The organism is Sphingopyxis sp. Q841 (assembly GCF_052384365.1).
Classification (GTDB): domain Bacteria; phylum Pseudomonadota; class Alphaproteobacteria; order Sphingomonadales; family Sphingomonadaceae; genus Sphingopyxis; species Sphingopyxis terrae_A.
Window position 1 is genome coordinate 52692 of record NZ_JBQSUM010000003.1, and the last position, 106414, is coordinate 159105.

104 protein-coding genes, 1 tRNA gene and 1 riboswitch (1 of these 106 running past the window's edge) are annotated in these 106414 nt (G+C 65.6%); of the genes, 61 read left to right on the forward strand and 44 right to left on the reverse strand.

All coding sequences use genetic code 11. The features are described from left to right. The 3 genes from ACT17R_RS15620 to ACT17R_RS15630 form a co-directional block, all read left to right on the forward strand. Window position 1, forward strand: a 1-nt sliver of a protein-coding gene (locus ACT17R_RS15620; protein WP_444809787.1) for a helix-turn-helix transcriptional regulator. The gene continues 263 nt to the left of window position 1, outside the view; only 1 of the gene's 264 nt is visible here; the start codon falls outside the window, past its left edge; the stop codon is cut by the window's left edge — 1 of its three bases falls inside, at window position 1. Window positions 2–61: 60 nt separating this feature from the next. Further along, complete coding sequence (locus ACT17R_RS15625) at window positions 62–889, forward strand: hypothetical protein (RefSeq protein WP_186401161.1); 828 nt, start codon at window positions 62–64, stop codon at window positions 887–889. A 62-nt stretch (window positions 890–951) separates the two neighbouring features. Further along, a complete protein-coding gene (locus tag ACT17R_RS15630) occupies window positions 952–1317 on the forward strand; it encodes a hypothetical protein (RefSeq protein ID WP_202988397.1) in 366 nt (121 codons plus the stop codon). 97 nt (window positions 1318–1414) lie between these two features. Here the strand turns inward: ACT17R_RS15630 and ACT17R_RS15635 are convergent, their stop codons facing one another. The 5 genes from ACT17R_RS15635 to ACT17R_RS15655 all read right to left on the reverse strand — a co-directional run bounded on the left by ACT17R_RS15635 (window position 1415) and on the right by ACT17R_RS15655 (window position 5302). Then, complete coding sequence (locus ACT17R_RS15635; protein ID WP_444809788.1) at window positions 1415–2230, reverse strand: MipA/OmpV family protein; 816 nt, start codon at window positions 2228–2230, stop codon at window positions 1415–1417. A gap of 71 nt (window positions 2231–2301) precedes the next feature. Next, a complete protein-coding gene (gene obgE, locus ACT17R_RS15640; RefSeq protein WP_003042868.1) occupies window positions 2302–3351 on the reverse strand; it encodes a GTPase ObgE in 1050 nt (349 codons plus the stop codon). 96 nt (window positions 3352–3447) lie between these two features. Further along, window positions 3448–3852, reverse strand: a complete 405-nt coding sequence (locus ACT17R_RS15645) for a hypothetical protein (protein ID WP_058811189.1) — start codon at window positions 3850–3852, stop codon at window positions 3448–3450. Further along, complete coding sequence (locus ACT17R_RS15650; protein WP_444809789.1) at window positions 3828–4646, reverse strand: DUF1295 domain-containing protein; 819 nt, start codon at window positions 4644–4646, stop codon at window positions 3828–3830. Before ACT17R_RS15650 ends, ACT17R_RS15645 begins: the two co-directional genes overlap by 25 nt. Then, entirely contained in the window at window positions 4643–5302 is a 660-nt protein-coding gene (locus ACT17R_RS15655) for a lysophospholipid acyltransferase family protein (RefSeq protein WP_234181101.1), read from the reverse strand. The genes ACT17R_RS15650 and ACT17R_RS15655 overlap by 4 nt, the downstream gene beginning before the upstream one ends. 113 nt (window positions 5303–5415) lie before the next feature. Here ACT17R_RS15655 and ACT17R_RS15660 point away from each other — a divergent pair, with 113 nt between their 5' ends. The 3 genes from ACT17R_RS15660 (at window position 5416) to ACT17R_RS15670 (ending at window position 10958) form a co-directional block, all read left to right on the forward strand. Beyond that, a complete protein-coding gene (locus ACT17R_RS15660) occupies window positions 5416–6828 on the forward strand; it encodes a M20/M25/M40 family metallo-hydrolase (protein WP_062901025.1) in 1413 nt (470 codons plus the stop codon). A 70-nt stretch (window positions 6829–6898) separates the two neighbouring features. After that, on the forward strand, window positions 6899–9193 hold the full coding sequence (gene parC / locus ACT17R_RS15665) for a DNA topoisomerase IV subunit A (RefSeq protein ID WP_444809790.1): 2295 nt from the start codon (window positions 6899–6901) through the stop codon (window positions 9191–9193). 124 nt (window positions 9194–9317) lie between these two features. Beyond that, the gene (locus tag ACT17R_RS15670; RefSeq protein WP_062901023.1) at window positions 9318–10958 is read left to right on the forward strand and encodes a putative bifunctional diguanylate cyclase/phosphodiesterase; all 1641 of its coding nucleotides are present in this window, start codon (window positions 9318–9320) and stop codon (window positions 10956–10958) included. Here the strand turns inward: ACT17R_RS15670 and ACT17R_RS15675 are convergent. The 4 genes from ACT17R_RS15675 to ACT17R_RS15690 all read right to left on the reverse strand — a co-directional run bounded on the left by ACT17R_RS15675 (window position 10931) and on the right by ACT17R_RS15690 (window position 13684). After that, entirely contained in the window at window positions 10931–12124 is a 1194-nt protein-coding gene (locus ACT17R_RS15675) for a CCA tRNA nucleotidyltransferase (RefSeq protein WP_444809791.1), read from the reverse strand. The two genes, ACT17R_RS15670 and ACT17R_RS15675, sit on opposite strands and share 28 nt — an antisense overlap. A gap of 13 nt (window positions 12125–12137) precedes the next feature. Beyond that, window positions 12138–12728: a CoA pyrophosphatase gene (locus tag ACT17R_RS15680; protein ID WP_186401155.1), complete on the reverse strand. Its 591-nt coding sequence runs from the start codon at window positions 12726–12728 to the stop codon at window positions 12138–12140. Further along, window positions 12728–13312, reverse strand: a complete 585-nt coding sequence (locus ACT17R_RS15685) for a DUF1285 domain-containing protein (RefSeq protein WP_444809792.1) — start codon at window positions 13310–13312, stop codon at window positions 12728–12730. The genes ACT17R_RS15680 and ACT17R_RS15685 overlap by 1 nt, the downstream gene beginning before the upstream one ends. A 90-nt stretch (window positions 13313–13402) precedes the next feature. Further along, window positions 13403–13684, reverse strand: coding sequence for a hypothetical protein (locus ACT17R_RS15690; RefSeq protein WP_003042843.1), 282 nt, complete (start codon window positions 13682–13684; stop codon window positions 13403–13405). Between the two features lie 131 nt (window positions 13685–13815). On the opposite strand from ACT17R_RS15690, the gene ACT17R_RS15695 reads away from it, so the two are divergent. Further along, window positions 13816–14973: a DUF481 domain-containing protein gene (locus tag ACT17R_RS15695; protein ID WP_444809793.1), complete on the forward strand. Its 1158-nt coding sequence runs from the start codon at window positions 13816–13818 to the stop codon at window positions 14971–14973. On the opposite strand, the gene ACT17R_RS15700 is transcribed toward ACT17R_RS15695, so the two are convergent. The 6 genes from ACT17R_RS15700 to ACT17R_RS15725 all read right to left on the reverse strand — a co-directional run bounded on the left by ACT17R_RS15700 (window position 14970) and on the right by ACT17R_RS15725 (window position 21782). After that, a complete protein-coding gene (locus ACT17R_RS15700; protein WP_444809794.1) occupies window positions 14970–15428 on the reverse strand; it encodes a VOC family protein in 459 nt (152 codons plus the stop codon). The two genes, ACT17R_RS15695 and ACT17R_RS15700, sit on opposite strands and share 4 nt — an antisense overlap. After that, a complete protein-coding gene (locus ACT17R_RS15705; RefSeq protein WP_444809795.1) occupies window positions 15425–16960 on the reverse strand; it encodes a M20/M25/M40 family metallo-hydrolase in 1536 nt (511 codons plus the stop codon). Before ACT17R_RS15705 ends, ACT17R_RS15700 begins: the two co-directional genes overlap by 4 nt. A gap of 126 nt (window positions 16961–17086) precedes the next feature. Next, entirely contained in the window at window positions 17087–18610 is a 1524-nt protein-coding gene (locus ACT17R_RS15710) for a fumarate hydratase (RefSeq protein ID WP_062901017.1), read from the reverse strand. 422 nt (window positions 18611–19032) lie between these two features. Next, window positions 19033–19497: a Fur family transcriptional regulator gene (locus ACT17R_RS15715; protein WP_003042824.1), complete on the reverse strand. Its 465-nt coding sequence runs from the start codon at window positions 19495–19497 to the stop codon at window positions 19033–19035. A gap of 52 nt (window positions 19498–19549) precedes the next feature. After that, window positions 19550–19981: a MerC domain-containing protein gene (locus tag ACT17R_RS15720; RefSeq protein ID WP_444809796.1), complete on the reverse strand. Its 432-nt coding sequence runs from the start codon at window positions 19979–19981 to the stop codon at window positions 19550–19552. A 133-nt stretch (window positions 19982–20114) separates the two neighbouring features. Then, a complete protein-coding gene (locus tag ACT17R_RS15725; RefSeq protein WP_444809797.1) occupies window positions 20115–21782 on the reverse strand; it encodes a long-chain-fatty-acid--CoA ligase in 1668 nt (555 codons plus the stop codon). Window positions 21783–21922: 140 nt separating this feature from the next. Here ACT17R_RS15725 and ACT17R_RS15730 point away from each other — a divergent pair, with 140 nt between their 5' ends. The 15 genes from ACT17R_RS15730 to ACT17R_RS15800 all read left to right on the forward strand — a co-directional run bounded on the left by ACT17R_RS15730 (window position 21923) and on the right by ACT17R_RS15800 (window position 38302). Beyond that, the gene (locus ACT17R_RS15730; protein WP_234181087.1) at window positions 21923–22462 is read left to right on the forward strand and encodes a hypothetical protein; all 540 of its coding nucleotides are present in this window, start codon (window positions 21923–21925) and stop codon (window positions 22460–22462) included. Between the two features lie 27 nt (window positions 22463–22489). Then, window positions 22490–24316, forward strand: a complete 1827-nt coding sequence (gene pabB, locus ACT17R_RS15735) for an aminodeoxychorismate synthase component I (protein WP_444809798.1) — start codon at window positions 22490–22492, stop codon at window positions 24314–24316. A 128-nt stretch (window positions 24317–24444) separates the two neighbouring features. Then, window positions 24445–25656 carry a pyridoxal phosphate-dependent aminotransferase gene (locus ACT17R_RS15740; RefSeq protein WP_217373133.1) on the forward strand — a complete coding sequence of 404 codons (1212 nt, stop codon included), beginning with the start codon at window positions 24445–24447 and terminating at the stop codon, window positions 25654–25656. A 292-nt stretch (window positions 25657–25948) separates the two neighbouring features. Next, the gene (gene msrA / locus ACT17R_RS15745) at window positions 25949–26614 is read left to right on the forward strand and encodes a peptide-methionine (S)-S-oxide reductase MsrA (RefSeq protein ID WP_086457309.1); all 666 of its coding nucleotides are present in this window, start codon (window positions 25949–25951) and stop codon (window positions 26612–26614) included. A 192-nt stretch (window positions 26615–26806) separates the two neighbouring features. Beyond that, on the forward strand, window positions 26807–27922 hold the full coding sequence (gene bla, locus ACT17R_RS15750) for a class A beta-lactamase (protein WP_444809799.1): 1116 nt from the start codon (window positions 26807–26809) through the stop codon (window positions 27920–27922). Window positions 27923–27928: 6 nt separating this feature from the next. Then, on the forward strand, window positions 27929–28240 hold the full coding sequence (locus ACT17R_RS15755) for a hypothetical protein (RefSeq protein ID WP_444809800.1): 312 nt from the start codon (window positions 27929–27931) through the stop codon (window positions 28238–28240). 127 nt (window positions 28241–28367) lie between these two features. Next, window positions 28368–29576 carry an ADP-forming succinate--CoA ligase subunit beta gene (gene sucC / locus ACT17R_RS15760; RefSeq protein ID WP_003042798.1) on the forward strand — a complete coding sequence of 403 codons (1209 nt, stop codon included), beginning with the start codon at window positions 28368–28370 and terminating at the stop codon, window positions 29574–29576. Window positions 29577–29686: 110 nt separating this feature from the next. Then, on the forward strand, window positions 29687–30436 hold the full coding sequence (locus ACT17R_RS15765) for an electron transfer flavoprotein subunit beta/FixA family protein (protein WP_186401147.1): 750 nt from the start codon (window positions 29687–29689) through the stop codon (window positions 30434–30436). Further along, the gene (locus ACT17R_RS15770) at window positions 30433–31362 is read left to right on the forward strand and encodes an electron transfer flavoprotein subunit alpha/FixB family protein (protein ID WP_444809801.1); all 930 of its coding nucleotides are present in this window, start codon (window positions 30433–30435) and stop codon (window positions 31360–31362) included. The genes ACT17R_RS15765 and ACT17R_RS15770 overlap by 4 nt, the downstream gene beginning before the upstream one ends. Window positions 31363–31375: 13 nt before the next feature. After that, window positions 31376–32764: a DUF389 domain-containing protein gene (locus ACT17R_RS15775; protein WP_444809802.1), complete on the forward strand. Its 1389-nt coding sequence runs from the start codon at window positions 31376–31378 to the stop codon at window positions 32762–32764. Between the two features lie 67 nt (window positions 32765–32831). After that, entirely contained in the window at window positions 32832–33824 is a 993-nt protein-coding gene (locus ACT17R_RS15780) for a cupin-like domain-containing protein (RefSeq protein ID WP_444809803.1), read from the forward strand. 40 nt (window positions 33825–33864) lie between these two features. Further along, on the forward strand, window positions 33865–34794 hold the full coding sequence (locus ACT17R_RS15785; RefSeq protein ID WP_444809804.1) for an energy transducer TonB: 930 nt from the start codon (window positions 33865–33867) through the stop codon (window positions 34792–34794). Between the two features lie 12 nt (window positions 34795–34806). Continuing rightward, window positions 34807–35586 (forward strand): enoyl-CoA hydratase, encoded by a 780-nt coding sequence (locus tag ACT17R_RS15790; RefSeq protein ID WP_444809805.1) that lies wholly within the window; start codon window positions 34807–34809, stop codon window positions 35584–35586. Window positions 35587–35655: 69 nt separating this feature from the next. Then, entirely contained in the window at window positions 35656–36987 is a 1332-nt protein-coding gene (locus tag ACT17R_RS15795; protein ID WP_444809806.1) for a phosphotransferase family protein, read from the forward strand. A gap of 19 nt (window positions 36988–37006) precedes the next feature. Then, complete coding sequence (locus ACT17R_RS15800) at window positions 37007–38302, forward strand: acyl-CoA dehydrogenase family protein (RefSeq protein ID WP_062901004.1); 1296 nt, start codon at window positions 37007–37009, stop codon at window positions 38300–38302. A 28-nt stretch (window positions 38303–38330) separates the two neighbouring features. Here ACT17R_RS15800 and ACT17R_RS15805 read toward each other — a convergent pair whose 3' ends face one another. Beyond that, window positions 38331–38642: an alkylphosphonate utilization protein gene (locus tag ACT17R_RS15805; protein ID WP_234181071.1), complete on the reverse strand. Its 312-nt coding sequence runs from the start codon at window positions 38640–38642 to the stop codon at window positions 38331–38333. Between the two features lie 17 nt (window positions 38643–38659). After that, entirely contained in the window at window positions 38660–39424 is a 765-nt protein-coding gene (locus ACT17R_RS15810; protein WP_062901002.1) for a class I SAM-dependent methyltransferase, read from the reverse strand. A 123-nt stretch (window positions 39425–39547) separates the two neighbouring features. On the opposite strand from ACT17R_RS15810, the gene ACT17R_RS15815 reads away from it, so the two are divergent. From ACT17R_RS15815 to ACT17R_RS15825, 3 genes are read left to right on the forward strand one after another with little or no spacing between them, the layout of a single operon-like run. Next, on the forward strand, window positions 39548–41296 hold the full coding sequence (locus ACT17R_RS15815) for an N-acyl-D-amino-acid deacylase family protein (protein ID WP_234181069.1): 1749 nt from the start codon (window positions 39548–39550) through the stop codon (window positions 41294–41296). Continuing rightward, entirely contained in the window at window positions 41296–42303 is a 1008-nt protein-coding gene (locus ACT17R_RS15820; RefSeq protein WP_217373503.1) for a zinc-dependent alcohol dehydrogenase family protein, read from the forward strand. The genes ACT17R_RS15815 and ACT17R_RS15820 overlap by 1 nt, the downstream gene beginning before the upstream one ends. Before the next feature lie 19 nt (window positions 42304–42322). Next, on the forward strand, window positions 42323–43747 hold the full coding sequence (locus ACT17R_RS15825) for an amidase (RefSeq protein ID WP_234181067.1): 1425 nt from the start codon (window positions 42323–42325) through the stop codon (window positions 43745–43747). A gap of 9 nt (window positions 43748–43756) precedes the next feature. On the opposite strand, the gene ACT17R_RS15830 is transcribed toward ACT17R_RS15825, so the two are convergent. The 4 genes from ACT17R_RS15830 to nhaA all read right to left on the reverse strand — a co-directional run bounded on the left by ACT17R_RS15830 (window position 43757) and on the right by nhaA (window position 48564). Further along, complete coding sequence (locus tag ACT17R_RS15830) at window positions 43757–44884, reverse strand: aminotransferase class V-fold PLP-dependent enzyme (protein WP_234181065.1); 1128 nt, start codon at window positions 44882–44884, stop codon at window positions 43757–43759. After that, the gene (locus tag ACT17R_RS15835) at window positions 44881–45651 is read right to left on the reverse strand and encodes a tryptophan 2,3-dioxygenase family protein (RefSeq protein ID WP_062764145.1); all 771 of its coding nucleotides are present in this window, start codon (window positions 45649–45651) and stop codon (window positions 44881–44883) included. Before ACT17R_RS15835 ends, ACT17R_RS15830 begins: the two co-directional genes overlap by 4 nt. Window positions 45652–45790: 139 nt before the next feature. Further along, entirely contained in the window at window positions 45791–47233 is a 1443-nt protein-coding gene (locus ACT17R_RS15840) for a hypothetical protein (RefSeq protein WP_444809807.1), read from the reverse strand. Window positions 47234–47277: 44 nt separating this feature from the next. Next, a complete protein-coding gene (gene nhaA, locus ACT17R_RS15845) occupies window positions 47278–48564 on the reverse strand; it encodes a Na+/H+ antiporter NhaA (protein WP_444809808.1) in 1287 nt (428 codons plus the stop codon). 421 nt (window positions 48565–48985) lie between these two features. Here nhaA and ACT17R_RS15850 point away from each other — a divergent pair, with 421 nt between their 5' ends. The 3 genes from ACT17R_RS15850 to ACT17R_RS15860 all read left to right on the forward strand — a co-directional run bounded on the left by ACT17R_RS15850 (window position 48986) and on the right by ACT17R_RS15860 (window position 52445). Further along, the gene (locus ACT17R_RS15850) at window positions 48986–49894 is read left to right on the forward strand and encodes a sulfite exporter TauE/SafE family protein (protein WP_003042748.1); all 909 of its coding nucleotides are present in this window, start codon (window positions 48986–48988) and stop codon (window positions 49892–49894) included. After that, window positions 49891–50661 (forward strand): TIGR02186 family protein, encoded by a 771-nt coding sequence (locus tag ACT17R_RS15855; protein ID WP_444809809.1) that lies wholly within the window; start codon window positions 49891–49893, stop codon window positions 50659–50661. Before ACT17R_RS15850 ends, ACT17R_RS15855 begins: the two co-directional genes overlap by 4 nt. A 71-nt stretch (window positions 50662–50732) precedes the next feature. Then, window positions 50733–52445: an ATP-binding protein gene (locus ACT17R_RS15860; protein WP_186401633.1), complete on the forward strand. Its 1713-nt coding sequence runs from the start codon at window positions 50733–50735 to the stop codon at window positions 52443–52445. Window positions 52446–52481: 36 nt separating this feature from the next. On the opposite strand, the gene ACT17R_RS15865 is transcribed toward ACT17R_RS15860, so the two are convergent. From ACT17R_RS15865 to ACT17R_RS15880, 4 genes are all read right to left on the reverse strand, one after another. Next, window positions 52482–52871 (reverse strand): VOC family protein, encoded by a 390-nt coding sequence (locus ACT17R_RS15865; protein WP_444809810.1) that lies wholly within the window; start codon window positions 52869–52871, stop codon window positions 52482–52484. 48 nt (window positions 52872–52919) lie between these two features. Beyond that, a complete protein-coding gene (locus ACT17R_RS15870; RefSeq protein WP_444809811.1) occupies window positions 52920–54071 on the reverse strand; it encodes a cell wall hydrolase in 1152 nt (383 codons plus the stop codon). 145 nt (window positions 54072–54216) lie between these two features. Next, on the reverse strand, window positions 54217–55011 hold the full coding sequence (locus ACT17R_RS15875) for an ABC transporter ATP-binding protein (protein WP_444809812.1): 795 nt from the start codon (window positions 55009–55011) through the stop codon (window positions 54217–54219). A 166-nt stretch (window positions 55012–55177) separates the two neighbouring features. Then, a complete protein-coding gene (locus ACT17R_RS15880) occupies window positions 55178–55435 on the reverse strand; it encodes a hypothetical protein (protein WP_444809813.1) in 258 nt (85 codons plus the stop codon). A 322-nt stretch (window positions 55436–55757) separates the two neighbouring features. Here ACT17R_RS15880 and rimP point away from each other — a divergent pair, with 322 nt between their 5' ends. From rimP to rbfA, 5 genes are read left to right on the forward strand one after another with little or no spacing between them, the layout of a single operon-like run. Further along, window positions 55758–56303 carry a ribosome maturation protein RimP gene (gene rimP, locus ACT17R_RS15885; protein ID WP_062764113.1) on the forward strand — a complete coding sequence of 182 codons (546 nt, stop codon included), beginning with the start codon at window positions 55758–55760 and terminating at the stop codon, window positions 56301–56303. Then, window positions 56303–57937, forward strand: coding sequence for a transcription termination factor NusA (nusA, locus tag ACT17R_RS15890; protein ID WP_003042722.1), 1635 nt, complete (start codon window positions 56303–56305; stop codon window positions 57935–57937). Before rimP ends, nusA begins: the two co-directional genes overlap by 1 nt. After that, on the forward strand, window positions 57918–58688 hold the full coding sequence (locus ACT17R_RS15895; protein ID WP_062900992.1) for a DUF448 domain-containing protein: 771 nt from the start codon (window positions 57918–57920) through the stop codon (window positions 58686–58688). The genes nusA and ACT17R_RS15895 overlap by 20 nt, the downstream gene beginning before the upstream one ends. A 17-nt stretch (window positions 58689–58705) precedes the next feature. Next, the gene (gene infB, locus ACT17R_RS15900) at window positions 58706–61246 is read left to right on the forward strand and encodes a translation initiation factor IF-2 (RefSeq protein WP_062900991.1); all 2541 of its coding nucleotides are present in this window, start codon (window positions 58706–58708) and stop codon (window positions 61244–61246) included. 53 nt (window positions 61247–61299) lie between these two features. After that, a complete protein-coding gene (gene rbfA / locus ACT17R_RS15905) occupies window positions 61300–61710 on the forward strand; it encodes a 30S ribosome-binding factor RbfA (protein WP_234181050.1) in 411 nt (136 codons plus the stop codon). A 34-nt stretch (window positions 61711–61744) separates the two neighbouring features. On the opposite strand, the gene ACT17R_RS15910 is transcribed toward rbfA, so the two are convergent. Next, window positions 61745–63172: a WS/DGAT/MGAT family O-acyltransferase gene (locus ACT17R_RS15910; protein ID WP_444809814.1), complete on the reverse strand. Its 1428-nt coding sequence runs from the start codon at window positions 63170–63172 to the stop codon at window positions 61745–61747. A gap of 104 nt (window positions 63173–63276) precedes the next feature. Beyond that, a complete protein-coding gene (locus tag ACT17R_RS15915; RefSeq protein ID WP_062900988.1) occupies window positions 63277–63753 on the reverse strand; it encodes a group III truncated hemoglobin in 477 nt (158 codons plus the stop codon). Window positions 63754–63833: 80 nt separating this feature from the next. Between ACT17R_RS15915 and ACT17R_RS15920 the strand changes: the two genes are divergently transcribed. The 7 genes from ACT17R_RS15920 (at window position 63834) to pnp (ending at window position 69804) form a co-directional block, all read left to right on the forward strand. Next, window positions 63834–64265, forward strand: a complete 432-nt coding sequence (locus tag ACT17R_RS15920; protein ID WP_444809815.1) for an RrF2 family transcriptional regulator — start codon at window positions 63834–63836, stop codon at window positions 64263–64265. A 41-nt stretch (window positions 64266–64306) separates the two neighbouring features. Then, a complete protein-coding gene (locus tag ACT17R_RS15925) occupies window positions 64307–64921 on the forward strand; it encodes a thymidine kinase (protein WP_444809816.1) in 615 nt (204 codons plus the stop codon). Then, a complete protein-coding gene (locus ACT17R_RS15930) occupies window positions 64914–65456 on the forward strand; it encodes a GNAT family N-acetyltransferase (RefSeq protein ID WP_444809817.1) in 543 nt (180 codons plus the stop codon). Before ACT17R_RS15925 ends, ACT17R_RS15930 begins: the two co-directional genes overlap by 8 nt. A gap of 94 nt (window positions 65457–65550) precedes the next feature. After that, window positions 65551–65985, forward strand: a complete 435-nt coding sequence (locus ACT17R_RS15935; RefSeq protein WP_444809818.1) for a DUF6491 family protein — start codon at window positions 65551–65553, stop codon at window positions 65983–65985. Between the two features lie 64 nt (window positions 65986–66049). After that, window positions 66050–67009 (forward strand): tRNA pseudouridine(55) synthase TruB, encoded by a 960-nt coding sequence (gene truB / locus ACT17R_RS15940; RefSeq protein WP_217373151.1) that lies wholly within the window; start codon window positions 66050–66052, stop codon window positions 67007–67009. A 24-nt stretch (window positions 67010–67033) separates the two neighbouring features. Then, window positions 67034–67303: a 30S ribosomal protein S15 gene (gene rpsO, locus ACT17R_RS15945; RefSeq protein ID WP_003042688.1), complete on the forward strand. Its 270-nt coding sequence runs from the start codon at window positions 67034–67036 to the stop codon at window positions 67301–67303. 194 nt (window positions 67304–67497) lie between these two features. Next, entirely contained in the window at window positions 67498–69804 is a 2307-nt protein-coding gene (pnp, locus tag ACT17R_RS15950; protein WP_062900983.1) for a polyribonucleotide nucleotidyltransferase, read from the forward strand. 173 nt (window positions 69805–69977) lie between these two features. Here pnp and lptG read toward each other — a convergent pair whose 3' ends face one another. Next, window positions 69978–71075 carry an LPS export ABC transporter permease LptG gene (lptG, locus tag ACT17R_RS15955; RefSeq protein WP_444809819.1) on the reverse strand — a complete coding sequence of 366 codons (1098 nt, stop codon included), beginning with the start codon at window positions 71073–71075 and terminating at the stop codon, window positions 69978–69980. Window positions 71076–71077: 2 nt separating this feature from the next. Then, complete coding sequence (lptF, locus tag ACT17R_RS15960; RefSeq protein ID WP_082819824.1) at window positions 71078–72286, reverse strand: LPS export ABC transporter permease LptF; 1209 nt, start codon at window positions 72284–72286, stop codon at window positions 71078–71080. Between the two features lie 122 nt (window positions 72287–72408). On the opposite strand from lptF, the gene ACT17R_RS15965 reads away from it, so the two are divergent. The 3 genes from ACT17R_RS15965 to ACT17R_RS15975 are packed head-to-tail and all read left to right on the forward strand — an operon-like array spanning window position 72409 to window position 74730. After that, window positions 72409–72882, forward strand: a complete 474-nt coding sequence (locus ACT17R_RS15965; RefSeq protein ID WP_062900982.1) for a DUF2141 domain-containing protein — start codon at window positions 72409–72411, stop codon at window positions 72880–72882. Between the two features lie 7 nt (window positions 72883–72889). After that, window positions 72890–73861: a diacylglycerol/lipid kinase family protein gene (locus ACT17R_RS15970; protein WP_003042677.1), complete on the forward strand. Its 972-nt coding sequence runs from the start codon at window positions 72890–72892 to the stop codon at window positions 73859–73861. 8 nt (window positions 73862–73869) lie between these two features. Continuing rightward, entirely contained in the window at window positions 73870–74730 is an 861-nt protein-coding gene (locus tag ACT17R_RS15975; protein ID WP_186401124.1) for a hypothetical protein, read from the forward strand. On the opposite strand, the gene ACT17R_RS15980 is transcribed toward ACT17R_RS15975, so the two are convergent. From ACT17R_RS15980 to ACT17R_RS15990, 3 genes are all read right to left on the reverse strand, one after another. Next, window positions 74727–76670, reverse strand: coding sequence for an ATP-binding protein (locus tag ACT17R_RS15980; RefSeq protein ID WP_234181034.1), 1944 nt, complete (start codon window positions 76668–76670; stop codon window positions 74727–74729). The genes ACT17R_RS15975 and ACT17R_RS15980 overlap by 4 nt on opposite strands. A 128-nt stretch (window positions 76671–76798) precedes the next feature. Next, entirely contained in the window at window positions 76799–78001 is a 1203-nt protein-coding gene (gene spt / locus ACT17R_RS15985) for a serine palmitoyltransferase (RefSeq protein WP_062900979.1), read from the reverse strand. Between the two features lie 95 nt (window positions 78002–78096). Further along, window positions 78097–78333, reverse strand: coding sequence for an acyl carrier protein (locus ACT17R_RS15990; RefSeq protein ID WP_186401122.1), 237 nt, complete (start codon window positions 78331–78333; stop codon window positions 78097–78099). A 162-nt stretch (window positions 78334–78495) separates the two neighbouring features. Here ACT17R_RS15990 and ACT17R_RS15995 point away from each other — a divergent pair, with 162 nt between their 5' ends. Beyond that, entirely contained in the window at window positions 78496–79068 is a 573-nt protein-coding gene (locus ACT17R_RS15995) for a Pycsar system effector family protein (RefSeq protein WP_186401121.1), read from the forward strand. 113 nt (window positions 79069–79181) lie between these two features. After that, window positions 79182–80591, forward strand: coding sequence for an MATE family efflux transporter (locus ACT17R_RS16000; protein ID WP_186401120.1), 1410 nt, complete (start codon window positions 79182–79184; stop codon window positions 80589–80591). Here the strand turns inward: ACT17R_RS16000 and ACT17R_RS16005 are convergent. Beyond that, window positions 80509–81123: a hypothetical protein gene (locus ACT17R_RS16005; RefSeq protein ID WP_186401119.1), complete on the reverse strand. Its 615-nt coding sequence runs from the start codon at window positions 81121–81123 to the stop codon at window positions 80509–80511. The genes ACT17R_RS16000 and ACT17R_RS16005 overlap by 83 nt on opposite strands. Window positions 81124–81177: 54 nt before the next feature. Here ACT17R_RS16005 and groES point away from each other — a divergent pair, with 54 nt between their 5' ends. The 3 genes from groES to ACT17R_RS16020 all read left to right on the forward strand — a co-directional run bounded on the left by groES (window position 81178) and on the right by ACT17R_RS16020 (window position 84084). After that, window positions 81178–81465, forward strand: a complete 288-nt coding sequence (groES, locus tag ACT17R_RS16010; RefSeq protein ID WP_003042663.1) for a co-chaperone GroES — start codon at window positions 81178–81180, stop codon at window positions 81463–81465. A 65-nt stretch (window positions 81466–81530) separates the two neighbouring features. Then, entirely contained in the window at window positions 81531–83174 is a 1644-nt protein-coding gene (gene groL, locus ACT17R_RS16015) for a chaperonin GroEL (RefSeq protein ID WP_062900975.1), read from the forward strand. Between the two features lie 127 nt (window positions 83175–83301). Further along, window positions 83302–84084, forward strand: a complete 783-nt coding sequence (locus ACT17R_RS16020; RefSeq protein WP_444809820.1) for a glutaminyl-peptide cyclotransferase — start codon at window positions 83302–83304, stop codon at window positions 84082–84084. Window positions 84085–84093: 9 nt separating this feature from the next. On the opposite strand, the gene ACT17R_RS16025 is transcribed toward ACT17R_RS16020, so the two are convergent. The 4 genes from ACT17R_RS16025 to ACT17R_RS16040 form a co-directional block, all read right to left on the reverse strand. Continuing rightward, window positions 84094–84771 carry a DJ-1/PfpI family protein gene (locus ACT17R_RS16025; RefSeq protein WP_186401117.1) on the reverse strand — a complete coding sequence of 226 codons (678 nt, stop codon included), beginning with the start codon at window positions 84769–84771 and terminating at the stop codon, window positions 84094–84096. An 18-nt stretch (window positions 84772–84789) separates the two neighbouring features. Beyond that, window positions 84790–84870, reverse strand: a riboswitch (ZMP/ZTP riboswitch). A gap of 32 nt (window positions 84871–84902) precedes the next feature. Then, the gene (locus ACT17R_RS16030) at window positions 84903–85109 is read right to left on the reverse strand and encodes a hypothetical protein (protein WP_186401116.1); all 207 of its coding nucleotides are present in this window, start codon (window positions 85107–85109) and stop codon (window positions 84903–84905) included. Window positions 85110–85187: 78 nt separating this feature from the next. Beyond that, the gene (locus ACT17R_RS16035; RefSeq protein ID WP_003042652.1) at window positions 85188–85481 is read right to left on the reverse strand and encodes a hypothetical protein; all 294 of its coding nucleotides are present in this window, start codon (window positions 85479–85481) and stop codon (window positions 85188–85190) included. Between the two features lie 191 nt (window positions 85482–85672). Next, window positions 85673–85990, reverse strand: a complete 318-nt coding sequence (locus tag ACT17R_RS16040; protein WP_003042650.1) for a hypothetical protein — start codon at window positions 85988–85990, stop codon at window positions 85673–85675. A 213-nt stretch (window positions 85991–86203) separates the two neighbouring features. Here ACT17R_RS16040 and ACT17R_RS16045 point away from each other — a divergent pair, with 213 nt between their 5' ends. The 6 genes from ACT17R_RS16045 to ACT17R_RS16070 all read left to right on the forward strand — a co-directional run bounded on the left by ACT17R_RS16045 (window position 86204) and on the right by ACT17R_RS16070 (window position 93420). Continuing rightward, the gene (locus ACT17R_RS16045) at window positions 86204–87193 is read left to right on the forward strand and encodes an ArsR/SmtB family transcription factor (RefSeq protein ID WP_186401115.1); all 990 of its coding nucleotides are present in this window, start codon (window positions 86204–86206) and stop codon (window positions 87191–87193) included. Next, window positions 87190–88128 (forward strand): methylenetetrahydrofolate reductase, encoded by a 939-nt coding sequence (gene metF, locus ACT17R_RS16050; RefSeq protein WP_186401114.1) that lies wholly within the window; start codon window positions 87190–87192, stop codon window positions 88126–88128. Before ACT17R_RS16045 ends, metF begins: the two co-directional genes overlap by 4 nt. Continuing rightward, window positions 88125–89180, forward strand: coding sequence for a homocysteine S-methyltransferase family protein (locus ACT17R_RS16055; RefSeq protein ID WP_186401113.1), 1056 nt, complete (start codon window positions 88125–88127; stop codon window positions 89178–89180). The genes metF and ACT17R_RS16055 overlap by 4 nt, the downstream gene beginning before the upstream one ends. Then, the gene (locus ACT17R_RS16060; RefSeq protein WP_186401112.1) at window positions 89180–89704 is read left to right on the forward strand and encodes a GNAT family N-acetyltransferase; all 525 of its coding nucleotides are present in this window, start codon (window positions 89180–89182) and stop codon (window positions 89702–89704) included. The genes ACT17R_RS16055 and ACT17R_RS16060 overlap by 1 nt, the downstream gene beginning before the upstream one ends. An 18-nt stretch (window positions 89705–89722) precedes the next feature. Beyond that, window positions 89723–92344 (forward strand): methionine synthase, encoded by a 2622-nt coding sequence (gene metH, locus ACT17R_RS16065; protein WP_186401111.1) that lies wholly within the window; start codon window positions 89723–89725, stop codon window positions 92342–92344. A 116-nt stretch (window positions 92345–92460) separates the two neighbouring features. Then, window positions 92461–93420 carry a right-handed parallel beta-helix repeat-containing protein gene (locus ACT17R_RS16070; RefSeq protein WP_444809821.1) on the forward strand — a complete coding sequence of 320 codons (960 nt, stop codon included), beginning with the start codon at window positions 92461–92463 and terminating at the stop codon, window positions 93418–93420. 23 nt (window positions 93421–93443) lie between these two features. Here ACT17R_RS16070 and ACT17R_RS16075 read toward each other — a convergent pair whose 3' ends face one another. From ACT17R_RS16075 to ACT17R_RS16095, 5 genes are all read right to left on the reverse strand, one after another. Further along, window positions 93444–93950, reverse strand: coding sequence for a YbjN domain-containing protein (locus ACT17R_RS16075; RefSeq protein ID WP_062764065.1), 507 nt, complete (start codon window positions 93948–93950; stop codon window positions 93444–93446). 61 nt (window positions 93951–94011) lie between these two features. Then, window positions 94012–94308 (reverse strand): accessory factor UbiK family protein, encoded by a 297-nt coding sequence (locus tag ACT17R_RS16080; protein WP_058811245.1) that lies wholly within the window; start codon window positions 94306–94308, stop codon window positions 94012–94014. Between the two features lie 50 nt (window positions 94309–94358). Beyond that, window positions 94359–94910, reverse strand: a complete 552-nt coding sequence (locus tag ACT17R_RS16085) for a TspO/MBR family protein (RefSeq protein WP_186401108.1) — start codon at window positions 94908–94910, stop codon at window positions 94359–94361. A gap of 62 nt (window positions 94911–94972) precedes the next feature. Further along, on the reverse strand, window positions 94973–95713 hold the full coding sequence (locus ACT17R_RS16090) for a TlyA family RNA methyltransferase (RefSeq protein WP_186401107.1): 741 nt from the start codon (window positions 95711–95713) through the stop codon (window positions 94973–94975). Beyond that, entirely contained in the window at window positions 95713–97653 is a 1941-nt protein-coding gene (locus ACT17R_RS16095) for a protein-disulfide reductase DsbD family protein (protein WP_444809822.1), read from the reverse strand. Before ACT17R_RS16095 ends, ACT17R_RS16090 begins: the two co-directional genes overlap by 1 nt. 85 nt (window positions 97654–97738) lie before the next feature. On the opposite strand from ACT17R_RS16095, the gene ACT17R_RS16100 reads away from it, so the two are divergent. Together ACT17R_RS16100 and ACT17R_RS16105 are read left to right on the forward strand one after the other, a co-directional pair. Next, entirely contained in the window at window positions 97739–99430 is a 1692-nt protein-coding gene (locus ACT17R_RS16100; protein WP_186401105.1) for an alkaline phosphatase family protein, read from the forward strand. Between the two features lie 23 nt (window positions 99431–99453). Further along, on the forward strand, window positions 99454–100284 hold the full coding sequence (locus tag ACT17R_RS16105; RefSeq protein WP_186401104.1) for a pyrroline-5-carboxylate reductase family protein: 831 nt from the start codon (window positions 99454–99456) through the stop codon (window positions 100282–100284). A gap of 54 nt (window positions 100285–100338) precedes the next feature. Here the strand turns inward: ACT17R_RS16105 and ACT17R_RS16110 are convergent, their stop codons facing one another. After that, window positions 100339–100848, reverse strand: coding sequence for a MarR family winged helix-turn-helix transcriptional regulator (locus ACT17R_RS16110; protein WP_003042620.1), 510 nt, complete (start codon window positions 100846–100848; stop codon window positions 100339–100341). Between the two features lie 78 nt (window positions 100849–100926). On the opposite strand from ACT17R_RS16110, the gene ACT17R_RS16115 reads away from it, so the two are divergent. The 4 genes from ACT17R_RS16115 to ACT17R_RS16130 all read left to right on the forward strand — a co-directional run bounded on the left by ACT17R_RS16115 (window position 100927) and on the right by ACT17R_RS16130 (window position 104676). Then, entirely contained in the window at window positions 100927–102012 is a 1086-nt protein-coding gene (locus ACT17R_RS16115) for a branched-chain amino acid aminotransferase (RefSeq protein WP_062900960.1), read from the forward strand. A 56-nt stretch (window positions 102013–102068) separates the two neighbouring features. Further along, window positions 102069–102143 (forward strand) — tRNA-Gln (locus tag ACT17R_RS16120). 107 nt (window positions 102144–102250) lie between these two features. Beyond that, the gene (locus ACT17R_RS16125; RefSeq protein WP_444809823.1) at window positions 102251–103594 is read left to right on the forward strand and encodes a tyrosine-type recombinase/integrase; all 1344 of its coding nucleotides are present in this window, start codon (window positions 102251–102253) and stop codon (window positions 103592–103594) included. 758 nt (window positions 103595–104352) lie between these two features. Next, a complete protein-coding gene (locus ACT17R_RS16130; RefSeq protein WP_444809824.1) occupies window positions 104353–104676 on the forward strand; it encodes a DUF736 domain-containing protein in 324 nt (107 codons plus the stop codon). Between the two features lie 65 nt (window positions 104677–104741). Here ACT17R_RS16130 and ACT17R_RS16135 read toward each other — a convergent pair whose 3' ends face one another. After that, window positions 104742–104969 carry a helix-turn-helix transcriptional regulator gene (locus ACT17R_RS16135; RefSeq protein WP_263588726.1) on the reverse strand — a complete coding sequence of 76 codons (228 nt, stop codon included), beginning with the start codon at window positions 104967–104969 and terminating at the stop codon, window positions 104742–104744. Window positions 104970–105527: 558 nt separating this feature from the next. Here ACT17R_RS16135 and ACT17R_RS16140 point away from each other — a divergent pair. Then, the coding region (locus tag ACT17R_RS16140; protein ID WP_444809825.1) for an ArdC family protein at window positions 105528–106414 on the forward strand (887 nt) is incomplete at its 3' end.

The window sequence follows — 106414 nt, forward strand, 5'->3', positions numbered from 1 at the left end:
AGCTTCTGCAATTGATCCCAATGATTTAGGGTTGGCTGCCCGACAGGAAGGAATCAGGCCGATGCTCTTCCCCCGCCTTCTGCTTGCCGCCGCGCTGTTCGCGCAGACACCCGCGGCCTTCGCCGAACCTGCCGCCGATGCAACGCTGCGCTCGCCCGACGACATCGTCGTCGAGGGCGAGCGGCTGACGCGCGAGGAAGCGAAGAAGCGCGCCAACGCCTTCATCCGCACCCTCGGCGTCGCGCCCGGCATCTATTCCCAGGACAGCGTCGCGCGCTGGACGGTCAGGCTCTGCCCGCGCGCGCTCGGCCTGTCGGATGAACATGCCGCGCTCGTCGAGGGCTGGTTTCGCGACACCGTCCGCTCGAGCGGCGCAAGAATCGCCGACGGCAAATGCGACACAAACGTCCTCCTCCTCTTCGTCGACGACGGCGCGAATTTCATCAAGCTGTTCAAGGCCCGCTATCCGGGCCAGTTCGCCGATATGAGCGGCCCCGACATCCGCGACCTCGTCGAGCTCGATAAGCCGGTGCGCTGGTGGTATTCGGTCCGCCGGACCAGCGGCGGCCTCAGCCTGATCGGGCCGCAAACCCTCCGCAGCATCGAAGGCGCGACAATCGTCATCGACGTCAACGACGCCGAGGGCGCCACGTTGCGCGCGGTGACCGACTATGCCGCCTTCGTCGCGCTGAGCGGCATCCGCATCCGCGCCGAGCCCCAGTCGCAATCGATCCTCGGCCTGTTCGACGACCGCCAAGGCAAGCGCGAACTGACCGAGTGGGACAAACGCTTCCTGACCGCGCTCTACACCATCCCGCACGAACGCAAGGGCCGCTACCAGCGCGGCAGGCTGGTAGGCGCGCTGCTCAAGCCGGACGATAAGGAATAGCGTCTGTTTTGGATGGGAAGCGGACATCTTTCTGTAAACCCTGAGCCACTAGTAAGAACCGCATGGCCCGAAACAAATTTCCTGCTGTCATGCTCTATGCCTTGACCTTACAATGGCATTGGGTGCCTTTCTTGTATGGGGTCTCAGTGCCCGGCCAAATCAGCGCGATTATCTTTGGCGCTTTGTGGTTGATCGCTGCGACGGTCACATATCGTCAGGCCGTGACGTTACCAAATTTCGTGGCCGCCTTCATAGTTCTCTATGCCGTCGATATCAGCGTCACATTATGGATTTTTAGCGCAGACGTCGGCACTCATGCGCGAGATGTGCCTATCGAATGGCAACTCCTTCTCGGTCTAATTCAAAGCTCTATGTTCGCCGCCGCACTCGCGTTGCCAATTTTCGTTCGTCTAATTCGAAGGGTTTAAGCGAACGGCCGCAAACGGTCGTTTCCGGAAAGGTAGCTTTCCGAACGAACTGGCGGTTAGCTGCAGTCCCTGCGGCGTTGGAATTTGTCCGCGCGGCCTAGCGCTTGCCGCCGAAGGTGTAGCTCAGCGCGATCCCGAATGCTGGCTGGTTACGCGAACCGAAGGCGCGGGTGACGGGCGAGTCGGCGGCATCGCCGACGAGGCGGTCGTAGCGCGCAAAGGCCGCGACGCCCCAATTTCGCGTCAACTGGCGCATATAGCCCGCTGTGACGCCGACCGATTGCACGCCGCCCTTGGGATCATAAGCGGGCAGGCCCGAGGCGGCGACATCGGTAGGAGCGACGCCGAAATAGGCGCGGCTATATTTGCTGTCACCGAGCGAGACGCGCGGACCGATCGAAAACAGCCAGTCGTCGCCCTGGCGCGCGACATAATCGGCCCCGACATCGCCGACCCAGCCGCCATGACCGCCGAGGCCCTTGCGCGCTTCGACCCGCACGCGCAGCGCCGGCGTCACCCAGGCTTGGGCGAAGGCGCCCGCTTCGACGGTCAGTCCGACCTTGGGCAGGTTGCCGCCGACGGCTTCGGGCTTGCGCTTGCGGATTATGTTGGCGGTCGGGCCGAAGTCGAATTTCTTGTCGTCGACAAGGTCGAAGCCAAAGCTCTGGTCCGGGGCCTCGAAGGCGAAGTCCTCGCCGGGCTTGGCGCGCGAGAGGTCGACGAAGGGCCCGAGGACGAGCTTTTTCGATCCGGGCGTTTCGGGCCAGAATTGCGGCCCGGCGAAGACGCGGGTGCGCTTGCCGGTCGTTTCGCCTTCGTCCTGCGCGGCGGCCGGGACGGCGGTGAGCGCCGTGGCCGCGGCCAGGCAGAGCGAGAGAGGCGCGTGCAGGGCGCGGGACGCGTGGGGAGGCATGAGGAACTCCTTGTTGTTCCGCGATCAAATGCCCCGCGGACGCGTTTCGTTCCGCGCCGGCCGCCGCGACGTCAAAGCGGCGACCAAGCGCCTTCGTCGTCGGCGTCGTCGCGATGGTCGGCCGCGGGGGCGACCGGGCCGATGGCTTCGAGCAATTTGTCGAGCACCGCACCGACACCTTCGCCGCTGGCGCCCGACAGCGCCATGACCGGATAGCCGCTTGCTTCTTCGAGCTCGGCCTTGAGCGCGGCGATCAATTCCTCGTCGAGCGTATCGACCTTGTTGAGCGCGACGACGACCGGTTTGTCGGTCAACCCCGCGCCATAGGCGTCGAGTTCGTCGCGCACGATGTGATAGCTGGTCGCGACATCGGCATCATTGGCATCGACCAGATGCAGCAGCACGCGGCAGCGTTCGATATGCCCCAGAAAGCGGTCGCCGATCCCCGCGCCATCGGCGGCGCCTTCGATCAGGCCGGGAATATCGGCGATGACGAATTCGCGCCCCTTGTGGCTGACGACGCCGAGTTGCGGCCGCGTCGTCGTAAAGGCATAGGCGCCGACCTTGGCCTGCGCGTTGGAGACGGCGTTGATGAAGGTCGACTTGCCCGCATTGGGCAGCCCGACGAGCCCGGCGTCGGCGAGCAGCTTCAAGCGCAGCCACACCCACATCTCCTCGCCCGGCCAGCCGGGGCCGTGCTGACGCGGCGCGCGATTGGTCGAGCTTTTGTAGCTCGCATTGCCGCGCCCGCCGTCGCCGCCGCGCAGAAAGACGATGCGCTCGCCCTCCTTGGTCAGATCGGCGAGCAAGCTGCGATCTTCGTCGTCGGCCAGGATCTGCGTGCCGATCGGCACCTGGATCACCAGATCGTCGCCGCCCGCGCCGGTGCGATCGCGGCCGGCGCCGGGGGTGCCGCGGCGGGCCTTGAAATGCTGGGTATAGCGAAAGTCGATCAGCGTGTTGAGCCCGCTCACCGCCTCGAAAACAATGTCGCCGCCCTTGCCGCCGTTGCCGCCGTCGGGGCCGCCATATTCGACATATTTCTCACGGCGAAACGAAACGGCGCCGGGGCCGCCGTCGCCGGACTTCACGAAAATCTTTGCCTGATCGAGGAAATGCATCGGCGCTCTTTAGGGCGAAGGGCGGCTTTTGGCTAGGTCGCGATGGCGTCGCTCAATATGCCTCTGCCTTTGCTGCGCGCCGCGATATTTTCCGGCCTATCGCGACGCCCAATAATCGAACGCAATCTGTTGCTGTTCGCGGATGAAACGCGCCGCGGCGGCGCCTTCCCACGGGCCGTCGTAGCCGAGCAACAGCGCAGTGCCGCCGACCCACCAGCCTTGACCGGGCAGCCGGTCGCTCTCGCGCACCACAAGCACGGCGAGATCTGGTTCGCCGTCGAGCGCGCACAGCCGGTCGACCTCGCCCAGCGTCTTGCACAGCGCGCGCATCTTGGGCCGCGTGAACCGGAAGCCCAGGTCGCCGAGTATTTCGGAATAGCTGACGCTGCGTCCGTCGCGCGCCGCGGCGGTCAGGATCGCGCGAATGCGCGGCGCATCGCCCAGCGCGCCGGCATCGGCGGCAGCCGCTTCGCCGCCTAGCCCCTGGTCTTTGGCGGCCAAGGGAAAAAGCCCGAAGTGCGCTGGACATAGTCGGCATAGCCGGGGCGCGTCTTGTGCAGTCCCTTTTCGAGGAGCGCCTTGCCCGACCAGCGCGTCAGGGTGAAGGTCAGGAAGACGGGACCGATGACGCTCGCCGCGGCCGCCCACAGCCCGATGTCGGCGGCGATCAGCCAGATGCCCCACCAGGTCAGCGCATCGCCGAAATAATTGGGGTGCCGCGTATACCGCCACAGGCCGGTGTCGAGCACCTTGCCCTTGTTCGCCGGATTCTTGCGAAAGGCATTGAGCTGCGCGTCGCCGATGCTTTCGAACGCGATACCGGTGAGCGCGGCGGCGACGCCCGCCCAGCCGACAAGGCCAAGCGCCGGCACCGGATCGGCCACGCTGGCCCATATGCCGATCTGCGCGGGCAGGCAGGTGAGGAACAGGAGCGGCGCCTGCGTCAGAAAGACGGTGAGGAGCGCCGTCTGCGCCCAGCTCCAGCCGCGGCGTTCCATCGTGCGCGCCATGATCCGTGTGTAGCGTGGGTCTTCGCCATGCGCGCGCCAGCGCACGAAAAGATGGATCGAGAGGCGCAGCCCCCACAGCGCCGTGAGCGCGAGGATCGCCGCCGCGTGAACGCCTTCGATACCGACCTGGGCCGCGCTTGCGAGTGCCAGCAGCACCATGCCGAAGGCCCAGAAGGCATCGATGAACGAGACGTCGCGGATCGCCACCGCGATACCCCAGAGGACAAGGATCGCCGCGATCAGCGCCGCGAAATTGATCGCCAGAAGCGTCACTATGTCGGTCATCGGCCCCGTGCCTCCTCGCCCTCTGCCTCGGTGTCCTGCGCTTCCTCGTCGCGGCCGACGATATCGTCGATCGACCGGACGGCGCGCTCGGGTATTTTGGGAATACAGCTTTTATAGACGTCGAACACCTTCATCATGTCGGCGCGGAAATCGCCCGTCGGCCAGATCAGCGGCCCCAGGCCGCCGGTCTTGGTGCCATAATCCATCAGGCCGACGACCATCGGCACCTTCGCGGCGAGCGCAATCTGGTAAAAGCCGGTGCGCCACTTTTTCGCCTTGCCCCGCGTCCCTTCGGGCGCGACGGTCAGCATGAACTCGCGCCGCCGCGCAAATTCCTGCACCATCTGCCGTACGACATTGCTGCTGTTCCGGCGATCGACCGCAATCCCGCCCATCTGGCGCATGAAGCCGCCGAGCGGCCATTTGAACAGCGACAGCTTGCCCATGAAATGGGCGCGCACGCCTAGGTCGGCGGTCAGGCCGAGATAGTTGACGAAATCCCAGTTGCTGGTGTGCGGCGCCGCGATGATGATGAAGCGGCGCGGTTCGGGCACCTCGCCCACCGCGGTCCAGCCGCGCAGCCGGTACAGCAGCAATAGCAGGCGGCGCACCGCGCGCGCGACCGGCCCAGGCTGATCGTCTTCGATCGGCGTCACGTCTCTCTCCCCATCCTCAGCGCGACTTGCGCGAAAGCGGCGCCGCGCGCAAGCGGCTTGCAGCGCGCGGCGCTTTCTGCTCCTTTCGCGGCCTGTTCAGGGGAGGCCAACCAATGAAAATCTTGTCCGCCTTGCTGTCGTCGGCGCTGCTCGTCGCCGCGCCCGCCACCGCGCAGCAGACGGCGCCGCGCGCGGACCAGCTCGCCTTTCGCGATCTTTACAAGGAACTGGTCGAAACCGACACCACGCTGTCGGCGGGAAGCTGCACGCTCGCCGCCGAACGCATGGCGGCGCGCCTCAAGACAGCGGGCCTCGGTGACGAACAATTGACGCTGTTCGCGGACCCCGATCATCCGAAGGAGGGCGGCCTTGTCGCCGTCTATCCCGGCACGTCGAAGACCGCCAAGCCGATCCTGCTCATCGCGCATATCGACGTCGTCGAGGCGAAACGTGCGGACTGGGAACGCGACCCGTTCAAGATGGTCGAGGAAAACGGCTATTTCTATGGCCGCGGAACGCTCGACGACAAGGCGCAGGCGGCGATCTGGACCGACATGCTGATCCGCTTCCGCACGGAAGGGTACAAGCCGAAGCGCACCGTCAAGCTGGCACTGACCTGCGGCGAGGAAACCAATGGCGCCTTCAACGGCGCCGAATGGCTGGCGGCGAACAAGCGCGATCTGATCGACGCCGAATTTGCGCTCAATGAAGGCGGCGGCGGCGACAGCGACGGCAAGGGCCATGTGATCGGCCAGTCGGTGCAGGTCGGCGAAAAGACCTTCGCCAACTTCCGCCTCGAAACCCGCAACGCGGGCGGCCACAGCTCGGTGCCGGTGCGCGACAATGCGATCTATCAGCTCGCGCGGGCGCTGACGCGGATCGACGAATATGAATTTCCGGTCGAAATGACCGATACGACACGGCGCTTCTTCAGCGAAGCGGGCGCCGCGCGCGGCGACGAAACGGGCAAGGCGATGGCCGCGCTCGCCGCCGATCCCGCCGACAAGGCGGCAGAGGCGATCGTCAACAAGGATCGGTTCCTCCACGGCAATATCCGCACGACCTGCGTCGCGACCCTGCTCGACGGCGGTCACGCCCCCAATGCGCTGCCGCAGCGGGCGGGCGCCAATATCAACTGCCGCATCTTCCCCGGTCATCCGATCGAGGAGATCAAGGCCGAGCTGGAAAAGGTGATCGGCGACCCCGGCGTTACCGTGACGCAGCTTCCGCCCAAGCGCCCCGCGCCGCCGGCACCGCCGCTCGACCCCAAGGTGATCGGCCCGATGGAAAAGCTCGTCGCGCGCTATTGGCCGGGGCTGAAGGTCATCCCGTCGATGGCGAACGGCTACACCGATGCGACCTTCCTCGGCGCGGTGGGCATCCCGACCTATGGCATTCCCGGCATCTGGGGCGACCCCGATGGCAACGGCGTCCATGGCCTCAACGAAAGGGTCGAAGTGAAGGCGGTCTATGTCGGCCGCGACTTCATGTACGATCTGGTCAAGGCCTATGCCGACAAGCCTTAGGGCCCTGTCCCTACGCGATCCTCCCAAGGCCTTTGCGTTGATGCGCTAGGATTGCTATCGCGCCGCGACAATGGCCAGCACCACCGACGACCTTACGCCTCCTGAACCCGGCAACATCGACACCCCCTTCGGCAGCGCGCTGTCGGAGCGCTATCTGGTATATGCGCTGTCGACGATCACGGCGCGGTCGCTGCCCGACCTGCGCGACGGGCTGAAACCCGTGCATCGCCGCCTCTTGTGGGCGATGCGCGCGATGCGGCTCGACCCGTCGCAGGGCTACAAGAAGTCGGCGCGCGTCGTCGGCGACGTCATCGGTAAATTTCACCCGCACGGCGACACTGCGGTCTATGATGCGATGGTCCGCCTCGCGCAGGATTTTTCGCTGCGCTATCCGCTGGTCGACGGGCAGGGCAATTTCGGCAACATCGACGGCGATAACGCCGCCGCCTATCGTTATACCGAGGCGCGGCTGACGCGCGTCGCGATCGACCTGATGCAGGGGCTCGACGAAGGCACGGTCGATTTCCGTCCGACCTATAACGGCGAAGACGAAGAGCCGGAGATCATGCCCGGCTTGTTCCCCAACCTGCTTGCCAATGGCGCGAGCGGCATTGCAGTGGGCATGGCGACCAACATTCCGCCGCACAACGCCGCCGAGGTGATCGACGCCGCGCTCGTCCTGCTCGATAATCCCAGGGCCGAGCTTGCCGAGTTGCTGACGCACGTGCGCGGCCCCGATTTCCCGACCGGCGGCGTCATCGTCGACAGCGCAGAGACGATTGCCCACGCCTATGAAACCGGACGCGGCAGTTTTCGCGTCCGCGCGCGCTTTTCGACCGGCAAGCAGGACGGCGCGTGGGAGGAGACGGGGATCGAGAAGCAGGCGGGCGGCACATGGCAGCTCGTCATCAGCGAGATTCCCTATGGCGTTTCCAAGGGCAAGCTGATCGAAACGATCGCGCAGCTTATCGCCGACAAGAAGCTGCCGATCCTCGAAGATGTCCGCGACGAAAGCGCCGAGGATATCCGCATCGTGCTGGTGCCCAAGAGCCGCAATGTTGATCCCGACATCCTGAAGGAAAGCCTCTACCGGCTGACCGAGCTCGAAAGCCGCTTCGCGCTCAACCTCAACGTCCTCGATGCGACGCGCACGCCCAAGGTGATGGGGCTGCACCAATTGCTCACCGAATGGCTGCAGCATCAGATCATCGTCCTCGTTCGCCGCGCGGAGCATCGCATCGGCAAGATCGACGATCGGCTGGAACTGGTCGGCGGCTACCTCATCGCCTTCCTGAACCTCGACCGGGTGATCGAGATCATCCGCACCGAGGACGAGCCGAAGGCGGTGATGATGGCCGAATTCGAGCTGACCGACCGGCAGGCCGAGGCGATCCTCAACATGCGCCTGCGCAGCTTGCGCAAGCTTGAGGAAATGGAGCTGAAGCGCGAGCAGGCCGACCTGATCGCCGAGCGCGAAGAGCTGACGAAGCTCGTCGCCAGCAAGGACCGCCAGAAGACGCGGCTGCGCAAGGATCTGGAAAAGCTGAAGGCCGTCTATGGCCTCGACACGCCGCTCGGCGCGCGGCGCACCGCGATCGCCGAAGCCGCGCCGGTGCGCGACATTCCGCTCGACGCGATGATCGAGAAGGAACCGGTGACGGTGATCCTGTCGAAGCGCGGGTGGATTCGCGCTCAGCGCGGCCATGTCGCGGCGGACCAATGGGGCGAGTTCAAGTTCAAGGAAGGCGACGAACTCGCCTTTGCGGTGCATGCCCAGACGACCGACAAGCTGCTCGTCGCCGCGAGCGACGGGCGCTTCTATACCGTAGGCGCCGACAAGCTGCCCGGGGGCCGCGGCTTCGGCGAGCCGCTGCGCCTGATGGTCGACATCGACCCCGACGCCCGCATCGTCGCGCTGATCCCCGCGAGCGCCGACGGCCGGCTGCTGCTCGCTTCGACGAGCGGGCACGGCTTCGTAGCGCAGATGGCCGATGTGATCGCCGAGACGCGCAAGGGCCGCAATGTCGTCAATCTGAAGCCCAGGGCGCACTTGTCGGTCGTCCGCACGATCGCGGCAAACCATGACAGCGTCGCGGTGATCGGCGAGAACCGCAAACTTGTTGTCTTCCCGATTGCCGAAGTGCCGGTGATGGCGCGCGGTCAGGGCGTGATGCTGCAGAAATATCGCGATGGCGGCCTGTCCGACGCGACGAGCTTCGTCTTTGCCGAAGGGCTGAGCTGGACGATGGGCGGCGAGACGGGGCGCGTGCGCACCGAAACCGACCTCGGGCCGTGGCGCGTCGCGCGCAGTGCGTCGGGGCGGATGCCGCCAACCGGCTTCCCGCGTAACAATCGCTTCGACTGATCGCAATTTACGTTGCCGTAAATAGCTTCTTTACCTCCGGTCACTTAGGCATCGACCAATGGGGAAAGGTCGCATCAAACCCTTTATTATGCCAATAGATAGAACCGGTGAAGACCGGCCATCCTTGTTTGTCGGCTGGATCGACGCCTTACCGGTCCCCGCCGCGCTTGTGCGGCCGCTGGCACGCGGCAATTTTCGCCTGCACGCCAGCAACGCCGCCTTCGACCGGCTCGACCTGTCCCCGGCGGGTGTCGAGGCGCCGATCGAACTGCGCCGCGCGATCGAAAAGGCCGCGCAGCATATTGGCGGCGTCCACGAATTTTCCTGCCGCCTGGGCGAAGGCCCGGCGGCGCGCGACCTGCGCGGATCGATCGGTCCGCTGTCGGACGAGAGCGGCGACGATTCGCTGTTCCTGCTGACCCTGATCGACCGGACGCAGGAAATGATGACCGAGCGCAATCTGCGCCGCGAACTTGTTTCCGACAGCCTGACGGGCCTCCCCAACCGCGCCGGGTTCGAGGAGCTGGTCGAACAGCGCAGTGCCGAGCAGGAAGCGGGCGATCACGCCATCCTGCTGCTCGATCTCGCGCGGTTCAGCCGCATCAACGAACATATTGGTCCGCTCGCCGGCGACGAGCTGATCATCACCGTGGCGCGGCGCCTGAAATCGAGCCTGCGCAGCGGCGACATATTGGCGCGCACCGGCGGCGACGAATTCGCCATCTCGACGCGTATCGCTGGCGGCAAGGCCGACGTCCGCGAAATGGCGCGCCGCATCCGTGGCTGCTTTGACCACCCCTTCCGCATCGGCGAGCTGAAGGTCAGCGTCGATTGCGCGCTGGGGTGCGCCATTCAATCCGCGCCCGACACCGATGTCGCCGATCAGATCCGCCACGCGCAGATCGCGCTCAAGCGGGCGAAGCAGACCGACCGCATCGAGATCTACGAACCCGAGGCGGCGCTGCTCGCCGACAATCGCTTCGGGCTCGAAACCGAATTGCGCAACGCGATCGAGGAAGACCGGCTGCACCTCGACTTCCAGCCGCTCGTCGAACTGTCGACCGGCAAGGTCGCGGGCTTCGAGGCGCTGGCGCGCTGGAACAACAGCGCCGGCCGCGCGGTGTCGCCCTCCGAATTCATCCCGGTGGCAGAGGATTCGGGGCTGATCGTCCCGCTCGGCCAATGGGCGATCGCCAAGGCGGCCGAAACGCTCGCCGCGTGGGACCGCGAGAATGATGCCCCGGTCAATTGCTATATCTCGGTCAATGTCTCTGCGATCCAGCTCGTTCGCGACGATGTCGCGGCGGTGGTCCGCGAGGCGCTGGCGCGGCACGGCATTGGCGGCGACCGGCTGATGATCGAACTCACCGAAAGCGCGATCATCGGCGATCCCGACCTGGCGCTGTCGGTGCTGAGCGAACTCAAGGCGGTCGAGGCCCGGGTCGCGATGGACGATTTCGGCACCGGCTATTCGAACCTCGCCTATCTCCAGCGCCTGCCGCTTGACGTCCTCAAGATCGATCGCAGCTTCGTCGACCATATGGTCGAGGACCGCGACAAGGCGGCCATCGTCCGCACGATCCAGAGCCTTGCCGAAGTGCTCGGCATGCGTACCACGGCCGAGGGTGTGGAAACCGCCGACCAGGCGCGCCTGCTTTCGGCGCTCGGCTGCGATTTCGGTCAGGGCTTTCTGTTCGCGCGGCCGATGGATGCCCGCGCGGCGATCGCCTATTGGCGTCAGTCGCTGCTCCGCCCGATCATCTGATCGACCAGCTCCGCGACGCGCGCGGCGTCCGGATAATCCTCCGCCACCCACTGCGCCTCGACGCCTTGCAGGATGCGCGCAACCTCCGGCCCCGCCGCGATGCCGCGTGCAACGATGTCGCCGCCGCGCACCGGAAGCTGCGGCACGGTCCAGCCGTCGAGCGCCGCGACCGCAGCCGCTGCATCACCCTCATTCCCACCGAGCAGCCGCGCGTCGCGCGCCGCCTCGATCCCGATGGCATGGGCAAGCTGACGAACCGGCCGCGCGTCGTGGCGATACGCGCTGATCGCCGACAGATGCTTGCGTTGCCGCGTCGACAGGCGCAGCCGGCTCGCGACCTGATCGGCGATGCCGGCGTCGGCGGGCAACAGCGCGGCGAGCCGCCGCAGCGACGCGGGTGCAGCCGCCGCCGCGCTTTCATTGGCGAGCAAGCGGTCGAGCGCGGTCGCAAACCCCGGATCGAGTTCGGGCAGGATCACCGTGAAGATGCCGTCGGCTGCCATCTGGCCGACGATTGCGCGCGGATCGGGAAGCGACAATATCTTGGTCAACTCGTCGGCGATGCGCTCGCGCGACAGACTCTTGAGCGACTGGCGCGCGGCGGTCACCGCGGCGTGGCTGACGGGTTCGAGGTCGCCGTCCCCGAAACGCGCCGCAAAGCGATAGAAGCGCAGGATGCGCAGATGATCCTCGGCGATCCGGGTTGCTGCATCGCCGATGAAGCGGACGCAGCCGGCCTGCAGATCGGCCAGCCCGCCGAACCAGTCATCGACCGCGCCGGTCAGCGGATCGGCGTAGAGCGCGTTGATCGTGAAGTCGCGCCGCGCCGCATCCTCGCGCCAGTCGTCGGCGAAAGCGATCGTGGCGCGGCGGCCGTCGGTTTCGACATCGCGGCGCAGCGTCGTGATCTCGTGATGATCGCCGCTCGCGATCGCGGTCACCGTGCCGTGCGCGATGCCGGTCGGAATGACCTTGATATCGGCCGCCTCGAGCCGCCGCGTCACCTCTTGCGGCAACAGCGGGGTCGCAAGGTCGATGTCGGTCACGGGCAGGCCAAGCAGCGTATCGCGCACCGCCCCGCCGACGATCTTCACCGCCTCGGCGCCGAGCGCGGCGACGATCCGGCGCAACCCGGCGCGGCCGCGCCACGCGGCATCGGGCAGCATCGTTACCCCCATCTCAGCGATGCCAGCCGGGCGGCAGCCGCCGCGCCAGATTGATGATGATATCCGCCGTCACGCCCCAGATCCGCCGTCCCTGCCAATGCATGTCATAATAGCGGCGCACCTGCCCTTGCCAATGCGCCTGCTGGCGTTCGTAATTGGCGGGATCGAACAGGATGTCGAGCGGCACTTCGAACCAGTCCTCGACCTCGTCGGGATTGGGATCGAGCGGCAGGTCGGGCGGGATGACGCCGAGGACCGGGGTGATGTGATAGCCGCTGCCCGAACGATAGGCGTCGGTCGTCCCGGCGACCGCGACATCGCGGCGGTGCAGGCCGATTTCCTCTTCGGCTTCGCGCAGCGCCGCATCGACCGCATCCGTATCGCCGGGATCGATCTTGCCGCCCGGAAAGGCGACCTGTCCCGCATGGCTGCGCAGCCATTGCGGCCGCTGGGTCAGGATGACGCCGGGGTCGGGCCGGTCGGTGAAGGCGATCAGCACTGCTGCGTCGCGCAGCGAATCGCCGCGATGGAGCAGATAGCCCTCATCTTCGCCATGATCGGGAAGCAGATTGTCGAGCGCATCGCGCAGCTTTGCCGAGAGCATCAGCGGCCCACCAGCGGAAAGCAGGCGCCGTTCGACCAGATTGCAGGCGGATCGCCGCCTTCGGCCAGCGCCATCTCGACAATCTCGTAATAGAGCGCGCGGTCGATGCGCGCCTCCAGCCCGTTGCCGATCGCGCCGCGCACATGGAGCCGCGGGTCGGGCCGGTCGGGGTCGTGTCCGAAGGACAGCGGATGATCGGCGCCCGCCATGACCAGATCGTCGGTGTCGAGACGGAACAGCAGCGTGCGCGCCGCGCCGTCGCCCTCGCTTTTCATCTCGACGGCGCGGAAGGCGGTATCCTCGACGGCAATCGCCAGTTTTTCGGCCGGGGTGACGAGGACATGGCCGCCATCGGGTTCGCGGCGCAGGATGGTCGAAAAAAGCTTCACCATCGCCGGGCGGTTGATCCGGCCGCCTTCATGATACCAGCTGCCATCGGCGCGGATTTCCATCGCGCTGTCGCCCGTACGCGCCGGATGCCAGCTTTCGACCGGCGGCAGTTTGCGCGCCGCGAGCAATTCGGCGGCCTCGGCCGGCGAAAGCTGCGCAAAGGATTTGGGAAGCGAGGGCGCGGGGCTGACCATCAAACCGACATAGGAAGGTGGATGGGCAAGTAAAGGGAACAGTCGCGCGCGGGGTGCTGCGCTGCCAAGATGATGGCATTCATCAGCCGCTTACCGCGGGCGATTCATCACCCAGCTGAACGCCATCGCGTTGAAGATGGTGTAGAGGCCATAAAGCAGCATCGCGGTGAACCAGTTGCGCGTCGCGATCGCCATGGCCCCGACGAGGAGAAGGAATTCGAACACATAAGTGATGTGCGGTCCCACCTTGTCGGCGAGCGGCCGAACCATCTGCTGCACCAGTGGATCGTCGCTTTCCATGAAGGCGCGGTGCATTGCGAAATTGCCCACCCCGGCGCAGAAAATGGCGATGATCGCGATCCACATGCGCATCAAATGGGGCCTAATGGGTGGAAATGCCAGCGGCTTTGCGGTTAAGAGCGGCGGCACGGCTCTACGCCCGATCGGAAAACCGGTCCCGGAGACAAATACCCGGGGCATCCCCATAAGAAGGATCCCGTTCGATGAGACAGTTCGCGCCGCTGCCGGTTGCCATTCTCCTGACCGCTGTCGGCGCGCCGCCGGCGCATGCCGCCGTTGCCGGCCCCGCGCTGCCCGCCGCAACGGTGCCGGCGGTCACGGCGGCGATGGAGGTGCGGCCCTTGCCCTTGCCCGATCCGGTGCGCGCGATGATTGGCGCCGCGATCGACAGCGGCGAGCGCAAGGATGTGGAAACCGTGGTGGCGCTCGCCAAGGCGACCAATCCGCGATCGCTCGATGAAATCGACGCGATCCTCTCGGCCTGGCGTGCGCGAACCAAGCGGGAGCCCGAGCGTGATCCGGTCCTCCAGATGCTGGCCGCCGCCATGGCGAGCAAGAAGGACGACGATGTAGAAGCGGTGGGCGCGCTTGCCAAGAAGACCAGCCCCGCGCAGGTCGCCGACATCGATGCGCTGCTGGTCGACTATCGCGCCAAGCGCGCGGCCGAGAAGCAGGCGGCGGCCGATGCGGCGCGGGCGCGGCTGGCGAGCGCGAAATTCTGGCAGCATTGGAAGGGCGAGGGGCAGATCGGTGCCTCGCACAGCTCGGGCAATTCGAAATCGACCGGGCTCAGCGCCGGCATCGCGCTGGCGCGCAAGGGGCTGGACTGGGATCAGCGCTTCCGCGTTCAGGCCGACTATCAGCGCACCAATGGCAAGACGACGATCGAGAAATATCTTGCCGAATATGAACCGCAAATCCGCATGGGCGACCGTGCCTTTGGCTTTGGCCTGGGCCGGTGGGAGCGCGACCGGATGCAGGGGTTTGATGCGCGTTGGAGCGCGTCGGGGGGGCTTGGCTACAAGCTGATCGACGGCAAGAAGATGACGCTCAATCTGAAGGCCGGCCCGGCATGGCGGCAGACCGAATTGGTGACCGGTGGCCACGAAAGTGAGTTGACCGGGCTCGCGGGGCTCGATTTTGGATGGCAGATGTCGCCGAATCTGCGGCTGACGCAGGTCGCCTCGACGATCGTCGGCGATCGCACGACCACGACCAGTTCGCTGACCGCGCTCAATGCCAAGCTTTCGGGTGCGCTTTCGGCGCGGGTTTCCTATTCGGCCGACATCGACACCCATCCGCCGGCGGGGGTCAAGACGGTCGATACGCTGACCCGCTTCACGCTCGTCTACGGCTTTTAATCGAAGATTTCGGCGCCGCCGATCTCGCGGCCCGCTTCGAGCAGGCCGACGCCGGGGACGTGGTTGAATTCGATGCGGATGCCGTCGGGGTCTTCAAAGAGGATCGAATAATAGCCCGGCGCCCACGGCTCCTCCTGCGGGCCGTGGACGAAGACGATGTCGCTGCGATCCTTCAAAAAGACATAGAGGCGGTCGACGGCGTCCCGATCGCGCATCCGGAAACAGGCATGATGCAGCCCCGGCGCGCCCTGATCGAAGCGTTTGCCCGCATTTTCCGGGCTGCCGGTCCGGATGCCGATCGCGGTGCGGCCGCCGACGCCGTACAGCATCGCGTCGCTGTCGAGCACGACCTTGAGCTCGAGATAGCCGATGAGGTCGCGCCAGAAAGCCGTCGAACGCGCGAAATCGCCGGCGGTCAGGATGACGTGGGCGACCCCGTTGAGATCGCCGATCACTTGATCGCCGCGAGGGTGTAGAGAAATTCGGCGAAGCCCATCGTCGCATCGACCATGCCCGCGACCTTGGGATTGGTCGAATCGATCAGATAATATTCGTTCGGCGCGTGCGCGCCCGACCCGTGACCGATGCCGAAATGGGCGGCGGGGATCGACACGGGCGGCGCGGTGAAGGTCGCGCCCGGCCAGCTTCCCGCCAGACGCGCGTTGATGTTCGCCTTGACGCCCAGCGCCTTGTAGGTGGCAAGCTCGGTACGGACGAGGCGGCTGTCCTCGGCGACTTCGGTCGGATCATAGCCGCCCGACACGTTCATCTCGACATCGGTGAAGCCATGCTTGTCGAGGTGGGCGCGCAGCTTCTTTTCGGCCTCGGCGCGCGTCTGGTTGGGGACGAGGCGGAGGTCGAGCTTCGCGACCGCGCGGCCGGGCAGGATCGTCTTGCCGCCGGGACCGGTGTAGCCCGCGACCAACCCTTCGATATTGACCGTCGGTTCCTGCGCGAGCCGGATCAGCGCATCGTCATATTTGAGGTTGTCGATCCAGACATTGACGCCGAGCGCCTGCTTTTCGGCCGCCTCGTCAGCGCCCTTTGCGGCTTCGCGGATCAGCATCTTTTCGCGCTCGGTAAGCGGACGGACATTTTCGAACCAGCCCTCGATCGCCGGCGTGTTGCCGTCGGGCGTGACGAGCGTCTGGAGCGCCTGCACCAACCGCCACGCCGGCGAATCGAGCATCGCCTTCAGGCTGGAATGAACGTCGCCCTTGGGGCCCCGGCCCCATTTTTCACCGCTGGCGATCAGTTCAAGTTCGATGATGCCCTTCGACCCCAGATTGACATCGACTGCGCCGGTCTTGTCCTGCGAGGCGAAGGGGATGAAAATGCCGTCGCATTTCTTGAGCGCGGCGAGCACGTTCGGTTTGGTTGCGACCTGGCGGAAATGTGGCGATCCGATCTCCTCCTCGCCCTCGCAGATCAGGACGATGTTGACGGGCAATTTCGCCTTGGCAGCGCGGATCGCGTGAAGCGCCGCGAGGAAGGTCGCCTCGGGCCCCTTCTGGTTCACCGCGCCGCGCCCGACGATCGACAGACCAAAGCCCGGCTTGTCGACCATCTTGCCTTCGAGCGGCGGCGACGACCATTCGGCAGGGTCGAACTGTTTCACATCGTACATGAAATAGATGCCAAGGGTGCGCGGCGCGCCGACATCGATGGTGCCGAACACCCCAGGCTGGCCGTCGGTCGGAATGATCTCGACATTTGAAAAGCCCGCGTCCCTCGCAAGTTCGGCCATATAGGCCGCACCTTCGGCCATGTTGCGATTTTCCGCCGCGATCGAGGGCAGGGCGATCCAGTCGCGCAGCCGCTTGACCGACGCCTCCTTGCCGGCCTCGGCCGCCTTGCGGATCGCCGCCATCGGACCATTTGCGGCGAGCGTCGGCAGCGGCCGCATCATCATCGCACCCGCGCCCAGCATCGCTGTACCGCGCAGCAATGCGCGGCGGTCCAATCGGTCAAGCTCCCGGAAATCCATCACGCGTCCCCTTTGCTGTGTATGCCGTGCGGGAGTGTTCTTCAAATTGGAGGGGATGGCAAGGATGCACCGGCGAGGCCCCGATCTTTGCCGGGGTGACGGGAACGAAAGAGCAGCCTTTGATGGTTAGGCTTTCTCGAGCAGCCCTTCGTCCTTGATCCGCTTTTGCCAGATTTTCGGCGCGTTGACGTGGACATTCTGGCCTTCGCTGTCGACCGCGACGGTGACGGGGAAGTCCTTGACCTCGAATTCGTAGATCGCCTCCATGCCGAGGTCGGCGAAGCCGACGACCTTGCTGCCCTTGATCGCGCGCGCCACGAGATAGGCTGCGCCCCCGACCGCCATCAGATAGGCGCTCTTGTGCTTGGCGATCGCCTGCGTCGCGGCGGGGCCGCGTTCGGCCTTGCCGACGCAGGCGAGCAGCCCCTGATCGAGCATCATGTCCATGAACTTGTCCATGCGCGTCGCGGTGGTGGGGCCGGCGGGGCCGACGATTTCTTCGCCCACCGGATCGACCGGGCCGACATAATAGATGACGCGGCCTTTGAATTCGACGGGCAGCTCTTCGCCCTTGGCGAGCATGTCGGCGATGCGCTTGTGCGCGGCATCGCGGCCGGTGAGCATCTTGCCATTGAGAAGGATGCGGTCGCCCTGTTTCCAGCTGGCAACGACTTCGGGCGTCAGCGTGTCAAGGTCGACGCGTTTCGCCGCGCTGTCGGGAGCCCAGTCGATCTGCGGATAGTCGGCGAGCACCGGCTTTTCGAGATAGGCGGGGCCGCTGCCATCAAGCGTGACATGCGCGTGGCGGGTCGCGGCGCAATTGGGGATCATGGCGACCGGCTTAGACGCGGCGTGGGTCGGCCAATCCTTGATCTTGATGTCGAGCACGGTCGCGAGGCCGCCAAGCCCCTGCGCGCCGATGCCGAGCGCATTGACCTTTTCATACAGCTCGATGCGCAGTTCCTCGGTCGGATTGCTCGGCCCGCGCGCGAGCAATTCGGTCATGTCGATCGGGTCCATCAGCGACTGTTTGGCCAGCAGCATCGCCTTTTCGGCAGTGCCGCCGATGCCGATGCCGAGCATGCCGGGGGGGCACCAGCCGGCGCCCATCTGGGGCACCATTTCGAGCACCCAGTCGACGATCGAATCCGACGGGTTCATCATCTTGAACTTCGACTTGTTCTCGCTGCCGCCGCCCTTCGCCGCGACGTCGATATGCACCTTGTCGCCGGGGACCATTTCGACATTCAGTACCGACGGCGTGTTGTCCTTGGTATTGACGCGGCTGAACGCCGGGTCGGCGAGGATCGAGGCGCGCAGCTTGTTGTCGGGGTGGAGATAGGCACGGCGAACCCCTTCGTCGACGACCTGCTGCAGGCTGCGGGGGCTGTCGAGGCGGCAGTCCATGCCCCATTTGACGAACACGGTGACGATGCCCGTGTCCTGGCAGATCGGGCGGTGCCCCTCGGCGCACATGCGGCTGTTCGAGAGGATCTGTGCCATCGCGTCTTTCGCAGCGGGCGAAACCTCGCGCTCATAGGCAGCGCCCAGGGCGCGGATATAGTCCATCGGGTGAAAATAGCTGATGTACTGGAGCGCGTCGGCGACGGTTTCGATGAGGTCGTCCTCGCGGATGATGACGGTGTTCATGTGCAGCCCTTTGCCCGGTTTCGTGAGTCGCGGTTTCCCTAGACCCGCATCGCGGCAACGGAAAGGGGGCAGCGCCTGCGGCGCCCGAAACCGGTCGCGGGCGGGCTCGCCGGGCGGCGCGCGGACGGGCGGACGACAGGGCGAAGGGGTAGCGCGGTGGGTGCGACGAGGAGTGGACGGCCCCGCATTGCGGCGACACGCCCGGCCTGCCGCGCGTCGCTATCGGGCCCGAAGATCGCGAGAAGATCGTCCTGCCCAACCGCGAACTCGAACGCAAGCACCGGTGCGCCGTAGCCCGGCTCGGCGCGAAGCTGTCTTGCGGGAAGCTTTGGCTCAGCCAAAGGCCGACCGTTATGGTTCCGAAACCGAGGAAAAGCGCCGCGAGCCACCAGCGTACCGCTGGCGGCGCGCCCGCATTCAATCTATTGGCACTCGGCGCATTTTCCGCGCACCTCGATCACCGGGCGCTCGGCGGCAAATCCGGTCGCGGCGGCGGCAGCGCGCACGCCGTCGGACAGCTTGTCATTATCGACATGAACGGCATTGCCGCAGCTGTCGCAGATCAGGAAGATGCAGTCGTGCAGGCAGCCGGGATGGCTGTTGGCTACAAAGGCATTGGCACTTTCGACCCGGCGGACGAGATTGTTGGCAACGAACAGGTCGAGGATACGATAGACGCTGTTGGGCGCGACCCGCTTGCCGCGTTTTTGCGAGACGATGTCGGCGATTTCATAGGCGCTCGCTGGCTTGCCAATTTCGGCGACCGCATCGAAAATCTGCGCGCGCATGTCGGTCCACGCTTCGCCGGCCTTTTCGAGCGCGTCCTGCGCCGCATTGGCGAGCGAGGCGCCGCTGGCCTCGATATGCGCATGTTCGTGCTTGCCCATGGGGATAATGTAGGCGCTTTGGGGGGCGCCCGCAAGCTGCGGGCAATGCGTATCAGTGCGCCGCGCGGCGATTGAGATCGTGCCCGAGCGCGACGACCGCAACGCCGATCATCGTCGCGAGCACTTCGCTGCCGTCATGCGGCCGCGACAGAGCGCCCGCCATCATGCCCAGCCCGAAGCTGCCGACCGCGAACGGCATCATATAGCCGTGGCTGAGCACCCCTGCGACGAGCGTCACCAGCGCAAAACCGATCGCGACGACCAGCCCGATCTCGTGAAAGGCGGGATGCAGCAAAGCGCCGCCGACCGAGACGATCGAGGCAAAGAAGATCGTGCTGGCAAGGCAGTGGACGAGGCACAGGCCCGACAGGCCGATGGCGAGCTGATCGCCCGTCAAAGCGGTCAGCGGCCGCGAATCGCGCGCAGCCCGAACCAGCGCGCCAAGGCGCGTCAGAACAGGGGCATGGCCGGCGACGTGCGTCACCCGATTCTCCAAGGAAAGCAATTGCGGCCTTGATATGGCATAACATGACAAAGGTTACAATATCACATTATGACATTTCTATCCTGCCGCTTCCGGTCACCCCCGCGAAGGCAGGAGTGACGAGGGGCGGTTGTCATCCCCCCGCTTCGGCCCGCAAGGCCTTGCGGTCCAGTTTGCCGATCATCGTCTTGGGCAGATGATCGCGCACCTCGACGGCGCTCACGCGTTCATGCTTGCCGAGTTGCGGGTTTAGCCAGGCGGCGAGCGCGTCGCCCGAGACGTCATAGCCCTCTTCCAGCGTGACGAAGGCCTTGGGATGTTCGCCGCGATAGGGATCGGGGACGCCGAGGACGATCGCCTCCTTCACCGCCGGATGCTGGTAGAGTTTGTGCTCGATCTCGCTCGGATAGACCTTGAAGCCGCCGACCGCGATCATGTCCTTCAGCCGGTCGACGATGCGGATATAGCCGTCGGCGTCGATCGTTGCGACGTCGCCGGTGCGCAGCCAGCCGTCGGCGGTGAAGCTGTCCTGGTCGGCATCGGGGCGGTTCCAGTAGCCGCGCATGATCTGCGGCCCTTTGACCGCGAGCTCGCCGGGCTCGCCCATCGGCGCGTCCGTGACCGGATCTTCCTTGTCGAGCAGGCGGATATGGGTCGCGGGGATCGGCTGGCCGATCGTCCCGGCCTTGACCGGTCCCTCATAGGGGTTGGTCGCGACGACCCCGGCGCTTTCGGTGAGGCCATAGCCTTCGACGAGCGACGCGCCGGTTGCTGCAACGAATTTCTCACGCAGCTCGGCGGGCATCGGCGCGCCCCCCGAAATGCAGACCCGCAAGCTGGAGAAATCGGTCTTGGCAAGGTCGGGATGGTCGAGCAGTGCCTGATACATGGTCGGTACGCCGGGCAGCGCCGTCGCCTTCGTCCGGGTGATCGTCTGCAGCGCCTGTTTCGCGTCGAAGCGGGGGAGCATCGCGATCATGCCGCCGTTCAGCACCGTCCGGTTGAGGACGCAGGTATTGGCGAAGACGTGGAAGAAAGGCAGCACGCCGAGGATGCGGTCGTCGGCGTCGCGGTCGGGGTCGATCGCATTGACCTGCCGCGCGTTGGCGGTCAGATTCTGGTGCGTCAGCATCGCGCCCTTCGGCGTGCCCGTGGTGCCACCGGTATACTGGATCAGCGCGACATCGCCTTCCGGGTCGATGGCGACCGGATCGGGGCGAGCATCATTGTCGGTCAGCGCCGAAAAACGGATGATGCGCGGATCGTCGGGCACCGCCGCCGTCTCCTTGCGCCGGAACAGGCGGTAGAGGATCGACTTGGCCGCGGGCAGCCCGCCGGCGATCGAGCCGACGACCAGCCGCTTCAGGCTCGACCCCTCGAGCACCGCGAGCGCGGTCGGCAACAGCGCCGAGGCGCTGATCGTGAACAGCGTGTCGGTTCCCGAATCCTCCACCTGCGCCTCGAGTTCGGCGACCGTGTAGAGCGGCGAGAAATTGACCACGGTCGCACCGGCGGCAAGCGCGCCATAATAGGCGGCGACATAATGCGGAACATTGGGAAGGAACAGGCCGACCCGGCTGCCCTTGCCGATACCGCGCTTCTGCAGGCCGCGGGCGACGCGGGCGACCCCGTCCGCGACTTCGGCATAGCTGAAACGGCGCCCCATGAAGTCGAGCATCGGCGCCTCGCCGCGCCGCGCGACGCTGTCGGCGAGCATGGCAGGCAGCGAGAGGGGCGCGAACGACTGGTTCCATGGGGCGGGATGGCGATAATCGGTCGACCAGTCGTAGAGCGTGCCCATCGGGGGATGGCGTCCTTTCGCAAAATGAGGCGGGATTTCCTTACACTAGGGTCAGTAAGCCGATATCGCAATCGGCAGCGCGCTTGCGGGCCGACGCCGCGGCGGCTAGGCAGGGCCATCGTCTTTGCAGGGGGATTGTCATGTCGCAGCTTTCATCTCGGATCGTCGCGGCCGTTGCCGTCATGGGCTGTCTGGTCGTGACCCCGGCGTCTGCAAAGGACAAAGACAAGGCGGCGCCCCGCCCGGCGCAGATCGAACAGCTCTATGCTTGCCGCGACATCGCCGATCCGACGCAGCGTCTTGCCTGTTTCGACCGCGAGGTTGGGTCGCTTGCCAGTGCGGACGAGGCCCGCGAAATTGTCTTTACCGACCGCGAAACGGCCAAGAAGACGCGCCGTGGCCTGTTCGGGTTCAGCTTTCCCAAGCTCGGCGGCATTTTCGGCGGCGACGAGGATGAGGTGCGCGAGATCGATACGGTCATCAAATCGGTGAGCATGGACCGGTCGGGGAAATATACGATGACGATGGAAGACGGCGCCGTCTGGTCGCAGATCGATACGACGGTATTGCCGCGGCAACCTAAGCCCGGCCAGAAGATCCATATCAAGACCGCGACGATGGGCAGCTATTTCGCCAGCGTAGAGGGTGGGCGGTCGATCCGCATGAAGCGCGACCGCTGACCACCTGGCGCCTTTGACTGCCGTGCCATGACCAAGACCGCGCGATTGAGCCGGCCGACGGCTGGCGCTTCGCCCTTTGTACTGCTCGACGACGCGCGGGCAGAGAATGCAGCGTGCGCGCGGCTGTTCCGCGATCCGATAGAAATCCTCTGCGCCCGCGCGGTGCGGGACGTGGCGGCTCTGCTCGATGGGCTGGCGGCCGCGCGCGCGCGCGGGCTGCACGCCGCTGGCTACCTCGCTTATGATGGAGGCAAGGCGCTGGCGCCCGCCTCGCGGCACCGCTCTGCCGCGCCGATGAACTTCGATGCGCCGCTCGGCTGGTTTGGCCTGTTCGAGCGTGTTGAGCGGATCGATGCCGACGCAGTTGCGTCGCTTCTACCCGACCCCGGTGCCGCCTGGATCGGCGCACCACGTCCGCGCGTGGCGCGTGCGGATTACGAAGCCGCTGTCGCGCGGGTTCTCGATTATATTCGTGCCGGCGACATTTATCAGGCCAATCTGACCTTTCGTGCCGATGTGTCCTTCGCGGGCGATCCACTCGCCGTCTATGCGCGGCTGCGGCAGACGGCGCGCGCGGGATATGGCGGTTTCATCTGGACCGGCGAGCAGGCGATCGCGTCGCTGTCGCCCGAGCTTTTCTTTACGCTGCGCGGCGGCGCGGTGATGGCGCGGCCGATGAAGGGCACGGCCGCGCGCCGCGCCGATCCCGAAAGCGACGCGCGCGCGGCGCGGGCGCTCGCGCTAGATCCCAAGCAGCGTGCTGAAAATCTGATGATCGTCGATCTGCTCCGCAACGATCTGTCGCGCGTTGCCGAGGCCGGATCGGTCGCGGTGCCCGAACTGTTTCGCGTCGAGACCTATCCGACTATTCATCAGCTTGTCTCCGACGTCACCGCAGCGCTCCCTGCGGACAAGGGCGGCGCTGACGTGCTGCGCGCCGCCTTTCCATGCGGGTCGATCACCGGCGCACCCAAGGTGCGGGCGATGGAGATCATCGACGAACTGGAGGCCGAGCCGCGCGGGATTTACACTGGTTCGATCGGCTTCATCGCGCCCGATGGCGAGGCGGCGTTCAATGTCGCGATCCGTACGCTCGTCTTTCCGTCGCAGCGCGACTTGCGCGACGGAGCGCATTGCGCCACGCTGGGGCTGGGTTCCGGAATCGTCGCCGACAGCGAACCGGCTGAAGAATGGCGCGAATGTCTGGCCAAGGGGGAATTTGTGGTCGCTGCCGGGCAAAGCTTCGATCTGATCGAGACGATGCACTTCGATCCCGTGGACGGCGTCCAGCGGCTCGAGGGGCATCTGGCGCGCATGAAGGCGAGCGCCGAGGCGCTGGGTTTTCATTTCGACCGCCATGGCGCGCGCAACAATCTTCAGTCGGCGACCTTTCGCCTGCGCAGCGCCGCGCGCGTGCGGATGCGGCTGGCGCCCTCGGGCGCGCTCGCGGTCGAGGTGTCGCCGCTGCCGCGGCTTGCCGAGCTGCCGGTACCGGTCGCCGTCGCGCCGGCGCCGCTCGCTCCGGGCGATTTCCGTCTGACCCACAAGACCAGCCTGCGCGGCGCCTATGACGAAGTGCGCGCGGCGCACGGCACCGCCGAAGTCGTGTTCGTCGACGAACCGGGATTCGTGACCGAAGGAAGCTGGAGCAACATCTTCGTCGAGCGCGACGGCCTGTTGCTCACGCCGCCGCTGTCGCTCGGCCTCTTGCCCGGCGTGCTGCGCGCCGAACTCGTCGAAAAGGGACGGGCGGTCGAGTCGCATCTGCGCGTCGCCGATCTGGCGGACGGCTTCTTCATCGGCAATTCGCTGCGCGGGCTGATTCCGGCACGGCTGGCGCAGCCCGCAGGCTGACTTTCGGCTTGCATAGCTAATTTATGGCGCCGCCGGCTTGCCTATTGCGGGCGGAGGCTTTAGGCGCGGCCCCGCGCAATTTCCTGTCATTTTGCAGCCTGTCCGCGCAAGCCACGGAAAGTATCGTCATGTCGCTGAAGCCGCACACCTCCGCCGCCCTCAATCGCATCCAGCCCTCGGCCACGCTCGCAATGACCGCGCGCGTCACCAAGCTGAAAGCGGACGGCGTCGACGTGATCGGCCTGTCGGCGGGCGAGCCCGATTTCGACACGCCCGATTTCGTCAAGGAAGCGGCGATCGAGGCGATCCGCGGCGGCCAGACCAAATATACGCTCGTCGACGGCACGGTCGCGCTCAAGGAAGCGATCCGTGGCAAGTTCCGCCGCGACAATGGGCTCGACTTCGGGCTCGACCAGATCACGGTCAATGTCGGCGGCAAGCATACGCTCTTCAACGCGCTCGTCGCGACGGTCGATCCTGGTGACGAGGTGATCATCCCGGCGCCCTATTGGGTCAGCTATCCCGACATCGTCGCCTTTGCCGGCGGCACGCCGGTGACGATCGAGGCGTCGGCGGCGCAGCATTACAAGATCACGCCCGAACAGCTCGACGCCGCGATCACCGCGAAGACGCGCTGGATCATCTTCAATTCGCCGTCGAACCCGTCGGGCGCCGCCTATTCGCCCGGAGAGCTCGACGCGCTGGGCGAGGTCATCCGCCGCCATCCGCATGTGATGGTGATGACCGACGACATGTACGAACATGTCTGGTACGCCGATTTCGCCTTCTCGACGCTGGCGCAGCGCTGCCCCGACCTGATCGACCGTATCCTGACCGTCAACGGCTGTTCCAAGGCCTATGCGATGACCGGCTGGCGCATCGGCTATGCCGGCGGTCCCGCATGGCTGATCAAGGCGATGGGCAAGCTGCAGTCGCAGTCGACGTCGAACCCCTGTTCGGTGGCGCAGGCCGCCGCGGTGGCCGCGCTCGGCGGGCCGCAGCAGTTTCTCGAGGAGCGCAACGCCGCGTTCCGCAAGCGCCGCGACATGGTCGTCGCGATGCTCAATGACGCGCCAGGGCTGAACTGCCCGGTTCCCGACGGGGCCTTCTATGTCTATCCCGACGCGAGCGGCTGCATGGGCAAGATGACCCCCGACGGCAAGCCGATCGACAGCGACGAAGCGCTGATCGACTATTTCCTCGACACCGCGCGCGTCGCGGCGGTGCATGGCGCGGCCTTCGGTCTTTCGCCAGCCTTCCGCGTTTCCTATGCGACGTCGGAGGCGGTGCTCAAGGAAGCGTGCATCCGCATCCAGCAGGCCTGCGCCGCGCTGCGCTGACCGCGGCGCCGGACGGGCGCTGTCTGAACGATTCCCCGCCATCCGGTTCACCGGATAGTAAGCCATCATCTTTATGGGTGATGGCGGTCACTGCACGGCGGCACGGGGCGCGCCATATCGTCGCTGTAACCGAGGGGGCCTCCCCCGCGAAAACGACAATATGACAAAAAGAGGCTTTTATGTTTTCGATGTTCCGCTCCGACTGGTTTCCGACCATGCTCGCCGGCTTCGCCATTGGCGCCTTGATCGTCGTGCTGAATCAGCCGGCGGTCGCCATGCCGATCTGACCGCGATGCGGCGCCCCTTCGCCGCGCTGATCGCTGCCGCGGTGCTGGCGCAGTGCGCGCCCGCGCAGGCGGAAAGCGTCGTCAAGCTCCCCGCGGCGGCCGTCGATCCCGCGGTGAAGGCGAAGCGCGCCGTTGCGGTGCTCGCGGGCGGATGCTTCTGGGGCGTCGAGGGCGTCTTTTCCAATGTGAAGGGCGTCGTGTCGGTCGAATCGGGCTATCATGGCGGTAGCAAGGCCACCGCCGAATATGACCAGACCTCGTCCGGCACGACCGGACACGCCGAGTCGGTTCGCATCGTCTATGACCCGTCGGTTGTCAGCTATGGCACCTTGCTGCGCATCCTGTTTTCCGTGGTCGCCGATCCGACGCTGAAAAACCGGCAGGGGCCCGACAGCGGCACCCAATATCGCGCCGCGATCGTGCCGATGGATGCCGCGCAGCGGCAGGTTGCGACGGCGTATCTCGCGCAGATCGGCAAGGGCCATTATTTCAAGGCGCCGATCGTGGTCCCGGTCGAAAGCTACAAAGGCTTTTACCGCGCCGAAGCCTATCATCAGGATTTCATGCGCCTGCATCCCGACAATGGCTATATCCGCCGCTGGGATGCGCCCAAGCTGGCGGCGCTGAAACGCCTCTATCCCGAATGGGTGCGGGCAACCCCGGCGCCCTGAACGGCGCCGCACGCGGCAAGCCGTTCAGCGTTCCGCCATTTATCGCGCGATAGGAATCATTCACCGCAAATCGCTGGTCCGCGCAGGCGGAGTGCGGGACGCATGGTGCCGGCCAAAAGGTCGGGCGATAAACTGGTCGCGGGTTGCGGGGTTATGATGGCGTTGGGATTTTCGAGCAGGCGGCTGCTCGGTATGGCGATCGGCGGAATGGCGCTGGCGGGCTGTGTCAGCGGTGCGGCACTGGTGCCGACGCCGCGGCAGGCGCAAACGGCGCCGCGCGGTGCGGTCAGCGTGCCCATCGGGCCGCCGGTCAGCACCGCAACGCCGGCGCGCGCCGTGAATGCGCCCCCCAAGGACGTCGTCGATCCGGGCTTCCGGCGCCCGCCGAGTGGCCTGAGCGACCGGATCTCGCAGCTTTGGCGGACTTTCCCCGGCAAGACCGGCATCGCCGTCCAGCGCATCGACGGCGAATGGTCGTTTTCGGAACGCGGCGGCGAATTATTCCCGCAGCAAAGCGTGTCGAAACTGTGGGTGGCGATGACCGTCCTCGATGCGGTCGACCAGGGCAAGCTCAGCCTCGACCGCCGGGTGGACATTGGCCCCAACGACCTCACCCTGTTCCATCAGCCGCTCGCGGCGCGCGTGCGGTCGGAAGGCAAGGTGACGATGAGCGTGCGCGACCTTATCGAAACCGCGATCACGCACAGCGACAACACCGCCAACGACAGCCTGCTGCGCACCGTGGGTGGTCCCGAGGCGGTCCGGCGCTTCATTGCGAAGAAGGATCTGGGATCGATCCGATTCGGTCCCGGCGAGCGCCTGTTGCAGAGCGCGACCGCCGGCCTTGCGTGGCAGCAGAGCTATTCGCGTGGCAACGCCTTCCAGCAGGCGCGCGCCGCGCTTCCCGATTCGACGCGCAAGTCGGCGCGCGAGGCCTATCTTGCCAATCCGATGGACGGCGCCGCGCCGGCGGCGATCGCGAGCGCATTGACCCGGCTGGCGCGCGGGGCGCTGCTGTCGCCCGAATCGACGCAATATCTGATGGGCGTGATGAGCCGGACGCGCAGCGGGCCGAAGCGGCTGAAGGCCGGGCTCCCGTCTGGCTGGGACTTCATGCACAAGACCGGCACCGGCCAGGATTACAAAGGCGAGACGGCAGGCTATAACGACATCGGCATCGCCACCGCGCCTGACGGCACGCGCTATGCCATCGTCGTGATGCTGGGCGACACATCGGCGTCGATCCCCGCGCGCATGGCGCTGATGCAGGCGGTCTCCGGCGCGGTGGCCGAATTTCACGGAAAGTAGGCTTCGATGAAACGGGTGATGGTTCCGCTGCTGGCGCTGCCGCTGGTCCTGTCCGCCTGCGCGACGCCCGAGACGCGGCTGCGCAGCGGACTCCAGAATGCCGGTCTGTCGAAGGCGATGGCGACGTGCATGGCGGGGCGCATGGTCGACCGGCTGTCGCTCGTCCAGCTTCGCCGCCTGTCGGCGCTGGGCAGCCTGAAGGACCGCGAAATCACCGACCTGACGCTCGACCAGTTCTTCCGCAAGGTCCGCGCGCTCAAGGATCCGGAGATATTGGCGGTGACGACCAGCTCCGCCGCGGTGTGTGCGCTGCGCTGATCAGGCCGCCGCTTTGGTCCGTGTCAAGAATTTCTGGGCGCGGCAGGGGTAGCCTTGCCGCGCAACTTGTGCTTATGCGGCGCCGCATATCTCCCCGCTTACAGAGTCGAAAGGCCCGGCAGAGCTCATGAACATCCACGAATATCAGGCCAAGGAACTGCTCGCGAAATTTGGCGTCGCGGTGCCCAAGGGCATTCCCGCGATGAGTGTCGAGGAAGCCGTCGCGGCGGCAAAGCAGCTCCCCGGACCGCTTTACGTCGTCAAGGCACAGATCCACGCGGGCGGCCGCGGCAAGGGCAAGTTCAAGGAACTCGGCCCCGATGCCAAGGGCGGCGTTCGCCTCGCCAAGAGCATCGAGGAAGTCGAAGCGCACGCCAAGGACATGCTGGGCAACACGCTGGTGACGATCCAGACCGGCGAGGCCGGCAAGCAGGTCAACCGCCTGTACATCACCGACGGCGTCGACATCGGCAAGGAATTCTACCTCGCGCTGCTCGTCGATCGCGCCACCAGCCGCATCGCGGTCGTTGCGTCGACCGAAGGCGGGATGGACATCGAGGAAGTCGCGCACTCGGCGCCTGAAAAGATCCACACCATCACCATCGATCCCGCCACCGGCCTGATGCCGCACCACGGCCGTGCGGTGGCCAAGGCGCTCGACCTGTCGGGCGATCTTGCCAAGCAGGCGGCAAAGATCCTCGAGGGCCTCTATGCCGCGTTCCTCGGCACCGATGCTTCGCAGATCGAAATCAACCCGCTCGCCATCTGTCCGACCGACGAGGGCGACAAGCTCTATGTCCTCGACGCGAAGGTCGGCTTCGATTCGAACGCGATGTTCCGTCACAAGGATCTCGCCGAGCTGCGCGACCTGACCGAAGAAGATCCGGCCGAGGTCGAGGCGAGCGAATATGACCTCGCCTACATCAAGCTCGACGGCAATATCGGCTGCATGGTCAATGGCGCCGGCCTTGCGATGGCGACGATGGACATCATCAAGCTCAACGGCGCTTTCCCGGCCAACTTCCTCGACGTCGGTGGCGGCGCGAACAAGGAAAAGGTCACCGCGGCGTTCAAGATCATCCTCAAGGATCCCGCCGTTCAGGGCATCCTCGTCAACATCTTCGGCGGCATCATGAAATGCGACATCATCGCCGAAGGCATCGTTGCCGCGGCTAAGGAAGTGAATCTGTCGGTGCCGCTCGTCGTCCGCCTGGAAGGCACCAACGTCGAAAAGGGCAAGGAAATCCTGGCGAACTCGGGTCTGGCGATCGTTCCCGCGAACGATCTGGGTGACGCGGCGAAGAAGATCGTCGCCGAGGTTGCCAAGGCGGCCTGACCGGTTTTCCCCTTCCGCTCTTGCGGCGGAAGGGGGCGCCCGCAGGTTGACGTTTACGTAAACGCCAATTATGGCGCACTGCACAATTCTTCGAGAGGAGCTGAAAAGCCATGAAAATCCTCGTCCCCGTGAAGCGGGTGCTCGATTACAACGTGAAGCCGCGGGTGAAGGCGGACGGCACGGGCGTTGACCTTGCCAACGTCAAGATGTCGATGAACCCGTTCGACGAAATCGCCGTCGAAGAGGCGATCCGCCTCAAGGAAAAGGGCGTCGCGACCGAGATCGTCGCCGTCAGCGTCGGCCCGGCGAAGGCGCAGGAAACGCTGCGCACCGCGCTCGCGATGGGTGCCGACCGCGCGATCCTCGTCCAGACCGACGATGAAGCCGAACCGCTCGCGATCGCGAAGATATTGAAGGCGATTGCCGATGCCGAAACGCCGGGTCTCGTGATCCTCGGCAAGCAGGCGATCGACGGCGACAACAACCAGACCGGCCAGATGCTCGCCGCGCTCACCGGCTGGGCGCAGGGCACCTTCGCCAGCGCGGTCAATGTCGAGGGCGATCATGTCAGCGTGACGCGCGAAGTCGACGGCGGTCTCGAAACGGTGAAGCTGAAGCTTCCCGCGATCGTCACCACCGACCTGCGTCTGAACGAGCCGCGCTATGCGTCGCTGCCGAACATCATGAAGGCGAAGTCGAAGCCGCTCGATACCAAGGCGCCCGCCGATTACGGCGTCGACACGACGCCGCGCGTCAAGACGGTCAAGGTGTCGGAGCCGCCCGTCCGCCAGGCCGGGATCAAGGTCGCCGATGTCGATGAACTGGTTGCCAAGCTCAAGGCGATGGGAGTGCACTCATGAAAACGCTCGTTTGGGTCGAACATGACGGTAGCGCCGTCAAGGATGCCACGCTCGCCGCAGTAACCGCGGCTTCGAAGCTTGGCGAAGTCCATCTTCTCGTCGCCGGTGAAGGTGTTGATGGCGTTGCCAAGGCGGCGTCGGAAATCGCGGGCGTCGGCAAGGTGCATGTCGCCGACAACGCAGCCTTCGGTCACAATCTGCCCGAAAATATCGCGCCGCTCGTCGCCGACCTCATGGGGTCGCACGACGCGTTCGTCGCGCCTGCGACGACGACCGGCAAGAATATCGCGCCGCGCGTTGCCGCGCTGCTCGACGTGATGCAGATTTCGGAAATCCTGTCGGTCGAAGGTCCCAAGACCTTCACGCGTCCGATCTACGCCGGCAACGCAATCGCGACCGTCGAAAGCTCGGACGCGAAGCTCGTCATCACCGTGCGCGGCACTGCGTTCGAGAAGGCAGCGGCGACCGGTGGTTCGGGCGCGATCGAAGCCGTCTCGGCTGGCGGCGACGCCGGCATTTCGAGCTTCGTCGGCGCCGAATTCGCCAAGCAGGATCGTCCCGAACTCACCTCGGCGAAGATCATCGTGTCGGGCGGCCGTGCACTGGGTTCGAGCGAGAAATATCAGGAAGTCATCGTGCCGCTAGCCGACAAGCTCGGCGCCGCGCTCGGCGCTTCGCGTGCTGCGGTCGATGCAGGCTATGTCCCCAACGACTATCAGGTGGGCCAGACCGGCAAGATCGTCGCGCCGGAAGTCTATTTCGCGATCGGCATCTCGGGCGCGATCCAGCATCTTGCGGGGATGAAGGATTCGAAGACGATCGTCGCGATCAACAAGGACGAAGACGCTCCGATCTTCCAGGTCGCCGATCTCGGCCTCGTCGCTGATCTGTTCAGCGCGGTGCCCGAACTGACCGGCAAGATCTAACCCGCCCGACCATATGGCCGGCAATCATCCCGGAGTGCCCGGACTGGGCGACGCGCCGTTCAACGCCGGCGGTCGCCGGTCCGCGCGGCCGGGGCCGGGGCGCGAAATCGACGATGATGACCGCGCGGGCGACGACGAGGAAGCCGTTCACGGCCGCGCGCTGATTCTGGCCAGCGTCGCGCGCGACGCGCGGCTCAACCAGAAATTCCTGTTGCTGATCACGCTGTCGGCGGCGATCGCCACGCTCGGCCTGCTTCAAGGATCTGCGGCGGTGGTGATCGGCGCGATGCTGGTATCGCCGCTGCTCGGCCCGATCATGGGCGTCGGCTTTGGCCTCGCGACGCTCGAATCCAATCTCATCAAGCGTTCGCTCGTCACCATGGCGGCGGGGATGGCGGTCGCGGTTCTCGTCGCGATGCTGATCATCTGGCTGTCGCCGATCAAGGACGTCACCCCCGAACTGCGCGCGCGGACGCAGCCGACGCTGCTCGACCTCGGTGTAGCGGTCGTCGGCGGCATTGCCGGCGTCTATGCGATCCTGCGCAAGCTGTCGGGCGTCATGGTCGGCGTCGCGATCGCGACCGCACTGGTGCCGCCGCTCTCGACGATCGGTTTTGGCCTGGCCACCGGCCGCCCCGACTTCGCGCTCGGTTCGGCGCTGCTCTTCCTGACCAACACGCTTGCCATCGCCTTTGCTGCGACGATCGTCGCACGGGTCAACAAATTCGGCCCCTCGCTGACCCCGCAGCATACAGCGATGCAGATAACCGGAATCATCGTCACGCTGGGCGTGCTGTCGATCCCGCTGGCGCTGTCGCTCAACAATATCGCGCGCGAGATCCGCGCACGCTCGGCGGTGCAGTCCGAACTCAATCGCCTCCTCGGTGACGGCGATCGCATCGACAGCCTGAATGTGCGCACCGAGGGCGAGGAGGTGGCGGTCGACGGCGTCGTCCTCGTCGATCAATATTCGGCGCAGCTCAACGATCAGCTCGCCACCAAGGTTCGCGGCGATCTCGACCGCGACGTCAGCGTCAACCTCGTCCAGCTCAAGCAGCAGACCAACGCCGCGGTGCAGTTCGAGGAGCGGCTGAACCAGCGGCTCGCCACGCTCGAACAGCGTGACGCCGACAGCATGGGGATCATCGCCGGGCTGACCATTGGCGAACTCATCCCGCGCGCGCGGGTGCTGGTCGATGCGCAGGCGCGCCGCGTCGTCGTGCAGCGCGACCGCGAGGGCGAAGGCGAACAGGTCGCCGCGGCGATCGACCGCATCATGGCCGACATCCAGGGCCGCTACCCGCAATGGCTGATCGAAAACGGCAGCTTCACCCCCGCCGAACCGCCGAAGGAGCCGGCGGACGGCGCGACCGGGGAAGGGCCTGCGGCCGCGCGCCGGTAAACCCGGCGTCTTGATACCGACGCATTCGCGATCATAGGGTGGGCGCTGCCCCCTTTGGAGTCGTTCGATGCCCCAAGCCGACAAGCGCCTTATCCTCGCCGACGGGCTGGCCGCGGGCGACGATGATGCGGCGCTGCATGCGCGGCTGATCGCCGCGGGCGTGTCGGCGGCTTCGGCGAAATATGAGGTCGAGCGGCTGGCCAAAGACCCGATGGCGCTTGCGTTGCGGCGGCAGGCGTCGCGCAGCGCCAAGCAGCAATGGCTCTTCGCCAATCAGGCGCGGCTTGCGCGCGAGAGCGAAGGCGGCTTCGCGCTCGATACCGCCGACCGCATCGCCACTCGAGACTTTTATCGCGGCTATTATGATGCGAACCGTCCGGCGAAGCTGACCGGCCTCGTCGATCATTGGCCCGCCCTGTCGCGCTGGTCGCTCGATCATTTTGCGGCGGTCGCGGGCGGCGCGGCGGTCGAGGCGCAGGTGGGGCGCGACGGCGACCCCGATTATGAACTCGCCAAGGACGCCCATCGGCGGATGCTGCGGTTCGGCGAGCTGATCGACTGGCTGCGGGGGGACGAGGCAAGCAACGACATTTATCTCACCGCCTATAACAGCGGCACCAACGCGGCGGCGCTCGCGGCCCTTTGGGACGATCTGGCGCCGATCGACCTCTTGGAGCCGCGCGAGGTCCGCGACGGCTTTTTCTGGCTAGGTCCCAAAGGGACGCTGACGCCCTGGCACCATGATCTGACGAACAATCTTCTCGTGCAGGTCATGGGCCGCAAGCGAGTCCGCATGGCGCCGCCCTGGGCCTTTGCGCGGATGCGCAACAGCCGCCATTGCTTTTCCGATTGGGGCAACGAAGCGCTGCCAGCGGGCGATGGCACCGCCGAAACACCGCCGGTTCTCGAATGCGTGATCGGGCCGGGCGAGGCGATCTTCCTGCCCGTCGGTTGGTGGCATCAGGTCGAGGCGCTCGACCTGTCGGCGAGCATGAGCTTTACCAGCTTCCGCCGTGCCAACGCGCATGTCGACGATTATCAGTCGTGGGGTGCGCTCTGAAAGACTTGCCTTGGCCAGCTTCTTCGCCGACATTCCGGCCATGGAGAGAGTGACTTACCGCAGTTCGTCCGTCGTCGCCGTCGCGATGCTTTCGCTGCTGACGGCTCCAAACGCAGGCGCCAAGCCGAAAGAGCCGATGCATCTTCAGCCCAGTTCGAAGTGGCTTCTGAATTATGCGGACGACAGTTGCCGCCTGGCGCGCCAGTTCGGCGAGGGCGACGACAAGGTGATGCTGGTCATGGACCGCTTCGAACCCGGCGACGGGATGCGGATGAGCTTTTTCGGCAAACCGGCGCGTACGAGCCGGATGGACGGCGATGCGAAAATTCGCTTCGGCCCGAACCAGGCGGAGCAGGCGATCGGATTCTACCCGGGCAAGGGCGATGGCAAGACCCCGGCCCTCGTGCTGCGCAGCGAAGTGAGAATTGCACCGCGCAGCGAAGCCGAAAGCGCAGCTCATGACGCCGCGCACGACGCGGGCGATTTCAGCTTCCGCTGGTCGACGGTTACGCCTGCCGAAGAAGCCGCGGTCACATGGATTGAAGTGGGCGTCCCAGCCGGTCGGAACTTCGTCCTGGAGACGGGTTCGATGGGCAACGCCTTTGCGGCGCTGAGCAAATGCACCGACGAACTGCTCGGCCATTGGGGCGTTGACGTCGCGCGGCATGCAACGATGACGCGTCCGGTCACCCCGAAGAGCGATCCTCGCCAATGGATCCGGTCGGATGAATATCCCAAGGAGATGCTTTGGCAGGGGCAGCGCGCGCTGGTGCAGTTCCGGCTCGATGTCGATGCGTCCGGAAACCCCACCGCATGTCACATCCAGCAAACGACGCGCGCCAAAGAATTCGACGACGCGGTTTGCAAATCGATCATGCGCCGTGCCGAATTCCTTCCCGCGCTCGACGCCGAAGGCAAGCCGATGGCATCCTATTGGCTCAACAGCGTCAATTTCCATGTGGGATTGTAAAGGGGCTTCCTCATGTCGCTGATCCGCCTCGAATGCCAGGATGCCGTCGCCACGGTGACCCTGAACCGCCCCGAGGCGATGAATGCGCTCTCGCGGGCGCTGCGCGCCGAGCTTGCGGCGGTGATGCGGCAGCTTGCCGCCGACGACAGCGTGCGCGCGATCGTGCTGACGGGGGCGGGCGAGCGCGCCTTCACCGCCGGGCTCGACCTCAAGGAACTGGGGGCCGACACCAGCAATCTGGGCGCGGCCAATGCCACCGACGCCGACGACAATCCGGTCAAGGCGATCGAGCTCTGCCCGCAGCCGGTGATCGGCGCGATCAACGGCGTCGCGATCACCGGCGGGTTCGAGCTTGCGCTCGCCTGCGACATATTGATCGCATCGACGGCAGCGCGCTTCGCCGACACACATGCGCGCGTCGGCGTCATGCCCGGCTGGGGCCTGTCGCAGAAATTGTCGCGGCTGATCGGTATCGGCCGCGCCAAGGAATTGTCGCTGACCGGCAATTTCCTGGGCGCCGAGGCGGCGCGCGACTGGGGCCTCGTCAATCGCGTCGTTACCCCAGAAGAGCTGGTCCCCGCGGCGCAGGCGCTCGCGCGCGCGATCGCCAGCGCCGATCCGGCGATGGTGCGAAGCTACAAGCGGCTGATCGACGATGGCTATGCGCTGCCCTTCGGTGATGCGATGGCGCTTGAACATGCGCGGTCGTCGGCGGCGAACCGCGCCGTTCGCGCCGAAGAGGTCGAGGCGCGGCGGATGGCGGTGATCCAGCGGGGGCGCGCGAACATCTGACGCGCCGCCGCGCCCACCTGTCACGATTACGGGCTTGCGGAGCCCGAAAATACTTAGCAAGGGGAAGTAATGTCCGATCTGTCGACCTTGCTGCCACCCTTCATGATGCGCGTTGCCGGTGCCGGCGACCTGTCGAACCTGACCCGCCTTTCGGGCGGCGCCAATATGGAAAGCTGGGCGTTCGACTGGGGCGGCGGCGCCTATGTGCTGCGCCGTGCGCCCTCGGCCGAATATATGGAAGGGCGGCCTTATGGCCATCCGGTCGAGGCTGCGCTGGTCCGCGCGGCGCACGCTGGCGGGGTCAAGGCGCCCGAGGTGATCGGGGTGCTGTCCGATGCCGACGGCATGGGGACGGGCTATGTCATGCGGCGCGTCATCGCCGAAGTCAGCCCGGCGAAGATATTGGCCGCGCCGCCGCCGTCGCTCGTCGCCGACCTGGGGCGCGAACTGGCGTTGATCCACGCGCTGCCTCGCGCCGCGATTCCGGCCGAAATTCCGGTGATGGATACCGCCGCAGCGCTCGCGGAGCTCAAGGCGCGCTTCCTTTCCTATGGCGGCGACCGGCCGGCGATCGCGCTCGCGGTCAAATGGTGCGAGGATCATCTGCCCGAACCCGCCGACCCGGTGCTCGTCCATGGCGACTATCGCATGGGCAATGTCATGGTCGACGCGGATGGTCTTGCCGCTGTGCTCGACTGGGAACTCGCGCATCTCGGCGACGCGCATGAGGATCTGGCCTTCGGCTGCATGACCGTGTGGCGCTTCGGCATGCTCGACAAGCCGGCGTTCGGGGTCGGCAGCCTCGACGATTATTTTGCCGCCTATGAGGCCGCGGGTGGGCGCCCGGTCGACCGCGACCGCTTCAAATATTGGCTCGTCTATCGCACCCTGTGGTGGGCGCTCGGCTGTTTGCAGATGGGGCAGGCGTGGCGGAGCGGCGCCGATACGACGGTCGAACGCGTGGTCGTGGGGCGGCGCACTGCCGAACAGGAACTCGACATCATCCGGCTGCTCGAAGATGGGGCGCCTGCGGCCGAGCGCGGGGCGCCGCTGCCGCCTTCGCCCGCCGCCGCGGCGGCGCCGGTCGGCGAACCGACGACGCAGGAAATGGTGCAGGCGGTGCGCGATTGGCTGGGGGAGGCGATCAAGCCCCAGGCCGAGGGGCACGGCAAATTTCAGGTCGCGGTCGCGATGAACGCGCTTGGCATCGTGATGCGCGATCTTGGCGCGGGCATCCGTGCCGAGGACAAGACGCTGGCCGGGGACATACTGGCCGGGCGGGTGACGCTTGCCGAACCCGGCCTGCTCGCGCGCCTGCGCCGCGCCGTGCTCGACAAATGCGCGGTCGACAGTCCCAAATATGCGGCGCTCGCCGCGGCGCGGGCCGCCTGGAACGGATAGAGACAAGGGGAGAGAAACGATGGATTTTGCGGTTCCGGCCGATTTGCAGGCCTATCTCGACGAACTCGACGCCTTCATCGCGGCGGAGATCAAGCCGCTTGAGGATGCGGACGACAATATCCGCTTCTTCGACCATCGCCGCGAACATGCGCGCACCGACTGGGACAATCAGGGATTGCCGCGCCACGAGTGGGAAGAGCTGCTGAAGCAGGCGACCCGCAAAGCCGATGCCGCGGGCCACTGGCGCTTTTCGGCGCCGAAGAAATATGGCGGCAAGGACGGATCGAACCTGTGGATGGCGGTGATCCGCGAGCATTTTGCCGCCAAGGGTCTCGGTCTCCACAATGATCTGCAGAACGAACACAGCATCGTCGGCAATTTCCCCTTCGTCGAGATGTTCGAACAATTCGGCACCAGCGACGAGCAGAAGCAGGAATTCATCCTCGGCGGCTTCGAAGGCAAGCGGCGCACCGCCTTTGGCCTCACCGAACCCGATCACGGCAGCGACGCGACGCATATGGAAACGCGCGCGGTACGCGAAACCCGCGACGGGGTTGAAGGCTGGCTGATCAACGGCGAGAAGATGTGGACGACGGGGATGCATGTCGCGACCCACTGCGCGACCTTCTGCCGCACCAGCGGCAATGACGGCGATGCCAGGGGGATCACCTGCCTGCTCGTCCCCAACCCGTCGCCGGGCCTCGTGATCGAGGAATATCTTTGGACCTTCAACATGCCCACCGATCACCCGCGTGTCAGCTTTACCGACGTATGGGTGCCGGACAGCGCGCGGCTCGGCCCGGTCGACGGCGGCCTGTCGATCGCGCAGAGTTTCGTCCACCAGAACCGCATCCGTCAGGCGGCCTCATCGCTCGGCGCGGCGGTTTACTGCATCGAGGAAAGCGTGCGCTATGCGCGCGAGCGCAAGCCTTTTGGCGAGGCGCTGGCGAAGAATCAGGCGATCCAGTTTCCGCTCGTCGAGCTGGCGACGCAGGCCGAAATGCTGCGCCTCCTCATCCGCAAGACGGCATGGGAAATGGACAATATGCCGCACAAGGAGGTCGAGCGCAGCCTCTCCGACAAGGTGAGCATGTGCAATTACTGGGCGAACCGCCTCGTCTGTCAGGCGGCCGATCGCGCGATGCAGGTGCATGGCGGCATCGGCTATTCGCGCCACAAGCCGTTCGAGCATATCTATCGCCACCACCGCCGCTACCGGATCACCGAAGGGGCCGAGGAGATTCAGATGCGCAAGGTCGCGGCCTATCTGTTTGGCTATCTCGGCCCGCGCAGGGAGACGCTGGGGAAGATTTGAGGTCGCCAATCGGGAGGCTGAGCGGGCTTCACCGCTTCCGCACGAACTCCGTTCGCAGCACCAGGCCCCTGATCCCTTCGTAGCGGCAGTCGATCTCGTCGGGATCGGCGGTCAGCCGGATCGACTTGATGACGGTGCCGACCTTCAGCGTCTGGCCCGCGCCCTTCACCGGCAGATCCTTGATGAGGACGACCGAGTCGCCGTCGCTCAGCACATTGCCGACCGCGTCCTTCGCTTGCGGAAGCGCATTGGCCGCCGCCGCCCGCTCGCGCGCTTCGCTGGCGGGCAGCCATTCGCCGCTCGCCTCGTCATATACATAGTCGTCGTCGTTGCTGCTCATCGGGGCGCTCTATCCATCTATTCCGGCTTGCGAAAGCGCAGCGTGAACTGATCGGTCTTGCCGCGAATGGCAGGGTCGAAGACATTGGCGGTGCGCGGGTCTTCGGGGCGCTTGTAAAGGTCGCTCTCGGCCTCAAGCATAAAGCCCGCCTTGGTCAGCGCCGCGACGACCGCGGCCTTGTCGATGCGGTGCAGGCTGTCCGACAGCGTCGTGCCGCTGCCGTCCGCCGCGCTGTGATCGACCACCACCAGCGTGCCGCCGGGCTTGAGCGCGGCGAAGAGTGCGGCGCTGGCCTTGTCGCCCGTCCCTTCGGGGAAGGGCTTCAAATAGAGATCGTGAAAATTCTGCACCGTCACGATCGCGTCGAGCGGCACCGGAAAAGCCGGAGCGGCGAAGGCGCCCCCGACCGCATCGACATTGGCATAGGCCGCCGCGACCGCACTCTGGTCGTCGCCATATTGCTTGCGAAAGGCGATGAACTCGGCGGGCTGAAAAGCATAGACATGCCCCGCGGCGCCGACGGCTCCGGACAGGATGCGCGTCAGATAGCCGCCGCCCATCACATAATCCCCGACGCTCTGGCCCGGTTCGATGCCGGCGAAGGCGAGCAATTCGGCGGGCTTGCGGGCGGCGTCGCGGTCGCGGTCGGCGGCCGGGCGTGCCGGATCGGCAAGCGCTGCAGCATAATCGGCGGCGGGCGCGTCGGCGGCGATGGCCGGAACGGCAGCTGCGGCAAGAGCAAGCGCCGCGGCGGCGGCGACAAGGGTAAAGGGACGGATCATGGCATCGACTCCCGTTGGTTTGTCGCACGGCTATAGCCGTTCGCCGCACACCGTGCGCGCTTATTTGCACTGTCCTGAATTGATGATAGGTTTCGCACTGAAACCAAATAACGGGAGAGCGAGATGTACGATCTGGTGATTCGCGGCGGCACCGTCGTCGATGGCACGGGCGGTCCGTCGATGGTGGCCGATGTGGCGGTCGAGGGCGACCGCATCGTTGCGGTCGGCACCGACCTCGGCGCAGGGCGCGAGGAAATTGACGCGCGCGGCAAGATCGTCACACCCGGCTTCGTCGATGTTCACACTCATTATGACGGTCAGGCGACGTGGGACCAGGAAATGGCGCCGTCGAGCTGGCACGGCGTCACCACCGTCGTCATGGGCAATTGCGGCGTCGGCTTTGCGCCCGCCCGGCCCGACCGCCACGACTGGCTGATCGGCCTGATGGAAGGTGTCGAGGATATTCCCGGTACCGCGCTTGCAGAAGGGATGAGCTGGGAGTGGGAAACCTTCCCCGAATATATGGATGCGCTCGAAAAGCTGCCGCGCACCATTGATGTCGCCTGTCATGTCCCGCACGGCGCGGTGCGCGCCTATGTGCTGGGCGACCGCGAACAGCCGGGCGCGGTTCCGACGGCCGAGGACATCGCCGAAATGTCGCGCATCGTCGAAGAGGGGGTGCGCGCCGGTGCGCTCGGCTTTTCGACGAGCCGCACCGTCATCCACAAATCGGTCGACGGTGAAGTCGTCCCCGGCACGACCGCGACCGCCGAGGAACTGATCGAGATCGGCCGTGCGATGGGCCGCGTCGGTTACGGCGTGTTCGAAATGGCGAGCGACCTCAACCGCGAATGGAACGAGTTCGACTGGATGGGCAAGCTGAGCCGCGAAACCGGCCTGCCCGTGACCTTTGCGGCGCTCCAGTCGATCGCCAAGGAATTGCCGCTCGACGAACAGATCGAAACGATGCGCGCCGAAAATGCGAAGGGCGCCAATATCGTCGCGCAGATCGCGCTGCGCGGCAACGGCATCATCATGGCGTGGCGCGGCACCGTCCATCCCTTCCGCTTCCGCCCGTCATGGCGCGCCATCGAAGGCCTGTCGTGGGAGGAGCAAAAGGCGAAGCTGCTCGACCCCGCGTTCAAGGCGCAGCTCCTTTCCGAAGACAATGACTTCAGCGAAGCGCCGCAGGACATCATGGGGCTGTTGATGGTCGTTGCCGGCGGCTGGACGATGCAGTTCGAGATGGACGATGATTTCGACTATGAACCCGGCGCCGATGCCAGCATCGCGGCGCGCGCCGCGGCGGCGGGTGTCGATCCGGCCGAATATGCCTATGATCTGCTGTGCCGCGACGGTGCGACCGGTTTCGCCTATCTGCCGATCCTCAACTATGCCGACGGCAATCTCGACTTCCTCGAGGCGCTGCAGGACAGCGATGATACGGTGAACAGCCTGTCGGACGGCGGCGCGCATTGCGGTACGATCTGCGACGCCGCATCGCCCACCTTCATGCTTCAGCATTGGGTGCGCGATCGCAAGCGCGGCGGGCGCGTGCCGCTGGAACGCGCGATCAAGCGCCAGTGCCGCGACACGGCGCTGCTCTATGGGCTCGAAGACCGCGGACTGGTGGCACCGGGCTATCTCGCCGATCTCAATGTCATCGATATGGAAGCGATCAAGCTCGGCAAGCCTTGGCTCGCTTTCGATCTGCCCGCGGGCGGCAAGCGTCTGCTGCAAAGGGCCGACGGCTATGTCGCGACGGTCAAGTCGGGCGTCATCACCTTCAGGGGAGGCGAAGCGCAGGGCGTTTATCCGGGCGGCGTGATCCGCGGTCCGCAGCGCGTCGAGCTCGCGATGGCGGCGGAATGATGCGGGCCGTCCGGCTTCGCGCTCCCGCTTCGCTCGACAATCTGACGCTCGCCGATCTCGCCGATCCCGGGCAACCGGGGCCGGGGGAGATCCGGGTGCGGCTGGCGGCGTCGTCGCTCAACTTCCACGACTATGCGGTGGTGGCGGGCATGATCCCCGCTGCCGACGGGCGTATCCCGATGTCCGACGGTGCCGGCGTGGTGGAAGCGGTGGGCGAGGGGGTGACGCAGTTCGCGGTGGGCGATCCGGTCGTCTCGATCTTCTTTCCCGACTGGATCGACGGCGCGCCGCCGACGAGTGCTTTCACGCGGGTGCCGGGCGACGGCATCGACGGCTATGCCCGCGAGGTCGTCGTGACGCCCGATCATTGGTTCACGCGCGTCCCGGCGGGCTATTCGGCAGCGGAGGCCGCTACGCTGACCTGCGCCGGGCTGACCGCCTGGCGCGCACTGTTCGTTGATGACGCGATCCGGCCGGGTTCGACCGTGCTGGTGCAGGGATCGGGCGGGGTGTCGATCTTTGCGCTGCAGTTCGCCAAGGCCGCAGGCGCGCGGGTGATCGCGACCAGCTCGTCCGACGACAAGCTCGCAAGGCTCAAGGATCTCGGTGCCGACGAGCTGATCAATTACAAGGCGGTTCCCGCCTGGGGCGCGAAAGCGATGGAACTGACCGGCGGGCGCGGGGTCGATTGCGTTGTCGAGATCGGGGGTGCCGGTACGCTCGACCAGTCGATGATCGCGACGCGCGTCGGCGGCCATGTCGCGCTGATCGGCGTGCTCGCTGGCTTTGCCGGGCCGGTGCAGACCGCGCTGCTGATGGCGAAAAATCTGCGCGTTCAGGGATTGACCGTGGGGAGCCGCCAGCAGCAGCTCGACATGATCGCCGGGATCGAGGCGAATGCGATCCGGCCGGTGATCAGCGATCATTTCCCCCTCGAAGGCCTTGCCGATGCGTTCCGCCATCAGGCGGCGAACAAGCATTTCGGCAAGATCGTCGTCGACATCTGATACGAAAAAGGACCGGCCTGTGGGATTTGCCGAATATGAAAGCTACGACGCGCTCGGCCTTGCCGACCTCGTCGCAAAGGGCGCGGTATCGCCGCTCGAGCTGGTCGATAGCGCGATCGAACGGATCGAGGCGCTCAACCCCCGCCTGAACGCGGTGATCTTCACCGATTATGATGGCGCCCGGGCGCGCGCGAAGGCACCGCTTCCCGACGGGCCGTTCCGGGGCGTTCCCTTCCTGCTCAAGGACATATTGGGCGATCTCGCCGGGTGGCCGACGCGCAACGGATCGCGCATCTCGCCGCCCGTTCCGATGCCCTTTACCGCGACGTTGGTGCAGCGCTTCCTGGCGGGCGGACTGATCCCGATCGGCAAGACCAATGTGCCCGAATTCGGCGTCGTCGCGACGACCGAGAGCAAGCTGTACGGGCCCGCCTGCAACCCCTGGAACCCGGCGCATTCGACCGGCGGCTCGTCGGGCGGATCGGGCGCGGCGGTGGCGAGCGGCATGGTGCCCGTCGCGCACGCCAACGACGGCGGCGGATCGATCCGCATCCCTGCAAGCTGCAACGGCCTGGTCGGGCTGAAGCCGACGCGCGGGCGCAACCCCTTGGGGCCGCTGCTCGGCGACGTCATGGGCGGCCTCGCCGCCGAACATATCGTCAGCCGCAGCGTGCGCGACACCGCGGCGATGCTCGATGTTACCGCGGGCGCCGAGCCCGGCGATCCCTATGCGGCGCCGCCCGCTCCGCCGAGCTGGCGCCGGGCCGCCGAGGCGCCATGCCCCAAACTGCGCATTGCGTTTGCGCGCGCTGCTCCGGGTGGTCGGGCGCTCGATCCTCAGGCGGTCGCCGCGGCCGAACATGCGGCAAAATTGTGCGAGAGCCTGGGTCATCATGTCGAGGAAGCATCGCCCCCGGTCGACAATGATGCGATGGTCCCGGCCTTCATGGCGATCTGGTCGAGCGGCGCGGCGATGCAGATCGACGGCATCGCGATGATGACCGGGCAGACCCCCGGTCCCGACAATCTGGAGGGGCTGACGCGCGGCCTTTACGCGATGGGCAAGGCGATCAGCGCGCCGCAGCTGTGGGGCGCGATCTTCCAGCTGCAGCAGATGGCGCGCGCGGTCGCGGCGTGGCACGCCGACCATGACGTCTGGCTGACCCCGACGCTCGGGGCCCCGCCGCCGCGCAACGGCAGTTTTCCGCTCGACAGCGAAGACGTAGCCGCCGGTTTTGGCGCGATGACCGACTATGTTCCCTTCACCGCGATCCAGAATGCGACGGGGCAGCCCGCGATCAACGTCCCCCTGTGGTGGACGCCCGAGGGACTGCCGATGGGAACGCAGTTCGTCGGTCGTTTCGGCGAAGAGGCGCTGCTGCTCCAGCTCGCGGCGCAGCTCGAAGAAGCACAGCCCTGGTTCGGCCGGCGACCGGCGCTCTAGGGGCGATCCTCAGACGAGCGCGCGAACGGCCGCTTCGGCGTCGTCGGCACCATTATAAGCGTGAAACGACAGCCGGACGGTGGTGCCGCGGAAGTCGGCGCTGATTGCATTCGCGGTGAGCGCAGCGGCGACGCGCGGCTGGTCGGTGCCGGTGTCGATGCACAGCGTCCCGCCGATGTCGCCTTTGGGCCAGCACCACTGCGGGGTCGAGGGTTCAAGCGCGGCGCGGAGGATCGTCTGGAGCGCGCGATTATGCGCGCGGATCCGCTCGACGCCGATCGCAGCGATGGCTTCGATGCCCGCGGTCGACAGGACGAAGGGGGCGACATCGGGGGTGCCCCCCCACCAGCGGCGCGCGTCGGGGGCATAGCGGAAGCTTTCGATATCCATCTCGAACGGATTGTCGTGGCTCCACCAGCCGCGCTCCATCGGATCGAGCGCGGTGCGGTCGTGCGGCGCGACCCACAGCCACGCGGCGCCCGGTCCGCCGCACAGCCATTTGACGCTCGTGCCGATCACCGCATCGACGCCCCATAGGGCGGGCGCGACGGGAACAACGCCGACCGATTGCGCGCAATCGGCGATGCAGCGTGCGCCCGCGGCGTGCGCGGCCGCGGCGACGGCGGCGATGTCGGTCAGCGCGCCGCTGTTCGAGCTGACGTGCATGGCAACGACTAGCGCGACATCGTCGTCCAGCGCCGACGCCCACTGCGCCGGATCGCGCACATCGGCGGCGGCAGGCAGATAGCGCGTCGTCCACCCCGCGGCGGCGAGCCCGCTTGCGACATAGCCGATCGTCGGAAAGGCGCTCGGCGCGAGCAGGATGGTGCGCCGCGTCGTCGCGGTGCCCAGCGCCGAAAGGTAGCGAGACAGCGCTGCGCTGACATTGGTGGCGGGGCACAGATCGCGCGCTTCGACGCCGATCAGCTTCGCCAGCGCGGCGCGCCAGCCGTCGATCGCCTCCAGCCAGTGCGGCCAGGCTTCGCCCGTCTCGCGCCACGGCGTCAGCATCCGGTCGCGCAGCAGCGCCTCGGCGCTGCGCGGCTGGCAACCGACGCTGTGGCTTTTCAGATAGACCGCGCCGGGCGGCAGGAAAAAGCGCCCGGCCACCGCGGCCGGCAGCAGTGCGCCGCTCACAGGCCGCTGCCGTGCCCGGCCGGCGCATTGCCGCTGATGCTGTCGCGCTTGACGCCATATTCGGCGCCCCAGCGGTCGGTCATCGCGGCGCGAATGTCCCACAGTTCGGGGAAGAAGCGATGCCGTGCGCCGGCATTGAGCAGTTCGACCGGACGCCCTTTGAGCGACTTCGATCCCATGCCGATCGACCGGTGGATGAGATAGATGTGATGGGCGCGAAAGATCTGGAACAGCTCGTCGAATTCGATCAGCGCCTCGGCAACCATATAGGCCTCGTCGTGCCGGTAGCCGGTGTCATAGACGTCGGCGACGCTGCGCCCGGCAGGATCGAGATAGGCCGATTTGTAGCGCGCCCACAGCGGCTGCGGCAGGGTGAGCAGCAGCTGGAAGCCGGGGCTTTCCTGCCCCGATCCGTTGCCGAGCTGAAGCCGGATCGCCTGATAGTCGAACGGACTCATCGTCTCCAAGAGCGCCAGCTGATCGGTCATCAGCCGCATGATCCGGTTGACGCGGTCGAAGAGCGACAGGACGCGCATCGTCTCGCCCGCCGCCATATGACCGTCGATTTCGGCGAGGGTGAAGGCCATCAGCTTCATCCACAATTCCTCGACCTGATGGACGATCTGGAACTGCAATTCGTCGGGGGTGCAAAGCTCGGCGAGCGGCTTCTGGCAATCGAGCAGACGGTCGACCGCCAGATAGACGCCATAATCTTTCATGACCGGCGCTTCGATGCGCTGGTGAATATCCTGTTTGTCGAGGTGCATGGGAAATCCTTGCGATTGATGGAACCGAAAGGGCGCGCCGGGTTTGGCGCACCGACGGATCAATCGCGCGGAGCCACTCCCGCGGGCGGACGCCGCGGCGATCCCGCCTGGCCGAGCCAGAGGAGGGCGACCGCGGGGGTCATTGCGCGGCAAGATCCGCGGGTAGGGTGGGTTCGCCGAGAAGGCCGAGGAAGCGGCGCCACATCATGTCGCGGGACGGCCCGCCGCGTTCGACATAGTCGCGCACCATCGCTTCGCCGAGCCCGTAGTTGATGACGTAACTGCGATATTTTTCGGTGAAATCTGTCATCTGCTCGGCGCGCGGTCGCGACACGAGCCCATATTTCTGCGTCAGCGCCACCGCCGTCGGCCGGTCGATCGCGCCGTCGAGATATTGCTGGGCAATCGTCAGCCGGGCGCCCGACAGCGCTTTCATCGCATCGAGAAGCTGCCAATAGCGTTCGTCGGCGGGCGGTTCCATGCCCGCCAGCGGCATGATCGTGCCGCGCTCGACGGCGATGCGTTCGTCCCCCGGAAAGGCAAGGTCGATGCCGTAATTGGCACTCCCTTCGGCAAGGAAGCTTTGCGGGCTGTAGAGCGGATAGACGCTATATTCGATCCAGTTGCGGTCGCGGACCAGCTTCGCTTCGATTTGCAGATTGAACAGATGGTGGCCCGGATAGCCTTCGTGGCAGCCGAGATCGAGCGCGCGCGACAGGCGGATCGGCAGGTCGGTGTTGACCTGGATGATGCTGCGATAGCCGCCCATGTAGAAATTATAGCCGCTCCAGCTCTTCCCAGTGACGAACTGCAGGTCGAAATTCTCGCCCTCGGGCATCGCCACCTGCGCGGCGGTGCGCGCGCGGCATTGGGCGATCGCTGCGTCGAAGGTCGGCTTCAGCCGGGCGGCGGGAATGGTGAAGCGGTCGAAATAGGCATCGACGCGATCGGCCAATTCGCCGTCGCCGGGGACGAGCTGCGCGATCGCGGCCAGCGCGGCGTCATAAGCGGACAGCGGTTCGAGCTTCGGGCGCACGCCGAAAAGCCGCTCGGCCTCGTCGGCAAAGGCCAGCCGCTTGCCCTGCAACATTTCGCTCCGCGTCTCGGCAGCGAGCAGCATCGCCTTCAGCGCGCGCAAGCGCCGTTGATCGGCGGCGGCGGTCAGGTGCGGCGCGACGTCGTCGAGCGATGCCGAGAGCTGGCGCGCGGCTTCGCCCAACATCGCAAGGCTGCGCGGATCGGTCACGGCCGCCGCCATCAGCGCCTTCGGTCCGTAATAGGCGTCGATATCGCTCTTGTTATGCGTACCCAGTTCGAGAACCAGCCCGACATAATCATGCGCGACGCTGTCGAGCGTGTGGCGAGCGACCGCGGCCACGGCGGGATCGAGCGCGGCGTCTGCTCCGGCGGGCGCCGGCATCGGCGGCGGCAGCACCGTCTGCGGCAGGATGGTGACGGCCATTGCCGGCTCCGCGGGCGCCTGCTCGGTTGGCGCGTCCTTTGCAGCGCGTTCAGCCGCCTTGCGCTGCGCCACCACCCGTCGCATCTCGGGGTCGAGCGCATAGCATCCCGACAGGGTCATGCCTGCAAGGACCGCAAGGGCCAGAAGTGCGCTGCGGCGGGGCATCAGCCAGCCGTCGCGGGCCGCACTTCGGAGGTGTCGCTGACATCGCCGTCGCGGGCGATTTCCGCGTCCGAACTCGTCTCGATCCCCGAATGGTCGGGATGGAGCGGGGCGAAGCGCAGCACGGCAAAACCGGTCAGCGCGGCGACGAGCGATCCCATCAGGATACCGATCTTGGCCTCCTCGATCAGCAGCGCGTTGCCCGGGAAAGCAAGGCCGCCGATGAACAGGCTCATCGTGAAGCCGATCCCGCACAGCACCGACACGCCATAGATCTGCAGCCAGGTCGCACCGCGCAGCTTGCCTGCGATCCCCAGCTTTACGGCCAGCCAGACGCTGCCGAAAATGCCGACCTGCTTGCCGAAGAACAGCCCGGCTGCGATGCCGAGCGGCAGCGGGGCGAAAATCTGGTCGACCCCCAGTCCGCGCACGTCGACACCGGCATTGGCGAAGCCGAACAGCGGCACGATCGCAAAGGCGACCCACGGGTGCAGACCATGTTCGAGGCGGTGGAGCGGCGAGGTTTCGCTGTCCGGCGCACCCGGCGTGCGTTCGAAGGGGATCGCCATCGCCGCGAGGACGCCGGCGATCGTCGCATGGACGCCCGAGAGCAGCATTGCGTACCAGAGCAGCGCAAAGAGCAGCAGATAGACCGCGAGATGCTTCACCCCGGCGCGGTTGACCGCGAACATCACGCCGAGCAGCAGCGCCGCAGCGCCGAGCGCCAGCATGTTGATTTCGGCCGTATAGAAAAGCGCGATGATCGCGACCGCACCCATGTCATCGACGATCGCGACGGTCACCAGAAACAGCTTGAGCGACGTCGGCGCGCGCTTGCCGAGCAGCGCGAGCACGCCGATCGCAAAGGCGATGTCGGTCGCAGCGGGAATCGCCCAGCCTTGCGCAAGGCCCGCCGTGCCCCCCGCAAGCAGTATGTAGATGACCGCGGGAACCGCCATACCCGCTGCAGCGGCGATCATCGGCAGCCGCCGCCGGTCCCAGCTCGCAAGGCGTCCGTCAACGAACTCGCGCTTGATCTCGAGCCCGACGAGCAGGAAGAAGATCGCCATCAGCCCATCGTTCACCCACAGGTGAACGGTCATCGGACCCAGCTTGTCGGTCAGCGTCGGCCCCGTCACCGCATGGATTGCGTGGTGATAATCGCTGGCCAGTGCTGAATTGGCGATAATCATTGCCAAAGCGGCCGCGAAAATCAGCAACATCCCGCCGGCGCTCTCGCTTTCAAGAAAGTCGCGGAGAGCCGAGCGTGGCGACGAACTGCGGGTCACGAAATTACACCTCTTTTTGTCTCGGGGCCATTTGGTGGACGTCGTAGCGCGCTCGAACGGCCGCGTCACGCTTTACAAACCGATTTTGCCGATCAGCCATTACCTTATGGAACGCCAAGACGTCACGAACAGGGGCGAGGCAGGCGGGTGGAAGCGGTGACCGCATGGCTGGGCTGTCTGGTACAGAGCGCCGGCCATGATTTGCTATCTTCACCGCCGCCCGGGGCGCGGCGGCGTTGCCCATTTCAGGCCTTGGAACAGGGCGTCCGGGGACCGGCGTCTGCCGCCAGCACAGGCCGCATAGGGGATTCGCCCCTTGCGCGCTTCTCCCGCTAGTCAGGTGGTTCCACCTGCGCTGAAAAGCCTCTAGGGTCGCCGGAATCGGTGCTGGTTTTGCGCCGCTGACGTGCATACGGGGCCCATGGATCTTTACCTTCCTGTCGCCAATCTGTCGGTCAACGCGCTGGTCATCGTGCTGTTGGGCGGCGGGGTCGGCTTTCTGTCGGGCATGTTCGGCGTCGGCGGCGGCTTTCTGACGACGCCGCTGCTGATCTTCTATGGCATCCCGCCCACGGTCGCTGCAGCTTCGGCCGCGACGCAGGTGACGGGGGCCAGCGTCTCGGGCGCACTCGCCCATTTCGAGCGCGGCGGAGTCGATTTGCGGATGGGCGCGGTGCTGATCGCCGGGGGGCTGCTCGGATCGCTGATCGGCGCCGGATTGTTCGAACTGCTCACCGCATGGGGGCAGATCGATACGACGATCAACATCCTCTATGTGGTGCTGCTGGGATCGGTCGGCGGGTTGATGGCGCGCGAAGCATGGGGCGCGCTGCGCGCGCTGCAGGCCGGGCTGCCGGCACCGGCGCGCAAGCGCCGCCACCATCCGATGGTCGCGAACCTGCCGATGCGCTGGCGCTTCTATCGCTCGGGCCTCTATATTTCGCCACTCGCGCCGCTAATCCTCGGGGCGCTCGTCGGCATATTGACGATGCTGCTCGGCGTCGGCGGAGGTTTCATCATGGTCCCGGCAATGATCTTCCTGCTCGGCATGGGAGCGCAGGTGGTCGTCGGCACCTCGCTGTTCCAGATCCTGTTTGTCACCATCGCGACGACGATGGTCCATGCGATGACGACGGGCGCGGTCGATATCGTCCTTGCCGGCCTGCTGCTGCTCGGCAGCGTGACGGGCGCACAGATCGGTGCGCGTTTCGCGCAAAAGGTCCGCCCCGAATATCTGCGCATGGCGCTGGCGATCATCGTGCTGCTCGTCGCACTGCGCATGGCGGTCGGCCTCTTCATCCGCCCCGACGAAATCTACACCGTCCAGTGAAGCGGATCGGCGCCTCGATCGCAGCGCTGCTGCTGTTGCTGCTGCCCGCCGCGGCGCAGGCGGTCGATCCGCGCCTGGTGCCCGACGTGTCGAGCCGCTCGATCGAAATCCAGTACAGCTTCACCGGCGAGGAATTGCTGCTGTTCGGCGCCATTCTCTATCCCGGTCAGCGCCTGCCCGACGATCGCGCCGATATCGTCGTCGTTCTGAAGGGCCCGGTGCGGCCGGTGGTGCTGCGCGAAAAGCAGCGCATCGCGGGCATGTGGGTCAACGCCAGCAGCATCCGGCTGCGCACCTCACCCGGTTTCTACGCGATCGGGTCGTCGCGCCCGGTCGACAAGCTGGTCGACGAACGCACCGCGGCGATCTTCGAGCTTGGCCTTAAAAATCTGTCGATGTCGCCGACGGGCTTTTCGGAGGCGAAGAAACTCGAGCGGTTCGAGGCGGGGCTGGTCGATCTTTATCGCCGCATGGGGCTCTTCTACGAAAACCCTTCGGCGGTCGAGATTACCGAAGGCGTGTTGTATCGGGCGCGAATCCCCGTGCCGGCGCGCGTTCCCGTGGGCACCTACCGCGCCGAAACCTATCTGATCAGCAAGGGACGCGTGCTGGCGGTCGCCTCGCGCGACGTCCAGATCCGCAAGGCGGGCTTCGAACGCTTCGTCGCGCTCGCGGCGCAGCGGCACGGGTTCCTGTACGGCCTTGCCGCAGTCGCGCTGTCGCTGCTGCTCGGCTATGCCGCATCGGCGCTTTTCCGCCGCCGCTGATCTATCATAAGCGCTTTGTTTACCCTCGCCTGCGATAGTCGACGCGGGACAAACATATGGCGGGGCTGAATATGGATATGCATGGGGGCGGTTTTGGTACCGGGGACGCGACGGCTGCGCAGCATGTCAGGCTGGCGGGCGGCGGAACGGCGGCGCCGATTGCCGCGGTGCAGGCGCACCACCGCGACGACCTTCTGATCGGCGAAGTGATCGACATTGCCGGCTCGGCCTCGCGCATCCTGCTCGATGCTTCGGCGTTGCAGGGCTTGTCGACATCCAACGACCCTTCGGTCGCGATGGCGGGCCAGGTGGGCGCCCAGGTCAAGGTCCGCGTCGGCAATGTCTGGCTGCTCGCCAGCGTGCGCGACCAGCAGCTTTACGAGCGCGGCGAGGGGCTGATCGTCGCGGCGATCGATTTCCTTGGCGAAGGCGAAGAAGAAAAGCTGACCGGCCGCATCCACAATTTCCGCCGCGGCGTGACGCGCTATCCGATTCCGGGTAGCCAAGTCTATGCCGCGACCAGCGCCGACCTCAAGCAGATCTACGCCGCCGACGAGCGGGCGCACGTCGAGATCGGGACCGTCTATCCGACGCGCGACATTCGTGGTTCGCTGTATGTCGACGCGATGCTCGGCAAGCATTTCGCGCTGCTTGGATCGACGGGTACGGGTAAGTCGACGAGCGCCGCGCTGATCCTGCACAAGATCTGCGAGCTGGCGCCGCAAGGCCATATCGTGATGATCGACCCGCACGGCGAATATTCGGCAGCGTTCAAGGGCACCGGGGCGCTGTTCGACGTCGACAATCTCGCGATGCCCTATTGGCTGATGAATTTCGAGGAACATTGCGAGGTTTTCGTCACCAGCGAAGGGCGCGACCGCCAGGGCGATTGCGACGTGCTCGCCAAATGTCTGCTCCAGGCGCGGCTCAAGAACCGTCTGGCCGAGGGCATGACCAAGATCACGGTCGATTCGCCGATCCCCTATCTGCTGTCGGATCTGCTCAACATCCTGCAGAACGAGATGGGCAAGCTCGACAAGGCCACTTCGTCGGCGCCCTTCATGCGCATCAAGGGCAAGATCGAGGAAATGCGCGCCGACCCGCGCTATAATTTCATGTTCTCCGGCATGCTCGTCGCCGACACGATGGCAAACTTCCTCGGCAAGATCTTCCGCCTGCCGTCGGACGGCCGGCCGATCTCGATCATCGACGTGTCGGGGGTGCCGTCGGACATCACGGGTGTCGTCGTCGCGGTGCTGTCGCGCCTGACCTTCGACTATGCGATCTGGTCGCGCGGCGAGCCGCAGCGCCCGATCCTGCTCGTCTGCGAAGAAGCCCACCGCTACATCCCGTCGAAGGATAGCGGGCAGGGGCAGGCGGTGCGCAAGATCCTCGAACGCATCGCCAAGGAAGGCCGTAAATACGGCGTGTCGCTGGGCCTCATCACCCAGCGCCCGTCCGACCTTGCCGAAGGCGTGCTGTCGCAGTGCGGCACGATCATCTCGATGCGCCTCAACAACGAACGCGACCAGCATTTCGTCAAGGCGGCGATGCCAGAGGGCGCGCGCGGCTTCATCGATTCGATCCCGGCGCTGCGCAACCGCGAATGCATCATCTGCGGCGAGGGCGTGTCGATCCCGATTCGCGTTCACCTCGACACGCTCGAGGAAGACAAGCGCCCCGCGTCGAGCGATCCGCTCTTCTCGCAGCTTTGGCGCGAAACCGGCGGCGAGCCCGAAATATTGGAGCGCGTCGTCAAGCGCTGGCGCAGCCAGGGCAGGTAAGGCTTCCGTCGTCCCGGCTTTCGCCGGGACGGCGATCTAGCCCGCTTGCGCCGGCTCCCACAATTCGATCGGATTGCCTTCGGGGTCGTGGACGCGCGCGAAGCGGCCGACTGACGGATCGTCCCACTCCTTCTTGGTGATCACCTCCTCGCCGGCGGCGCGGAACGGCGCGAGCACCGCGTCGAGATCGTCGACGCGCAGGTTGATCATGAACTGGCGGCCGGCCGGGAAATAGTCGGTGTCGGCCTTGAAAGGCGAAAAGACCAGCGGTCCGCCGGTCACCGTCCACACCCATTGATTGACGGGCGCGCTGTCGTCGGCGCTGCATCCGCCGCCGACGCCGAGACGGTCGCGATACCAGTCGCTGAGCGCAGCGGGATCGCGCGCGCGGAAGAACAGGCCGCCGATGCCTTTGACATGCCCCATGGAAACGCCTCCTTCGCCTTGTGAGCAGAAGAAGCTAGCGCGTCGCGCCTAGCGAATCCACTCGCCGCTCTTCTGATATTCCTCGCGGATCTGACCCGACTGGTTGAGCCGCGGATCGCTGTAGGCCGGCGGCGTGGGCGCCGCGGGCGCCGAAGGGGACGGTGCCGCGGTCTGTGCGGGCGCGCTCAGCGTGCCGGGCAGCGGTGCGGGGCCGCCCGCGGGCAAGGGATCGACCGCGGCGGCGGGCAACAGGGGTGCGCCCGGGATCGGCCCCTTCTTCAGGATCGCAAGCTGCTGCGCGACCGGAAGATAAGGGCCAGGCACCGGCTCGCGGCCCAGATAGGGCGCGCGGAACGCGTCGGGCATGCCCCAGCGGCCGCGCCAGCGGTGGAAGATATGGGCGCCGACGATGTTGGTCATCACCAGGCTCTTGCCCCAGCGCGGCCAGATTGCGGTGGTGTGATAATGGGTGGCGAGCCCGACGCCGGGAAACACGGCGCCGTTCAGAGCCGCCGATGCAATGCGGCTCGCACGCAGCCAGTTGTCGCGGCTCGGCGCGCGCGCCATCGCGCCGTCGCACGAGAAGGTGAACTGGCACACGCCGGCGCGTTCGGAACCCTGAAAGACGACGCCGCACACCGTGCCCGGAAAGCTCGGGTGGCGCACGCGATTGAGTATCGTCTGCGCCACGCCGCGCATCCCGTCATCGCTTTCGGAGGCCGCCTCGTAATAGAGGGCGGAGGTCAGGCAATAATGCGCGCGTTCGCGGTCGAGCGCGGTGACGCCGCGAAAGACGTAGGATTTAGCCGCTGGGCCGACGAAGGCTTCGTCGCGAAGCTGCGCCGGATCGGCGGGCGGCAGTGCGGTCGCATCCGCATAGCCGACGCTGCTGGGATCGGGCAGCGTCGGGTCGATCTTGAGTGCGTCGGCGTAGCTGTCCGAATTCATCACCGCCCAGCGCGTCGGGTCATAGGGTTTGAAGGTCAGCGGCACCGACACGCTGTAGGGACCGAAGCCGCGCGGACGGAACTGGCCGCTCGACAGCGCGAGCGCTACGCTGGCGACAAGCACGGCGGCGAGCAGGCCGATCCAGAAGTTGCGCCCCGGAGCCGCCGCCGCAGCGGCCGCGCGCGGCGCACCGCGCCAGGCGGCGCGGGCGTCGGCATAGCCAGGGGCGTCGAGGTTGAGTTCGGGTTTCATGCGCGCGTCAAAATCCGGTGCCCCGCCCGATCGGCCGATTCGCCCGGGCGTGCTGCGATCCCTGCTTATGCCGCGAGGTGCGAATAAAAGATTGCTCCGTCTGTGCGCTGTCCCGCAGCGGGACAGGAGGAGAAAGCGGCGGCGGTCAGTGGTGGATATCGGCCTGATACCAGCCGTGCCGCTCTGTCACCGTCATCGGCAGGCCGAACAGGCGCTTCAGGCTGTCGCCGGTCAGCAGATCGGCCTTCGCGCCGTCGCGGTCGAGGCGGCCGCCGCGCAGCATCACGATGCGGTCGATCTCGGGCAATATCTCCTCGATATGATGCGTAATCAGCAGCAACGCGACCCCGCTGCGCGCGACGCCGCGCAGCATGTCGAGGAAATGATGCCGCGCCGCGGGGTCGAGCCCGGCGCACGGCTCGTCGAGCAGCAGCGCGCGAGGGCGGTGCGCAAGCGCGCGGGCGATGAGGACGCGGCGGGCCTCGCCCGTGGACAGGCTCGCCATGCTGCGCCCGATCAGATGCTGCGCGCCGACATCGCCGAGCGCCGCCACTGACACATCGACCATCGCCTGCGTATAGCTTTGATGCGCCCACAGCCCGCGCGAGGCGAAAAAGCCCGAGACGACGCAGTCGAGCACCTCCAGCGGCGGCTCGGCGTCGAAGTCGAGCTGCATCGTCGACGACACGATGCCGAGCAGCTTGCGCAGATCGAAGACGTTCCAGCTGTCCTGCCCGAAGATGCGGACGTCGGCACCCCAGGCGGGATAGAGCTGGCGCGCGATCAGCTTGACCAAGGTCGATTTGCCCGACCCGTTGGCGCCGAGGATCGCGGCGCTCTCGCCCGCCGGAATGGTCAGCGCAGGCAGATCGAGAATGCACGCCTCGTCGGCCATGACGCGGACGTTCGACAGCGCGAGCAGAGAAGAATCGTCAACCATGCCGGTGCGTTGAGCATGACCGTGTGCGCGAGGGAAGGGGAAAGGTGAGCGGCAGTTGGGCTTGGGGGCGGGGAGGGCAAGCGATCCTGCAAACGCGGCCCCGCACTGTGGATTTGCATTTGACTATATCCGAGGCAGGATCGCGTTCCCGACATAATAAATCTCTCTAACGCGCTGCCATGTATAGACAGGTGAGCGCTTGGATTCCGCTCATCGTCCACCACGAATCCGAGCATGTCTTGGCCAGTTTTGCCGGGATCGGCTTATAGGCTGGCTGATCGGCCTGGCCGACCGAAATGTCTGGGCGCTGTTGCGAAGTGATCTGCGTGGCCTTCTGTTTCGGTTTGACGGTCCCTGCAGAGACGGGTGCCGAAGCCAGTGCAAAGGCACCAAAAATCGCGATTGCGATTGCCTGATTACGCATTCTATTGCTCCTTGCAATTTGTTGGTCTGCTATCGGCGATCCGCAATTTGCCAGCGTTTTGCCGACCAGCCTGAAAAGCTTAACATTCCAGCAGGGGAAGGACGACGTCGGCGCGATACCGGTACACCGAGGACGCAGAGGAAGAATCGTGAGCCCGCAACCGACCGGAAAGCCGCCCACCCCATTCTCCCCTTGCCGACTCATGCGCCAAAGCCTATATGCGGCCCACTTCTTGACATGGTTAGCCAGTTGGGACGTCGGGGCCGCGGGCCGCGGCGGCTGTTCCCGCATGACTTTCCGGTCATCCGATTGGGAAATTTCTTTGGTCGATTTCGACGTCCTTAATGCGATCATCGCACCCGAAGCCGAGGCGATGGGCCTTGCGCTCGTGCGCGTCGCCTTTTTCGGCGGCGAGGAAGACCCGACGCTGCAGGTGATGGCCGAACGGCCCGATACGCGCCAGCTGACGATCGACGATTGCGCCGATCTGTCGCGCCGTATTTCGGACCGGCTCGACGCGCTGGAGGAAGCGGGCGAGGATCCGATCGAAGGCGCCTATCGCCTCGAAGTGTCGTCGCCCGGGATCGACCGGCCGCTGACGCGTCCCGCCGACTTTGCCGACTGGGCGGGGCATGAGGCAAAGGTCGCGCTGAAGGAAAAGCGCGACGGGCGCCTGCGCTTCAACGGCGAACTCGCCGGCATCGATGCCGGCATCGTCACAATTTTCGACAAGGAAGGGGTCGAGCACAAGCTGCCGTTCGACGCGATCGACACGGCCAAGCTCGTCCTCACCGACAAACTGATTGCCGCAACCGTCCCGCTCTCGATCGAGGGTGCCGACGACATGGAAGAAGAAGGACAGGACTGATGGCCACTGCCATTTCCGCCAACAAGGCCGAACTGCTCGCGATCGCCAACAGCGTCGCCAGCGAGAAGATGATCGACAAGGGCATCGTCATCGAGGCCATCGAGGAAGCGATCCAGCGCGCGGCGCGCGCGCGCTACGGCGCCGAGAACGACATCCGCGCCAAGCTCGACGCGCAGACCGGCGACCTGCGCCTGTGGCGCGTCGTCGAGGTGGTCGAACAGGTCGACGATTATTTCAAGCAGGTCGACCTTGCCGCCGGCCAGAAGCTGCAGAAGGATGCGAAGGTCGGCGACTTCATCGTCGATCCGCTGCCCGCGGTTGACCTCGGCCGCATCGACGCCCAGTCGGCGAAGCAGGTGATTTTCCAGAAGGTCCGCGAAGCCGACCGCGAGCGCCAGTTCGAGGAATATAAGGACCGCGCGGGCGAGATCATCACCGGCGTCGTCAAGTCGGTCGAATTCGGCCACATCGTCGTCAACCTGGGCCGCGCCGAAGGCGTGATCCGCCGCGATCAGCAGATCCCGCGCGAACTGATGCGCGTCGGCGATCGCGTCCGCGCGCTGATCCTGTCGGTGCGCCGCGAAAATCGCGGACCGCAGATTTTCCTCAGCCGCGCGCACCCCGACTTCATGAAGAAGCTGTTCGCGCAGGAAGTCCCCGAAATCTACGACGGCATCATCGAGATCAAGGCCGCGGCGCGCGATCCGGGCAGCCGTGCCAAGATCGGCGTCATCAGCTATGACGGCTCGATCGACCCCGTCGGCGCATGCGTCGGCATGAAGGGCAGCCGCGTTCAGGCGGTTGTCCAGGAAATGCAGGGCGAAAAGATCGACATCATTCCCTGGTCGGAAGACACCGCGACCTTCGTCGTCAACGCGCTTCAGCCCGCGACGGTGCAGCGCGTCGTCATCGACGAAGATGACGGCCGTATCGAAGTCGTCGTTCCCGACGATCAGCTCAGCCTTGCCATCGGCCGCCGAGGCCAGAACGTCCGTCTCGCCAGCCAGCTGACCGGCAAGCAGATCGACATCATGACCGAGGCCGACGCGAGCGAAAAGCGTCAGCGCGAATTCGTCGAACGCTCGACGATGTTCCAGGAAGAACTCGACGTCGACGAAACGCTCGCGCAGCTGCTCGTCGCCGAGGGCTTCGGCGAACTCGAAGAAGTCGCTTATGTGCCGCTCGACGAACTGGCGAGCATCGAAGGCTTCGACGACGAACTGGCCGAAGAGCTGCAGAGCCGTGCGACCGAAGCGCTCGAACGCCGCGAAGAAGCCGCGCGTCAGGAACGCCGCGGACTTGGCGTCGAGGATGATCTGGCCGAACTGCCGCACCTGACCGAAGCGATGCTCGTCACGCTCGGCAAGGCCGGGATCAAGACGCTCGACGATCTTGCCGATCTTGCAACCGACGAACTGATCGCGAAGAAGCGCAGCGAGAATCGCCGCGGCCCGGCGCGCGAGCGTTCGGAACGCGCCGAGGACAAGGGCGGCGTGCTCGGCGAATATGGCCTGTCGGAAGAACAGGGCAACGAGATCATCATGGCGGCGCGCGCGCACTGGTTCGACGACGAACCGGCTGCCGAAGCCGAAGCCCAGACCGGGGAGGCCGCCGATGCGGACCCCGCGCAATGATCAGCTAAGCCAAACCGACCGCGCGGGTAAGCGCGGACAGCACGCGCCCGAAAGGCGCTGCGTGGTAACCGGCGACGTGGCGCCGGCCGGACGGCTCGTGCGCCTCGCGCTCGGGCCCGACGGCATGATCGCGCCCGACGTGCTCGGCAAGGCGCCGGGGCGCGGCGCGTGGATCGGCGTCGACCGCGAAGCGCTCGAAGCGGCGCAGGCAAAGGGCAAGCTCAAGGGTGGGCTGGCGCGGGCGCTGCACGAAGGCGCCTTCACGATTCCCGACGATCTGGGCGCGCGGATCGAGGCGCAACTCGCGCGTGCGACGCTCGACCGGCTGGGGCTTGAGGCGCGCGGCGGAATGCTGATCCTCGGCAGCGAGCGGATCGAGGACGCGGCGCGCCGCGGACAGGTCCGCCTGCTCCTGCATGCGCAGGATGCCGGCGAAGACGGGCGAAAGAAACTGGCACAGGCGTGGCGGGTCGGCGAGGATCACGAAGGGTCCGGCCGTGAGGGGACGGTCTTGCCGGTGGACCGATACACCCTATCTATGGCATTGGGGCGTGAAAATGCGGTGCATCTGGGCGTGACCGACGCCCGTGCCGCTGACCGGGTGCTGGCGCATTTGAGCCGCTGGCAGTTTTTCACCGGATGGTTTAGGGACGCGGCCAACCGCGTTTCCGATCAGGATTCCCGCACGGCGGGGAATGGGATGGCGTCCAGGGAGCCCGACACGGACTCTCCGGTTTCGGACGCGTATTGAAGGAATAAGACGTTTCGATGAGTGACGAACAGGACAAGCCGACTCTGACCCGCAAGCCCCTGGGGCTGAAGCGTACGGTAGAGGCCGGACAGGTGCAGCAGCAATTCAGCCACGGCCGCCGCAATACGGTGGTGGTCGAGGTGAAGCGCCGCCGCGTGCTTGGCCGTCCCGGCGAAGCGGCGCCCGCGCCCGAGGCTGAAGCGGTCGAGGCCGCGCCCGCACCCGCGCCGAAGCCGGCTGCACCCGCACCGGCGCCCAAGCCTGCCGCGCCCAAGGCCGACAGCCTGATGTCGCGTCAGGAGCGCCAGACGCAGTTGCTGCGCGAAGCCGAAGAGGCGCGTCTCGCCGCGCTTGAAGAAGCGCGCCGCCGCGAAGAGGCTGAACGCGCCCGTGCTCTGGAAGAAGAGCGCGCGCGTGCCGCCGAAGCGCGGGAAGAAAAATCCAAGGCTTCCGAGGAAGCGCCCGCTCCGGCTGCGGCCGAGCCCGCCGCCGAAGCGCCGGCCGCGCCCGCTGCCGAAGCCAAGCCGGCCGAAGCCGCGCCGCGCGCCGCCACGACGAGCAGCGCTGCGCCCGCGCCGCGTCGCTTCACGCCGGTCGAGGCGCCGAAGCGTCCCGAACCGAAGCGCGCCGAACAGAAAAAGGAACATCGCGGCGATCACCGGCGCCAGTCGGGCAAGTTGACCGTCACGCGTGCGCTCAACGAGGATGAAGGCGCGCGTGCGCGCAGCCTCGCCGCGCTGAAGCGCGCGCGCGAAAAGGAAAAGCGCTCGCATCTGACGCCGAGCGGGCCGCGCGAAAAGCAGGTTCGCGAAGTCGTCGTTCCCGACACGATCACCGTGCAGGAACTGGCGAACCGCATGGCCGAAAAGGGCGCCGATCTCGTCAAGGCGCTGTTCAAGATGGGCATGATGGTCACCGTCAACCAGACGATCGACCAGGATACCGCCGAACTGCTCGTCACCGAATTCGGGCACGAGATCAAACGCGTCAGCGAAGCCGATGTCGATATCCGCAACGATCAGGACGTCGATGCGCCCGAACAGATGAAGCCCCGCGCGCCGGTGGTCACCATCATGGGCCACGTCGATCACGGCAAGACCAGCCTGCTCGACGCGCTGCGCGGCACCAGCGTCCAGTCGGGCGAAGCCGGTGGCATCACCCAGCATATCGGCGCCTATCAGGTGAAGACCCCCGACGGGAGCCAAGTCACCTTTCTCGATACGCCGGGCCACGAAGCCTTCACCGAAATGCGCGCGCGCGGTGCCAATGTCACCGATATCGCGGTACTGGTGGTGGCGGCCGACGACGGGCTGAAGCCGCAGACGATCGAATCGATCAACCATGCGAAGGCAGCCGGGGTGCCGATCATCGTGGCGATCAACAAGGTCGACAAGGAAGGCGCGAACCCGCAGCGCGTGCGCGAGCGCCTGCTCGAGCACGAGATCGTCGTCGAGGAAATGGGCGGCGACGTCCAGAATGTCGAAGTTTCGGCGCTCAAGAAGACCGGGCTCGACAAGCTGCTCGACGCGATAGCGCTTCAGGCCGAGATCATGGAGCTCAAGGCCAACCCCGACCGTTCGGCCGAAGGGACGGTGGTCGAGGCGAAGCTCGACAAGGGCCGCGGCCCCGTTGCGACGATCCTCGTCCGCCGCGGGACCTTGAAGGTCGGCGACATCTTCGTCTGCGGCGCCGAAAGCGGCCGCGTCCGCGCGCTCGTCAACGATCAGGGCCAGCAGATCAAGGAAGCCGGTCCGTCGATGCCGGTCGAGGTTCTTGGCCTCGGCGGGGTCCCGATGGCGGGCGACACGCTGACCGTCGTCGAGAATGAGGCGCGCGCGCGCGAAGTCGCCGCCTATCGTCAGGAACAGGCGCTCAAGAAGCGGACCGCGCAGGCGCCGGTCAGCCTCGAAGGCATGTTCTCGGCGCTCGCCGACAAGGCCAATGTCATCGAATATCCAGTGGTCATCAAGGCCGACGTGCAGGGCAGCGTCGAAGCGATCGTCAACGCGCTCAACAAGCTGTCGACCGACGAAATCCGCGTCCGCGTGCTCCATTCGGGCGCCGGCGCGATCACCGAAAGCGACGTGACGCTGGCGGCGGCGACGAATGCGCCGATCATCGGCTTCAACGTCCGCCCCAACGCCAAGGCGCGCGAGATCGCGAATCGCGAAAAAGTGCGCTTCATGTATTATGACGTCATCTATCACCTGACCGAGGAAGTCGCGAAGGAGATGGCAGGCGAGCTGGGTCCGGAACGCGTCGAAACCGTCGTCGGCCGCGCCGAGGTCAAGGAAGTCTTCCCGGCCGGCAAACGCGACAAGGCCGCTGGCCTGCTGGTGCTCGAAGGCATCATCCGCAAGGGGCTCCACGCGCGTCTCACGCGCGAGGACGTCATCGTCTCGGCAACGACCATCGCGTCGCTCCGCCGTTTCAAGGACGATGTCGCCGAAGTGCGCGCGGGCCTGGAATGCGGCGTCGTGCTGGCGGATACCAACGACATCAAGCCGGGCGATCACCTCGAAGTCTTCGAGGTCGAGGAACGCGCGCGGACGTTGTGATCGAACCATCGCCGCACCCCTGCATGCGCGGGGGTGCGGCAGGATATTGAGCGATGCGGCATAACGAAAAACCCGAAGGCCCCTCGGTCCGCGTCCTGCGCGTGGGCGAACAGGTGCGCCATGTGCTGAGCGAGATACTTCAGCGCGGCGACGTGCATGACGATGTCCTCGCGACGCATCCGGTGAGCGTGACCGAAGTGCGCATGTCGCCCGACCTGCGCCATGCCACGATATTCGTGAAGCCGCTGCTCGGCCGCGACGAGGAGGCGGTGCTGAAGGCGCTGCGCACCAACACCGCCTATCTCCAGCGCGAAGTTGCGCACCGCATCCGCATGAAATATGCGGCGAAGCTCAAATTTCTCGCTGACGAAAGCTTCGACGAGGCGAGCCACATCGACCAATTGCTGCGCGATCCCAAGGTGGCGCGCGATCTGGGCGGCAGCGAGGGCGAAATTCAAGATTGAGCCCCGATGACGGGTTGGTGAGACCGGATAGGGGCTATTTTCCCTTCGGCGTCTTGATCCCTGCTGCGGCCTCCAGCTCGACCAGCGCTTCCTCCAGATAGTCGATCATCCGCTGCGCGTGCGGCACGCTGCGGCGGCAGGCGGTGATGCCGAAGTCGATGTTCCTGAAATTCGACACCTGCGTGATGTTCATCGCCATGCCGTCGACGGGGATGCTCGCGGGATACATGCCGTCGAGCCGCGCGCCGTTCCAGTACATCTGCTCGCGCGGGCCGGGGACGTTGGAGATGGTCGCCGAATAGGCGGGGAATTTGTCGGCGGTGCGCGTCAGCGCGGTGAGCATCTGGGGGAAATTGGTGATCGCGGTATAGAGCTGGATCTGCTGCGCGGTCATCGCGCGCAGCTGCGCCTTGGCGGCGTTCATCGACGCCTGGATCGCCGCCATGCGTTCGGCGGGATCGTCGATATGGGTGGCGAGATTGGCCGTCACCGACGTCACCGAATTACCCGAATCGATATCGTCCTTGGGGCGGATCGACACCGGCGCCATGGCTTTCAAAGGCTTGTCGGGCAGCTCGTTGAGCGATTGCAGATATTTGCGCATCGCGCCCGCGCACATGCCCAGCACCGCGTCGTTGATCGTCCCGTCATAGGCCTTGCCGACCGCGCGGACGCGTTCGAGCGACCAGCTTTGCGCAACGAAGCGACGGGCGCCGGTGATGTTGCGGTTGAAGCTGGTGCGCGGCACGCCGGCAAAGGGGGTGGCCAGCCCTTCGCCGCCGATCCCGAACATCGCCGCGACATATTGGTTGAGCGCCTTGGTCACGCCGACGCTGTTGCCCCATTGCTCCTTCAGAAACTCGCCGATCGCGGCGATGTCGGTCAGGCTGGGGCGCGGCGGCTTTTTGGGCGACGGGAATTTGCGCTTATAGGCTTCATAGGCCTCGACCGACAGCGGCGAGCAGGTCCGCCGTTCCTTGGGGTCGGGCGAGAACATCGAATTATAGAAATGGATGCTCGCCGCGCCATCCATCAGCGAGTGATGCACCTTCTTGAACGTCGCGATCTGCCGATTGGGCAGCCCTGAGATCAGCGTGATCTCCCATAAGGGGCGGGTGCGGTCGAGCAGGCTCGAATGAAGGCGCGAGGCGAGTTCGAACATCTCGCGGTAGCGCCCCGGCTTGGGCAGCGCGGCCGAGCGCACATGATAGTGCATGTCGATGTCGCGGTCGGGTTCGAGCCGGATCGGGCCGTACTGGCCGAGCGGGGTGAGTTTCAGCACCTCGCTGAACGGCCGCCGCAGCCCTTCCGACTGGCGCAACAGTGCGAGCTGTTCGTTCAGCCAGTCGGTTTCGTCGACATCGTCGGGCAGCGTGTAGAGGTTGATGCCGCCGATGTGCATCGGCATTTCGCGACTTTCCCCCCACAGGAACATCGCATCGGTCACCGGCATCAATCGCATTGCAGCTCTCCCCACTGTTAATGCTGCATCTTTTGTGCGCAGCATGACAGCGGGGGCGGGCGAGTCAAGCTGCGGTGTCGGCGGCTGCCGGCGCGCGGCGGGTGTCAGACGTGGGGCAGCACCATCCTGCGCGTGATGTCGGGGTCGCGGTCGCGGTGGACCGCGATGCCGGTAAGCAGACTTTCGGCGATCATCCGCGCCCGCGCGCCGACCAGCGCGACCGCCCCTTCGCTCGGCGCCACATCGCGCAGCGTGGCATAGAAGAGCCCGAGCCAATGCTGGAAATGGCTCTCGCCGATGGTCGGGATCGCAAGATGCCGGGCCATCGGATTGCCAGTGAAATTGCCGGCGCCGAGCAGGATCGACTGCCAGAAACGGTTCATCTGCGCGAGATGCCCGGGCCAGTCGTGGATGCGTTCGTCGAAGATCGGACCAAGCAGGGCGTCGCGCCTGATCGCGGCGTAGAAACGATCGACGAGCGTTGCGATAAAGGCTTCATCGACCCCCATCGCGATGGCGGCGGCGCGCCGGTCCTCTCGCGCAGCGATGGCATGGGGGTGGGCGGGGACGGTCTTCTTCATCGCCTCGACTCGATAAACGGCATTTCATTTGCCGCTTTATCGGCCTTGCGCATAAAAGCAATATTTCATATACCTATTTTATGCGATTGAGCCTTCACAGCGACTATGCGCTGCGCATCCTGATGGCGCTGGCGGCGACCGGGCGCCAGATGTCGGTCGACGAGATCGCCGGCCAATATGGCGTGTCGCGCAATCATCTCGCCAAGGTGGCGCAGCGGCTGCAGGCGCTCGGCTATGTCGCGGCGCAGCGCGGACGTGGTGGCGGGCTGACGCTCGCCAGGGCGCCCGAGACGGTGATCGTCGGCGCGGTGGTGCGCGAGCTCGAAAGGCTGGACGGCTTCGTCGAGTGTATAAACCCCGCGACTTCAGCCTGCCCGGTGCGCGGCGGCTGCGGATTGCAGGGCGCGCTCGCCGGGGCGCTGGCAGCCTTCGCCGCGCATCTCGACGGCTATACCCTCGCCGATCTGTTGCCGCAGCCGGCGCGTTTTCGCGCGCTGCTCGGCGCCGCCTGATTGGGCTTGCGCGGCGCCGCCGAGGCGGTATCGCTCAAGCCATGGCCAAGCTCTATTTCTATTATGCCAGCATGAACGCGGGCAAGTCGACGACGCTGCTGCAGGCGGATTTCAACTATCGCGAGCGCGGGATGGAGACGATGCTGTGGACCGCCGCGCTCGACGACCGCTACGGCGCCGGGCAGATCACCAGCCGCATCGGCCTGCTTGCCGAGGCGCATAAATTCGATCCCGAAAGCGATTTGTGGGCGGCGGTGAGCGAGGAGCATCGTCAGCGCCCGCTGGCCTGCGTGCTGATCGACGAGGCGCAGTTCCTTTCGAAAGATCAGGTGTTCGCGCTGGCACGGCTCGCCGACGAGGCCGATATTCCGGTGCTCTGCTACGGACTGCGCACCGACTTCGCGGCCGATCTCTTTCCCGGCTCGGCGGCGCTGCTCGGTATCGCCGACGCGCTGGTCGAACTGAAGGCGGTGTGCGAATGCGGGCGCAAGGCGACGATGAACCTGCGCGTCGATGCCGCCGGCCGTGCGGTGGTCGAGGGCGCGCAGACCGAGATTGGCGGCAACGACCGCTATATCGCCATGTGCCGCCGCCATTTCATGGCCAAGCGCCGGGCTGCGGCGGACGCTTTGCAAGAGGCGGGCGCCGATGCTTGACCAGCTTTATGTCGAGCTGACCGACGGCGACCTCCGGCTCGTCAAGCTGGCCGAGCCGCACCGCGAGGCGCTGCGCGCCGCCTGCGCCGCCGATACCGATATCTGGCCGATCTATTCGTCGAGCTTCGATTCCGATCATTTCGACGCGAGCTTCGACGCGCTGATCGGGCATGAAAGCCGGATGCCCTATGCGATCGTCGACGGCGATCGGCTGGTCGGCATGACCGCTTATCTGCGTCCCGATGTGTCGGCGCAGACGGTGGAGATCGGCAACAGCTATATCGAGCCCGCCGCGCGCGGGACTGGCCTCAATGGCCGCGTCAAACGACTGATGCTCGACCATGCCTATGCCGTCGGCATTCGCCGCATCGAATTTCGCATCGACGAGCGCAACAAGCGCAGCCAGGCGGCCGTCACCAAGCTCGGCTGCACCAAGGAAGGGGTGCTGCGCGCCGAGCGGATCACCTGGACCGGCTTTGTCCGCGACACCGGCCTGTGGTCGCTGCTCGCCGATGAATGGCGCACAGGAAGCTGAAGTTGGTGGGAGCGTGGCAAGCGGGTCAGCGCCGGTTCAGCATCGACCCGCTATGCCGTGTGCCGGGATGGGCCTCCATCTGGAAAGGTTCGTTATGAACAGATTATTCGCACTCTCCCTGGCCGCCGCCTTGCTTCCCCTTTCGGCAACTGCGGCGGCCGAAGGGGCACCGCAGGAATCGCGCGCGCTGGGCGTCGAAACCGGCATCAGCTTTCCCAGCAACGCGACGATCCGCACCTTTCAGGCCGATGGCGAGGATGGCGTGTGGATTCAGGACAGCCGCCGCGACTGGTATTATGCCACCTTCTTCGGTCCGTGCCGCGACATCGATTTTGCGCAGGCGATCGGCGTCGACACGCGCGGAACCTCGCGGCTCGACAAGTTCGCGTCGCTTCTGGTGCGCGGTGAACGCTGCGCGATTTCGTCTTTCGTGACATCGGCGCCGCCGCCGACCAAGGAAGAGCGCAAGGCAGCGCGCGAGGCGGAGAAAGCCGCCAAGGCCGGAGCGGACGCCGCCAAGTCGAATTGAGCCCGATCGAATCGATCCCGGTCGAATTGACAAGCATCGCCCGCGCGGCCTAGCCCGCGCGGCGATGAACGGATGGATCATAATGGACAAGCCCGTCGGGCTCGGCTCGACGCAGGCGGTTGCCGCAGTCAAGCGCGTGTGCCGCGAAGCCGGGCTGGGCAAGGTCAAGGTCGGCCATGGCGGGACGCTCGACCCGCTTGCCTCGGGCGTGCTGCCGATCGCGATCGGCGAGGCGACGAAGCTGTGCGGGCGCATGCTCGACGCGAGCAAGGTCTATGATTTCACGATCGAGTTCGGGACCGAGACCGCCGGGCTCGACGCGGAAGGCGACGTCGTTGCGACCAGCGACGTGCGGCCGCGGCTTTCGGAAATTGCTGCGGTTCTGCCGCGCTTTACCGGCGCGATCGAACAGGTGCCGCCCGCCTATTCGGCGATCAAGATCGACGGCGAGCGCGCCTATGACCGCGCGCGCGCCGGCGAAACGGTCGAGATGAAGGCGCGGGCGGTGATGATCCACTCTCTTCGTCATTCCGGACTTGCTGAGGCATATGTTGCCGAGGGCGCCGAATGGACCCCGGATCAAGTCCGGGGTGACGAAAGTGGAGAGGCGGAGCGGCTCGATTCCATCACGCTCACGGCGCATGTTTCGAAGGGTACCTATATCCGCAGCCTCGCGCGCGACATTGCGCGGGCGGTCGGGACGGTCGGGCATGTCACCATGTTGCGCCGGACGAAGGCAGGGCCGTTCGCGCTCGATCAGGCGATTTCGCTGGACAAATTGAACGCTTTCGGCCAAGGGGCCGCCCAATCAGAGATATTTCTGCCGCTGGAGGCAGGGCTGGTCGACATCCCGGCTCTGGACCTTTCCCCGGAAGCGGCAGGGGCGATCCGTCAGGGTCGTGTCTGGACCGGGGGAAGCACGCAGGACGGGCTCTATTGGGGACGCGACGCCGACGATCGGCCCGTGGCATTGATAGAGGCTTTGGCGGGAACGCTGAAGGTCGTGCGGGGCTTCAATCTGTAACAGGATGTTCGAAGGAAGAAACACATGTCGATTACCGCCGAACGCAAGGCCGAACTCATCAAGGAACATGCCCGCGAAAAGGGTGATACGGGTTCGCCCGAAGTGCAGGTCGCGATCCTGACCGACCGCATCAACACGCTGACCGGCCATTTCAAGTCGCACGCCAAGGACAATCACAGCCGCCGCGGGCTGCTGATGATGGTCAACAAGCGCCGCAGCCTCCTCGACTATCTCAAGAAGAAGGACGAGGGACGCTACACCGACCTGATCGCGAAGCTGGGTCTTCGCAAGTAAGACCATGAGGGCGGCTCCGGGTTCGGGGCCGCTTTCATTTTTGCCGTTCGCAAGAGCGGCGTGGAGAGGAGCCGCCGCAATCCGGCGCCGGCTTCCGAAAACCAGGGGCAGACAGACGCCCCGACCCGCCCGGGCCGGATTGCCCGGAACAGAGGCCCCGCCCGGCATAGGGCCCGGCGGGCGAAGGAAATTCCATGTTTGACGTGAAAAAAGTATCGATCGAGTGGGGCGGTGAAACGCTGACTCTCGAAACGGGCAAGGTTGCCCGTCAGGCCGACGGCGCCGTGATGGCGACACTGGGCGAAACGGTCGTTCTGTGCGCCGTGACCGCTGCCAAGTCGGTGAAGGAAGGGCAGGACTTCTTCCCCCTGACCGTCCATTATCAGGAAAAATATTCGGCCGCGGGGCGCATCCCCGGCGGCTTCTTCAAGCGCGAACGCGGTGCGACCGAAAAGGAAACGCTGGTCAGCCGTCTGATCGACCGTCCGATCCGCCCGCTGTTCCCCGAAGGCTTCTACAACGAGATCAATGCCATCGCTCAGGTGCTGAGCTATGACGGCCACAATGAACCCGACATCCTCGCGATGGTCGCGGCCTCGGCCGCGCTCACCATTTCGGGCGTGCCCTTCATGGGTCCGATCGGCGCTGCGCGCGTCGGCTATCTCGACGGCGAATATATCCTCAATCCGACCGACGAACAGGTTGCCGAAGGCGACCTCGACCTCGTCGTCGCCGCGACGCACGACGCGGTGATGATGGTCGAATCCGAAGCGAACGAGCTGTCGGAAGAGATCATGCTCGGCGCCGTGATGTTCGCGCACGATGCGTGCCGTGAAGTCGTCAAGGCGATCATCAAGCTTGCCGAACAGGCTGCCAAGGAACCCTGGGAAATCGCATCGTCGGACGACAATGCCGCGATCAAGGACAAGCTTAAGAAGCTGATCGGCAAGGACATCGCCGCCGCCTACAAGCTGACCGACAAGTCGGCCCGTTCGAACGCGCTCAACGAAGCGCGCGCGAAGGCGAAGGAACAGTTTGCAGCCGACGGCCTCAGCCCGCAGGAAGTCATGGCCGGCATCAAGCTGACCAAGAAGCTGGAAGCCGAAATCGTCCGCACCGCCATCCTGAAGGACGGCAAGCGCATCGACGGCCGCACGACGACGCAGATTCGTCCGATCGTCGCCGAAACGCACTTCCTGCCGCGCGCGCACGGTTCGGCGCTGTTCACCCGCGGTGAAACCCAGACGATCGCGACCTGCACGCTGGGTACCAAGGAAGCCGAACAGATGATCGACGGCCTCAACGGCCTGTCGTATCAGAACTTCATGCTGCACTATAACTTCCCGCCCTATTCGGTCGGCGAAGTCGGCCGCTTCGGCGCGCCGGGCCGCCGCGAAGTCGGCCACGGCAAGCTGGCGTGGCGTGCGCTGCACCCCGTGCTGCCGAAGAAGGAAGATTTCCCCTACACCATCCGTCTTACCAGCGACATCACCGAATCCAACGGTTCGTCGTCGATGGCGTCGGTGTGCGGCGGCAGCCTTGCGATGATGGATGCCGGCGTGCCGATCGCGCGCCCGGTGTCGGGTATCGCGATGGGCCTGATCCTCGAAGGCCAGGATTTCGCAATCCTGTCGGACATTCTGGGTGACGAAGATCACCTCGGCGACATGGACTTCAAGGTGGCGGGCACGTCCGAAGGCATCACCACGATGCAGATGGACATCAAGATTGCCGGCATCACCAAGGAAATCTTCGAAAAGGCGCTGGCGCAGGCCAAGGAAGGCCGTGCGCACATCCTCGGCGAAATGAACAAGGCGCTCGGCGAAGCCCGTAGCGAATTGTCGGCGCATGCGCCGCGTATCGAAACGATCACGATCGACAAGTCGAAGATCCGTGACGTCATCGGCACCGGCGGCAAGGTCATCCGCGAAATCGTCGCGACGACCGGCGCCAAGGTGGACATCGACGACGAAGGCACGATCAAGATCGCCTCGTCGGATACCGCGCAGATCGAAGCCGCCAAGGCGTGGATCCTCGGCATCGTCGAAGAAGCCGAAGTCGGCAAGATCTATAACGGTAAGGTCGTGAACCTCGTCGATTTCGGTGCATTCGTGAACTTCATGGGCGGCAAGGACGGCCTCGTCCACGTGTCGGAAATCAAGAACGAACGCGTCGAAAAGGTCGCCGACGTTCTGTCCGAAGGCCAGGAAGTCAAGGTCAAGGTCCTCGAGATCGATCCGCGCGGCAAGGTCCGCCTGTCGATGCGCGTCGTCGATCAGGAAACCGGCGAGGAACTGGAAGACACGCGTCCGGCGCGCGAACCCCGCGAACCGCGCGGTGATCGTGGTCCGCGCCGTGACGGCGGCGATCGCGGCGACCGTGGCCGTGGCGGCCGCGATCGCGGCCCCCGCCGCGATGGCGGCGACCGCGGCCCGCGTCGCGAACGCAGCGAAGACGGTCCGGAAGATCAGGGCCATGTGCCCGACTTCCTGAAGGACTGATCCTTCGACTCTCGAACCAATCGAAGGGGCCGCGAAAGCGGCCCCTTTTCTTTTGGGCGCTGACGGCCTCCGGGTGGGGAGAGGGGCGTCGGCCTGCCCGCCGCAACATTTGGACCGGGCCCGAAACGGGGCGGTGCTTGGGGGGCGGCGGCTATGCGCCCGGAGTCCGGACGCTATTCCTCGGTCCGGATCAGGATCATCTCGCCGATCAGCGCGAACAGGATGAACGGGCCCCATGCGGCGAGGAAGGGGGAATAGGCGCCGAGGTCGCCCATCGCGAGCGCGAAATTGTCGGCGACGAAATAGGCGAAGCCCAGCGCCATGCCGATGATTGCACGCACGAACAGCTTGCCCGATCGCGCCAGGCCGAATGCCGCGACGGCGCCGAGCAGCGGCATCAGGACCGCCGACAGCGGCCCCGAAATCTTGTGCCACAACACGCCTTTCAGCGCATCGACGGGTCGCCCCGCTGCCTCGAGATCGCCGATTGCCGCCTTGAGCTCGGTGAAGGGCAGTTGATCGCCGTCGACCTGCGCCAGGGTGAACTGGTCGGGACGCACGCCCGGCGCGGCGACGATGGTGCCGAGCGGCTGGACGATACCGGCGCGGCGCAGGAAGCGCTTGGCGTTGGTGAGTTCCCACCCACCCGCGACCGGCCGCGCGCTGTCGCCCGAAAGTATCGAGGACAATACGCCCTCCGACCGTTCATAGATGCGCACGCCGTGCAGCGTGATCGCTGTTCCGGTACCGCTGACGGTCGCGGCGTTGATCAGATTATTGCCGTCGCGAACCCATATGTTCGACCGAATCCCGGTGTCTTTCGGAATCTGCGCATATTCGACCTTCTGCCAGGCGGCGAGCGCCGCGGTCGCGCGCGTCACGATCCTTTCGTTGAAGCCGAAGCTGATCGCGGCAACGAACAGCGCGGCAAGGAACAGCGGCGCCAGCACCTGATGCGCCGACATGCCCGACGCCTTCATCGCGATGACCTCGCTGTTCTGGTTGAGCGTGATCAGCGTCAAGATCGTCCCGAGCAGGACGGAGAAGGGCAGAAAGGTCTCGATGATCTGCGGCAGGCGCAGCCCGACATAGCGCCACACGTCGCTGTCGCTGTTGCCTGCGACCGACAGGATCTTGCCGCTCTCGCCGAGAAGGTCGAGCGTCTGGAGTACGAGCACGAGCGCGAACAGGATCGCGAAGCTGCGCACCAGAAACAGCCGCCCTACATAGAGCGCCATGGTTCGCGACGGAAAGAAATGGAGCTGGTTCATCGTCAGATATGCTGCTGCTTGCGCTGGAACAGGCGGATGAAGGCGCGGACTTTCTGCCCGGCCTTGGCCGCGACGCGCTCGAGCGCACCGATTGGTTGGCCGCCGGGGACATGCGCCACCGTATAATACATCCACACCGCAAGCGCGCCGAACAGCAGCAGCGGAATCCACAGCGCCAGCAGCGGATCGACCGCACCGCGCGCGCCCAGCGCTTCGGCATATTCGTTGATCTTGTGCTGGGTGACGAGCAGCACGATCGACAGGAAGACGCCCAGCGAACTTGTCGATCGCTTGGGCGGAATCGCCAGCGCGATCGCCATCAGCGGGATGAAGAACATCGACACCACTTCGACGATCCGGAAGTGGAAATTCGCGCGCGATTCGAGCCGCGTCGCCAGCGGTTCGGCCTGGTCGTGACCGACGACGAGCAATTCGGGGATCGTCAGTTCGCGATCGGCGCCGCCGCGGGTGCGGAACGCCTCGATCTTGGGTAGCGGAATCGGCAGGTCGTGACTGTCGAAGGTCAAGACCCGCGGCACCGCGAATTTAGGCGATTCATGGATCAGCACGCCGCGCGTCAGGCGCAGGATGATCGTGTCGGGATCGTCGGTGGCAAGAAACTGTCCCTCGGCGGCGGTTGCCGAAACGCTTTGCCCGTCCTTGTTCTCGCCGCGCACGAAGATGCCGCGCAGATTGCGCCCCTCGTTATAGCTCTGCTCGATGCGCAGCGTCATCCGGCTGCCCAATTTGGTGAATTCGCCGACCTTGATCGACGCGCCGAGCGCGCCCGACCGCAATTCGAAGCGCAGCCCTTCATAGGCGTAGCGCGCATAGGGCTGGATAAAGCCGACGATCGCGAGGTTGAGCAGCGCCAGCGCGAAGGCAAAGGCATAGGGCATGCGCATCAGCCGTCCGAAGCTCATCCCCACCCCGCGCAGCACGTCGAGCTCGCTCGATGTCGCGAGCCGGCGGAAGGCGAGCAGGATGCCGAGCATCAGCCCGATCGGGATGCCAAGCGACAGATATTCTGGGATAAGATTGGCGAGCATCCGCCACACGACGCTCACCGGCCCGCCTTCGGTCGCGACGAAATCGAACAGGCGCAGCATCTTTTCCAGCACCAGCAGCATGGCCGAAAGGACCAGCGTACCGAGCATGGGAAAGAAGATGAGCCGCGCGATGTAACGGTCGATGGCGGGCAGTCTATTCAATCTTTCGTCGCCCCATCACCATGATTTGGCCGCAAATGGTTCCGATATCCGGATTCAAGGGCAACAGGGACCCATGTCGGCTCGGTGCTGGCGTGGCTATAACCACTGGGAGCTAATGCGTCATGTCGAAATTTATCTCGGCGTCGCTCTGCGTGGCTCTGCTCGCCGTATCCGTGGCAGCAAACGCAGAGGGACAGGTTATCACCAACGACCTGTCGAAATGCCGGAGCGGTCCGTCCACCCTCGTCCACATCAACGGCGTGAAGGCCGGGACGGGCAAGATTCGTGTGCAAAGCTATCGTGCCACAGCGTCCGAATGGCTCGCCAAGGGGCGCTGGATCACCCGTGTCGAAGTGCCGGCACAGGCCGGGTCGATGACCGTTTGCGTGCCGCTGCCCGAAGCGGGCCACTATGGCATTGCGGTGCGCCACGACGTCAACGGCAACGGCAAGACCGATCTGACCTCGGACGGCGGCGGCATGTCGAACAACCCGAGCATCAACATCTTCAATCTCGGCAAGCCGAGCTACAAGAAGACGGGGTTCGATGTTGGCAACGCGCCGAAGACGATCTCGATCAACATGAAATATATGTAGGGGCTCGATGGCAAGCGTCGCCCTTCTTTCCAATCCGCGCTCAACGGGGAATCGTGCCCTGTTGCCGCGGGTTCGGGAATATTGCGCGGCGCACCCCGACATTTTTCATTACGAGGTCGAGGATGTCGACCAGATCGGTGAAGCGATTCGTACGATCGCGATGGTCAGCCCGCGCATCGTCGCGATCAACGGCGGTGACGGCACCGTTCAGGCCGCGCTGACCGAACTTTATTCGGGGGGCCATTTCGGCGGTTCGCCGCCGCCCGTCGCGGTGCTGCCGAACGGCAAGACCAACCTGATCGCGCTCGATCTGGGCGCCGAAGGCGATCCGATCAAGGCGCTCGAGCGCGTCGTCGAACTCGTGTCGAATGGCCGGCTCGAGGATCATGTCATTGAACGGCAGCTCATCGCGCTCGACAGCGGCGGCAATCGCCCCGTGCTCGGCATGTTCCTGGGTGGTGCCTATCTGGCCGACGTGATGCTCTATTGCCGCAATCGCATCTATCCGCTCGGCCTGCCCAACGGCCTGTCGCATGTGCTCGCCGCGATTCTTGGGCTTTTCGCGATCATCTTCGGCATTGGCGGCGGGCGCCTGCCGCCGAAGCCCGAGCCGCTGACCGTGTCGCTGATCCGACAGGGCCAGCTCAAGGGCAAATTCTCGCTGCTCATCGTCACGACACTGGAAAAGCTGCTGCTGAGTATCCGCACCAGCGATACGCACGGCGGCGACGGGCGGATGAAATTGCTCGCGGTCGACCGCAGCGTCGGCGCGCTGTTCCGCATGCTCGGGGCCACTTGGCGAGGGACCCTCGGCCAGCATCAGCTCGCCGGGGTCCATTTCGAACAGGGTGATGAGATCCGTATCGAGGGCGAACGCTCGAACGTGATCCTCGACGGCGAGATTTTCGAGGCAAAGCACGGCCGGCCGATCATCCTGACCTCGACCCAGCCGGTACCCTTCCTGCGCCTCGCCGCCTGAGCGCTCGCATGTCGGCGCATACCGATCTCGTCCGCGAAGAGCTTTCGACACCGGTCGATCCGCGCGTCGCTGCGATGGCGGCGGCGATCGCGGCCCGCTACCCGGGCAGCGCCCGCGCGGTACTCTTTTACGGCAGCTGCCTGCGCGAAAGCGAACTCGACGGGCTGATGCTCGATTTCTATCTGATCGTTTCGGACTATGGCGATGCCTATCCGAAGCGCTGGCTCGCGGCCGCCAACCGGCTTATCCCGCCAAACGTCTTTCCGTTCGAGCATGAGGGGCTGATCGCCAAATATGCGGTGCTCAGCGAAAGCGATTTTCACCGCCTGAACGGCCCTGAAACGCGCAACGTATCGGTCTGGGCGCGCTTTGCTCAGCCGTCGCGGCTCGTCTGGGCCGTCGACGATACCGCGCGGGACCGCGCGGTATCGGCGGTGGCACGCGCCGCGCCGACTTTGCTCGCTGCGGCGGGAGCGGTTGATGGCGAGGCGCCGCTCGATTGGTGGCGGCGCGCCTTTTCGTTGACCTATTCGGTCGAATTGCGCGCCGAACGCACCGGCCGGGCGCAGTCGGTCGTCGATGCCGACGCCGCGCGCTACGACCGCTTCAGCCTGCCGGCGATGGCGGCAATCCCGGCCGGTGCTACCGGTGGCGGCTGGGCGCGGCGGCGGATCGAGGGCAAGCTGCTCAGCATCGTGCGGCTCGCCAAGGCCAGCCTGACCTATGCCGGCGGGATCGATTATCTCGCCTGGAAGATCAACCGCCATGCGGGCACCAAGATAGAGATCAAGCCGTGGCAGCGCCGCTGGCCGCTCGTCGCCGCGCTGACGCTGGTGCCGCGCCTCGTGAAGAGCGGCGCAATCCGCTAGGAAGCGATGCGCTCCGGTGCGGGCGCATCGCCGCAGCGGCGGATCGCCTGTTCGAGCGCGTTCAGCGTAAAGGGCTTGCGCAGCACGTCATGGTCGCCAAAGCTTTCGAACTCGCTGGCATCGCCGGCGTAGCCGGTGACGAACAGCACCGACAGATCGGGCCAGCGTTCCTTCAGTTCTGCGACCATTTCGGGGCCGGTCAGGCCGGGCATCAGCACGTCGCTGAGAATCAGGTCGAACCCGCCATGCGCTTCGACCAGCCCGGCGGCGGCGCGCGGATCGTCGCAGGCGATCGCTTGATGACCAAGCTCGGTTACGGCGTCGACGGTGGCGGCCAGGACGCGCTCGTCATCCTCGACCACCAGAATGCGCATCGCGTCCGTCGGCGGTTCGCTCACCGCTGCATCGGAACCGCCCGCGGGCGCCGCCGCTTCGGCATGCGGCTTTGCGACGGGCAGCAGCATCGCAACGCGCGTGCCTTCGCCCTCGACCGAATGAATCTGCACCTCGCCGCCCGACTGGCGACAAAAGGCAAAGACCTGACTCATCCCCAGGCCCGTGCCCTGACCCGCGGGTTTCGTGGTGTAGAAGGGGTCGAACACGCGCTTGAGTACCTCGGGCGACATGCCGCAGCCGGTATCGATCACCTCCACCGCCAGCGCGGCGGTGTCGTCCTTTTCATCGCGCAGCGTCCGGATCGTCAGCGACCCGTGCCCGTCCATCGCGTCGCGCGCGTTTACGGCAAGGTTGAGCAGCGCATTTTCGAATTGCTGCTTGTCAACCCAGCAGGCGAGCCCTTCGGTCTGAAGGTCGAGCGTCAGCGCGATACGGTCGCCGATCGTGCGCCCGATCAATTCCGAAAAGCCCGCGATGCAGGCGTCGATCGGCGTCATTTCGGGGCGCGCGGGTTCGGACCGTGCGAAGGCCAGCAGGCGGCGGGTCAGGTCGGCGGCGCGATTGGCCCCGTCCATTGCATTGCCGATGTGGCGCTGTGCCTTTTCGGGCGCTTCGCCGATCCACCGCTGCGCAAGTTCCAGCCCGCCTACGACGACAGCGAGCATATTGTTGAAATCATGCGCGATGCCGCCGGTCAACTGGCCGACCGCTTCCATCTTCTGCGCCTGGCGAAGCTGCTCCTCGGCGGCGGCGCGTTCGGCCATTTCGCTGCGCAGCGCGCTGTTCGCTTCGGCAAGCTCGGCCGTTCGCTCGTTCACCGCCGCCTCCAGCAGCATCGCGCGGTCGCTTTCGGCCAATTGTTCGCGCCGTGCCGCGCGGCGTTCGCTCTGGGCCCGAACGAGTGAGACGGTCGCTGCAATCGCGATCACGGCGGCGGCGGCGGCGAGCACGGTGAACAGCAGGATCGCCTGGTTCAGGCTGGCGCGGTCGGCGGCTGCAAGCTGGTTGCGGTTGGCAAGGATCGCGCGTTCGTTGCCGATCAATTCGGTCAGCAGCCGGTCGATGCGCAGCAGCGCGGCATCGTGTCCGGCGGCGTTATATTTCGAGATCGCGGCAATGGTCTGGTTGTAATTGGCGCTGAGCGCCGCATCGCCGAGCTGTGTCCCGCGCCGGTCGAGTTCGGCGGTCAGTGTCTTGACCAGCGCCGCCTGCTCCGGATTGTCGCGGACGTTGCGGCGGAGCAGCGCGAGATATTGCTGCGACAGCCCCCACTGCTGCTGAAAAACGCGACCGTCCTCCTTTTTCAGGCCGACAGCGAAGCGGCCGAGTGCCGCCTCGGCGCGCGCCAGCGCGGCATCGAGGCTGCGCGTCTGTGAAATCACTTCCAGGCTGTGCGCCTGCCAGCTCAGCGAGCGGTCATAATTGTCGTTGGCACGGCTCATCAACATGATGAGCGCGCCGACGACGCCCGTCAGCACCGCGCCCAGCCCGACGGTCAGCCAGAAGCGCAGCCGTTCGCGACGGCTCTCATTGTCGTGATCCAAATCCCGCTCGAACACGCTGATCTTCTATCCAACAAGCGTTCCGGGGCAAAGCGGTGAAGACCGCACGGCGCGGTGTTCCGCTCGGTTCGCCCCGAAAATGAATCCGCTGGTCGGCGGCGCGGCTCGGTTCAGCCGATAATTCCCACGCGCTTGCCCGCGCGCTCGAAGCGGCCGAGGATCTCGCTCACCTGCTCGCTCGAATGTTCAGCACATAGCGAGCAGCGCAGCAGCGTCATGCCCGCGGGGGTTGCGGGCGGGCGGGCGAGATTGACGTAGAGGCCTTCTTCGAGCAGCGCTTCCCACATCATCGCGCCCTTTTCGAGGTCGGGCATGATGACCGCGATGATCGCCGACTGCGGCTCTTCGGTACCCAGCGTGAAGCCGAGATCGCGCAGCCCCTTGTGCAGCGTCTTCGAATTTTCCCACAGATGCGCGCGCTTGTTCGACCCGTGCATCAGCTTGCGGATGCTCGTCGCCGCGGTCGCGACGACGCTCGGCGGCAGCGAGGCGGTGAAGACGTAAGGGCGGCAGACGAGGCGCAAGATCTCGAACTTCGGATGGTTCGACACGCAGAAGCCACCGACGGTGCCGACGCTCTTCGAAAAGGTGCCGATGATGAAGTCGACATCGTCGATCACGCCCTGCGCCTCGGCGACGCCGCGGCCATGTTCGCCAATGAAGCCCATCGAATGCGCCTCGTCGACCAGCACCATCGCGCCATTTTCCTTGGAGACGCGGATCATCTCCTTCAGCGGCGCCACGTCGCCGAGCATCGAATAGACGCCTTCGAGCACGACGAGCTTGCCGGCCTCGGCGGGCAGGCGCTTCAGCCGCTTTTCGAGCGCTTCGACATCGTTGTGGCGAAAAGCGACGATTTCGGCGTCGCCCATCTTGCATCCGTCATAGATCGACGCGTGGCTGTCGATGTCGAGGATGACATAGTCGCCCTTGCCGGCGATCGTCGAAATGATGCCGAGGTTCGCCTGGTATCCGGTCGAAAACACCATGGCATGATCCATGGCGTAAAATTCCTTCAGTGCGTCCTCGCACGCCTTGTGCCCCTGATAGGTGCCGTTGAGGACGCGGCTGCCGGTGGTGCCGCTGCCGAACTTCTCGAGCGCGTCCTTGCCCGCGGCGATGACATCCTCGTCGAAGGTCATGCCCATATAATTATAGGTGCCGAGCAGGATCGTCTCGCGCCCGTTGCAGATTGCGACGGTGGGCGAGAGCACTTTCTCCATCACCAGGCTGAACGGATCGGTCACGCCGGTCGCGAGCAGCGCCGCGCGCTGTTCGATGAGCGGATCGAATTTGGAGAAAAGGTCGGTCATATTCGTTTCTTCCGTGTGCCCCGGCGAAAGCCGGGGTCCAGATAGGTCGCGCGAGGTCGCGTTGACCCCGGCTTTCGCCGGGGAGCACAAGATTTTCAGCCCTGCAGCTTTTCGACCGCGGCGACGAGCTCGCCGACGGTTTCGATCTCGGCCTGCATGTTCATGCTGATGATGATGTCGAACGTATCCTCGACCTCGGCGACGAAATCCATCACCGTCAGGCTGTCCCATTCAAGGTCGCCGGCAAAGGTCGTCGCGTCGGTCAGGGCGACGCCCTTCTTGTTGAAAGGTTCGATCAGGCCGTGGATCTGGTCGGCGAGGGGGGTGCTCATGCGGGTGCGTCCCATAATGAAAAAACTGCGGGCGGGCATGCCGCGCCCCGTCCCGCTTGGCAAGCGATTGCGGCGGCAATCGGGCAGCATCTTGCCGTTCGCGGTCCTTCGTGCCATCCGGGCGAAGGTCGCCGCAAGCTGAAGGGGCAGGGAGGGGGCTGGATGGACAGCGCAAAATCGGACGCGGCGCCGGAGCGGCCCGCCATATCCTTTCCGCCCAACGCGGTGCATCTCGTGCGCACCAATCAGCAGATCACGATGCAATTGTCGCAGATGGCCGATCAAAAGGCGTCGATCCTGATGGGCGCGACCTTCGTGGTCTTCACCCTCGCGGTCGGACAGGCGCGCGCCGGGGCGGGGGCCTTCGCGCTGCCGCTCGCGCTGCTGGCGACCTTCTCCTTCCTCTCGGCGCTGCTCGCCATATCGGCGGTACTCCCGCGCGTCGGCAAGGCGCCGCCCGCAGTCTTTCGCGATGGTAAGGATCATAGCAATATCCTCTTTTTCGGCCGGTTCGAGCAGATGGAGGAGGATGAGTTCATCGACGCGGTCAAGGCACGGATGCGGACCGAGGAGGATCTTTATGAAACGATCCTGCGCGACACCTATCAGAACGGCCTCGTCCTCGCGCGGCGCAAATATCGCTACCTCGCCTATGCCTATCGCCTGTTCGTCGTCGGCCTGACGCTGACCTTCCTCGCCTTCGCCTATGAGATGGCGGTAATGTGGGCGGGGTAAAGGCCGAAATGAGAGAGCGGCTGTTGCCTTTTTATCACCCCCCGCATCCGAAACCGCGCGCGGCGCTCGCGCGCTATTGAGCGGCCGCAAAAGCGCGCCTATCCGGGCCGGCTATGCTCGAGCAGGCCCACCCCCTGACGGCGGATCAACCGCAGACTTTCCGCGCCGAATTTCGCGCGACGCTGGCGCTCGCCCTGCCGCTGGCGGCGGCGAACCTGCTGCAGATGATGGTCCATGCGATCGACGTGATCTTCGTGGCGCGACTCGGCGATGCGCCGCTTGCCGCCTCGTCGCTTGGCGTCTCGATCTTCGGCCTGTTGCTATGGACAGGGACCGGGCTCGTCGGCGCCGCAGCGCCGCTCGTCGCTGCCGAACTCGGGCGGCGCAAACATGCCGTGCGCGAAGTACGGCGCACCGTCCGCATGGCGCTGTGGCTCAGTGCGATCGTGTCCGTGCTGTTCATGGGCGTCTGCGCCGCGGGCGGCCCGATCATGCGCGCAACCGGGCAAGACCCCGAAATCACGGCACATGCCGCCAGTTTCCTGTTGATCCTGATGTGGGGTATGGTGCCGATGATCGCAGCGAGCGTGTTGCGCATCTTTGTTTCGGCGCTCGGACGTCCGACGATTGCCACCGCGATCACCTTCCTCGCGCTGTTCGTCAACGCCCTCGGCAACTGGAGCCTCGTCTTCGGCCATCTCGGCATGCCGGCCCTCGGACTGCAGGGCTCGGCGCTGTCGAGCGTCATCACGAGCACGGTGATGCTGATCGCCTATATCATCGTGATCCAGACCGACCGGCGGCTGCGCCGCTATCATCTGTTCGGCAACTGGTGGCGCTCCGAATGGCCCCGCTTCTGGGAAATGCTCCGGATCGGCACCCCGATCGGCCTCATCATTCTGGCCGAGGCCGGGCTGTTTACCGGCGCCGCTTTCCTGATGGGCCGGATCGGTGAGGCGCAGCTTGCCGGGCACACCCTCGCGCTCCAGATCGCGGCGCTCGCCTTCCAGATCCCGTTCGGCGTGGCGCAGGCGGCGACGATCCGGGTCGGCCTTTCCTATGGCGCGCGCGACCATCGCGGCATTACGCTCGCGGGGCAGGCGTCGCTGATCCTCGGTATCGGGTTCATGGTCGTGACCGCGGCGGTGATCTGGCTCGCGCCGCGGCTCGTGCTGTCGATCTACGTCGACGTCGATGCGGCGCGTAACGCCGCGCTCGTCCATTTTGCGCTGCAGTTCCTGCTCGTGGCCGCCGCGTTCCAGCTGTTCGATGGCGCCCAGACGGTCGCGGCGGGCGTATTGCGCGGGCTTCAGGATACGCGCGTGCCGATGATCATCGCGGTCTGCGGCTACTGGATCGCGGGCTATGGCACCGCCGTCTACCTCGGCTTCTGGACGCCGCTTGCGGGCGTTGGCGTGTGGATCGGTCTGGCGGTCGGGCTCATCGTGGTGTCGGCGGTACTGCTGATGCGCTGGCGGATGCGGGCGCGGTTGGGGTTGTTGCCTTCATTGGTTGATCGTTGAGATGCTTGGTGGCCGTCTTCACTCGGCCGACGAGCATTTTGAACTCTTCTGGCGTTAGCGCGCGAAATTGTCGGCCGGTGGAGTCCTGAATTGCGGAAACGTTCCGGAAAACAAAATAGCTGCCAGTCTCACCGCCAGACATCTCCGCGAGATTGAGGGTGGAATGAACGATGTCGTTTCGGCAATCCACCAACGGTCGAATTTCGGCGATCCGCTGGTGGGCTTTAGCGGGATATCGGAACGCGGCCTTTTCGAGAGTGTCGAGCTTATGAGTCAGCGACGCGCTGGGTGAGAATTTCCCTTGCTGCGCTAGTTTCCGGACAATCGTTTCCTCAAGCCGCGCGAATGCATCGAGAAGTTCGCTGCGCAGTCGCGCGCCGCGCTCCAGCAAGTCCCGCTGGACGGGTGAATCTGCACCCTTGATGATCGGAATCTCGCACCCCATCTGACCGCCGTACCGCGCCGCCGAAAATTTTCCCTTAATCGCCTTGACGCTGTCACACCCTCCACCCATATGCCCGGTTGTTAGCACTCGCACCTCGTGAGTGCTAAGTCTGACATCCATTGCATTACTGGAGGGACATCCATGCAATTTCGTCCGCTGCACGACCGCGTGCTCGTCCGCCGTATCGAAGCCGAAGAAAAGACGGCTGGCGGCATCATCATTCCCGACACCGCCAAGGAAAAGCCGCAGGAAGGCGAAGTCGTCGCCGTCGGCACCGGCAGCAAGGCCGAAGATGGCAAGGTGACGCCGCTCGACGTCAAGTCGGGCGATCGCATCCTGTTCGGCAAATGGTCGGGCACCGAAGTCAAGGTCGATGGCGAAGAGCTGTTGATCATGAAGGAATCGGACATCCTCGGCGTTCTCGCCTGAGCCTGTTTGCCGATTTCAGTGTGAAGTTACGCAGTTTTCTGCGCTTTTATTAAAGGAGCATCCTCATGGCTGCCAAGGACGTTAAATTTTCGCGCGACGCACGCGAACGCATCCTGAAGGGCGTCGACATCCTCGCCGACGCCGTCAAGGTCACGCTGGGCCCCAAGGGCCGCAATGTCGTGATCGACAAGAGCTTCGGCGCCCCCCGCATCACCAAGGACGGTGTCTCGGTCGCCAAGGAAATCGAACTCAAGGACAAGTTCGAAAACATGGGCGCGCAGATGCTGCGCGAAGTCGCCTCGAAGGCGAACGACAAGGCCGGTGACGGCACCACCACCGCGACGGTCCTCGCCCAGGCGATCGTCCGCGAAGGCATGAAGTCGGTTGCTGCCGGCATGAACCCGATGGACCTGAAGCGCGGCATCGACCTCGCGGTCACCAAGGTCGTCGAAGACCTCAAGGGCCGTTCGACCGCCGTGTCGGGCTCGTCGGAAATCGCGCAGGTCGGCATCATCTCGGCCAATGGCGACGTCGAAGTCGGCGAAAAGATCGCCGAAGCGATGGAAAAGGTCGGCAAGGAAGGCGTGATCACCGTCGAGGAAGCCAAGGGCCTCGAGTTTGAACTCGATGTCGTCGAAGGCATGCAGTTCGACCGCGGCTATCTGTCGCCCTACTTCATCACCAACCCCGAAAAGATGACGGTCGAACTGGCTGATCCGTACATCCTGATCTTCGAAAAGAAGCTGTCGAACCTTCAGTCGATGCTTCCGATCCTCGAAGCGGTTGTGCAGTCGGGCCGTCCGCTGCTCATCATCGCCGAAGACATCGAAGGCGAAGCGCTCGCGACGCTGGTCGTCAACCGTCTGCGCGGCGGCCTCAAGGTCGCGGCCGTCAAGGCGCCGGGCTTCGGCGATCGCCGCAAGGCGATGCTGCAGGACATCGCAATCCTGACCGCCGGCGAAATGATCAGCGAAGACCTGGGCATCAAGCTCGAGTCGGTCACGCTGAACATGCTCGGCCAGGCGAAGCGCGTCACGATCGACAAGGACAACACCACCATCGTCGACGGTGCGGGTGAAGGCGACGCGATCAAGGCCCGCGTCGAACAGATCCGCGCGCAGATCGAAACCACCACGTCGGATTACGATCGCGAAAAGCTGCAGGAACGTCTGGCGAAGCTCGCCGGCGGCGTTGCGGTGATCAAGGTCGGCGGTGCGACCGAAGTCGAGGTGAAGGAACGCAAGGATCGCGTCGACGACGCGCTGCACGCGACCCGCGCCGCGGTCGAGGAAGGCATCGTCCCCGGCGGCGGTACGGCTCTGCTGTATGCCACCAAGGCTCTCGATGGGCTGAAGGGCGCCAACGACGACCAGACCCGCGGTATCGACATCGTCCGCAAGGCGATCGAAGCGCCGCTGCGTCAGATCGCGGCCAACGCCGGCCATGACGGTGCGGTTGTCGCCGGCAACCTGCTGCGCGAAAACAACCAGGATCAGGGCTTCAACGCCGCGACCGACGTCTATGAAAATCTGAAGGCCGCCGGCGTCATCGACCCGACCAAGGTCGTGCGCACCGCGCTTCAGGACGCTGCCTCGGTTTCGGGCCTGCTCATCACCACCGAAGCGGCGGTGAGCGAGCTTCCCGAAGACAAGCCGGCGATGCCGATGGGCGGCGGCGGCATGGGCGGCATGGGCGGCATGGACTTCTAAGTCCTTACCGTTCGGCGCTCAGCCAACAAGAAACGGGGCCGGAGGAGCAATCCTCCGGCCCTTTTCTGTCCACCCACCTTTTTCCGGGCCATTGCCAGTTCATGCGCCGCAGCATAGCTAGGCGGTCATGAGCCTGCTTCTCGTCCTTGCCGCGCTGCTCGCCGATCCCGCGGCCGCCGTCGCTCCGCCTGCGCCGCCGCCGCGCGCCACGATCGAACGCTGCGGCTACCGGGTGGTCCAGACCTATCCGCACGATCCGTCCTCCTTCACCCAGGGCCTGTTCTGGGACGACGGCCATCTTTACGAAGGGACGGGGCAATACGGCCATTCGCGCATCGCGCGGCTCGACCTGGCGACCGGCAAGGCGCTCGCCGAAACGCCCCTCCCCGCCGACCAGTTCGGTGAAGGGATCACGCGCTGGCGCGACCAGATTATCGGCGTCACCTGGCAGAACGGCATCGGCCATCGCTGGCGCCTCAAGGATCTGAAGCCGGTCGGCGACTTCACCTATTCGGGCGAAGGCTGGGGAGTGACGACGCTCGGCGATACGATCGTGCTCAGCGACGGGACACCGACGCTGCGCTTCTTCGATCCCGCCACGATGGCGGAAAAGCGCCGCGTCACCGTTCGCTTCGGCGGCCGTCCGCTTGCCATGCTCAACGAACTCGAGGCGATCGACGGGCAGGTCTGGGCGAATGTGTGGATGAGCGACGTCATCGTGCGGATCGACCCCGACAGGGGCGCCATCGTCTCCTACATCGACCTGACCGGGCTGCGCAAAGACGCCGGGGTCAGCGACAGCGACAGCGTGCTCAACGGCATCGCGTGGGACGCGAAGGGCAAGCGGCTGTTCGTCACCGGCAAATATTGGCCCAAACTCTACGAGATCGCCCTCGCAAACTGCGCATAGGGGCCGGTTCTAGCTCTTGAGCGCCGCTGCCATCCGCGCCGCCGCTGCGTCATAGACGCGCGCTTTCAACCCCTCGGTCACCGCGGCGGGCGCCCGGTCGGGGTGGCCGCCGGCGAAGGGCGGGGCTGGATCATATTCGATTGCGAGCTGGATCGCCTGCGCGGCCGCGTCGCCCCGCATCCGCGCGACCAGCGTCAGCGCGAAATCGAGGCCCGACGTCACCCCGCCGCTCGTCACGACGGGGCCGTCCTCGACCACGCGCGCCGCTTCGTGGCGCGCACCGACCATCGGCAAGAGATGCGTATAGGCCCAGTGCGTGGTCGCGCGCCGCCCTTCGAGCAGCCCCGCGCGGCCGAGCAGGAAGGCGCCGGTGCACACGCTCGTCACCCAGGTGGCGCCCGCCGCCTGCCGCGCGATGAAATCGATCGTTGCCGGGTCGCCCAACGCTTCGGCGACACCATGTCCGCCGGGAACGCACAGTATATCGGCCTGCGGCGCCGCAGCGAAATCATGCGTCGGCAGGATTGCAAAGCCGCAGTCGGTCGATATCGGATCGAGGCTGGCCGCGGCGCCGATCAACCGCGCGCCGGGCAGGCGGCACAGCGCCTGCGCGGGGGCGGTGAAATCGAGCTGGGTGATGCCGGGAAACAGCAGAAAGACGATGGTGGTTTGCGGTGCTTCGGGCATCGGGATGGTCCTTTTCTGACGGATCACCCAGGCGCGCGGCTCGCATCGGTCCCGCTCCCCGATGGAACTCCATCTTCAGCGCCAGTTGCGGGACGCCTGGCTTCTATCGCGGCAATCGCCTCGGCGAAAGCCTATTTGCCGCCGTCTTCGCCGCTCGCGGCGCTGTCGGCTTTCGTATCGGTGCCGTCGCGGCTTTCGAGCATTTCGGCCGCATCGTCGAGCGCCTTGGCTTCGCTGACCGTGACGCCGCCGGGGCCGGGCTCATTGTCGGTGCGGCTGCAGCCGGCAACGAGGCACAGGGCCGCGGCCAAGGCCGCGCAGGTTGGAAATTTCGTCATGTCGGCTCCTGCGAAAAGGGGCTCCGCCATTCCGGCGAAGCCCCTCTTTCCCTATCAGGCCAAGGGCCTGCCGACGACTTACTTGTCGTTGGCTTCGGCCTTCTTGGTTTCTTCCTGAATCTTGTCACCCGCGGCAGCAGCGGCGTCGCCAGCGGCATTCACGGTGCCTTCGACGGCGTTGCCGGCGTCCTTCGCGGCATCGGCGGTCGCGTCAGCGGCGTCGGCCGCCCCATCGGCGACGGCATCGCCCGCGCTGGCGGCATCGGCGGCGATCGCATCGCCGGCTTCAGACGTTTCCTGCTGCGCCTTTTCCGAGCAAGCGGCGAGGCTGAAGGCCGCTGCGGCCATCGAGGCGAGGATGATCTTGCGCATATATGTTCCTTTCGATGTGCAAGCGGCCGGATAACCGGCCACTGGGCGCGGAGACTAACTGCGCCTGCCCGGCTTGGCAACCGTGCGGCGGGACGCGGTGGCCGCGGGGTATTGATCGCAAAAGGAAAAGGGGCCGCCGACGCATGTCGACGACCCCCGATTTCCTTGCCTGTGCAGGCGAAAGTGGAAGCTTACTTCTTCGCTTCTTCCATCTTCGCGGCAGCGGCATCGGTCGCTTCCTTGGCGGCCGCAGCGGCTTCGCTGGCCTTGTCGGCAGCTTCGCCAGCCTTGTCGGCAGCATCGCCGGCGGCAGCGGCAGCGTCGGTCGCGGCCGAAGCGGTCGCGTCGGCGGCGCTCGAAGCGGCTTCCATCGCGCCGTCGGCGGCGCCTTCGACGGTTTCGGTGGCCGCGGTGTCGGCCGGAGCGGCTTCATCAGCAGCCTTCTGCGAGCAAGCGGCAACGCTCAGCGACGCAGCGAGGACGAGCGACAGAGTGATCGACTTCTTCATTTGGGATACCCCTCTTGATTGAACTTCTCGACCGGCGGGCGGACCGGACCAATGCGATCCTGCTCCCGTTGATCGGGCGCCGGAATTACAAGGTTGTAAGTGGGGGCGCAACGGACTTTTTGTCCCAGGGGTGGCGTTCGTCGCAATCGCGCGCGCCGTCGTTGCTCGACAATTCGTTGACCACATATAAAGAAGTCTTTATATGATACTGCTATGAGCGAGCTGATCGACATTTTCCGGGCCCTGGCCGACCCGACGCGGTTGCGCGTCGTTGCCTTGCTGCGCGAGATGGAGCTGGCGATCGGCGAACTGGCGGCGGTGCTCGAACAGAGCCAGCCGCGCGTTTCGCGCCACGTCCGCATCCTGGCCGAAGCCGGGATCGTCGAGCGCCGCCGCGAGGGGAGCTGGGTCTTCCTGCGCATCGCCGAACAGGGGCCGGGCGCCGACATGGCTGCTGCTGCGGGGTCTTGGCCCTTCTCGGCGCGCGAGGCGCTGGTGATCGCGCAGGATGCGCGCCGACTTGCCGCGGTTCGCGCCGAGCGCGCAGCGGTGGCCGAACGCTATTTCGCCGACCATGCGGCCGAATGGGATGCGATCCGGTCGCGCCACGTCGCCGAAAGCGAGGTCGAGGACGCGATGGTCGCGATGATGCACGGGCGCGCGCTGGGCCATCTGCTCGACGTCGGCACCGGCACCGGGCGCATGGCCGAAATCTTCGCGCCAACGGCGCAGCGGATCACCGCCCTCGACCGCAGCCCCGAAATGCTGCGCATCGCGCGCGCCAAACTGTCGGATCAGGCAGTGCCGGTCGATCTGGTGCAGGGTGATTTCCTCGCGCTGCCCATCGCCGACGCCAGCGTCGATTCGGTGGTTATCCACCAGGCGCTGCACTTTGCGCACGAACCCGAGCGGGTCATCGCCGAAGCCGCCCGCGTGCTGCGTGATGGCGGGCATTTGCTCGTCGCCGATTTTGCGCCGCACGAGGATGAGGAGCTGCGCGCTCTGGCGGCGCACGCGCGCCTCGGCTTTTCGGATACGCAGATCGGCGGCTGGTTCGCCGCGTCGGGGCTGACGCTCGAACGGACGCAAACACTCGAAGGCGGTGCGCTCGCGGTCAAGCTGTGGCTTGGCGCGCGCCGCCGTGACCAGGATCAACCCCCCGTCGCCGAGGGCGACGGCGAAGGCAAAAGGCTCGCCGCATGACCACTTCCCTCGACGCGCTGGCCGAAGCGCGCCGCGCTGCGGCGTCGCCGCTGTTCGCCAATCTGGAAGGCGACATCGGGGTCAGTTTCGAATTCTTTCCGCCCAAGACCGAGAAGATGGAGGCGCAGCTGTGGGACACGTTCCGCACGCTCGAGCCGCTGGCGCCGCGCTTCGTATCGGTAACTTATGGTGCGGGCGGATCGACGCGCGAGCGCACCCATGCGACGGTGGCGCGGATCGCGTCCGAAAGCGCGGTGCCGCCCGCCGCGCACCTGACCTGCGTCGAGGCGTCGCGCGGTGAAATCGAAGAGGTTGCGCGCGCCTATTGGGACGCGGGCGTGCGGCATATCGTCGCGCTGCGCGGCGATGTCCCCGGCGGCGGTGCGTATCGGGCGCATCCCGATGGTTTTGCCAATGCGGTCGAGCTCGTCGCCGGGTTGAAGCGGATCGCGCCGTTCGACATTTCCGTCGCCGCTTATCCCGAGGTGCATCCCGACGCCGATTGCCCGCAGGCCGATCTCGACAATCTGAAGCGTAAGCTCGATGCCGGGGCGACGCGCGCGATCACGCAATTCTTCTTCTCGCCCGAAGCCTTCCTGCGCTTCCGCGACGCCGCGGATGCGGCGGGCATCGACGCGCCGATCGTGCCGGGCATCCTGCCGGTGTCGAACGTCTCGCAGACGCGGCGCATGGCCGATATGTGCGGCACCGCAATCCCCGCATGGATGATCGCGCTGTTCGAGGGGCTCGACGACCTGCCCGCCGCGCGTCAGCTCGTTGCCGCGACGGTCGCGGCCGAAATGTGCCGCCGCCTCTACGCGGGCGGGGTACGCGATTTTCACTTCTACACGCTCAACCGCGCCGAACTCAGCTATGCGATCTGTCATATGCTGGGGTTGCGGCCGGTGGCGCCGGCAAAGGATAAGGCGGCATGATCTCAGCGCGCGAGGCCCTGATCGCGGCGGCGAAGGATCGCATCCTGCTCACCGATGGTGGCTGGGGCACCCAGATCCAGCTTCGCAAGCTCGGCGAAGCCGATTATGCGGGATCGCTCCGCCTCGGTCACGACCAGAAGGGTAATAACGACATCCTTGCGCTGACGCGGCAGGATGTCGTGACCGCGATCGGCGAGGCCTATCTCGCCGCCGGATCGGACATCGTCTCGACCAACACGTTCAGCGCGAACCGGATCAGCCAGGCCGATTATGGCGCCGAAGCGCTGGTTGCTGACATCAACCACGAAAGCGCGCGCCTGGGGCGCGAAGCGGCCGACAAGTTCGCGGCTGAGGACGGCCGGCGCCGCTTCGTCGCGGGCGCGGTCGGGCCGACGAACAAGACGCTGTCGCTGTCGCCCGACGTCAACAATCCCGGCTATCGCGAGATCGATTTCGACGAATTGAAGGACGTCTATCGCGAACAGGTAATCGCGCTGGCTGAAGGCGGAGCCGATTTCATCCTGATCGAGACGATCTTCGACACGCTGAATGCCAAGGCCGGCATCGCCGCGACGATCGAGGCGGAGGCGAAGGTCGGGCGCGAGCTGCCGCTGATGATCTCGATGACGCTCACCGACCTGTCGGGCCGCAACCTGTCGGGCCACACGGTCGAGGCTTTCTGGTATGCGGTGCGTCATGCGAAGCCGCTGACAGTAGGGCTCAACTGCTCGTTCGGCGCGGCGCAGCTTCGCCCGCATGTCCGCGTGCTCTCCGACCTCGCCGACACGCTGGTGATGGTCTATCCGAACGCCGGCCTGCCCAACGAGCTTGGCGAATATGACGAACTGCCCGACACGACCGCGGCGCTGGTCCGCGAATGGGCCGACCATGGTCAGGTCAACATCCTCGGCGGCTGCTGCGGATCGACCCCGGCGCATATCGCGGCGATGGCAAAGGCCGTACAGGGCCTCCCCGCGCGCCGGATTCCCGAGGTGCCGGTGCGCACGCGCCTTGCCGGGCTGGAACCCTTCACGATGGCGGCGGCATCCTGATGGAGGACGGACCGACATGGGCGATCCGCGAGGCCGGAGAGGCTGATGCCGCCGCGTTGGCATTGATCGGCGCCGCGACCTTCCTCGAAACCTTCGCGGGCATTCTCGACGGCCAGGCGATCGTCGGGCATTGCGCGGCGCAGCATCAGGAGGCCGCCTATCGCGCCTATCTGGCGTCGGGCGCGCGCGCCTGGCTTGCCGAGGCGCAGCCGGGCGGCGCGCCGATCGGCTTCGCGCTGATCGGCCGGCCCGACCTCGCCGCTGCCGAGGCGGGCGACATCGAACTCAAGCGCATTTATTCGCTGTCTCGTTTTCATGGCAGCGGACTTGGCGCCGCCCTGATGCGCTGCGCTCTTGACGCTGCGGCAGGGCATCGCCGCCTGTTGCTCGGCGTTTACGCCCGCAACGAACGGGCGCTCGCTTTCTATCGCAAGCAGGGCTTCGTCGACGTCGGGACACGCCAGTTCAACGTCGGGGGAAAGCTCTACGACGACCGCGTTCTCGCCCGCCCGCTTGCTGCCTGATTCTCTTTGGACCGTTCGATGACCGCAACTCTCTCCTCCTCCTCGTTCGTCAACATCGGCGAACGCACCAACGTCACCGGCTCCGCCGCCTTCAAGCGGCTGATCCTCGCCGACGATTTCACCGCGGCGGTCGAGGTCGCGCGCCAGCAGGTCGAAAATGGCGCGCAGGTCATCGACGTGAACATGGACGAAGGCCTGCTCGACGCCGTGCGCGCCATGACGACCTTCCTGAAGCTGATCGCCGCCGAACCCGACATCGCGCGCGTGCCGGTGATGATCGATTCGTCGAAGTGGGAGGTGATCGAAGCAGGGCTGAAATGCGTCCCCGGCAAGCCGATCGTCAATTCGATCAGCATGAAGGAGGGCGAGGAGGCTTTCCTGGACCATGCACGCAAATGCATGGCCTATGGCGCCGCGGTTGTCGTGATGGCGTTCGACGAGGTGGGACAGGCCGACACCAAAGAGCGCAAGATCGAGATTTGCGAGCGTGCCTACAAGCTGCTGATGACCATCGGTTTTCCGCCCGAGGACATCATCTTCGACCCCAATATCTTCGCGGTCGCGACGGGGCTCGAGGAGCATGACAATTATGCGGTCGATTTCATCGAGGCGGTGAAGGAAATCCGCGTCCGCTGTCCGCACGTCCATTTCTCGGGCGGGCTGTCCAACCTCTCGTTCGGCTTTCGCGGCAACGAGACGGTGCGCCGCGCGATGCACAGCGTCTTCCTCTATCACGCAATCCCCGCCGGGCTCGACATGGCGATCGTCAACGCGGGGCAGCTCGACGTCTATGACACGATCGACCCCGAACTGCGCACCGCGTGCGAGGATGTCATCCTCAACCGCAAGGTGGAGGGCGAGGAACTGAGCCCGACCGAGCGGCTGATCGCGCTCGCCGAACGCTACAAGGGCAGCAACGCGGCGCAGGAAAAGGCGGCCGAGGAATGGCGCGGCTGGCCGGTCGAAAAGCGGCTCGAACATGCCTTGGTCAAGGGCATCGACGCGCATGTCGTCGACGATACCGAAGAGATGCGGCTGCTGATGGACCGCCCGATCGAGGTGATCGAGGGGCCGTTGATGGACGGCATGAATGTCGTCGGCGACCTGTTCGGCTCGGGCAAGATGTTCCTGCCGCAGGTCGTCAAATCGGCGCGCGTCATGAAAAAGGCGGTCGCGCATCTGCTGCCCTTTATCGAAGCCGCCAAGGAACCCGGCGCGAAGGGCAAGGGCAAGGTCGTGATGGCGACCGTGAAGGGCGACGTCCATGATATCGGCAAGAACATCGTCGGCGTCGTGCTGCAATGTAACGGGTTCGAGATCGTCGATCTGGGCGTCATGGTGCCCTGGCCGAAAATCCTCGAGGCGGCGAACGAGAATGACGCCGACATGATCGGCCTGTCGGGCCTAATCACCCCCTCGCTCGACGAGATGGTGACGGTGGCCGAGGAAATGCAGCGCGCCGGCATGACGATGCCGCTGCTGATCGGCGGCGCGACGACGTCGAAGGTCCATACCGCGCTGCGCATCGACCCCGCCTATCAGGGGCCGGTCCTGCACGTGCTCGATGCGAGCCGCGCGGTCGGTGTCGCGACCTCGCTCGTCAGCGACACCGGGCGCGATGCGTTCGTTCGCGGTTACAAGTCGGATTACGAACATATCCGCGACGTGCGCGCCAACAAGGGGCAGAGCGCGCTGGTGCCGATCGACGATGCGCGCGCTAACGGCTTCGTCGTCGACGAGCATATCCGGCCGTTCCCGCCCGAAAGGCCCGGCGTCCATGTGTTCGACAATTGGGATCTGGCTGAACTCGTCGAATGGTTCGACTGGACGCCCTTTTTCCGCGCATGGGAGCTGGCGGGCAATTACCCGGCGATCCTCGACGACGAAATCGTCGGCGAAAGCGCGACGAACCTCTATGCCGACGCGCGCGCGATGCTCGAAAAGATCATTGGCGAGGGCTGGCTTCACGCGCGGGGCGTCGCGGCGCTATGGCCTTGCCGACGCGAAGGCGACGATGTCATCATTCACCTTGCCGAGGAAGAACGGCATGTCCGTATCCCCTTCCTGCGCCAGCAGATCGCGAAGCGCGAAGGGCGCCCGAATATGTGCCTCGCCGATTTCGTCAGCCACGACGGCGACTGGATCGGCGGCTTTTCGGTCGCTATCCACGGCATCGAGCCGCACCTTGCGCGCTTCAAGGCGGCGCACGACGACTATAGCGACATATTGCTGAAGGCGCTCGCCGACCGCTTCGCCGAAGCCTTTGCCGAACGGCTCCACGCGTATGTCCGCACCGATCTGTGGGGCTATGCGCCCGCCGAACAATTGACGCCAGAGGCAATCATCAAGGAAGAATATCGCGGCATCCGTCCCGCGCCCGGTTATCCCGCGTGCCCGGATCACAGTCTGAAGCCGATCCTCTTCGACCTGCTCGATGCCGGGGCCAATTCGGGGGCAACGCTGACCGAGAGCTTTGCCATGCTGCCGACCGCAGCGGTTTCGGGCTTCTATTTCGGCCATCCCGACGCAAGCTATTTCGGGGTCGCGCGCGTGGGGGAAGATCAGCTTGCCGACTATGCCGTGCGGCGCGGCGTCGATATCGAAACCGCCCGCCGCTGGCTGCGTCCGAACCTCGACTGACATCGGTAAAGGGGGCGGGTTAACCCGGCGGGGGAGGGCTGTCCGACAAAGGGACAGCGCCTTCGTTAACCAGCTTCGCGAAGGACGTGGGGCCGCAGAAGGGGTATGGCGCGGCGATGATCCAGATGCTCCTTCGTCGGCCCATGCTGCCGCTCCTCGCCCTGCCGATGCTGTTCGCGCCCGCGCCGCTGCCCGCGCAGGCGGGGGCAGCGCCCTATGTCGTCGCCGAAAGCGGCCGCGCCTTCGGGCGGCTTCAAGAGGCGGTCGACGCGATCGGCGATGGCGACGGCACGATCCGCATCGCGACGGGCTATCATCGCGATTGTGCGGTCCAGACCGCCGGCCGCGTTGCCTTCGTCGCGGCCGAGGCAGGGCGCGCGATCTTCGACAGCGTGAGCTGCGAGGGCAAGGCGGCGCTGGTGCTGCGCGGCCGCGCCGCGCGCGTCGACGGTCTGGTGTTCCAGAATATGCGCGTTCCCGACGGCAATGGCGCGGGCATCCGGCTCGAACAGGGCAATCTCGACGTGGCGAACAGCCTGTTCCGCAACAGCGAGGAAGGGATTTTGACCGCCAATGATCCGGCGGCGACGCTGACGATCGACCGCTCGACCTTTTCGCGCCTTGGCCGCTGCGACCGCGGGCTGAGCTGCGCGCACAGCGTCTATACCGGCGAATATGGACGCGTCGTCGTGACGCACACGCGCTTCGAAAAGGGCAGCGGCGGCCATTATCTGAAGGCCCGCGCGCGCGAGGTCGAAATCAGCGACAATAGTTTCGACGATACGCAGGGGACCGCGACCAATTATCTCATCGATCTGCCCTCTGGTTCGACCGGACGGATCACGGGCAATCTGCTCGTCCAGGGGCGCGACAAGGAAAATTACTCGGCGCTGATCGCGGTCGCAGCCGAGAGCCGCGACAATCCGTCGCGCGGGCTGGTGATCGAGGGCAATCGCGCGAGCATCCCGCAGGGCATCGGCCGATCCTCGGTGTTCGTCGCCGACTGGAGCGGCGAGCCGCTGGCGATCGGGGCCAATCAGATCGGCCCCGGCCTCAAGCCCTTCGAAAAGCGGTAAGCAAGCGCGCCCGGCGCGGCGGGTCAGGCCTCGCCGCGCGTCTCGATCAGCGACGCGGCCAGCGCCTCGGCGGGCGTCTTGCCGCCCCACAGCACGAACTGGAACACCGGGTAAAAGCGCTCGCATTCGTCGATAGCGCTTTCGACCAGCGTTTCGGTGATGTCGAGCGGCATCGCCGCATCGCTGCCGATCAGCATCGCGTGACGATAGAGTATGGTGCCGCTGTTTGACCATAGCTCGAAATGGCCGAGCCAGAGTTGTTCGTTGATCATCGCGAGCGCTTCATGCGCGACGCTGCGCTTGTCCTCGACGACGCGGATGTCGGGGAAGGCGAGCAGTTGCAGCACCCCGTCCTCGGGCCGCCACACCGCGCGCAACTCATAGGTCGTCCAGCTGCCCTGTGCGGTCGCGACGATCTCGTCCTCGCCGATCATTTCGTGCGGCCAGTCGTGCGCCGCAAAATAGGACGCCAGCATATCCATCGGCGCGGCTTCCTGGCCGTCCTCGTCGTCGTAAATATCGTCGGTCATGGCTGCGCCCTTAGCGCGACTTTGGCCGGGTGGCGAGTCGCGCGGGGGAAAGCCCGCTCCGTTACTTCTTGGGTGCGGCGCGGGGCTTGGCCGGCGCCTTCGCGGCGGCGGCCGGCTTTGCCGCGGCTTCGAGCTTGTCGAGCCGCGCCTTCAGCGCGTCGGCTTCGGCGCGTGCCTTGGCCGCCATTTCTTTCACCGCCTCGAATTCCTCGCGGCTCACAAAGTCCATGCGGCCGACGAATTCCTTCGCGCGTTCGCGCATCGCGGTTTCGGCTTCGCGTCCGGCACCGGCGACGGTGCCTGCGATACCGTTGACCATCTTGGCCAGATCGTCGAAAAACCGGTTTTCGCTTTGCATTATCCTGTCCTTTGTCGGGGTCGTCCCCTGTATTCACCCAAATCGGGTCGTCATCCTATCTGGGAGGTCGCGGCGGCCGGCACAAGGGTTTCGGCGTCGGGGTTGCGCTGATCGATCTGGAAATTCAGGATCGTCGCGAAGCTGAGCCATATCATATAGGGGACGAGCAGCCACGCCGCCGCCTTGCGGATCCGCGCAAAGGCAAAGGTCGTCGCGATCGTCACCATCAGGATGAAAATGACGAGATAGAGCGCGGCGGTCACCTGATGCATGCCGAAAAAGAGCGGCGACCAGGCGAAATTGGCGATCAGCTGCACGAAGAACAGCGCCAGCGCAAAGCCGCGCCCGCGCGCGCCGCGCGCGTGGAGGATCATCGCCAGCGCCAGGCCGAGCAGGACATAGAGCGTCGTCCACACGACCCCGAAGACCCAGCCGGGCGGAACGATCGCGGGCCGGTCGAGCGCCATGAACCAGCGATTGTCATAGCCGCTGTTCGAGAGCAGACCCATCAGGCTGCCGATCAGGACGAGCGCCGGGACGGTGAACATCGCCCAGCGCCAATAGGACATGCGTAGCTGACCGGGGGTGGCAATCTCGCTCATGCATCTGGTCCTTCGCGCGCGAATCTGTGTCGGTCATGCTGTCGCGGCGCGCACCGCCCGCGTCAAGCTGCGGATTTCGTAGCCGCAATCAGAAATTCGACATTTCCTTCGGGTCCGGTGATCGGACTTTCGACCGTCTCAACGACGCGCCAGCCCGAACGTTCCAGCCAGTCGCGCACCTCGGAGCAGACGCGGGCGTGCACCGCGGCGTCGCGTACCACGCCCTTTTTGCCGACCTCGTGCCGTTCGGCTTCGAACTGCGGCTTGATCAGAGCGACGAGGCGCGCGCCCGCTTTGGCAAAGGCCATCGGCACCGGCAGCACCTTCGACAGCGCGATGAAGCTCGCGTCGCAGACGATGAGATCGACCGGCTCGGGAATATGATCGGCGGTCAGGATGCGCGCGCTCGTCTGCTCGTGGACGATGACGCGGTCGTCCTGCCGCAACTTCCAGGCGAGCTGGTTGGTCCCCGAATCGACCGCATAGACGCGTGCCGCGCCGCGGTTCAGCATCACGTCGGTAAAACCCCCGGTCGACGATCCCACGTCGATCGCCACCGCGCCCGCAATATCCCAGCCCAGATGCGTCAGCGCATGGTCGAGTTTGATCCCGCCGCGCGACACCCATGGATGGTCGCGGCCCTTGACGCTGATCGCGGCATCCTCGGCGATCTGCTGCCCCGCCTTGTCGATCTTGCGGTCGCCGACGAAGGCGAGGCCGGCGAGGATCAGCGCCTGCGCGCGCGTCCGGCTTTCGGCGAGTCCGCGATCGACAAGCAGCTGGTCGGCACGCTGCTTCGCCATCAGTCGCCTGTCCGGTCGGTGAGAAGTCCCGGCGTCAGGATCTGCGGCAGGATTTCGGGTTCGGACTTTCCCGGCGCGTACCAGAGGTAAAGCGGCACGCTGTTGCGGCCATGCTCGGCCAAGGCACGCGTGATGGCGGGGTCGCCGTTGGTCCAGTCGCCGACGAGCGTGACGACGCCCGCCTTGTCGAACGCATCCTGCACCGCCTCGCGGTTGATCGCGCCTGCCTCGTTAGCCTTGCACGACAGGCACCAGTCGGCGGTGAAATAGACGAACACGGGCTTTCCCGTCGCACGCGCCTTGGCAAGCGCCGCCGCCGAATAGCGATCGGCCGAGACTTCGATTCCCGCGCCATGCCCCGCCTCGCGCCCGTCAACCTGTCGCCACAGGAGGACGGCGAGGGCGAGCGCGGTCAGGGCCATCGGTAGCGCCATCCATTTGCGGAAGGTCGCCATCCACGGTCCCGGCTTGGGCATGCGATTGCGGAGCGCAGGCACGAAGCCGACGGCCAGAAAGGGGAGGGCGATACCAAGACCCAGCCCGCCGAAAATCGGCAGGGCAGCCCAGGCCGGAAGGACCAGCGTGGCGCCGAGCGCGGCGCCGAGCAAGGGGCCGCTACACGGCGTGGCGACAAAGGCCGCGAGCGCGCCGGTCCAGAAACCGCCCGCCGCGCCGCTCTGGTTTGCGAGCCGTTGGCCGCCGCCGAACGACGGCAGTTCGAAGACGCCCAGCAGATTGAGCGTGATGGCGAGCGCGAGCAGCAGCAGCACGAACACGCTCGCCGGATGCTGCAGTTGAAAGGCCCAGCCGACCTGCTCGCCCGCCGCGCGCAGGCCGAGCAGCAGCGCGCCGAGCAGTAGCGCGGTGAGCGCCGCACCCGCCGTATAGGCCACAGCCTCGACCTTCGCGGCGCGTGCATCGTCGCCCGACCGCGCAAGGCTGAGTGCTTTCAGGCTCAGGATCGGAAAGACGCAGGGCATCAAATTGAGGATCAATCCGCCGACGATCGCGCCGCCGAGCGCGGTCCAGAACAGCGCCAAGTCGATACCGGCCCCGCCGCCGGAGCCGCCCCCGGCGATCGCCTTGCCGGCCGCCGGAACCGCGCCGGGGACGAAGCGTACGGAAAGGCCACGGTCCTGGTCGAGCTTGAGCAGCGTGTCGATTTCCCCTTGCGCGTTGCCCTTGCCCGCCGTTTCGATCACGATCCAGTCCCCGTTGCGGCTGAAGCGCTGCACTGCCGGATAATCGACGACGCCTTGGGTCGCTGCGAACAGATGCGGTACCGTCAACGATGTTCCCTCGGGCAGCGGTACGGCGAAGCGCACCATCGCGCCGCGGCGTTCCCACCGGCCCGCGCGGTCGAGCGGCTGCGGCAGCTTGGCGCGCCATGCGTCGAATTGCTGCTGCGCGCCCGCTGCGATGGCTCCGTCGCCAGCCTTCATCGCGACCGAGATCACCGCTTTTTCGGGAACGCAGATCTTGTCGGTGCAGGCGAGCCAGTTGGCGATGCCGGTCAGCGTCAGGTCGGTCCCCGGCGCGACGCTCTTGTCGACGCGGACATCGGCGAGCAGCGCATAGGGATGTTCATAGACATGGTTCATCAGCCCAAAGAGCGTCAGCGCCTCGGGAACCGGATAGCGAAAGGCGCCTACGGTGACGCCTGGCGGCGCGTTCCATTCGACTTGCATGCCGAAACCGGCGTCGCCGCCGTTCGACCAATAGCCGTGCCAACCCTTATCGGGGGTCATCGCGAGGGCAATCGTCGTCGCTCCGCCGGGCGACGGTACCACCGATTCGGCGACCAGCCGCGGCGCGATATGCGTGGTCTGCGCCTGCGAAGGAGCGAAGGCGAGCAGAACCAGGGCGAGCAGCGCCAGCAGCGCGCGCGCCGTCGCTGATGCACATCGGTCTGTCACAAAGCCGTCTTTCGCGCGATCCATGCCTGTCCTGTGTCTGCCTGTCGTTCGAGGCTTGCCATATAGGCGGCTTTCGTCGAGAGGACAGCCCGCGCTGACGACCCCAGCCATGGAGATGTTCCCCGTGAAGCTCAAAAGCCTGACCACCGTTCTCGCTGCCACCCTCTGTTTCGCAAATGCCGGAGCCGGCCTTGCGCAGGATTCGGCGCCACCGGTCGCAAAGGTTACGGCGGCAACCCCGCCGCCCAAGCTGATCGTCGCAATCTCCGTCGACCAGTTTTCGGCCGATCTGTTTGCCGAATATCGCAGCCATTACACCGGCGGTCTCGCGCGGCTTGCGTCGGGCGTGGTATTTCCGGCGGGGTATCAGTCGCACGGCGCGACCGAAACCTGCCCCGGCCATTCGACGATCCTGACCGGAAATCATCCGGCGCACACCGGGATCATCGCGAATAATTATTTCGACCTCTCGGTCGCCCGGTCCGACAAGCGCGTCTATTGCGCCGAGGACGAAACCGTGCCGGATACAAGTTCGGGCGGCGGCAAATATGCGGCATCGGTGAATCATCTGATGGTCCCGACACTCGGCGATCTGATGAAGGCGCGCGATCCGAAAGCGCAGATCGTCTCGGTCGCAGGCAAGGATCGCGCCGCGATCATGATGGGCGGGCGCAAGGCGGACGAGCTGATGTGGCTGTTTCCGGGCGGCCTCACCAGCTATCGCGGCATCACGCTGTCGCTGGTCGCGCAGCAGGCAAGCAGCGCGATCGCCGCGGCGATTGGCCAGGCGCGCCCCGCGATGGACCTGCCCGCCGATTGCGCGTCACACAATATCGCGATCCCGATTGACAAGGGCGGCACGGTCGGCACCGGCCGCTTTCAGCGCGATGGCGGCGATTTCCGCCGCTTCATGGCCTCGCCCGAAGCGGACGGCGCGGTGCTCGCCGCCGGCGCCGCGCTGCGCGCTGCGCGCAAGCTGGGTGAGGGCACCACGACCGATCTATTGATCCTCGGCCTGTCGGCGACCGACTATATCGGCCACAGCACGGGCACCGAGGGCGCCGAGATGTGCATCCAGATGCACGCGCTCGACCAGCAGCTCGGCGACTTCTTCGCACGGCTCGATGCGACCGGCATCGACTATGCCGTCGTGCTGACCGCCGACCATGGCGGTCACGATCTCCCCGAACGCAACCGCCAAAACGCCTGGCCCGCCGCTGAACGCGTCGATGCCGCGCTCGATCCCGAAGCGATGGGCAAGGCGGTGGCCGAAAAGCTCGGCCTGCCGCAGCCGCTGCTCTATGGCGACGGCCCGTTCGGCGACATGTATCTGTCGAAGGCGTTGACCCCCGCGCAGCGCAGGGCGGCGCTGGACGAGCTGGTAGCGCGCTACCGCGCCCACCGCCAAGTCGAGGCGGTGGTGACCGGCGAGGAACTGGCGAACCATCCGATCTCGAAGCGGTCGCCCGACGTGTGGACGCTGATGGACAAGCTGCGCGCTTCCTATAATGCGCAGCGTTCGGGCGATTTCATTGTCGTGCTCAAACCGCGCGTCACGCCGATCCCCGAATCGGGCCTCGGCTATGTCGCGACGCACGGTTCGGTATGGGACTATGACCGCCGCGTGCCGATCCTTTTCTGGCGCAAGGGGCTCACCGCCTTCGAACAGCCGAATGCCGTGATGACGGTGGATATCATGCCGACGCTTGCCGCGCTCATTGACCTGCCGGTCGCCGCGGCCAAGATCGATGGCCGCTGCCTCGACCTGCTTTCGGGTCCGGAAAGCAGTTGCCGTCCGTAAAGAAGAATGAAGAACAAGGAATCATGACGAAGACTTTGGGAAAATTTGCCGGCCGGATGCTGCTGGTCGGTTGCGGCAATATGGCGGGCGCGATGCTCGATCGCTGGCTCGTCGCGGGGCTCGATCCGGCGCGGGTCGCCGTCGTCGATCCGCTCGCGGCGCCGCGCGAAGGCACCGCGCATTTCACCTCGCTTGCCGACTGGCGGGCGGCGGGTCAGGCCGCCGACTGGATCATGCTCGGCATGAAGCCGCAGCAATTGGGCGAGGTCGCTGGCGATCTGGCGGCGGTCGCGGGTGGCGAGGTGCATCTGCTCTCGATCCTCGCCGGCGTCTCGCTCGCCGATCTCGCGGTCCGTTTTCCCGAAGCGCGGGCGCAGGTCCGCATCCTTCCCAATCTGGCCGCGCGCATCGGCGCTGGGGTTTCGGCCGTGACCAGTACGGGTGATGCCGACGGTGCCGCGATCGAAGCGCTGCTCAAGCCGCTCGGCGAGATCGTTGCGCTCCCCGACGACGGCATGATGGACCTCGTTACCGCGTTCACCGGCAGCGGTCCGGCCTTCGTCTTTCGCCTGATCGAAGCCTATGCAGCGGCGGGCGAGCGGCTTGGCCTTTCGGGCGACGATGCGCTCAAGCTTGCGACCGCGACCTTTGGCGGAGCGACCGCCCTGCTCGCGCGCAGCGGCGAAAAGCCGGGCGCGCTCGTCGCGCAGGTCGCGAGCAAGGGCGGCACGACGCAGGCCGGGCTCGACATCCTCGACGAAGGCGGCGAACTCGTTGCGCTGATGACCAATGTCCTGCGCGCGGCGCGCGATCGCGGCCGCGAACTCGCCGATCTTGCCCGCGGCGAAGATTGATCGGCGCGCCCGCAAAGGCGTGGGCCGTGACAGCGCCGGGCGGCTATCGCCCGCTCAGCTCTCGCTGCCCAGCCTGGCGACGCGCTGCCGCTCGCGCGGCGACATCAACGCTTCGTTGACCTGCCAGAAGCCGGTGACCGCCGCCTGACCCGCATGGGTGTAGGCGCGGCTCATCGCGTCGCGTAGCTGCCCGAAGACCGCAGCCTCGACGGCGCGTCCGGCGGGAGTGAGCCGTAGTTCCTTCTGCCGCCGGTCGCGGTTGCCCGGGCGCGTGACGAGCATCTCGCGCGCCTCCAGATCCTTGATGACCCGGCCGAGCGACTGTTTGGTGATGCCGAGCAGCGCAAGCAGGTCCGAAATCGTCAGCCCCGGCTGGCGCGCGATGAAGTAAAGCGCGCGGTAATGCGCGCGTCCGAGGCCGTTTTCGGCCAGCCGCGCATCGCCCGCGCGCCACAGCGCGCCATGGCCGAAAAACAGGAATTCGATGCCGCGGCGCACCTCCTCTTCACGCAAGAAAAGGGCAGAGGCAGCGGGAACTTGTGAAAGAAAATTTTCATCGGCCATGGCGACTACCGTTGCGCGCGGCGCCGCGCTTTGGCAAGAGGCGCGCACCGAGTCACTGCCAAGAGGTTAGGTTTTTCCATGTCCGCACCCGCTTTCACCCGTCTTCCGCATCCGAACCCGACGGCGGACGATGTACGCGCGGCGGCGATTGCGGACCCGGTCTTCGGCCGCGTCTTCACCGATCATATGGTCTCGATCCGCTACAAGGAAGGCCAGGGCTGGCACGATGCGCAGGTGATGCCGCGCGGCCCCTTGTCGCTTGATCCGGCGACCGCGGTCCTTCATTATGCGCAGGAGATATTCGAAGGGCTGAAGGCCTATCGGCTCGACGACGGATCGATGGCACTGTTCCGTGCCGAGGCGAATGCCGCACGCTTCAACGCCAGCGCCCGCCGCATGGCGATGGCCGAGCTGCCCGAGGACCTGTTCCTTGCCGCGGTGCGCGAGATTGTCCGCGTCGATGCCGACTGGTTCCCGAAGGTGCAAGGCGGCGCGCTCTATCTGCGCCCCTTCATGTATGCGAGCGAGGTGTTTCTGGGCGTCAAGCCTGCCGCCGAATATCATTTCCTCGTCATCGCCTCGCCGGTTGGCAATTATTTCAAGTCGGGCGCGCCGGCCGTCTCGCTGTGGGTGTCGGAAGACTATACCCGCGCCGCGCCCGGCGGCACCGGCGCCGCCAAATGCGGCGGCAATTATGCCGCGAGCCTGATTGCGCAGCAGGAAGCGATCGCAAAGGGTCACGATCAGGTCGTCTTCCTCGACGCCGCGGAGCATCGCTGGATCGAGGAACTGGGCGGCATGAACATGTTCTTCGTCTTCGACGATGGCAGCATTGTCACCCCGCCGCTCACCGGCACGATCCTGCCCGGCATTACCCGCGACGCCATCATCACACTGGCGCGCGATGCGGGCCTGACGGTGCGCGAGGAACCCTATGCGATCGACCAGTGGCAGGCCGATGCGACCAGCGGCAGGCTGACCGAAAGCTTTGCGTGCGGCACCGCGGCGGTCGTGACCCCTGTCGGCAAGGTGACGCGCGGCGCCACCAGTTTCACCGTCGGCGCCGGCGGCCCCGGACAGGTGACGGCGATGCTGAAGGACAGGCTTGTCGACATCCAGCGCGGCCGCGCCGCCGACCCGCACGGCTGGGTCACGCGCCTCTGATCCGGCGCCTTGCCAATCGGTCGCGAGACGCTATAGAGCGCCCTCGCACCGGCCGATGGGGCGTAGCCAAGCGGTAAGGCAGCGGTTTTTGGTACCGCCATGCGCAGGTTCGAATCCTGCCGCCCCAGCCAGCCGGTGTTTTCAGAAGCGCTCACTAGGCCGCAGGGCGTCTCATCTAAATCAATAGAAACAATGAGTTATCTTGAGACGGAATCGTATTTCCGCTCAGGCCGTCCCCTTGCAGCTCGACCCGTTTTTGGTCAATTTGTTGGTACGCATTTCGCGCTTACCAACAAATTTTCCGTGCGCAGGATTCGAAGTTGCAGCCAGGGGGGAAGGTACCAACATGCTTACCAACGTCGCGCTCAAGGCGCTCAAACCCGGCCCCAAACCCTACAAGAAAGCGGATGGCGGCGGGCTGTTCGTTCTCGTCCAGCCCAATGGAACGAAGGTCTGGCGCTTTGCCTATCGCTTCGAGGGCAAGCAGAAGCTGCTCTCGGGCGGGCCATTTCCTGCGACCACGATCCTGGCGGCGCGAGCGTGGCGCGATATGATGAAGCATCAACTCGCGCTCGGGCTTGATCCGTCGCAGGAGCGCCGAAAAGCCAAGGCGCGATCATCGGGGCCTCATGCTGATGTCGTAAACACATTCGAGCATGTGGCCCGCGAATGGCTCGAGACGCGTTTGCTTAGCTGGTCGCCGCGATACGCCGCCTTGGTCGTCGGCCGGCTTGAAGCGGACATATTCCCGGTTATCGGCTATCTCGATATCGACACCATCACACCGCGTCAGATGCTCGAGGCGATCCGCAAGATACAGGCGCGCGGCGCGATCGAAATGGCGCACCGCGTCAAAAATCACTGCAGCGAGATCTTTCGATATGCAATTCCGGATGGTCGATGCGAGAGCGATCCCTGCCGCGACCTCACGCCGGCGCTAACCAAGACGCGGCCGGTCAAGCATCACCCGAAGGTCGCGGCCAAGGACCTCCCGACGTTCTTTGCCAAGCTCAACGCGGACGGGGCCGAGCGAATGAGTCATCTCGCCCTTCGCTGGACCATCCTCACGATGGTTCGGACCCAGGAGACGCGGTTTGCCGAGTGGGATGAATTTGAAGATCTCGATGGCGCCAATCCCTTGTGGCGGATTCCTGCCGCGCGAATGAAAATGCGATCCGAGCATCTTGTCCCGTTGCCGAGGCAGGCGCTTGAGTTGCTAAAAGAGATCAACGACATCAATCTCTATCGCAAGGCGGGGAACTTGAAGCTCGGCCGCTACCTCTTTCCAGTCGCCTACACCAAATCACGCGTAATCAGCGAGAATCGGATGCTCGACATCATGTATCGGATCGGTCTGCGTGGAAAAGCAACGGTTCACGGGTTCCGCGGCCTCGCCAGTACGGTGCTGAACGAAAGCGGACTATTCAAGGGCGACTGGGTCGAGATGCAGCTCGCGCATCAACCAGGAGGGGTCCGCGGCGCCTATAATGCAGCGCGCTATTTGGCGCATCGCCGCCCAATGCTGCAGTGGTGGGCGGATTATCTCGACGAAGCGGAACGCAAGGGCGAGAGGGCTGGGTAGCGGGTCAGCTCTGGTAGAAAGTCTGGCCGTCTCCTCAACGTAGATTCTGCGTTTGCCCGCCTCATTTCATGCGGACCCAAATTGACGCGCCGGCCTAGTGGGCCGGCGCGGCGCTTCTGATTTTGCGCGCGCCATTGCCGCAATCGGCGACGGCGACGGCGCTCGGCTCGGCCAAAGAAAGAGGCGACGCGAAGTCACCTTCACGCCGCCCCAAACGAAGGATGCTGCATCCGTCGCCTCACCGTCCGTCACATGCCTGGGGTCGCAATCCGACACGCCGGCTCAGCAGTCGGGGCTGCTGTTAGAATCCTCCTTGCGGCTTGATCGTACGAGAACGCGAAAACGCGCGCCGTCGGCATCATTGTCATGCTCGCTGAAAGCGGGTGCGGGCACGAAGCGGCTATTATGTGCGGGGCTCGGACGTCCCGGTCACGCCTAGCACGCTTTGAACTTACGTTTAAACTGCGATGATTGATTCTTCGGATAGCTGCTGCTCGCTCTAACTGTCCTGCGGAACCATCCCCGGCGACGGGCGACTGACCTGGACCGGGGCGCCGCCCCGCGAAAGTGCGCGCGGCGCGATTATGTCCCCGCCTGCTGCGCAGTCTCCTCGCGGCCGCTTCGCTTTCAAATAATCACGCCGCCCGCACTCCTCCGCTGCGCTGCGGCCTTGCTGGTTCGCGATGCGCCTCAAGCGCCGGTCTCTGGTCCGCCCATGCCGCAGGGATGGTCCCGCGGCACAGTGAAGGAGACGACCAATGGCAGCTATCGGCTTTGTGAACGGCACCATCGACAAGGGCTTCGTGGGCCAGCTCAAGACCCTCTCGATCCGCGCAGCGATCGAGATCCGCACCAACCGCTCGAAGAGCGGCGATGTTCAGCCCGACTACCGGGTCTATTCCGAAGGCGTCGAGATCGGTGCCGGCTGGATCCGCGTCGGCCAGCAGTCAGGCGAACGCTATGTGTCGCTGAGCCTCGCCGCGCCCGAGTTCGGACCGCACCGGCTTTATGCCAACCTCGGCCGCGCTGCCGGTCAGGAAAGCGATGACGCCTATGCGATCATCTGGAATGCGGTCGACTGAGACGGCAGCCGCCCCGCGCCGCGATCTGCGGCGCGGGGATCTGCCGTGCCGGGACAGTTCAATCCTCAGGCAGCGTCGCGAGCGCGCTCGAGATCGGCGAGCGTGAAGGACATGGGATTGCGAAGCCAGACGTCGACTTCGCCGACGCGCCAACCGCAGCAGCGTGTCGCGAGCTTGTGCTGCGGCGGAAAGGTGCCGGCTCGGATCTTCCGATAGAGGGTGGCGCGGCTGAGCCCGGTCAGGTTGAGGACTTCGGTGAGCCGCATGAGGCGGAGGGGGGACTGATATGCCATGTGATGCTTCTCCATGTTTCGGGGGATCATGTTCCGGCGTGAGAGCATTGAAGGCCATTGAGAGGGGCATCGTCAACACCGCAGAAAAGCGCCATTTATTGGATCGTAGTTTAGCGTAGTTTAGCGTATGTGCGCTGGCGTAGGCTGGCGTACGCTGGCGTATCCTGGGGGGCTGCAGCGTGCTGTGGCGTAGGCGAACATATTTTTCTCAAATCGTCTCGCCCCCGGCGTCGCCGCTGGACATTGAGGCCGTCAATGAGGCCGTCGGCGACGGCCGCGCCTAAAATGACGCGCCGCGAGCGGCACCGATTCGGTTTGATTCGCGCGGATGCAGTCGCCGCTTCGCGGCGGCGTCGTTTGGTTCCGGCACGGGAGGGACGCAGGCGGGCGTCACTCGCCTCTAGCCCCGCCCGGCCCGGCCGCAACCCGCGCTGCGGGTCCTCCATTGCATTTCGGTCCTGCGGATGCAGCCCGCCCGATCATGCGGGTCTGCCGGCTCCTTCCTGCCGCCCCCCTGCGCCCCTTCCGGGCCGGGCCGCGGTTGGAAGGAGAAGGGATATGAAACATCAGAAGGTCGAGCGGCAGAGCCTCTATGCCGAGGTCACGGAGCGCATCATCGCTGAGCTTGAAGACGGGCGGCTGCCGTGGGTGCAGCCATGGGACCGCGCGGCGTGCGGATGCACGATGCCGCAGAATGCGGGAACGGCGCGCAGGTACAGCGGCATCAATGTGCTGATCCTGTGGGCCGAGGGCATCGCCAAGGGCTATGGCTCGCAGCGCTGGCTTACCTATCGGCAAGCCGAGGCAGCAGGCGGCAATGTCCAGCGCGGCGAGAAGGGCACGGTCATCTGTTACGCCGACCGGTTTACGCCTAAGGCCGAAGCCGAAGCAGCGCGCGACGAAGATCGCGAGGCGCGGCAGGTGGCGTTCCTCAAGCGCTTCGTCGTGTTCAACGTCGACCAATGCGAGGGCCTGCCCGAGGATTACACCGTCCCCATGATCAGCCCCGACCCGGTGCTGGCGATCGCCGAGGCCGATGCGCTGATCTCTGCGAGCGGCGCGCGCTTCCAGATCGGCGGCGGCGAAGCCTTCTACAGCCCGAGCCATGACCTTGTGCAGGTGCCGCCGCAGGCGGCGTTCCACGAGCCTATCAACTGGTATCGCACCGCGCTCCACGAGCTCGGGCATTGGACCGGTCACGCCAGCCGCTTGGACCGCGATCAGAAGGGCGGGTTCGGATCGGAGGCCTATGCCCGCGAAGAACTTGTCGCCGAGATGGCGGCGGCGTTTACCTGCGCGTCGCTCGGTATCGCGCCCACGGTCCGCCATTCGGATTATATCGGCTCGTGGCTGTCGGTGCTGCGCAGTGACGAGAAGGCGATCTTCCGCGCGGCAAGCGCGGCCAGCAAGGCGAGCGACTATCTGCTCGCCTTTGCGGGAGACGA

Coding starts and splice junctions, on each gene's coding strand:
- ACT17R_RS15775 (WP_444809802.1), top strand. CDS start 31,376: ATGGCCGGCAATCATCCCGGAGTGCCCGGACTGGGCGACGCGCCGTTC.
- ACT17R_RS16070 (WP_444809821.1), top strand. CDS start 92,461: ATGATCCAGATGCTCCTTCGTCGGCCCATGCTGCCGCTCCTCGCCCTG.
- ACT17R_RS15785 (WP_444809804.1), top strand. CDS start 33,865: ATGGAGAGAGTGACTTACCGCAGTTCGTCCGTCGTCGCCGTCGCGATG.
- ACT17R_RS15895 (WP_062900992.1), top strand. CDS start 57,918: ATGCGGACCCCGCGCAATGATCAGCTAAGCCAAACCGACCGCGCGGGT.
- ACT17R_RS15915 (WP_062900988.1), bottom strand. CDS start 63,753: ATGAAGAAGACCGTCCCCGCCCACCCCCATGCCATCGCTGCGCGAGAG.
- ACT17R_RS15710 (WP_062901017.1), bottom strand. CDS start 18,610: ATGAACACCGTCATCATCCGCGAGGACGACCTCATCGAAACCGTCGCC.
- ACT17R_RS15875 (WP_444809812.1), bottom strand. CDS start 55,011: ATGGTTGACGATTCTTCTCTGCTCGCGCTGTCGAACGTCCGCGTCATG.
- ACT17R_RS16095 (WP_444809822.1), bottom strand. CDS start 97,653: ATGGATCGCGCGAAAGACGGCTTTGTGACAGACCGATGTGCATCAGCG.
- ACT17R_RS15975 (WP_186401124.1), top strand. CDS start 73,870: ATGTCGGCGCATACCGATCTCGTCCGCGAAGAGCTTTCGACACCGGTC.
- ACT17R_RS15880 (WP_444809813.1), bottom strand. CDS start 55,435: ATGCGTAATCAGGCAATCGCAATCGCGATTTTTGGTGCCTTTGCACTG.
- ACT17R_RS15925 (WP_444809816.1), top strand. CDS start 64,307: ATGGCCAAGCTCTATTTCTATTATGCCAGCATGAACGCGGGCAAGTCG.
- sucC (WP_003042798.1), top strand. CDS start 28,368: ATGAACATCCACGAATATCAGGCCAAGGAACTGCTCGCGAAATTTGGC.
- ACT17R_RS16085 (WP_186401108.1), bottom strand. CDS start 94,910: ATGAGCGAGATTGCCACCCCCGGTCAGCTACGCATGTCCTATTGGCGC.
- ACT17R_RS15970 (WP_003042677.1), top strand. CDS start 72,890: ATGGCAAGCGTCGCCCTTCTTTCCAATCCGCGCTCAACGGGGAATCGT.
- ACT17R_RS15835 (WP_062764145.1), bottom strand. CDS start 45,651: ATGCACCTCGACAAACAGGATATTCACCAGCGCATCGAAGCGCCGGTC.
- spt (WP_062900979.1), bottom strand. CDS start 78,001: ATGACCGACCTTTTCTCCAAATTCGATCCGCTCATCGAACAGCGCGCG.
- ACT17R_RS15625 (WP_186401161.1), top strand. CDS start 62: ATGCTCTTCCCCCGCCTTCTGCTTGCCGCCGCGCTGTTCGCGCAGACA.
- ACT17R_RS15690 (WP_003042843.1), bottom strand. CDS start 13,684: ATGCGCATGTGGATCGCGATCATCGCCATTTTCTGCGCCGGGGTGGGC.
- bla (WP_444809799.1), top strand. CDS start 26,807: ATGGCGATCGGCGGAATGGCGCTGGCGGGCTGTGTCAGCGGTGCGGCA.
- metF (WP_186401114.1), top strand. CDS start 87,190: ATGACCACTTCCCTCGACGCGCTGGCCGAAGCGCGCCGCGCTGCGGCG.
- ACT17R_RS16110 (WP_003042620.1), bottom strand. CDS start 100,848: ATGGCCGATGAAAATTTTCTTTCACAAGTTCCCGCTGCCTCTGCCCTT.
- ACT17R_RS16055 (WP_186401113.1), top strand. CDS start 88,125: ATGATCTCAGCGCGCGAGGCCCTGATCGCGGCGGCGAAGGATCGCATC.
- ACT17R_RS15790 (WP_444809805.1), top strand. CDS start 34,807: ATGTCGCTGATCCGCCTCGAATGCCAGGATGCCGTCGCCACGGTGACC.
- ACT17R_RS15630 (WP_202988397.1), top strand. CDS start 952: ATGGCCCGAAACAAATTTCCTGCTGTCATGCTCTATGCCTTGACCTTA.
- ACT17R_RS15930 (WP_444809817.1), top strand. CDS start 64,914: ATGCTTGACCAGCTTTATGTCGAGCTGACCGACGGCGACCTCCGGCTC.
- ACT17R_RS15755 (WP_444809800.1), top strand. CDS start 27,929: ATGAAACGGGTGATGGTTCCGCTGCTGGCGCTGCCGCTGGTCCTGTCC.
- ACT17R_RS16035 (WP_003042652.1), bottom strand. CDS start 85,481: ATGCGCAAGATCATCCTCGCCTCGATGGCCGCAGCGGCCTTCAGCCTC.
- ACT17R_RS15805 (WP_234181071.1), bottom strand. CDS start 38,642: ATGAGCAGCAACGACGACGACTATGTATATGACGAGGCGAGCGGCGAA.
- ACT17R_RS15705 (WP_444809795.1), bottom strand. CDS start 16,960: ATGGATTTCCGGGAGCTTGACCGATTGGACCGCCGCGCATTGCTGCGC.
- ACT17R_RS15650 (WP_444809789.1), bottom strand. CDS start 4,646: ATGACCGACATAGTGACGCTTCTGGCGATCAATTTCGCGGCGCTGATC.
- nusA (WP_003042722.1), top strand. CDS start 56,303: ATGGCCACTGCCATTTCCGCCAACAAGGCCGAACTGCTCGCGATCGCC.
- ACT17R_RS16075 (WP_062764065.1), bottom strand. CDS start 93,950: ATGACCGACGATATTTACGACGACGAGGACGGCCAGGAAGCCGCGCCG.
- ACT17R_RS15810 (WP_062901002.1), bottom strand. CDS start 39,424: ATGATCCGTCCCTTTACCCTTGTCGCCGCCGCCGCGGCGCTTGCTCTT.
- ACT17R_RS16090 (WP_186401107.1), bottom strand. CDS start 95,713: ATGGCGAAGCAGCGTGCCGACCAGCTGCTTGTCGATCGCGGACTCGCC.
- ACT17R_RS15910 (WP_444809814.1), bottom strand. CDS start 63,172: ATGCGATTGATGCCGGTGACCGATGCGATGTTCCTGTGGGGGGAAAGT.
- ACT17R_RS16130 (WP_444809824.1), top strand. CDS start 104,353: ATGGCAGCTATCGGCTTTGTGAACGGCACCATCGACAAGGGCTTCGTG.
- ACT17R_RS15815 (WP_234181069.1), top strand. CDS start 39,548: ATGTACGATCTGGTGATTCGCGGCGGCACCGTCGTCGATGGCACGGGC.
- ACT17R_RS15730 (WP_234181087.1), top strand. CDS start 21,923: ATGTCGCAGCTTTCATCTCGGATCGTCGCGGCCGTTGCCGTCATGGGC.
- ACT17R_RS15660 (WP_062901025.1), top strand. CDS start 5,416: ATGAAAATCTTGTCCGCCTTGCTGTCGTCGGCGCTGCTCGTCGCCGCG.
- ACT17R_RS16105 (WP_186401104.1), top strand. CDS start 99,454: ATGACGAAGACTTTGGGAAAATTTGCCGGCCGGATGCTGCTGGTCGGT.
- parC (WP_444809790.1), top strand. CDS start 6,899: ATGGCCAGCACCACCGACGACCTTACGCCTCCTGAACCCGGCAACATC.
- ACT17R_RS15725 (WP_444809797.1), bottom strand. CDS start 21,782: ATGGGCACGCTCTACGACTGGTCGACCGATTATCGCCATCCCGCCCCA.
- ACT17R_RS16030 (WP_186401116.1), bottom strand. CDS start 85,109: ATGACGAAATTTCCAACCTGCGCGGCCTTGGCCGCGGCCCTGTGCCTC.
- rpsO (WP_003042688.1), top strand. CDS start 67,034: ATGTCGATTACCGCCGAACGCAAGGCCGAACTCATCAAGGAACATGCC.
- ACT17R_RS15680 (WP_186401155.1), bottom strand. CDS start 12,728: ATGCTCTCGGCAAAGCTGCGCGATGCGCTCGACAATCTGCTTCCCGAT.
- ACT17R_RS15935 (WP_444809818.1), top strand. CDS start 65,551: ATGAACAGATTATTCGCACTCTCCCTGGCCGCCGCCTTGCTTCCCCTT.
- pabB (WP_444809798.1), top strand. CDS start 22,490: ATGACCAAGACCGCGCGATTGAGCCGGCCGACGGCTGGCGCTTCGCCC.
- groL (WP_062900975.1), top strand. CDS start 81,531: ATGGCTGCCAAGGACGTTAAATTTTCGCGCGACGCACGCGAACGCATC.
- ACT17R_RS15965 (WP_062900982.1), top strand. CDS start 72,409: ATGTCGAAATTTATCTCGGCGTCGCTCTGCGTGGCTCTGCTCGCCGTA.
- ACT17R_RS16040 (WP_003042650.1), bottom strand. CDS start 85,990: ATGAAGAAGTCGATCACTCTGTCGCTCGTCCTCGCTGCGTCGCTGAGC.
- obgE (WP_003042868.1), bottom strand. CDS start 3,351: ATGCATTTCCTCGATCAGGCAAAGATTTTCGTGAAGTCCGGCGACGGC.
- pnp (WP_062900983.1), top strand. CDS start 67,498: ATGTTTGACGTGAAAAAAGTATCGATCGAGTGGGGCGGTGAAACGCTG.
- ACT17R_RS15860 (WP_186401633.1), top strand. CDS start 50,733: ATGGATATGCATGGGGGCGGTTTTGGTACCGGGGACGCGACGGCTGCG.
- ACT17R_RS15920 (WP_444809815.1), top strand. CDS start 63,834: ATGCGATTGAGCCTTCACAGCGACTATGCGCTGCGCATCCTGATGGCG.
- lptG (WP_444809819.1), bottom strand. CDS start 71,075: ATGAACCAGCTCCATTTCTTTCCGTCGCGAACCATGGCGCTCTATGTA.
- metH (WP_186401111.1), top strand. CDS start 89,723: ATGACCGCAACTCTCTCCTCCTCCTCGTTCGTCAACATCGGCGAACGC.
- msrA (WP_086457309.1), top strand. CDS start 25,949: ATGCGGCGCCCCTTCGCCGCGCTGATCGCTGCCGCGGTGCTGGCGCAG.
- groES (WP_003042663.1), top strand. CDS start 81,178: ATGCAATTTCGTCCGCTGCACGACCGCGTGCTCGTCCGCCGTATCGAA.
- ACT17R_RS16020 (WP_444809820.1), top strand. CDS start 83,302: ATGAGCCTGCTTCTCGTCCTTGCCGCGCTGCTCGCCGATCCCGCGGCC.
- ACT17R_RS16135 (WP_263588726.1), bottom strand. CDS start 104,969: ATGGCATATCAGTCCCCCCTCCGCCTCATGCGGCTCACCGAAGTCCTC.
- ACT17R_RS15675 (WP_444809791.1), bottom strand. CDS start 12,124: ATGCTGCCCGATGCCGCGTGGCGCGGCCGCGCCGGGTTGCGCCGGATC.
- ACT17R_RS15865 (WP_444809810.1), bottom strand. CDS start 52,871: ATGGGGCATGTCAAAGGCATCGGCGGCCTGTTCTTCCGCGCGCGCGAT.
- ACT17R_RS15850 (WP_003042748.1), top strand. CDS start 48,986: ATGGATCTTTACCTTCCTGTCGCCAATCTGTCGGTCAACGCGCTGGTC.
- ACT17R_RS15820 (WP_217373503.1), top strand. CDS start 41,296: ATGCGGGCCGTCCGGCTTCGCGCTCCCGCTTCGCTCGACAATCTGACG.
- ACT17R_RS15870 (WP_444809811.1), bottom strand. CDS start 54,071: ATGAAACCCGAACTCAACCTCGACGCCCCTGGCTATGCCGACGCCCGC.
- truB (WP_217373151.1), top strand. CDS start 66,050: ATGAACGGATGGATCATAATGGACAAGCCCGTCGGGCTCGGCTCGACG.
- ACT17R_RS15685 (WP_444809792.1), bottom strand. CDS start 13,312: ATGGTCAGCCCCGCGCCCTCGCTTCCCAAATCCTTTGCGCAGCTTTCG.
- ACT17R_RS16100 (WP_186401105.1), top strand. CDS start 97,739: ATGGAGATGTTCCCCGTGAAGCTCAAAAGCCTGACCACCGTTCTCGCT.
- ACT17R_RS16060 (WP_186401112.1), top strand. CDS start 89,180: ATGGAGGACGGACCGACATGGGCGATCCGCGAGGCCGGAGAGGCTGAT.
- ACT17R_RS15740 (WP_217373133.1), top strand. CDS start 24,445: ATGTCGCTGAAGCCGCACACCTCCGCCGCCCTCAATCGCATCCAGCCC.
- ACT17R_RS15795 (WP_444809806.1), top strand. CDS start 35,656: ATGTCCGATCTGTCGACCTTGCTGCCACCCTTCATGATGCGCGTTGCC.
- ACT17R_RS16025 (WP_186401117.1), bottom strand. CDS start 84,771: ATGCCCGAAGCACCGCAAACCACCATCGTCTTTCTGCTGTTTCCCGGC.
- rbfA (WP_234181050.1), top strand. CDS start 61,300: ATGCGGCATAACGAAAAACCCGAAGGCCCCTCGGTCCGCGTCCTGCGC.
- ACT17R_RS16115 (WP_062900960.1), top strand. CDS start 100,927: ATGTCCGCACCCGCTTTCACCCGTCTTCCGCATCCGAACCCGACGGCG.
- ACT17R_RS15715 (WP_003042824.1), bottom strand. CDS start 19,497: ATGGGCAAGCACGAACATGCGCATATCGAGGCCAGCGGCGCCTCGCTC.
- ACT17R_RS15800 (WP_062901004.1), top strand. CDS start 37,007: ATGGATTTTGCGGTTCCGGCCGATTTGCAGGCCTATCTCGACGAACTC.
- ACT17R_RS15780 (WP_444809803.1), top strand. CDS start 32,832: ATGCCCCAAGCCGACAAGCGCCTTATCCTCGCCGACGGGCTGGCCGCG.
- ACT17R_RS16080 (WP_058811245.1), bottom strand. CDS start 94,308: ATGCAAAGCGAAAACCGGTTTTTCGACGATCTGGCCAAGATGGTCAAC.
- ACT17R_RS15770 (WP_444809801.1), top strand. CDS start 30,433: ATGAAAACGCTCGTTTGGGTCGAACATGACGGTAGCGCCGTCAAGGAT.
- ACT17R_RS15840 (WP_444809807.1), bottom strand. CDS start 47,233: ATGACCCTGTCGGGATGCTATGCGCTCGACCCCGAGATGCGACGGGTG.
- ACT17R_RS15990 (WP_186401122.1), bottom strand. CDS start 78,333: ATGAGCACCCCCCTCGCCGACCAGATCCACGGCCTGATCGAACCTTTC.
- ACT17R_RS15695 (WP_444809793.1), top strand. CDS start 13,816: ATGAGACAGTTCGCGCCGCTGCCGGTTGCCATTCTCCTGACCGCTGTC.
- infB (WP_062900991.1), top strand. CDS start 58,706: ATGAGTGACGAACAGGACAAGCCGACTCTGACCCGCAAGCCCCTGGGG.
- ACT17R_RS15765 (WP_186401147.1), top strand. CDS start 29,687: ATGAAAATCCTCGTCCCCGTGAAGCGGGTGCTCGATTACAACGTGAAG.
- ACT17R_RS16045 (WP_186401115.1), top strand. CDS start 86,204: ATGAGCGAGCTGATCGACATTTTCCGGGCCCTGGCCGACCCGACGCGG.
- ACT17R_RS16000 (WP_186401120.1), top strand. CDS start 79,182: ATGCTCGAGCAGGCCCACCCCCTGACGGCGGATCAACCGCAGACTTTC.
- ACT17R_RS15995 (WP_186401121.1), top strand. CDS start 78,496: ATGGACAGCGCAAAATCGGACGCGGCGCCGGAGCGGCCCGCCATATCC.
- ACT17R_RS15635 (WP_444809788.1), bottom strand. CDS start 2,230: ATGCCTCCCCACGCGTCCCGCGCCCTGCACGCGCCTCTCTCGCTCTGC.